104 protein-coding genes, 1 tRNA gene and 3 pseudogenes (2 of these 108 running past the window's edge) are annotated in these 114,525 nt (G+C 63.3%); 53 read left to right on the top strand and 55 right to left on the bottom strand.

Annotated features, from left to right (window positions below; all coding sequences use genetic code 11):
• Positions 1-333, bottom strand: partial view of a macro domain-containing protein gene (locus tag RBH26_RS00815; RefSeq protein WP_306755920.1) — the 5' portion only. 207 nt of this gene lie to the left of the window's left edge; only the first 333 of its 540 coding nucleotides appear in the window; the start codon lies at positions 331-333; its stop codon lies beyond the left edge, outside the window.
• A gap of 119 nt (positions 334-452) precedes the next feature.
• On the opposite strand from RBH26_RS00815, the gene RBH26_RS00810 reads away from it, so the two are divergent.
• Both RBH26_RS00810 and RBH26_RS00805 read left to right on the top strand, forming a co-directional pair.
• Positions 453-629, top strand: coding sequence for a hypothetical protein (locus tag RBH26_RS00810; protein WP_306755919.1), 177 nt, complete (start codon positions 453-455; stop codon positions 627-629).
• Positions 630-804: 175 nt separating this feature from the next.
• Positions 805-1,197: a hypothetical protein gene (locus RBH26_RS00805; RefSeq protein ID WP_306755917.1), complete on the top strand. Its 393-nt coding sequence runs from the start codon at positions 805-807 to the stop codon at positions 1,195-1,197.
• Between the two features lie 107 nt (positions 1,198-1,304).
• Here RBH26_RS00805 and dpsA read toward each other — a convergent pair whose 3' ends face one another.
• Positions 1,305-1,850 carry a DNA starvation/stationary phase protection protein DpsA gene (gene dpsA, locus RBH26_RS00800; protein ID WP_306755916.1) on the bottom strand — a complete coding sequence of 182 codons (546 nt, stop codon included), beginning with the start codon at positions 1,848-1,850 and terminating at the stop codon, positions 1,305-1,307.
• A 204-nt stretch (positions 1,851-2,054) separates the two neighbouring features.
• Between dpsA and RBH26_RS00795 the strand changes: the two genes are divergently transcribed.
• From RBH26_RS00795 to RBH26_RS00745, 11 genes are all read left to right on the top strand, one after another.
• Positions 2,055-3,524, top strand: a complete 1,470-nt coding sequence (locus tag RBH26_RS00795; RefSeq protein ID WP_306755914.1) for an aldehyde dehydrogenase family protein — start codon at positions 2,055-2,057, stop codon at positions 3,522-3,524.
• A 96-nt stretch (positions 3,525-3,620) separates the two neighbouring features.
• Positions 3,621-4,640: a carbohydrate kinase gene (locus tag RBH26_RS00790; protein WP_306755913.1), complete on the top strand. Its 1,020-nt coding sequence runs from the start codon at positions 3,621-3,623 to the stop codon at positions 4,638-4,640.
• A gap of 66 nt (positions 4,641-4,706) precedes the next feature.
• The gene (locus RBH26_RS00785; protein ID WP_306755912.1) at positions 4,707-5,873 is read left to right on the top strand and encodes a YhjD/YihY/BrkB family envelope integrity protein; all 1,167 of its coding nucleotides are present in this window, start codon (positions 4,707-4,709) and stop codon (positions 5,871-5,873) included.
• 76 nt (positions 5,874-5,949) lie between these two features.
• Positions 5,950-6,372 (top strand): hypothetical protein, encoded by a 423-nt coding sequence (locus tag RBH26_RS00780; protein ID WP_306755911.1) that lies wholly within the window; start codon positions 5,950-5,952, stop codon positions 6,370-6,372.
• Positions 6,373-6,612: 240 nt separating this feature from the next.
• Complete coding sequence (locus RBH26_RS00775; protein ID WP_306755910.1) at positions 6,613-7,317, top strand: hypothetical protein; 705 nt, start codon at positions 6,613-6,615, stop codon at positions 7,315-7,317.
• 386 nt (positions 7,318-7,703) lie between these two features.
• A complete protein-coding gene (locus RBH26_RS00770) occupies positions 7,704-9,098 on the top strand; it encodes a zinc ABC transporter substrate-binding protein (RefSeq protein ID WP_306755909.1) in 1,395 nt (464 codons plus the stop codon).
• 104 nt (positions 9,099-9,202) lie between these two features.
• Positions 9,203-9,946 (top strand): metal ABC transporter ATP-binding protein, encoded by a 744-nt coding sequence (locus RBH26_RS00765; RefSeq protein ID WP_306755908.1) that lies wholly within the window; start codon positions 9,203-9,205, stop codon positions 9,944-9,946.
• A 71-nt stretch (positions 9,947-10,017) separates the two neighbouring features.
• Positions 10,018-11,046 carry a metal ABC transporter permease gene (locus RBH26_RS00760; RefSeq protein WP_306756306.1) on the top strand — a complete coding sequence of 343 codons (1,029 nt, stop codon included), beginning with the start codon at positions 10,018-10,020 and terminating at the stop codon, positions 11,044-11,046.
• A 79-nt stretch (positions 11,047-11,125) separates the two neighbouring features.
• A complete protein-coding gene (locus RBH26_RS00755) occupies positions 11,126-13,240 on the top strand; it encodes an acetate--CoA ligase (protein WP_306755906.1) in 2,115 nt (704 codons plus the stop codon).
• Complete coding sequence (locus tag RBH26_RS00750; protein ID WP_306755905.1) at positions 13,237-14,361, top strand: phosphotransacetylase family protein; 1,125 nt, start codon at positions 13,237-13,239, stop codon at positions 14,359-14,361. Before RBH26_RS00755 ends, RBH26_RS00750 begins: the two co-directional genes overlap by 4 nt.
• 186 nt (positions 14,362-14,547) lie before the next feature.
• A complete protein-coding gene (locus RBH26_RS00745; protein ID WP_306755904.1) occupies positions 14,548-14,841 on the top strand; it encodes a PRC-barrel domain-containing protein in 294 nt (97 codons plus the stop codon).
• A 198-nt stretch (positions 14,842-15,039) separates the two neighbouring features.
• Here RBH26_RS00745 and RBH26_RS00740 read toward each other — a convergent pair whose 3' ends face one another.
• Positions 15,040-16,491: a DHH family phosphoesterase gene (locus RBH26_RS00740; protein WP_306755903.1), complete on the bottom strand. Its 1,452-nt coding sequence runs from the start codon at positions 16,489-16,491 to the stop codon at positions 15,040-15,042.
• 177 nt (positions 16,492-16,668) lie between these two features.
• Here RBH26_RS00740 and RBH26_RS00735 point away from each other — a divergent pair.
• A tRNA-Lys gene (locus tag RBH26_RS00735) sits at positions 16,669-16,742 on the top strand.
• A gap of 196 nt (positions 16,743-16,938) precedes the next feature.
• Here the strand turns inward: RBH26_RS00735 and RBH26_RS00730 are convergent.
• The gene (locus tag RBH26_RS00730) at positions 16,939-18,339 is read right to left on the bottom strand and encodes a hypothetical protein (RefSeq protein ID WP_306756305.1); all 1,401 of its coding nucleotides are present in this window, start codon (positions 18,337-18,339) and stop codon (positions 16,939-16,941) included.
• Positions 18,340-18,762: 423 nt separating this feature from the next.
• Between RBH26_RS00730 and RBH26_RS00725 the strand changes: the two genes are divergently transcribed.
• Positions 18,763-19,428 carry an MBL fold metallo-hydrolase gene (locus RBH26_RS00725; RefSeq protein ID WP_306755902.1) on the top strand — a complete coding sequence of 222 codons (666 nt, stop codon included), beginning with the start codon at positions 18,763-18,765 and terminating at the stop codon, positions 19,426-19,428.
• A gap of 128 nt (positions 19,429-19,556) precedes the next feature.
• Here RBH26_RS00725 and RBH26_RS00720 read toward each other — a convergent pair whose 3' ends face one another.
• Both RBH26_RS00720 and cyaB read right to left on the bottom strand, forming a co-directional pair.
• Entirely contained in the window at positions 19,557-20,762 is a 1,206-nt protein-coding gene (locus RBH26_RS00720; protein WP_306755900.1) for a methionine adenosyltransferase, read from the bottom strand.
• Between the two features lie 208 nt (positions 20,763-20,970).
• Entirely contained in the window at positions 20,971-21,516 is a 546-nt protein-coding gene (gene cyaB, locus RBH26_RS00715) for a class IV adenylate cyclase (protein WP_306755899.1), read from the bottom strand.
• An 88-nt stretch (positions 21,517-21,604) separates the two neighbouring features.
• Between cyaB and RBH26_RS00710 the strand changes: the two genes are divergently transcribed.
• Together RBH26_RS00710 and RBH26_RS00705 are read left to right on the top strand one after the other, a co-directional pair.
• On the top strand, positions 21,605-22,579 hold the full coding sequence (locus tag RBH26_RS00710; RefSeq protein ID WP_306755898.1) for a peptidylprolyl isomerase: 975 nt from the start codon (positions 21,605-21,607) through the stop codon (positions 22,577-22,579).
• 112 nt (positions 22,580-22,691) lie between these two features.
• Positions 22,692-23,207, top strand: coding sequence for a hypothetical protein (locus RBH26_RS00705; protein ID WP_306755896.1), 516 nt, complete (start codon positions 22,692-22,694; stop codon positions 23,205-23,207).
• A 55-nt stretch (positions 23,208-23,262) separates the two neighbouring features.
• Here the strand turns inward: RBH26_RS00705 and RBH26_RS00700 are convergent, their stop codons facing one another.
• Positions 23,263-23,889, bottom strand: a complete 627-nt coding sequence (locus RBH26_RS00700) for a transcriptional regulator (RefSeq protein WP_306755895.1) — start codon at positions 23,887-23,889, stop codon at positions 23,263-23,265.
• 154 nt (positions 23,890-24,043) lie between these two features.
• On the opposite strand from RBH26_RS00700, the gene pyrB reads away from it, so the two are divergent.
• From pyrB to RBH26_RS00685, 3 genes are all read left to right on the top strand, one after another.
• Positions 24,044-24,976: an aspartate carbamoyltransferase gene (pyrB, locus tag RBH26_RS00695; RefSeq protein WP_306755894.1), complete on the top strand. Its 933-nt coding sequence runs from the start codon at positions 24,044-24,046 to the stop codon at positions 24,974-24,976.
• Entirely contained in the window at positions 24,969-25,445 is a 477-nt protein-coding gene (gene pyrI, locus RBH26_RS00690) for an aspartate carbamoyltransferase regulatory subunit (protein WP_306755892.1), read from the top strand. Before pyrB ends, pyrI begins: the two co-directional genes overlap by 8 nt.
• A 512-nt stretch (positions 25,446-25,957) precedes the next feature.
• Positions 25,958-26,797 carry a hypothetical protein gene (locus RBH26_RS00685; RefSeq protein ID WP_306755890.1) on the top strand — a complete coding sequence of 280 codons (840 nt, stop codon included), beginning with the start codon at positions 25,958-25,960 and terminating at the stop codon, positions 26,795-26,797.
• Positions 26,798-27,634: 837 nt separating this feature from the next.
• Here RBH26_RS00685 and RBH26_RS00680 read toward each other — a convergent pair.
• The 4 genes from RBH26_RS00680 to mobB all read right to left on the bottom strand — a co-directional run bounded on the left by RBH26_RS00680 (position 27,635) and on the right by mobB (position 30,741).
• Positions 27,635-28,303 carry a hypothetical protein gene (locus RBH26_RS00680; protein WP_306755889.1) on the bottom strand — a complete coding sequence of 223 codons (669 nt, stop codon included), beginning with the start codon at positions 28,301-28,303 and terminating at the stop codon, positions 27,635-27,637.
• Between the two features lie 209 nt (positions 28,304-28,512).
• Positions 28,513-29,280, bottom strand: a complete 768-nt coding sequence (locus RBH26_RS00675) for an enoyl-CoA hydratase/isomerase family protein (RefSeq protein WP_306755887.1) — start codon at positions 29,278-29,280, stop codon at positions 28,513-28,515.
• A 127-nt stretch (positions 29,281-29,407) separates the two neighbouring features.
• Complete coding sequence (locus RBH26_RS00670; protein WP_306755886.1) at positions 29,408-30,076, bottom strand: helix-turn-helix domain-containing protein; 669 nt, start codon at positions 30,074-30,076, stop codon at positions 29,408-29,410.
• Positions 30,077-30,201: 125 nt separating this feature from the next.
• The gene (mobB, locus tag RBH26_RS00665; RefSeq protein ID WP_306755884.1) at positions 30,202-30,741 is read right to left on the bottom strand and encodes a molybdopterin-guanine dinucleotide biosynthesis protein B; all 540 of its coding nucleotides are present in this window, start codon (positions 30,739-30,741) and stop codon (positions 30,202-30,204) included.
• A 171-nt stretch (positions 30,742-30,912) separates the two neighbouring features.
• On the opposite strand from mobB, the gene RBH26_RS00660 reads away from it, so the two are divergent.
• The 3 genes from RBH26_RS00660 to RBH26_RS00650 all read left to right on the top strand — a co-directional run bounded on the left by RBH26_RS00660 (position 30,913) and on the right by RBH26_RS00650 (position 34,090).
• Positions 30,913-32,142, top strand: coding sequence for an MFS transporter (locus RBH26_RS00660; protein ID WP_306755883.1), 1,230 nt, complete (start codon positions 30,913-30,915; stop codon positions 32,140-32,142).
• 75 nt (positions 32,143-32,217) lie between these two features.
• Positions 32,218-33,396 carry a tRNA sulfurtransferase gene (locus RBH26_RS00655; protein ID WP_306755881.1) on the top strand — a complete coding sequence of 393 codons (1,179 nt, stop codon included), beginning with the start codon at positions 32,218-32,220 and terminating at the stop codon, positions 33,394-33,396.
• A 127-nt stretch (positions 33,397-33,523) separates the two neighbouring features.
• Positions 33,524-34,090: a DUF5804 family protein gene (locus RBH26_RS00650; RefSeq protein WP_306755880.1), complete on the top strand. Its 567-nt coding sequence runs from the start codon at positions 33,524-33,526 to the stop codon at positions 34,088-34,090.
• Between the two features lie 103 nt (positions 34,091-34,193).
• Here RBH26_RS00650 and RBH26_RS00645 read toward each other — a convergent pair whose 3' ends face one another.
• Together RBH26_RS00645 and RBH26_RS00640 are read right to left on the bottom strand one after the other, a co-directional pair.
• Positions 34,194-34,802, bottom strand: a complete 609-nt coding sequence (locus RBH26_RS00645) for a hypothetical protein (protein WP_306755879.1) — start codon at positions 34,800-34,802, stop codon at positions 34,194-34,196.
• 184 nt (positions 34,803-34,986) lie between these two features.
• Positions 34,987-35,895, bottom strand: coding sequence for a PLP-dependent cysteine synthase family protein (locus RBH26_RS00640; RefSeq protein ID WP_306755878.1), 909 nt, complete (start codon positions 35,893-35,895; stop codon positions 34,987-34,989).
• Positions 35,896-36,053: 158 nt separating this feature from the next.
• On the opposite strand from RBH26_RS00640, the gene RBH26_RS00635 reads away from it, so the two are divergent.
• Positions 36,054-36,425, top strand: a complete 372-nt coding sequence (locus RBH26_RS00635) for a thioredoxin domain-containing protein (protein ID WP_306755876.1) — start codon at positions 36,054-36,056, stop codon at positions 36,423-36,425.
• A gap of 255 nt (positions 36,426-36,680) precedes the next feature.
• Here the strand turns inward: RBH26_RS00635 and RBH26_RS00630 are convergent, their stop codons facing one another.
• The 5 genes from RBH26_RS00630 to thyA form a co-directional block, all read right to left on the bottom strand.
• Positions 36,681-38,063 (bottom strand): FAD-dependent oxidoreductase, encoded by a 1,383-nt coding sequence (locus RBH26_RS00630; protein WP_306755875.1) that lies wholly within the window; start codon positions 38,061-38,063, stop codon positions 36,681-36,683.
• Positions 38,064-38,366: 303 nt separating this feature from the next.
• Positions 38,367-40,547 (bottom strand): thioredoxin domain-containing protein, encoded by a 2,181-nt coding sequence (locus RBH26_RS00625; protein WP_306755873.1) that lies wholly within the window; start codon positions 40,545-40,547, stop codon positions 38,367-38,369.
• A 116-nt stretch (positions 40,548-40,663) separates the two neighbouring features.
• Positions 40,664-43,426, bottom strand: coding sequence for an aconitate hydratase AcnA (gene acnA, locus RBH26_RS00620; protein ID WP_306755872.1), 2,763 nt, complete (start codon positions 43,424-43,426; stop codon positions 40,664-40,666).
• 223 nt (positions 43,427-43,649) lie between these two features.
• Complete coding sequence (locus RBH26_RS00615) at positions 43,650-44,201, bottom strand: dihydrofolate reductase (RefSeq protein ID WP_306755871.1); 552 nt, start codon at positions 44,199-44,201, stop codon at positions 43,650-43,652.
• On the bottom strand, positions 44,198-45,214 hold the full coding sequence (gene thyA / locus RBH26_RS00610) for a thymidylate synthase (RefSeq protein WP_306756304.1): 1,017 nt from the start codon (positions 45,212-45,214) through the stop codon (positions 44,198-44,200). The genes RBH26_RS00615 and thyA overlap by 4 nt, the downstream gene beginning before the upstream one ends.
• A gap of 284 nt (positions 45,215-45,498) precedes the next feature.
• On the opposite strand from thyA, the gene RBH26_RS00605 reads away from it, so the two are divergent.
• Positions 45,499-47,052: a ribonuclease H-like domain-containing protein gene (locus tag RBH26_RS00605; RefSeq protein ID WP_306755870.1), complete on the top strand. Its 1,554-nt coding sequence runs from the start codon at positions 45,499-45,501 to the stop codon at positions 47,050-47,052.
• A 3-nt stretch (positions 47,053-47,055) separates the two neighbouring features.
• The gene (locus tag RBH26_RS00600) at positions 47,056-49,734 is read left to right on the top strand and encodes a DEAD/DEAH box helicase (RefSeq protein ID WP_306755869.1); all 2,679 of its coding nucleotides are present in this window, start codon (positions 47,056-47,058) and stop codon (positions 49,732-49,734) included.
• A 206-nt stretch (positions 49,735-49,940) separates the two neighbouring features.
• Here the strand turns inward: RBH26_RS00600 and RBH26_RS00595 are convergent, their stop codons facing one another.
• Complete coding sequence (locus tag RBH26_RS00595; RefSeq protein WP_306755868.1) at positions 49,941-50,231, bottom strand: transcriptional regulator; 291 nt, start codon at positions 50,229-50,231, stop codon at positions 49,941-49,943.
• Between the two features lie 171 nt (positions 50,232-50,402).
• On the opposite strand from RBH26_RS00595, the gene purD reads away from it, so the two are divergent.
• Entirely contained in the window at positions 50,403-51,695 is a 1,293-nt protein-coding gene (gene purD / locus RBH26_RS00590; protein WP_306755867.1) for a phosphoribosylamine--glycine ligase, read from the top strand.
• 58 nt (positions 51,696-51,753) lie between these two features.
• Here the strand turns inward: purD and RBH26_RS00585 are convergent, their stop codons facing one another.
• The 3 genes from RBH26_RS00585 to RBH26_RS00575 all read right to left on the bottom strand — a co-directional run bounded on the left by RBH26_RS00585 (position 51,754) and on the right by RBH26_RS00575 (position 54,958).
• On the bottom strand, positions 51,754-52,095 hold the full coding sequence (locus tag RBH26_RS00585; protein ID WP_306755866.1) for a hypothetical protein: 342 nt from the start codon (positions 52,093-52,095) through the stop codon (positions 51,754-51,756).
• Between the two features lie 165 nt (positions 52,096-52,260).
• Entirely contained in the window at positions 52,261-53,616 is a 1,356-nt protein-coding gene (locus RBH26_RS00580; RefSeq protein WP_306755865.1) for an aminotransferase class III-fold pyridoxal phosphate-dependent enzyme, read from the bottom strand.
• A gap of 49 nt (positions 53,617-53,665) precedes the next feature.
• Positions 53,666-54,958, bottom strand: a complete 1,293-nt coding sequence (locus RBH26_RS00575; protein WP_306755864.1) for an MgtC/SapB family protein — start codon at positions 54,956-54,958, stop codon at positions 53,666-53,668.
• A gap of 211 nt (positions 54,959-55,169) precedes the next feature.
• On the opposite strand from RBH26_RS00575, the gene RBH26_RS00570 reads away from it, so the two are divergent.
• Positions 55,170-55,340 (top strand): hypothetical protein, encoded by a 171-nt coding sequence (locus RBH26_RS00570; protein WP_306755863.1) that lies wholly within the window; start codon positions 55,170-55,172, stop codon positions 55,338-55,340.
• Positions 55,341-55,379: 39 nt separating this feature from the next.
• Here RBH26_RS00570 and RBH26_RS00565 read toward each other — a convergent pair whose 3' ends face one another.
• From RBH26_RS00565 to RBH26_RS00555, 3 genes are all read right to left on the bottom strand, one after another.
• Positions 55,380-55,655 carry a PadR family transcriptional regulator gene (locus RBH26_RS00565; RefSeq protein WP_152942641.1) on the bottom strand — a complete coding sequence of 92 codons (276 nt, stop codon included), beginning with the start codon at positions 55,653-55,655 and terminating at the stop codon, positions 55,380-55,382.
• 484 nt (positions 55,656-56,139) lie between these two features.
• The gene (locus tag RBH26_RS00560; protein WP_006671865.1) at positions 56,140-56,286 is read right to left on the bottom strand and encodes a hypothetical protein; all 147 of its coding nucleotides are present in this window, start codon (positions 56,284-56,286) and stop codon (positions 56,140-56,142) included.
• A 354-nt stretch (positions 56,287-56,640) separates the two neighbouring features.
• The gene (locus RBH26_RS00555; RefSeq protein WP_306755861.1) at positions 56,641-57,342 is read right to left on the bottom strand and encodes a hypothetical protein; all 702 of its coding nucleotides are present in this window, start codon (positions 57,340-57,342) and stop codon (positions 56,641-56,643) included.
• A gap of 360 nt (positions 57,343-57,702) precedes the next feature.
• On the opposite strand from RBH26_RS00555, the gene RBH26_RS00550 reads away from it, so the two are divergent.
• Positions 57,703-58,713: a lysylphosphatidylglycerol synthase transmembrane domain-containing protein gene (locus RBH26_RS00550; protein ID WP_306755860.1), complete on the top strand. Its 1,011-nt coding sequence runs from the start codon at positions 57,703-57,705 to the stop codon at positions 58,711-58,713.
• A gap of 45 nt (positions 58,714-58,758) precedes the next feature.
• Positions 58,759-59,481 carry a TFIIB-type zinc ribbon-containing protein gene (locus tag RBH26_RS00545; protein WP_306755859.1) on the top strand — a complete coding sequence of 241 codons (723 nt, stop codon included), beginning with the start codon at positions 58,759-58,761 and terminating at the stop codon, positions 59,479-59,481.
• 27 nt (positions 59,482-59,508) lie between these two features.
• On the opposite strand, the gene folD is transcribed toward RBH26_RS00545, so the two are convergent.
• From folD to glyA, 3 genes are all read right to left on the bottom strand, one after another.
• A complete protein-coding gene (gene folD, locus RBH26_RS00540) occupies positions 59,509-60,402 on the bottom strand; it encodes a bifunctional methylenetetrahydrofolate dehydrogenase/methenyltetrahydrofolate cyclohydrolase FolD (RefSeq protein WP_306755858.1) in 894 nt (297 codons plus the stop codon).
• A 124-nt stretch (positions 60,403-60,526) separates the two neighbouring features.
• The gene (locus RBH26_RS00535) at positions 60,527-60,712 is read right to left on the bottom strand and encodes a hypothetical protein (RefSeq protein ID WP_306755857.1); all 186 of its coding nucleotides are present in this window, start codon (positions 60,710-60,712) and stop codon (positions 60,527-60,529) included.
• 46 nt (positions 60,713-60,758) lie between these two features.
• Positions 60,759-62,006, bottom strand: coding sequence for a serine hydroxymethyltransferase (gene glyA / locus RBH26_RS00530; protein WP_306755856.1), 1,248 nt, complete (start codon positions 62,004-62,006; stop codon positions 60,759-60,761).
• A gap of 296 nt (positions 62,007-62,302) precedes the next feature.
• Here glyA and RBH26_RS00525 point away from each other — a divergent pair, with 296 nt between their 5' ends.
• The 11 genes and pseudogenes from RBH26_RS00525 to RBH26_RS00475 all read left to right on the top strand — a co-directional run bounded on the left by RBH26_RS00525 (position 62,303) and on the right by RBH26_RS00475 (position 72,663).
• Positions 62,303-64,441 carry a hypothetical protein gene (locus RBH26_RS00525; protein ID WP_306755855.1) on the top strand — a complete coding sequence of 713 codons (2,139 nt, stop codon included), beginning with the start codon at positions 62,303-62,305 and terminating at the stop codon, positions 64,439-64,441.
• Positions 64,442-64,794: 353 nt separating this feature from the next.
• On the top strand, positions 64,795-65,613 hold the full coding sequence (locus tag RBH26_RS00520) for a DUF5821 family protein (RefSeq protein ID WP_306755853.1): 819 nt from the start codon (positions 64,795-64,797) through the stop codon (positions 65,611-65,613).
• Between the two features lie 138 nt (positions 65,614-65,751).
• Positions 65,752-66,456: an RNase P subunit p30 family protein gene (locus RBH26_RS00515; RefSeq protein WP_306755852.1), complete on the top strand. Its 705-nt coding sequence runs from the start codon at positions 65,752-65,754 to the stop codon at positions 66,454-66,456.
• Positions 66,440-67,108, top strand: a complete 669-nt coding sequence (locus RBH26_RS00510; RefSeq protein ID WP_306755851.1) for a class I SAM-dependent methyltransferase — start codon at positions 66,440-66,442, stop codon at positions 67,106-67,108. The genes RBH26_RS00515 and RBH26_RS00510 overlap by 17 nt, the downstream gene beginning before the upstream one ends.
• Positions 67,105-67,446: pseudogene (locus RBH26_RS00505) on the top strand (Rpp14/Pop5 family protein); the annotation flags it as partial. The gene RBH26_RS00510 and the pseudogene RBH26_RS00505, both read left to right, overlap by 4 nt.
• Positions 67,447-67,606: 160 nt before the next feature.
• Positions 67,607-67,771 (top strand): annotated as a pseudogene (locus tag RBH26_RS00500) (ribonuclease P); the annotation flags it as partial.
• Between the two features lie 4 nt (positions 67,772-67,775).
• Positions 67,776-68,528 (top strand): archaeal proteasome endopeptidase complex subunit alpha, encoded by a 753-nt coding sequence (gene psmA, locus RBH26_RS00495; RefSeq protein ID WP_306755850.1) that lies wholly within the window; start codon positions 67,776-67,778, stop codon positions 68,526-68,528.
• Between the two features lie 157 nt (positions 68,529-68,685).
• Positions 68,686-69,411, top strand: coding sequence for a ribosome assembly factor SBDS (locus RBH26_RS00490; RefSeq protein WP_306755849.1), 726 nt, complete (start codon positions 68,686-68,688; stop codon positions 69,409-69,411).
• Between the two features lie 301 nt (positions 69,412-69,712).
• Positions 69,713-71,014, top strand: coding sequence for a GTPase HflX (gene hflX, locus RBH26_RS00485; protein ID WP_306755848.1), 1,302 nt, complete (start codon positions 69,713-69,715; stop codon positions 71,012-71,014).
• Positions 71,015-71,146: 132 nt separating this feature from the next.
• On the top strand, positions 71,147-72,307 hold the full coding sequence (locus RBH26_RS00480; protein WP_306755847.1) for a thiolase family protein: 1,161 nt from the start codon (positions 71,147-71,149) through the stop codon (positions 72,305-72,307).
• Positions 72,304-72,663: a nucleic acid-binding protein gene (locus tag RBH26_RS00475; RefSeq protein ID WP_306755846.1), complete on the top strand. Its 360-nt coding sequence runs from the start codon at positions 72,304-72,306 to the stop codon at positions 72,661-72,663. Before RBH26_RS00480 ends, RBH26_RS00475 begins: the two co-directional genes overlap by 4 nt.
• On the opposite strand, the gene RBH26_RS00470 is transcribed toward RBH26_RS00475, so the two are convergent.
• Complete coding sequence (locus RBH26_RS00470) at positions 72,660-73,445, bottom strand: hypothetical protein (protein WP_306755845.1); 786 nt, start codon at positions 73,443-73,445, stop codon at positions 72,660-72,662. The two genes, RBH26_RS00475 and RBH26_RS00470, sit on opposite strands and share 4 nt — an antisense overlap.
• A gap of 128 nt (positions 73,446-73,573) precedes the next feature.
• Here RBH26_RS00470 and RBH26_RS00465 point away from each other — a divergent pair, with 128 nt between their 5' ends.
• Positions 73,574-74,332 carry a ribonuclease H-like domain-containing protein gene (locus tag RBH26_RS00465; protein WP_306755844.1) on the top strand — a complete coding sequence of 253 codons (759 nt, stop codon included), beginning with the start codon at positions 73,574-73,576 and terminating at the stop codon, positions 74,330-74,332.
• Between the two features lie 12 nt (positions 74,333-74,344).
• On the opposite strand, the gene RBH26_RS00460 is transcribed toward RBH26_RS00465, so the two are convergent.
• On the bottom strand, positions 74,345-74,635 hold the full coding sequence (locus RBH26_RS00460) for a HalOD1 output domain-containing protein (RefSeq protein ID WP_306755843.1): 291 nt from the start codon (positions 74,633-74,635) through the stop codon (positions 74,345-74,347).
• 614 nt (positions 74,636-75,249) lie between these two features.
• Between RBH26_RS00460 and RBH26_RS00455 the strand changes: the two are divergent.
• A pseudogene (locus RBH26_RS00455) lies at positions 75,250-75,498 on the top strand (pterin cluster protein); the annotation flags it as partial.
• A gap of 121 nt (positions 75,499-75,619) precedes the next feature.
• Entirely contained in the window at positions 75,620-76,639 is a 1,020-nt protein-coding gene (locus tag RBH26_RS00450; protein ID WP_306755841.1) for a rhodanese-like domain-containing protein, read from the top strand.
• A gap of 185 nt (positions 76,640-76,824) precedes the next feature.
• Here RBH26_RS00450 and RBH26_RS00445 read toward each other — a convergent pair whose 3' ends face one another.
• The 8 genes from RBH26_RS00445 to RBH26_RS00410 all read right to left on the bottom strand — a co-directional run bounded on the left by RBH26_RS00445 (position 76,825) and on the right by RBH26_RS00410 (position 85,398).
• Positions 76,825-78,618, bottom strand: a complete 1,794-nt coding sequence (locus RBH26_RS00445) for a PQQ-binding-like beta-propeller repeat protein (protein WP_306755840.1) — start codon at positions 78,616-78,618, stop codon at positions 76,825-76,827.
• A 309-nt stretch (positions 78,619-78,927) separates the two neighbouring features.
• Positions 78,928-80,760 (bottom strand): acetyl-CoA carboxylase biotin carboxylase subunit, encoded by a 1,833-nt coding sequence (locus RBH26_RS00440; protein WP_306755839.1) that lies wholly within the window; start codon positions 80,758-80,760, stop codon positions 78,928-78,930.
• A gap of 278 nt (positions 80,761-81,038) precedes the next feature.
• Positions 81,039-81,866, bottom strand: a complete 828-nt coding sequence (locus RBH26_RS00435; RefSeq protein ID WP_306755838.1) for a carbon-nitrogen family hydrolase — start codon at positions 81,864-81,866, stop codon at positions 81,039-81,041.
• A 61-nt stretch (positions 81,867-81,927) separates the two neighbouring features.
• Positions 81,928-82,353 (bottom strand): SRPBCC family protein, encoded by a 426-nt coding sequence (locus tag RBH26_RS00430; RefSeq protein ID WP_306755837.1) that lies wholly within the window; start codon positions 82,351-82,353, stop codon positions 81,928-81,930.
• A gap of 180 nt (positions 82,354-82,533) precedes the next feature.
• Positions 82,534-82,758 carry a hypothetical protein gene (locus RBH26_RS00425; protein WP_306755836.1) on the bottom strand — a complete coding sequence of 75 codons (225 nt, stop codon included), beginning with the start codon at positions 82,756-82,758 and terminating at the stop codon, positions 82,534-82,536.
• A gap of 92 nt (positions 82,759-82,850) precedes the next feature.
• Complete coding sequence (locus RBH26_RS00420) at positions 82,851-83,039, bottom strand: hypothetical protein (protein WP_306755835.1); 189 nt, start codon at positions 83,037-83,039, stop codon at positions 82,851-82,853.
• A 448-nt stretch (positions 83,040-83,487) separates the two neighbouring features.
• Positions 83,488-83,850: a hypothetical protein gene (locus RBH26_RS00415; protein ID WP_306755834.1), complete on the bottom strand. Its 363-nt coding sequence runs from the start codon at positions 83,848-83,850 to the stop codon at positions 83,488-83,490.
• Between the two features lie 3 nt (positions 83,851-83,853).
• On the bottom strand, positions 83,854-85,398 hold the full coding sequence (locus tag RBH26_RS00410; protein ID WP_306756303.1) for an acyl-CoA carboxylase subunit beta: 1,545 nt from the start codon (positions 85,396-85,398) through the stop codon (positions 83,854-83,856).
• Positions 85,399-85,666: 268 nt separating this feature from the next.
• Between RBH26_RS00410 and RBH26_RS00405 the strand changes: the two genes are divergently transcribed.
• Entirely contained in the window at positions 85,667-87,061 is a 1,395-nt protein-coding gene (locus tag RBH26_RS00405; protein ID WP_306755833.1) for a sodium-dependent transporter, read from the top strand.
• Positions 87,062-87,079: 18 nt separating this feature from the next.
• Here the strand turns inward: RBH26_RS00405 and RBH26_RS00400 are convergent, their stop codons facing one another.
• Positions 87,080-87,802, bottom strand: a complete 723-nt coding sequence (locus RBH26_RS00400) for an SDR family oxidoreductase (RefSeq protein WP_306755832.1) — start codon at positions 87,800-87,802, stop codon at positions 87,080-87,082.
• Positions 87,803-87,943: 141 nt separating this feature from the next.
• On the opposite strand from RBH26_RS00400, the gene RBH26_RS00395 reads away from it, so the two are divergent.
• On the top strand, positions 87,944-88,603 hold the full coding sequence (locus tag RBH26_RS00395; RefSeq protein ID WP_306755831.1) for a glycerophosphodiester phosphodiesterase family protein: 660 nt from the start codon (positions 87,944-87,946) through the stop codon (positions 88,601-88,603).
• A gap of 86 nt (positions 88,604-88,689) precedes the next feature.
• On the opposite strand, the gene RBH26_RS00390 is transcribed toward RBH26_RS00395, so the two are convergent.
• From RBH26_RS00390 to RBH26_RS00365, 6 genes are all read right to left on the bottom strand, one after another.
• Positions 88,690-89,088: a secondary thiamine-phosphate synthase enzyme YjbQ gene (locus RBH26_RS00390; RefSeq protein WP_306755830.1), complete on the bottom strand. Its 399-nt coding sequence runs from the start codon at positions 89,086-89,088 to the stop codon at positions 88,690-88,692.
• A 127-nt stretch (positions 89,089-89,215) separates the two neighbouring features.
• A complete protein-coding gene (locus RBH26_RS00385; RefSeq protein ID WP_306755829.1) occupies positions 89,216-90,232 on the bottom strand; it encodes a HEAT repeat domain-containing protein in 1,017 nt (338 codons plus the stop codon).
• Positions 90,233-90,395: 163 nt separating this feature from the next.
• On the bottom strand, positions 90,396-92,423 hold the full coding sequence (locus tag RBH26_RS00380; protein ID WP_306755828.1) for a SpoVR family protein: 2,028 nt from the start codon (positions 92,421-92,423) through the stop codon (positions 90,396-90,398).
• Positions 92,416-93,747 carry a YeaH/YhbH family protein gene (locus tag RBH26_RS00375; RefSeq protein WP_306755827.1) on the bottom strand — a complete coding sequence of 444 codons (1,332 nt, stop codon included), beginning with the start codon at positions 93,745-93,747 and terminating at the stop codon, positions 92,416-92,418. Before RBH26_RS00375 ends, RBH26_RS00380 begins: the two co-directional genes overlap by 8 nt.
• Complete coding sequence (locus RBH26_RS00370) at positions 93,738-96,026, bottom strand: kinase anchor protein (protein WP_306755826.1); 2,289 nt, start codon at positions 96,024-96,026, stop codon at positions 93,738-93,740. Before RBH26_RS00370 ends, RBH26_RS00375 begins: the two co-directional genes overlap by 10 nt.
• Position 96,027: 1 nt before the next feature.
• A complete protein-coding gene (locus tag RBH26_RS00365) occupies positions 96,028-98,100 on the bottom strand; it encodes a serine protein kinase PrkA (protein ID WP_306755825.1) in 2,073 nt (690 codons plus the stop codon).
• Positions 98,101-98,708: 608 nt separating this feature from the next.
• On the opposite strand from RBH26_RS00365, the gene RBH26_RS00360 reads away from it, so the two are divergent.
• The 5 genes from RBH26_RS00360 (at position 98,709) to RBH26_RS00340 (ending at position 101,894) form a co-directional block, all read left to right on the top strand.
• Positions 98,709-99,155 carry a DUF5820 family protein gene (locus RBH26_RS00360; protein WP_306755824.1) on the top strand — a complete coding sequence of 149 codons (447 nt, stop codon included), beginning with the start codon at positions 98,709-98,711 and terminating at the stop codon, positions 99,153-99,155.
• A gap of 32 nt (positions 99,156-99,187) precedes the next feature.
• Positions 99,188-99,634 (top strand): UPF0179 family protein, encoded by a 447-nt coding sequence (locus RBH26_RS00355; protein ID WP_306755823.1) that lies wholly within the window; start codon positions 99,188-99,190, stop codon positions 99,632-99,634.
• Positions 99,635-99,700: 66 nt separating this feature from the next.
• Positions 99,701-100,387: a PHP domain-containing protein gene (locus RBH26_RS00350; RefSeq protein ID WP_306755822.1), complete on the top strand. Its 687-nt coding sequence runs from the start codon at positions 99,701-99,703 to the stop codon at positions 100,385-100,387.
• On the top strand, positions 100,384-101,526 hold the full coding sequence (locus RBH26_RS00345) for an asparagine synthase-related protein (protein ID WP_306755821.1): 1,143 nt from the start codon (positions 100,384-100,386) through the stop codon (positions 101,524-101,526). The genes RBH26_RS00350 and RBH26_RS00345 overlap by 4 nt, the downstream gene beginning before the upstream one ends.
• A 107-nt stretch (positions 101,527-101,633) precedes the next feature.
• On the top strand, positions 101,634-101,894 hold the full coding sequence (locus tag RBH26_RS00340; protein WP_306755820.1) for an amphi-Trp domain-containing protein: 261 nt from the start codon (positions 101,634-101,636) through the stop codon (positions 101,892-101,894).
• Between the two features lie 116 nt (positions 101,895-102,010).
• Here the strand turns inward: RBH26_RS00340 and RBH26_RS00335 are convergent, their stop codons facing one another.
• The 10 genes from RBH26_RS00335 to RBH26_RS00290 form a co-directional block, all read right to left on the bottom strand.
• Complete coding sequence (locus RBH26_RS00335; RefSeq protein ID WP_306755819.1) at positions 102,011-103,102, bottom strand: P-loop NTPase; 1,092 nt, start codon at positions 103,100-103,102, stop codon at positions 102,011-102,013.
• A 115-nt stretch (positions 103,103-103,217) separates the two neighbouring features.
• Positions 103,218-103,505: a hypothetical protein gene (locus RBH26_RS00330; RefSeq protein ID WP_306755818.1), complete on the bottom strand. Its 288-nt coding sequence runs from the start codon at positions 103,503-103,505 to the stop codon at positions 103,218-103,220.
• Positions 103,506-103,681: 176 nt separating this feature from the next.
• The gene (locus RBH26_RS00325) at positions 103,682-103,993 is read right to left on the bottom strand and encodes a hypothetical protein (RefSeq protein WP_306755817.1); all 312 of its coding nucleotides are present in this window, start codon (positions 103,991-103,993) and stop codon (positions 103,682-103,684) included.
• On the bottom strand, positions 103,990-105,357 hold the full coding sequence (nrfD, locus tag RBH26_RS00320) for an NrfD/PsrC family molybdoenzyme membrane anchor subunit (protein ID WP_306755816.1): 1,368 nt from the start codon (positions 105,355-105,357) through the stop codon (positions 103,990-103,992). Before nrfD ends, RBH26_RS00325 begins: the two co-directional genes overlap by 4 nt.
• Positions 105,357-107,063 carry a 4Fe-4S ferredoxin N-terminal domain-containing protein gene (locus tag RBH26_RS00315; RefSeq protein WP_306755815.1) on the bottom strand — a complete coding sequence of 569 codons (1,707 nt, stop codon included), beginning with the start codon at positions 107,061-107,063 and terminating at the stop codon, positions 105,357-105,359. Before RBH26_RS00315 ends, nrfD begins: the two co-directional genes overlap by 1 nt.
• Before the next feature lie 456 nt (positions 107,064-107,519).
• Positions 107,520-108,194, bottom strand: a complete 675-nt coding sequence (locus RBH26_RS00310; RefSeq protein WP_306755814.1) for a helix-turn-helix domain-containing protein — start codon at positions 108,192-108,194, stop codon at positions 107,520-107,522.
• Positions 108,195-108,314: 120 nt separating this feature from the next.
• On the bottom strand, positions 108,315-110,999 hold the full coding sequence (locus RBH26_RS00305; protein ID WP_306755813.1) for a PAS domain S-box protein: 2,685 nt from the start codon (positions 110,997-110,999) through the stop codon (positions 108,315-108,317).
• Positions 111,000-111,074: 75 nt separating this feature from the next.
• Entirely contained in the window at positions 111,075-111,995 is a 921-nt protein-coding gene (locus RBH26_RS00300) for an alpha/beta hydrolase (RefSeq protein WP_306755812.1), read from the bottom strand.
• 149 nt (positions 111,996-112,144) lie between these two features.
• Positions 112,145-112,270 carry a hypothetical protein gene (locus tag RBH26_RS00295; protein WP_306755811.1) on the bottom strand — a complete coding sequence of 42 codons (126 nt, stop codon included), beginning with the start codon at positions 112,268-112,270 and terminating at the stop codon, positions 112,145-112,147.
• Between the two features lie 216 nt (positions 112,271-112,486).
• Entirely contained in the window at positions 112,487-113,458 is a 972-nt protein-coding gene (locus tag RBH26_RS00290) for a transcription initiation factor IIB (RefSeq protein WP_306755810.1), read from the bottom strand.
• Between the two features lie 221 nt (positions 113,459-113,679).
• Here RBH26_RS00290 and gatC point away from each other — a divergent pair, with 221 nt between their 5' ends.
• Together gatC and gatA are read left to right on the top strand one after the other, a co-directional pair.
• Positions 113,680-113,958, top strand: coding sequence for an Asp-tRNA(Asn)/Glu-tRNA(Gln) amidotransferase subunit GatC (gene gatC, locus RBH26_RS00285; protein WP_306755809.1), 279 nt, complete (start codon positions 113,680-113,682; stop codon positions 113,956-113,958).
• Between the two features lie 2 nt (positions 113,959-113,960).
• On the top strand, positions 113,961-114,525 hold the beginning of the coding sequence (gatA, locus tag RBH26_RS00280) for an Asp-tRNA(Asn)/Glu-tRNA(Gln) amidotransferase subunit GatA (protein WP_306755808.1). Its footprint extends 746 nt past the window's final position; 565 of the gene's 1,311 nt are visible here — the first part of the coding sequence; it begins with the start codon at positions 113,961-113,963; the stop codon falls past the right edge of the window.

Raw genomic sequence — 114,525 nt, 5'->3', positions numbered from 1 at the left:
CACGAGCGACCGACAGCCGAGATCGTCGGCTTCCTCGAGTGTGTTGCGGGTCGCGTTCCGGATGCTTGCTGCGGTCGCCTCTCCGTCTCCGTAGTGGGGCATCGCCGCGGCGTGGATGACGTAGTCGGCATCGAGGTCGTAGGCGTCGGTGACCGCGACCTCGCCGAGTTCGACCGGCCCCTTCTCCATCGCCGCCTCGTTGAGCTGCTCGCCGGCACCCCGTCTGAGCGCGCCGGCGACGCCCGACCCCATCCGGAGACTCGTTCCGGCGGCGTTGACGAGCGCGTCGGCGGACTGTGCAGCGATGTCGCCCTGGACGACGTCGAACTTCATACGTGTCAGTAGCACCTCGAGCAGATTGAAAGTAGTCCCAGAGCGGGAGCTCGTTTCCGATCCCGAGAACTTAGGCCGACCAAAAACCTTTTAGAATTAGGTGCACCTAACTCTACGTGATGACCGCACCCGCCCGCAGGCAGGATCCCGAACGCAGTGACGATTCCGAGGAGCCCGAAGCGCCGGCGGCGGTCGTGACCAGTCACGAAACCCGCCCCGGAAACGTCGTCTTCACCGAACGCGGCAACACCGACGGCTGGATCGCTACCGATCACACCGTCGACCTCGTTCGCTGAACCCGCTTCGACTCTCGTAGACGGTCTACGTCCGTCCTACCGGCCCCAGCGAGGCTACGCTGTGCCGGATTCGCGTCCTCTCCTCGTGACTCCCGTCTCGTCGGTTTCGTCTCGAGACGACGCTTCCGGAACGCATACCTGTGAGCAGACAGAATTTCACCATGAAGTCACGACTATGCACGTTCCTCGAGACGCGCTGTTGAAGGGGATCCTCGCCTCGAGTGCCTTCTTTCTCGTGACAGGCGTCGTCACCGGACTGGTTCCGACGCCGGTGTTCGAGCGGATGGTGCCGCGAACCGTACTCGACTACACGTTTCTCGTCCTCACGTCGCTTCTCGCCGGCGTCTACGTCGTTCAACGAGCCACGACCACCGACTGTTCTGGCGATCGTTGTGCCTACGGCGGTGCGGTCGGTGGCTTTCTGGCCGTCGCGTGTCCACACTGTAACGCCATCCTCATCGCCCTCTTTAGCACGTCGTGGCTGGCGACTTACGTCGATCCGATCCGACCGCTGTTCGGTCTCGTTGCCGTTGCGCTGTTCGTCGGAATCATCTACCGTCGGCGCTGAGACGGCTCTCGTCGAGAACGGCACTCGAGAACGTCGGCTGTGACGAAGAACGCGAAAAAAACGATCCCGCTGTCGACCGCGTCGTGACGACGTCGCCGGTCGGTGCGTTACTTCGTGGCCTCTTCGAGCACGAGGGTGTCGTCCTCGAGGTAGTGCTCGAAGTGGTGTGCGTCTTCTTCGACCGTTACGAGGATATCGCGGAGGATCTCCGAAGTCGCGTGGTCACCGAGGTTCTCCGCGAGTTCGATGCTGTCGCGCATCGACTCGATGATGTCGCCGTACATCTCGAGGTCGTTCTGGAACATCGTACGGACGTCGTAGACGTCCTCGCCTTCGAACTCGACGGTAGCACGGTCCTCGAGGTTGCGCGGTCCCGAGACCGGGACGCCGCCAAGCGCCTGGGCGCGCTCGGCGATGACGTCGGCGCCTTCCTCGACGTGTTCGTAGGCCTCTTCTAGGAACTCGTGGAGCGGCAGGAACTCAGCGCCCTCGACGACCCAGTGGTGTTTCTTGAGCTGGTGGTACAGGACGTAGGCGTTTGCAAGCTCCGTGTTCAGTGCCTCGACGATCTGCTCGGCCTTTTCCTGCTCGAACCGAAGCTCGTTCTCTTCGACGACGTCGGCCGATTGACGGACGGTCTTCTGGGTGCTCATTGTGTTTTGACACTACGCGCGCATCCCACTTAAAGCTTCCCCATGACAAAATATTTTTTCCGGAAGGGGAAACAACTGTTTTCGGTTTACCCGCCATATTTTGGCTTGTCTCTGTTTACCACGCGAGAACTGTCGTCACTCGACGTAATGTTGTTTTTTCGAGGGTGAGTAAATATTTTCACCATGGACGTTCAAGAGGTGGGTATGGCAACGAGAGCCGCACAGCGGAGAGAGCGGATATACGTCGACGGGGAGTGGCTCGAGACCGAGAACGCGATTTCGGTTTCGGATCTTGCCGACGGCGGCACGTTCGCGCAGGTGACCGCTGCAGACCCGGCCACAGCACACGCCGCGCTCGAGGCGGCCCACGAGATCAAACCCCGAATGCGGGAGACGACGGTCGTCGAGCGCGCCCAGTGGTGTGAGACGATCGCCGAGGACCTGCGCGAGCGCGAGGAGGAACTCGCGGAGGTCATCGTCCGCGAGGCCGGTAAACCGATCTCCTCGGCCCGCGGCGAGGTCACGCAGGCCGCCGAGCGGTTCGATCGCGCGGCCGAAGAGGCCCGCAACATCGTCAGCAAAGGCGAGTTCCGAGAGGGATCGACCGAGGGTCACGAGGGGTGGCAGGCGATCGTCAAACACGAGCCGATCGGCGCGGTGCTTTGCATTACGCCCTACAACTATCCACTTGCGACGACGGCATTACAGGTTGCCCCTGCACTCGCTGCCGGCAACAGCGTCCTGCTCAAACCCGCCAGCAAGACGCCTATCTCGGCGGCGATCCTCGCGGACGTCGTCAGCGAGGTCGAGGGAATCCCCGAGGGCGCGTTCAACTTCGTTCCCGGCGACGCCAGCGAGATCGGCGACGTCCTCGCCGGCGACGACCGCGTCAACGCGATCGCGATGACCGGTTCGTCGGGTGCCGGGAAACACGTCGCCCGCGAGAGCGGCATGGTCAACCTCCACATGGAACTGGGCGGTAACGCGCCGGCGATCGTCTTCGAGGACGCCGATCTGACCGACGTCGCGGGCAACTGTGCCAAGGGCTCGTTCAAGTACGCCGGCCAGCGCTGTTCGGCCGTCTCGCGCGTTCTCGCCCACGAGTCAGTCCACGACGACCTCGTCGACCTGATCGACGGCCAGATGGACGCCTGGCAGCCCGGTGACCTCTTCGAGGAAGACACCACCGTCGGCCCACTAATCAGCGAAGACCAGGCCGACTGGGTCGAGACGCTCGTCACTGACGCCGTCGAGAAGGGCGCCGACCTCGTCCGCGGAGGTGAACGACGCGCCCCCGACGGAGTCACCGACGACCTCGAGTCGCAGTTTTTCGAACCGACGCTGCTGGCGGACGTTCCCCACGACGCCCGTATCGTCGACGAAGAGCAGTTCGGCCCCATCGCCGCCATCACTCCCTTCGAGGACGAGCAAGCGGCCCTCGAGATCGCCAACGGCTCCGATCTGGCGCTCGACGCTGCCGTCTTCACGAACGACTACAAGCGCGCGATGCGCGTCGCCGAGCGCGTCGACGCCGGCGCCGTTCGCATCAACGGCGCGCCGAGCCACGGTATGGGCGACGTCCCGTTCGGCGGCAACAAGGACTCGGGCATCGGCCGCGAGGGACTCGACGCTTCGATCCACGAGATGATGCGAACGAAGAGCATCGTCCTCTGATACGGACTGCTGTACCGATCTCCTGCCGGTCGCCGACCGCCTCTCGAGACGCTCGACACAGGTAGGTCTAACACGCCGGCGGTCGGATCCGCGTGTATGTCCCACGATGTGCTCGTCGCTGGCGAAACGCTGATCGACTTCCTTCCCGAACGACCGGGGCCGCTCGAGGACGTTCCGGGCTTCGATCGCCGACCCGGCGGGGCACCGGCGAACGTCGCCGTCGCCCTCACGCGCCTCGAGCACACGCCGCTGTTCTGGACACGCGTCGGCGACGATCCCTTCGGTCGTTACCTCGAGACGACGCTCGCCGACACGGGACTTCCCCATCAGTTCGTTTATCGTGACCCTGACGCGAGGACGACGCTGGCGTTTGTCACCCACGACGAGACCGGCGACCGGGAGTTTACCTTCTACCGCGACGGGACCGCAGACACCCGCCTCGAGCCCGGGCGGATCGACGGCGACACGCTCGCCGGCCTCGAGTGGGTCCACGTCGGCGGCGTCACCCTGGCCGATGGACGGGCCCAAGAGGCGACGCTCGATCTACTCGAGCGCGCGTCCGCGGCGGGCTGTACGACCTCGTTCGATCCGAACTACCGACCGGAGCTGTGGCCCGACGCGTCGGCGTTCGCCGAGGTCGGCCGCGACGCGTTGGCCCACGTCGACGTCTGTAAGGCGACCGTCGGCGAACTCGAGCGACTGGGCTTCGACGGCAGGGCGGACGACGTGTCGGCGGCGGAGTCGATCGCTCGAGACGTCCTCGATGCCGGCGACGGCCCACATACCGTGTTCGTCACCCGCGGGAGCGAGGGCGCGCTGGCGGCCGCCTCCGAGTGTGCGTCGTGGGCCGACACCGACACCGACACCGACACGACTCCGACCGTCGCGAGCCACCCCGGGTTCGACGTCGACGTCGTCGACACGACTGGTGCGGGCGACGCGTTCGTCGCCGGCACGATCGCCGCGTTGCGCGACGGCCGCTCGCTCGAGGAAACCCTCACGTTCGCGAGCGCTGTCGCCGCGACGGCCACGACGGACGCGGGCGCGATGGCGGCCCTGCCGACCCGACGGGCGGTCGAATCGATGCTCGAGGAGCGGTCGACGACGGAGTCGTAGCGGAATCGGTCGACTCGGGTGCTGCAAGCCGGTAGGCTATCGTGGTTCGATCACGTTTTGTTATCTATGTCAACTGACCTGCGGGACGGCCTCTCGTTTGGGAAGTCGGTCGTCGACGGCATCTCGGAGAAGAACGTGCCGTTTATGGCTGCGAGCATCGCCTATCAGGCGTTTATCTCCCTGCTGCCGTTGCTCGTGCTCGTCTTCTTTTTAGTCACGATCGTCGGCGACGAGACGTTCGCCCAGCAGGTCACGGAGACGACCGAAGGGGTCCTCCCCGAGAGCGGGCAACTGCTCGTCGAGGAGTCACTCGAGGATTCGCCTGCGACCGCGGGATCGACACTGATCGGGATCGTCGTCCTCGTCTGGGGCTCGCTAAAGATCTTTCGCGGGCTGGATACGGCGTTTTCGGAGATCTACGGCACGGCAAACGAGGGCTCGTTCGTCGACCAGCTCCGTGACGCGTTGATCGTCTTCGGTGCGATCGGCGGCGCACTCTTCGTGGCGGCTGCGATGGGCATCGTCTTTGCGTTCCTGCCGGACATTCCCGGTCTCGGGCTGGTACAGTCACTGCTGCTCGTCGCGTTGCTCACGCTCGCGTTCTACCCGATGTACTACTACTTCCCCGACGTGGGGACCTCCCGCCGCGAGGTCGTCCCCGGCGTCGTGCTCGCGGCCGTCGGCTGGATGGCACTGCAGTCGCTGTTTCGCGTCTACGTGGGCTTTGCCGCCGAATCGGAGGGGGCGGGCCCGGTGGGAGCGATCATCCTGTTGCTGACGTGGCTTTATTTCGGCGGCCTGATCTTGCTGTCCGGCGCCGTCGTCAACGCGGTTGGGACGGGCTACCTCGAGCCCGGAGCCGACGAGAAAGACGAGAGCGAGACGACCGACCCCATCGAGAAGTCGATCGCTGCCACCGATCGCGAGCCGTTCGTCGACGACGAACGTCGAAAGCGAGCGCGGCTTCGCGACCGCGCCGAGACGCTCGAGCGAGAGCGAGATCAGTTGCGCAACGACCTGCGGGCCCAACGCACCCGACGCTATCGTCTCGAGGACCGCGTCGACGAACTCGAGGCGACCGTCGACGACCTCGAGGCCGAGAACGAACGGCTGCGACGCGACCTCGAAGACGCCCGCCGTCGCGAGGACGAATCGGGCTGGAAGCGTGCGGGACGGACGATCCTAGGACACGTCCGGACGCTAAAGGTCGGAACCATCGAACGCCGGGAGTAGTCACAGAGCCGCGACGACCTGTAACGACGCGAGGAAAGTCGAGACATCTTAGTGGCTGCCCCGTACACACGCACTCGTGTCGTACCCGGTACGTGACGCGCGGCGTCGGATTCAGGACGAACACGCCGCGATCGTCGAGGGGATCGATCACTGTGCCGATCGTGTCGCAGACCCCTGGGACACGTCGCGGACGACCGACAGCGATGCCGTCGCCGAGCGGCTCCGGTCGGCCCTCGAGACGACCGGCCTTCTCGAGCGTTTGCCGCTTGTGCTTTCGGACGTCGTCGCCGCGACCGGATACGAGCTGCCGGCCCAGCCCGTCGCGGCACCGCCGTACGTCGTCGTCACGAGTCGTGGGCCGATCCTGCGGGCGACGATCGAGCCCGGTCGTCTCGTCGTTCGGTTCGACGCCTTCGAGGTCGTCCGCGACGACGACCCCGACCGGTCGCCGGCGTATCGACGTCGGAGCGGCGTCGACGTCGAGCTCTCGCTCGAGTAGATCGGCGTTTCGTTTCGTTTTGCCATAGTAGCTACTGTAAGGGACAACTGTACGTTACGTTTGACCCAACGGAAGCCGGTCTGAGAGTTGCGCCGAAAAACGGGTCCAGCGACGATCGAACTGTCTCCAGGTGATCGCATTCGAACGTGGTCATGCTATCGCTACATAAACCATTAGCTACAGTTAATAGAACCGCTCTACTTATTACTAAGCAGTCGCAATCACTGTCCAGAAACTATCATGGCTGTGAACCCACGTTCATCGACTCGTCGAAAGCTGCTCGCAACATCCGGTTCGGTCGCGCTGCTCGGCCTTGCCGGCTGTCTCGGTGGCGACGATGACGAGAACGGCGACGAGAACGGCGACGAGAACGGCGACGAAGCGACGGAGTCGACCGTGACGCTTCTCGTCGAAGGTGTCGGTGATTACGATGACGACGACGGGCTGAGCGACGGCGACGTTGACCACGCCTGTGGTCATAAGGAACACGACGAACGCGACCCGCTTACGGCGGGTGCGTCCGAGGACGACGCACCGACGATCTCCGATACGCACCAGCCGTTCGAGGTCACCATCGAAGGCGACAGCGGATACGTCGCGTTCGAGGTCGACGACCACGACCACGACGACGACCACGATCACGATCACGACCACGACGACGATCACGACCACGACGACGATCACGACCACGACGACGATCACGACCACGACGACGATCACGACCACGACGACGATCACGACCACGACGACGATCACGACCACGACGACGACCACGACGACGATACGTTCGCCTTCTTCTCCGACGTCGAAGGGGCGATCGAGATCGTCGACGGTCACGTCGAATACGAGACCGACACAGTCGAGGACTGTGACTACATCGAGGAGTACTCGATCGTCGAACTGCACGACGAGCGTGCTGTCCTCCGACTCGCCGGCGACAGCTAGAATCGACGGCTAAATTCGCCACTGATTTTACTGCACACCCGATCGTCCGGCAGCGTTGCGATCGGTGTTGAACTCGAGTCGGGCTGATCCTGTACCGATGTCCCAGCGTACCCACAGCCGTGTCGCGGCTGGGCTGGCACTGACAGACAGCAGTCCGTCTCGGCCGCTGCTATCCTGACACTGTCGGACAGAACTATTGTGAGCATTTGCCGCTTCCGTCCGGCGAATTCGCTTCAGTGACTGCTGTCCGACAGTATGACCGTTTTCTCGACATGGGTCTGAGGCGTCCACTCGAGTTGCTAGTGACATCTCTCATACCATCACGAGTTATTAATAGAACTCTTCCAGATAATAACACTTTTAACGCAGCGGCGCCAGCTATCGATATGAATTTCACACGGCGATCAGTCCTCAAAACTGGTGCCGGAGCGGTAACGCTCGGGACACTCGCCGGCTGTCTGAGTGATCCCTTCGCGGACAGTAGCGGCGAGGGAGGATACGCCGCGTTCTTCGCGCTCTGGGACTGGGCAAACCACGTCGCTGGCGACGAGATCGACTTCGAAAACCCCGTCGATACGGGGGAGATGGGACACGGCTGGGAACCCGACGGCAACCTCGCTCCGGAGATTGCCTCGAGCAAGGTCTTCATCTACCTCGACACGCCCGAGTTCTCCTGGGCGCAGGAAATCGTCGCGGATCTGGAACGGGACTACGAGGATGAGGTCACGGTCATCGACGGCCTCGAAGGAATGGGGCCGTATCTCATCCCGTTCGACGGCAGCGAGGACGATTCGTTGCCCGAACCCGACGACGACCACGACTTCGATCCCGACGACATCTCTCGAGACGTTTTTGACTTCTATGACCTCCGATCGAACGACCAACTGGGTTACTGGCACATCGATCACTGGCACGGCGGCGTACCTGACGTTCCCGTCGACGACAACGTCCCGATCGGGGCCGTCTTCACGGACAGCCAGGAGCGCGTCGTCCCGCTCGGTCCCAACGAGGCATTTCAGTTCGACGCACGGCTGGCCGAGGGGGCAGCCGAAGACGTCCTCGAGATCGAGTCACACGGCGATTCCGTCGCACTGATCGGCCGCGAGGAAGGGGAGACGGAGATCGTTTTCGAGCTTCGACACGAGGGCGACCTCGTCTACGACACCGACGCGGCCCCGATGAGCGTCGATGTGGTCGAGGAGATCGACGACGACGGTGCTGGGCCTGGCCACGATCCACACGTCTGGGTCGATCCCGTCCTCGCACAACGAGTCGTCGACACTATCGCGGACGGACTCGCCGAGGTCGATCCGGACAACGCCGAACTGTTCGCCGAAAACGCCGAAGCGTACAAGGAGCGACTCGCCGACGTCGACCAGCAGTTCGAGGAACTCACAGAGAACGCAGAGCGTGACGTCGCCGTCTTCGTCGCTCACGACTCGTTCCAGTACATCGAACGGCGGTACGACTTCGAGTTACACACCCCCGTCGGTGTCACGCCCGACGCCGAGGCGTCACCCAACGACATCGCCGATATGATCGAGATCGTCGATGAACACGACATCGACACGATCCTCTATGACCCATTCGAGACGCCGCATGAAGACAGACTGCCCAACGCGGCCCAGATGCTCCTAGAAAACAGTTCCGCGACCGACGCCGAACCGCTTACCCCTGCCGAGGGGACGATCCACGAGTGGGCCGACAAGGGCTGGGGCTGGGTCGAACAGATGGAGGAAGTGAACATCCCCGCACTCGAGAAGGCGCTGGGTTCTGATTGAAGCATGCGTAGTCGACGACTTCACCGGACAGCTGATAGATACGATCGTCGGGGCGAGATAGAAGAACTAAACCGCACGACGCTCAAGAACCGGGTACGATCACCGTGAAGCCGGCTGTCACCGTCGACGACGTTACGTTCGCCTACGGCGAGAAGACTGCAGTCGAGGAGATCTCGCTGTCGGTCGAGCAGGGAGACTTCCTCGGATTGATCGGGCCGAACGGCTCGGGCAAGACGACACTGTTGCACCTCATGCTCGGCCTGCAACAGCCCGATAGCGGCTCGGTCGAGCTGTTCGGCGAGCCGGCCCAGGAGTTCGAGGACGGCGAACGCATCGGCTACGTCGCCCAGCGATCGACCGACAGAGGCGGAACGATGCCGATCACCGTCCGGGAAGCGGTAACGATGGGTCGGTTCGCACACGTCGGCCACTCGCGGCTTCGAGAAGCCGATTACGAGATCGTCGACGATGCGCTTCGAACGGTCGATATCGCGGATCTGGCCGAGCGACGGATCAACCAGCTCTCTGGCGGCCAGCGCCAGCGTGCCTTCATTGCGCGAGCGCTTGCCTCAGAGGCCGACCTGCTGGCACTGGACGAGCCGACCGTCGGCGTCGACGCCCAGTCCCGCGATCAGTTCTATGGCCTCCTCGACGACCTCAATCGGAAGGGGATCACGATCATCCTCATCGAACACGACATCGACGTTCTCACCAAACACGTGAACAAAATCGCCTGTATCAACACGAAGCTGTACCACCACGGAGACACCGTTTCGTTCCTCGAGAGCGACGCCTTAGCGGAAGCCTACGGCGCGGCTCACGGCGTCGTCGAACACGATCATCCATGAGCCTGGACACACGATCCGAGGAGACGATCGAGCGAAACACCAGCCGTCTCGCGTGGTTTCTCGGAGACACGATGCGAGAACGCCTCGAGTTCGTCGGGATCGCCGCGACGGGCCTGTTCGCGGTCCTGATGATCGGGTTTGTCCTCCTCGATTGGCTCCGGTTTGCGCCCGAGTGGGCCGTCGTCGGACCCTACGCGACGCTTGCGTTCGAGCAGTTCCTGATCGTGGGTGCCTATATGGACGTCTACCTCGGGACGAGCGTTTTACGGTATGCGTTCATATGGCGGATGATCGCGACGGGCGTCCTCATCGGAATCGTCGCGCCGCTCGTGGGAACCTATCTGGTGCACCGCCAGATGGCGCTTATCGGCGAGACGCTCGCTCACACGGCGTTTGCGGGTGTCGCCATCGGAGTCCTGTTTATCGCCGCCACCGGCTGGCACGGCTCGCTGCTGTTCGTCGCGCTCGTCGTGAGCGTACTCGGCGCGATTGGACTCCAGCGACTGACCGAACGGACGAACAGCTACGGCGACGTGCCGATCGCGATCATTCTCAGCGGGAGCTTCGCAGTCGGGACGTTGCTCATCAGCTGGGGTCGGGACTTCGCCGCGATGGCGATCGACATCGAGGGCTTCCTGTTTGGCAACCTCTCGATTGTCACCATCGAAGGAGCACTAATGGTGGCACTTCTCACCGTCGCCGTCGTCGCCGTCGTCGCCGTGACCTACAAGCAACTGCTCTTTATTACGTTCGACGAGCAGGCAGCCCGCGTCGCACGGCTGAACGTCGACCGCTACAACACCCTGTTGATCGTCATGACCGCGGTTGTCGTCGTCGGCGCGATGCAGATCCTGGGCGTGATCCTCGTCGCCGCGATGCTCGTGATCCCAGTCGCGACTGCCTCACAGGTCGCCCGGAGCTTTCGCGAGACGCTGTATCTCTCGATCCTGGTCGGCCAGATCGCAGTGTTGGGCGGGCTAGCGTTTGCGATCAGCGCGGATCTTCCACCCGGAGGATCGATCGTCGTCGTCGCGATCGTTTTCTACCTGTTCGCGATCGCTGTCTCCGATCGGTCCGGATCTGCGATCTCGATGCACTGATCGTTCTATTCTCTGCGAGGTTCTCCCCGACTGGGAGTAGGGAGTGGCTTTACTTCCATACGTGTCGACTTGTCGAACGATGGGACGGCTAGTCGACTTATTCGATCCCGAGACCGTCGCCGTAGTCGGGGCGACCGACCGTGAAGGCGCCGTCGGCCGCGCGATCCTGGAGAACCTCCGGGACACGTTCGGCGGCGACGTCGTACCGATCAATCCGAGTCGCGACGAGGTGCTCGGTCTCGAGTGTTACGAAGACGTGTCGAGTGCGCCGCCGATCGAGTTGGCGGTCGTCGTAGTCCCACCCGACGCCGTCGCCGGGACGCTGCGCGAGATCGGCGAGACGGGAACCCGAAACGTCGTCGTCATCACCGCCGGCTTCTCCGAGACTGGCGGTGAAGGTGCCGAACGCGAGCGCCGACTGCGCGAGGTCGCCGCCGACTACGATCTCAACGTCGTCGGCCCCAACAGCCTCGGGATCATGTCGACGCGAAACGATATGAACGCGAGTTTCGGTCCCGAGGACGCCATCGAGGGCTCGATCTCCTTTATGAGCCAGTCGGGGGCGTTCATCACCGCCGTACTCGACTGGGCCAACGAGCAGGGGATCGGCTTCCGGGACGTCGTCTCACTCGGTAACAAGGCCGTTCTCGACGAGACCGACTTCGTCCGCGAGTGGGGCGACGATCCCGACACCGACGTCATCATCGGCTACCTCGAGGGGATCGACGACGGTGACGAGTTCGTCGAGACGGCCCGTGCGGTCACCGACGAGACGCCGATCGTCCTCGTCAAGTCGGGCCGGACCGACGCCGGCGCACAGGCCGCCTCCTCTCACACTGGCGCGATCGCCGGCAGCGAGCGCGCCTACGAGGCCGGCCTCGAGCAGGCTGGCGTTATCCGCGCGGACTCCGTCCAGGAACTGTTCGACTACTCGCGGGCGCTTTCCGGGCTGCCCGAACCCGACAGCGACGGCGTGGCCGTCGTCACGAACGCCGGCGGTCCCGGCGTGCTCACGACTGACGCAGTGGGTGATTCGACCCTCGAGATCGCCGACTTCGAAGACGAGACGATCGACGAACTCGCCGCGGCGATGCCCGACGAAGCGAGCGTCTACAACCCGATCGACATCATCGGTGATGCCGACGCCGAACGCTTCGGCGAGGCCTTATCGATCGTTCTCGAGGACTCAAACGTCGGTAGTGCGGTCGTCGTCAGTTCGCCGACGGCGGTCTTAGAATACGACAACCTCGCCGAGACGATCATCGAGAAACGCCAAGCACACGAGACGCCCGTCGTCGCCTGTCTGATGGGAGGACAACGGGCTCGTGCCGCCGAGGAAGTCCTCCGTGATTTCGGCATTCCGAACTACTTCGATCCGTCCCGGGCGGTATCGGGTCTCGATGCGCTGGCGACCTACCGCGACGTCCGCGAGCGGACGATCGACGAGCCCGAACGGTTCGACGTCGACCGCGAGCGTGCCCGCGAGATCCTTACACGGGCGACCGACCGCGACGACAACCGTCTGGGCGTCGAGTCGATGGACCTGTTCGACGCCTACGGCATCCCGACACCCGACGGAGAGATCGTCGACGACCCGAACCGGGCCCGCGAGGTCGCCACGTCGATCGAGGGCGACGTCGTCATGAAGATCGTCAGTCCCGACATCTCCCACAAGTCCGATATCGGCGGCGTCAAGATCGGCGTCGCCGACGAGGACGTCTACGACGCCTACGAGGATCTCGTCGCTCGAGCACGCAACTACCAGCCCGACGCGACCGTCCTCGGCGTGCAGGTCCAGGAGCAGGTCGACCTCGATGACGCGACCGAAACGATTGTCGGGATGAACCGTGACCCGCAGTTCGGCCCACTGTTGCTGTTCGGCCTCGGCGGCATCTTCGTCGAGATCTTAGAGGATACGTCGGTCCGCGTCGCCCCGATCGGCGAGGACGAAGCGCGGGCGATGGTCGACGAGATCCAGGCGACGCCGCTGTTACGCGGCGCCCGCGGACGTGAACCTGCCGACGTCGACGGCGTCGTCGAGACGATCCAGCGCCTCTCACAGCTGGTGACCGACTTCCCGTCGGTCCTCGAACTCGATATTAATCCGCTGGTTGCGGGCCCCGATGGCGTACAGGCGATCGACCTCAGACTTACCGTCGACACCGACGAGCTCGAGACCGATCCAGACCAATGAGCGATACCGACACCGACCCAGAGACGACCGAGCACGAACCGACCGAGATCGACACGAACGACACGGACACCGTCCTCGTCAGTTCGCTCCCCGAGAGTACCGGCAAGACGGCGATCGCGCTGGCACTCGCCCGGATCGCGGCCGACGACGGTGACAGCGTCGGCTACATGAAACCAAAAGGAACCCGACTGGAGAGCAACGTCGGGAAGACCCTAGACGAAGATCCGTTGCTCGCCCGCGAGTTGCTCGACCTCGAGGCCGAGATGCACGACCTGGAGCCGATCGTCTACTCGCCGACGTTCATCGAGCAAGCGATCCGCGGTCGTGAGTCGCCCGATGAACTCCGAGAGCGGATCCTCGAGGCCTTCGGGACGGTTTCTGACGGCCGTGACCGACTGTTCGTCGAGGGCGGCACGACCTACGACCTCGGTGGGATTATCGATCTCACCGACGCTGATATCGCAGCGTTGCTCGACGCCCGTGTCGTCCTCGTCGCCGCCTACGAAGTTCCCGGCGACGTCGACGCCATCCTCGCTGCAGCCGAGGCCTTCGGCGACCGACTCGCCGGTGTCGTTTTCAACGACGTCGCCGACGCCGTCTACGATACCCTCGAGACCGACGTCGTCCCCTACCTCGAAGGGCGGGGGATCGACGTCTTCGGCGTAATTCCAAGCGAGCGGACGCTCTCGGGTGTGACGGTCGGCGATCTGGCCGACGAACTCGGCGCCACGATGCTCGTCGAGGAGGGGAAAGACGGCTACGTCGAACGGTTCAGCGTCGGTGCGATGGGCGCCGACAGCGCCTTACGACACTTCCGCCGGACGAAAGACGCCGCCGTGATCACCGGCGGCGACCGCGCCGAAATCCACACAGCCGCACTCGAGGCACCCGGCGTTCGCTGTCTCATCCTGACCGGAGGCCACAGGCCGTCGGGAGCGATCGTCGGCCAGGCTGCGGAGAAATCGATGCCGATACTCTCCGTCCAGACGGACACGCTCACGACCGTCGAACGTGCCGAAGACGTCGTCCGAAGCGGTCGAACGCGGGACGCCGAAACCGTCGATCGGATGGAGGAACTATTGATCGATCACGCGGCCGTCGACTCGATACTCGAGGAGTAGCGACTCGAGGGCGTTTGCGTGTCGTCCGGATGCGGTCGGCCGATCGAACTGCCGACGCCGTTACCACCGTCTCGAAACGTAATCGAATGGGTGAGGGTTCGCCACTGTTATCGCGACGAGACCGGTAACGACTGCGACTGGTACGTCTGACCAAAAGTTAAGGGAACCCCACGCATGAGCCAATACATGGACGACACACCCCAGGAAATTACCTCCCTCGTCGGACGCGAGGTCTACTCGAACAACGGCGTCTTCGTCGGCGAAGTCGAAGACCTCCGATTGAACGTCGACGGTCAGACCGTCACCGGACTCGCGCTCGGTGACTTGAACTCCGAACTGTTTACCGACGCCTCCCGGAGTGGGCAGGGCGTCATCGTCCCCTACCGCTGGGTTCGAGCCGTCGGCGACGTGATCCTCATCAACGACGTCGTCGAACGGGTCAAACAGCCCGACGAGGAAGAGGACGAACTGATCGCGTAGGCGACTCGAGTCGCCGGTCGATCGGGACCGACGCTGCGAGTTTACTGCGCCGATATCCAGCCTGGTGTTGACGATCGGTCGCCCGGACAACGCTGCGGTAGTCGCGATGTCTCCTGTATCAGACTCCCGACAGAACTATTGTGAGCAGTCGCCGCTTCCGTCAGGCGACCCCGCTGCAGTGACTGCTGTCCGACAGTATCAGTTCCCGTTCGATCCCTCGCTGCTGCCGTCGACGCCCATCGCGTCGAACAGCGTCCGCTTGACGGCCTCCTCGGTGAGATCGAGTAAGGTATCCCGCGTGTCTTCGGAAATTTCGATTCCAGTGAAGATACCCAGCGGAATCTCCGCGCTGGCCTGTGTCGAGTGGCCCGCAGTTTCACCCATCTCGCCGTAGGCATCTTCGAGGACTTTGCCGATGTTGATACGGATATCCTTCGAGCGGCCGGCGAGAAAGATGGTTTCGTCGGCGATTCCGAAGACCGCCGTCGTCGTGACACCCTCTAAGTTCAGCAGATGGCTCGCAGCCTGGGTCAGTGCCTCGCGGTCGCGGACGAAGCCGGCGTTCGAGACCAGATGGCTCCCCTGGACGTCGCGGTTGGTGATCGCCTCGGCGAGGACGTCCAGCGTCTCGGGGGACATCGACGGCGACTCGACCTGTTCTAGGGTGTCGTGATTCGCGAAGGGGTAGAGATAGGCGGCGGCAGTCAGATCGGCAGGGGTCGTGTCGCGTTTGAAATCCAGGGTCTCCGCGCGGATGCCATACAGCAGGGCCGTCGCGACCTCTTCGGAGACGTTCATGTCGAACTCCTGGATGTACTTGGTCATGATCGTCGACGTCGAGGACATGTTCGGCCGGATGTCGACGAACTCGGGTTCGAACTCCGACTCGGCCTCGTGGTGGTCGATGACGATGTCGACGGAGAGATCCATCCCGTCGGTGGTTGTGTGATCGACCAGTGCGGCGGTGTCGTAGACGGAGTAGTCCTCGATCTCGTCCCACTGGACCAGGTCGATCCCCAGCAGGTTGACGAACGCGCGGTTCTCCTGGTGGCCCACGTCACCCAGGTAGATGATATCCGATTCGATCCCGAGGTGGTCTGCGATCGCCTGTAACGCTGCCGCGCTGGCGATCGAGTCTGGATCGGGGCTGTCCTGGGTGACGATCGCCAGCCGCTCGTTGGTCTCCTCTAACAGCTGGGCGAGTTTCCCCGCGTTGTACTCGAGTTCGCCGGACTCGAGCGCTCGAAGCGCGGATTCGGCGATCACCGAGGAGGGGTTGATGACGATGTCGGCGCCGAGTTCCTCGAGTTCGTCCCCGGAGACGGGATCGCTCGCACGGGCGACGACGAACTGCGTGTCGTCGATCTCACGAATGTGCTCGACGGCGCGTTTGTTCGATTCGACGTCGGAAGCGAGAATGAGAACGACGTCGCGGTCGGAGACGAGTTCGGCGGCCTCAGGTTCGCGGATGTCGGCGGTACGAGCGTCCAGGTCCTGATCCCGGAGGGATTCGACGCGACTCTCATCTCGGTCGACGATACGGACGTCTTTGCCCTGCTCGACGAGTTCCTCCGCAACGGCGTAGCCAACGCTCCCACAGCCTAAGATAGCATAATCAGAGATCGACGAGATCGTAACCCCCGTACTCATTAAACGTGTGGTCGGACCGACCACACTTAACGCTCCCGAAGATTGTTATCGGACGATGTAGCTTTTCTCGGGGAGGGGAAGGCGAGGATCGAAACGCGTACTGATTTGTGTCCACAGATGTCACAACGGCACTCAAGGGAAACGTATTTTAATACCCGGCAAAAAGTCGGAGGTACAGGGCCGGTAGCTCAGTCCGGCAGAGCGTCTGACTCTTAATCAGACGGTCGCGTGTTCAAATCGCGCCCGGCCCGCTTTTACTCCGAGCAATTACGCGAGGAGCAAAGCGGCTAGAGCGATTTGAAGTAGACGAGTCGAAGCCCGCACAGTGAGCGAAGCGAACGAGCAGGAACGTCTCGGCGTAGTTTATGATCGCACCCGGCTCGCTACCTGCGTGAACACTTCGATATTCTCGTCGGACGAGCGTCCGAGGACGCCGTCTCGAGTCGGTTATCGATCGTCGCGTACGCCGTCGGGAAACTCGTTGTCCGAAAGCGTAACCGAGCCAGCGTCGTCGGTAATTCGCACGGAGTTGCCGTCCGTTCGGGCTCGCCCGGACGTGTGCTCGATGGTGACGTCGGTCGCCCCGTTGACGACGATCGGGGTATGGGTCGTCTCGAACTCGCTGTCGGCGACGAGGTAGTCGCTACCCCGGAGTTCGAGGCCACGCCGGCTGTCAGGCCCCGGCTGTTCGACGGAGAGGTCGACGAATCGACAGTCGTGTCGTTCACAGTAGATCGCGTGGCGGTTCCGGGTCCCGGCAGCGTCGCCGGTGATCCGGACGTTCTCGAGGGTGGCGCCGTCGGCGTCGTCACCGAGGATGCGCACCGCGTTGGCGCTGCCCTTGATCTCGATAGCGACGTCCTCGAGTGTCGTCTGCCCCGCTTCGGGATTGATCCGAATCCCGGTGTACGGGTTCTCGCCGAGGCTGAGTTCCGTTTCCGTGATCGTGGCGCGCTCGACGTCGTTCATGATCCTGATCGCGTCGTTGTTGGGCTCGGGGACGTCGACGGTGACGTTCTCGAGTTCGGCGCGACCGCCGTCGAGTCGGATCGCGTGCTGGCCGGCAGCGTCGTGTGGGTTCTCGCCGACGACGACGACCGCGTCCGTGACCGTACTGGCGGTTCCGTCGAGACGGATCGATGCAGTGCCGCTGTTCCAGTAGCTGCCGCCGTCGACGTGGATCCAGCCGGTATCGTTCGACGCGTACAGTCCGTTGTCCGGGAATCCGCCCAGACGACAGTTGCTGAACTGGAGCGTGCCGTGATGGTTCTCGTTGACGACGATACCGGTCGGGCCCCGCCACATGCCGCCCTCGTTTGGCGTGTCGTCGACGTGGGCGCCGCCGTCGTCCGCACGGAAACAGGAGACGAGTCCCGCTCCGTCGGGGTCGAGGACGTTGAACAGTCCCGGGCCCCACGTCCCACTGTCGTGGACACCACGGACCGTTACGTCACGGACGGAAAGCCCGTCCGTAACTTCGGCACTGATAACGCGGATCCCGGTGTCGGTGGCGGTCTGATCGACGTCGAAGTTCTCGAACCGAAGGTCACGACCAGGTGCCGAACTCGTTCCCAGCCGGAACAGGCGATACTGTGGGCCGTCGAACGCGTAGTAGTTCGCCGGAACGAGCGTCGCGTCCTCGCCGACGAAGCCGACGTTCTCAAAGTCGGTGAGTCGCAGTTGCTCATCCATGTAGAATCGTCCTGGCGGGAATTCGAGGAGTGTGTCGTCGCCGACGTGTTCTCGAAGGACGGGCGTGATGGACTCGTTGCCCTCGTCGTCTGCACCTGCTTCGACGACGTCGACGACGGTATCGTACTGGTCATCGACATCGTCCGCGGCCGCCACGCCGGCGATCGAGAGCGTTCCGAGACCGCCGAGACACCCTTTTAGATACGTTCTTCGTCCGAATCGCTGTGTTCGTGAACCGTCTGTAGTCACGTCCCCCGGTCGACAGTGGCGTGCCTTACGTATAGTCGACGTAATCGGTTCCGAAACGGTCGCAGGAATCGAACGGTCGTGACGTGAGAATCTGGCCGTTCAGCGCCAGTTCCGGTCTGCCAGCGAGAACGCTTAGCGGTGAGCTAAGAACGCGACCCGAACGACTCGAGTCGCGAAATAGTTGCACAGACGCGAAAAGACTACTCTTCGAGCCGTTTGACCTGAATGGAGCCGGATATGACGAGCGAGCGGGAACCCTGGTTTCCGGGACGAATCGACGTCTCGATGGCGGAGCTATAAGGGACGAGCCTTCGTAGCTCTCGAGCGACCATGTCCGTAACCCACGAGGGACTCTCGTTCGAGCGACTCGGCCACGCCAGCAAGCGACTCGAAACCGACGACGGGCTCGTCGTCTACGTCGATCCATGGGGGGACGTTCTCGAGGGCGAACCGGGCGACGGCGACGTCGTCCTCGTCACCCACGACGACTTCGATCACTACGATCCGGAGGCGATCGAAGCTGTCGCCGGGGACGACGCTACCGTCGCGGTCTACGAGGCCGTCGACACGAGCGACCTCGCGTTCGACGTCGTCGACTTGCCCCACGACGGCGAGACGACCGTCGAGGGGGTCGACGTCCGAACGGTGCCCGCCTACAACGATCCCGAGGGCGAGCACGTCGACGACGACGGGAGCCCGTTCCACGCCGAAGGCGAGGTGATCGGGCTCGTGCTGACGATCGACGAGACGACGGTGTTCATGCCCTCAGACACGGACTTTCTCGAGCACCACGAGTCGATCGACGCGGACGTGTTCGTACCGCCGATCGGCGGCCACTTCACGATGGACCGCCATGAAGCGGCCGACTTCGCGCGAAGCGTCGAGCCGGAACTCGTGTTGCCCGAACACTACGATACGTTCGAGCCGATCGAGGCCGACGCCGAGGCCTTCGCCGACGAACTCGAGGCCGACGGCATCCGCGTCGAACTGTTCTGATACGGATCGCTGGCCGTCGGTAGCGGCGGCTCATACTGTCGGGCAGCACCGATCGCACTCGAGACGTCGTCGCGGGACGACGGGCCTCGAGACGCGATCGGGTGTATACTGACTGTCGTCAGCTAGTATCAGAACGTCGAGAGTTCGCCGTCGATCACGCGGCGGGTGATGTCGGTGACGTTCGCGAGTTTCTCGTCGACGATCGATTCGATCTCGGTCTCGACGTCACCGAGGGCGACGCCGTCCTCGGTGACGACGTGGACGTCGGCGACGTGTGGCTGGTCGATCGGGCGGCCGATCTGGCTGAGCAGGCGGACGCGCAGATCACGGATTCCGTCGACTTCGTCGACGACACCCTCTGCGATCTCGGTCGACAGTAGGTTGTAGATCTTGCCGATGTGGTTGACGGGGTTCTTGCCGCTGGTCGCTTCCATCGACATCGAGCGGTTGGGCGTGATGAGTCCGTTGGCGCGGTTCCCGCGACCGACGGAGCCGTCGTCGCCTTGCTCGGCGGAGGTGCCGGTGACGGTCAGATAGATCGACCCCTCCTCGTAGTCGTCGGCTGTGTTGACGTGAACGTCGACCGTGCGATCGGTGTGCTCGTCGGCGACCGACTCGACGAACTCGCGGACTGACTCGACGGCCTCGATATAGGCGTCCAGGTCGGCGAGGTACTCGTCGATCATCGCGGCGGCGACGGTGACGTCGATGTGGTCACCTTCACGTTTCCCCATGAGCTTCACGTCCTGGCCGAGATAGGGGTTCTCCTCGGCGAACTCGCCGTTGAGTCGGGCTTCGGCGTCGCGGACGATCCGTTCGGTCTCAGTCAGTGGTGCGTGACCGACGCCGAAACTCGTGTCGTTTGCCATCGGTACGGAGACTTCCTCTTCACCGAAGACCTCCTGTAAGTCGCCGCTGCCCTCGCCGAGTTTGACGTCGACGACGATCTCTTCACCGACCTCGAGATGGGGGATCGTCTCCTCGAGATACTCGCGGGCGGCCCGCAGGGCGACCGTCTCGGCAGGGATCGTCTGGCCCTCGTAGTGTTTGGTCGCACGGCCGACGATCAACAGATAGATCGGGTCGACGACCTCGCCGCCGCCGAACGCGGGCGCGGCCTCGCCGGCGACTAGCTGAGTCTCGTCGGTGTTGAAGTGCAACACTTCGCCGACGCGGTCGATGTACTCCCGGGCCAGCGCGCCGGAGACGGCCTCAGCGACCCCGTCACAGATCGAGTCGGGGTGGCCGATTCCCTTTCGCTCGACGATTTCGACTTCCTGGTCTTCGACTGCCTGTCGGTCGATCGGCTCGACCCGAATGTTCCGCTCGCTCATTACCGGTGATTGGAGGACCGTGGTTCTATAACTTGCGGAAACAAAATCGAATTGAAAATGCTTGGTAGTAATACACATCGCTCGAGAGAGATCGAACCGAACCGCCGGCGAACGGCAGTCTCAGATCGACTGGTGCCCGTCGTGCAATCCGCTGTAACGAGCGAACTCAGGGCCCATCTGTGGGGGGACCGGTACTGATCGACAGCGGTCAGGACTCGAGCAACAGTCCCAGATACGACGTCCGAACTCCCTCGTCGGGATCGAGGTCCAGTCGCTCGAGGAGGGCGTACGCACCGTCGCGGGCCGACTCGACGTCGGCTTCACGTTCGACGTCGGTCTCGACCTCGACGTACTCGCCGACGTCGTCGACCGCGTCGAGCGTGATCGTATACTCCTCGAGGCCGTACCGCTCGCGTTCCTTGCGGACCGTCGCGGTCGCCTCGAAGCCGAGGTTCGTCAGGACGGCGTCCATCGTCGTGCCGTCGCCGACGGCGGTCTCGAACTCCTCACGGCTCTTCGATTCGTCGTCGAGTAACGGACCCTTGTAGGTGATACGGCTCTCGTCGGTGCCCGTTTCGGGGATCGACTCCCGACGGATTCGCAGCGCCTCGTCGGTTTCGACGAACGATCGGTGGGGCGCGTCGTAGTACGTGTCTTCCTGGACGACGGTCCGCTTTCGGTCGGCGTCCGTGGCCTCGAGTCGCTCCCGGACGGCCTCGAGGTCGGCAGGGACCTTCACTTCGACTTCGTACATGAGCGGGGCCACGGGGAGCGGTCGTAAGTATCGGTCGTTCTCGGGGAAAAACGTCGTACTTAAATGTAGACGGGCGGACGTACAACGTATGACCGAGGAACAGGAGGCCGAGCCTGAGGAACAGGCCGATGACGTTGCAGAGGACGTAGACGAAGACGCTGAAGCCGAAGCAGAAGGGCTTCAGGAGGGCGATTTCGTCGAGATCGAATACACCGCATACACGGTCGAGGGCGACCAGCTGGTCGACACGACCGACCCGGACGTCGCCGAGGAAGAAGGCGTCGACGACCAGGGTCAGGAGTTCAAACCGCGTACGATCGTCCTCGGTGAGGGACACATCTTCGAAGGTGTCGAGGAGGCCATCATCGGCTCCGAGGCCGGCGACGAGGGCTCCGTGACGATCCCCGCCGAGGATGCCTTCGGTGAGTACGACCCTGACAACGTCGAGACCGTCAGCGCAGAGAAGATCGACGAGGACGACCGCTACCCCGGTGCGAACGTCCAGGTCGACGGTCGCCAGGGCTACATCAGCACGATCATCGGCGGCCGCGCCCGTGTCGACTTCAATCACCCGCTGGCCGGCGAGGACGTCGAGTACGAGTACGAGGTACTCGACGTCGTCGACGACCGAGAACAGCAGGCAGCCGGCCTGTTCGAGATGATGCTCGGGATGGAGCCCGAACTCTGGATCGAGACGGACGAAGTCGAGGAGGAAGTCCCCGTCGAACCCGACGAGGACGAAGACGAAGACGACGAACCTGCCGAGCCTGAGTTCGAGACCGAAGTCGTCGAGAAGGAGACGCTCTATCTCGAGGCTACGCCCCAGATGACGATGAACCAGCAGTGGATGATGGGCAAACAGCAGATCGGTCAGCAGATCATCGACCAGATCGGCGTCGACCGCGTCATCGTCCAGGAAGTCATCGACGGCATGGGTATGGGCATGGGCGGTATGATGGGCGGCATGGGCGGTATGGGCGGCGGCGACATCGAGGACGCCCTCGAAGACGCCGACGTCGATGCCGACGAGATCGTCGAAGAGCTCGAAGGCGCCGAAGAGTAACGACCGACCCGATTTTCGATTCGCTTTCTCCAACTCAACGCGAGACCGACACGGCGACCCCACGCGAGTGTCGGCCGCTAGCTTATTTCTCGCAGGAGACAAGCCCGAGGTAATGAAACGAACCGATCCGCTTTCACGACGAACCGTCGTTCGTTTCGGCGGCGGACTCGTCACCGCAGGGCTCGTCGCCGGCTGTATTGACGGCGGAGAAGAGGGCGGTGAACCGGACGAAAACGGTACCGACGAACTCGAGGAGGAAGCCGACGACGAAGACCCACCAGAAGACGAAGACGAAGACGACGAGTGGGAGGACGTCGAGACGATCGAACTCGACGCCGTCGAGGGTGCCTGGGTCGGACGTCGTCCGTCGGTCATCGAGGACGTCGAGAACCCCGATATCGCTCTCTACGAGGGTTCCGAATACGAGTTCGTCTGGACGAATACCGACGGCGCGAGCCACAACCTCGCGATCTGGGATGGGGACGAACCGATCACGTCGACGAGTTTCGTCGACGAGGAATCCGAAACGACCGCACTCACCGTCGACGCGACCGACGAGATGGAACTCTACCTCTGTGAGTCACACAGCGACGAGATGACTGGCTCGATCGAGATCCGCTCCGAGTGACCGGGCGGCCGAGCGGTCCGCGGTCGCTTCGTCGGACCGCCGAGCGGACGGCTGATCAGGCGATATCCCGGCTCGTGTCGATCGCGACCTCCTCGACTAACTCGAGTTTGATCGCCTCGGTCGGCTGCCCGCCACCACGGAACTTGGGAATCGTGAGGTGGTTCTCGAGTTCGGTACCAGCCGTCGCGGTCCGGAGGTCGAAGACGGCGTCGGCGGCGTGGTAGGTCTGCGTGCGGTTGTCGGGTTCGCCGGCGCCTTTCAGACAGTGTAAGACGGCGATCGATCCCGTCTCGAGCATCTGGGTCTTGAGATCGTTGAGGAAATCGACGTACGCGTCGGTGTCGGTCCGCTCTAAGGCGTCCATCGTGTCGACGATGAGGTTCGCACCGTCGGGAAGCGCGCCGATCAGCCGAGTTGCCTCCTCGAGTGGCTCGTCGCCGGTGACGTGGCGAACGGTCGGGTTGCCGACCGCCGACGGCGAGGCGTCGATCGCGTGGCGGACGGCGTCGTCGGAGCGTTCGGTCGTCAGGTACAGCGTTCCACGGGCAGCCGTGAGTTCGTACAACAACAGCTCGGACTGGCTGGCCGGATCGGCAGTGTAGGCGACGATACAGCCCGGTGGGAGCCCACCGTCGAGCTTCCGGTCCAGCACGTCGATTCCGGTTTCCAGCCGACCGACCATACAATTGGAATCAATTACCGCAGCGCTTGCATAACTCTTTGGCTTCGAACTAATTTATAGACAAAAAACAATCACGAAATCAGTTCGTTCTCACAACCAGTTTTCGATCTCGAATGGAGAGATTCAAGGGCTCGGCAGGAGCCAACACGAACGAATGCGTCACGATCACCTCATCACGAGCAAACAACTCTCGCGGGCGGACATCGAGACCGTCCTCGACCGGGCGGCCGAGATCGACGCCGATCCAGCGGCCGTCGCCGACCGCCACGCAAACACGTTGCTCGGATTGCTCTTTTTCGAGCCGAGCACGCGGACGAAGATGAGCTTCGAAACCGCAATGAAGCGACTCGGCGGCGACGTCGTCGACATGGGTTCGATCGAGTCCTCGAGTGTCAAGAAAGGCGAGACGCTCGCCGACACGGTCCGGGTCATCGAAGGCTATGCCGACGCCCTGGTTTTGCGCCACCCGAGAGAGGGTGCAGCCAAGATGGCAAGCGAGTACGTCGACGTCCCGCTTTTGAACGCCGGCGACGGGGCCGGACATCATCCCACACAGACGCTGCTGGATCTCTACACGATCCGGGAAAACGCCGGGCTAGACGATCTCACCATCGGGATCATGGGCGACCTGAAGTACGGTCGGACGGTTCACTCGCTTGCACACGCGCTGACCAACTTCGATACGCGCCAGCACTTCGTCAGCCCCGAGAGCCTCCAGCTCCCACGGGAGGTTGTCTACGACCTCCATCAGGTCGACGAGAGCGCGACGATCCGCGAACACGACTCCCTCGAGGAGATCCTGCCGTCGTTGGACGTCCTCTATGTCACCCGGATCCAGCGCGAGCGGTTCCCCGACGAGCGGGAGTACCAGAAGGTCGCCGGCGAGTACCAGATCGACGCCGACACGCTCGAGGCGGCGAGCGACGATCTGACGATCATGCATCCACTGCCCCGCGTCGACGAGATCGCGCCGGCAATCGACGACACCGACTACGCCGCGTACTTCGATCAGGCACACAACGGGGTCCCGGTGCGGATGGCACTGCTCGATCTCTTCCTCTCCGAGGGAGGTGAGACCGATGAGTGACGACCGCGACGGAGACGAACACGAACTGCGCGTCAGCAAGATTCGGAACGGGACCGTCATCGACCACGTCCGCGGCGGACAGGCGCTGAACGTGTTGGCGATCCTCGGAATCGACGGCAGCCAGGGAGAGGAAGTCTCGGTCGGGATGAACGTCCCGTCCGATCGCCTCGCGCGCAAGGACATCGTCAAGGTCGAGGGACGGGAACTCAGCCAGGACGAGGTCGACGTCCTCTCGCTGATCGCGCCCGACGCGACGATCAACATCGTCCGCGACTACGAGGTGGTCGAGAAACACCGCGTCGAGCGCCCCGAGATCGTCGAGGGCGTCCTCTCCTGTCCAAACACGGGCTGTATCACCACCGGCGACGAACCCGTCTCCAGCCGGTTCGAGGTGCTCGACGACGGGGTTCGGTGTACCTACTGTGGGACGATCGTCCGCGAGGAGATCGCGTCGCTGATCGACACCTGAGACGGACTGCTGTACCGAGTTACCGTCGTCACTACGCAGGGTCGGCGAGCGGCGGGCAGTGACGACAGGAGACCGTATGAGACGAACAGAGAGCCGTACGAGACCTGCAGCGACGCTCGAGGCCGAAACCGGATCCGGATCTCGATGCCACGGTGAGAGTGACATCCAGAATCTCTAAGTGGTTGTCAAAATAACGTTCTCTCGTACATGTCTCGTACAGTCAAAATTCTGGTTGCCCTGTTCGTCATCGCCGTCCTCTGGAAAGTCGTAAGCAGCGGCTCTTCCGACGTCGATATCGAAGAGGTCGAATACGAACCCGCCGAATAGCTGCCGAGTGGACTGTCGGACGACCCGGTTCACACCGATCGCACTCGAGACGCGGTCGGTTCGTCGGACCGTCGGCCGGCAGTGTCGTATCCATCCGCGTCCCCTCGATGGCGGGCGCGGGCGCTCACGCGCGATCGACCGTTCGATTCCGAACGGCTTACGGCGACGGCGTCGTACGCTGAGTTATGTACGGCGTCGTCACGCGCAACGCTGAAGAGGTCCGCTGGCCGGAGTTCGATCGGGGGTTCTACGAGGTCAAAGACGTTACCGGCCGGTCCGCCGAACCGATCGAGGACGGCGTGAACATGGTCTCCTGTTTCGGCGACAACGCTGCCGCCGACGCCGATCCGTCGCTGGTCCCCGTCGACGACTTCGGCCGACCGGCCACGCGCGATCGGGAGTACTTCGACTGGGCGTATATCTGTCCCTCCCGGGCGGACTACCGCGAGGGCTTACTCGAGGTCATCGACGACTGCGTCGCCGAAAACGAGGACGTTCGACTCGACGACGTCGGTTTCCCACGGGCCGAGTACTGCCGTTGTGGGATCTGCGAGAAGGCATTCGAGGAAAGTGAGTTCGACGACCGCTTCGAGTGGCGCGCGAACGTCATCACCGAGTTCATCGAGGAGGCCACCGACCGCATTCCTGGAACGGTCTACATGACGCTGTACCCCGACCCATACCCAGGCCACCTCTACGAACGGGCCGGCATCGATCTCGAGGCGATCGAGGAACACGTCGACGAGTTCGTCGTCCCACTGTACGATACGGCCTACGAGACGACCTACTGGCTCGAGACGATCGCTCGTGGCTTCGAGAGCGCGCTCGAGACGCCGTTTAACATCGAATTGTACGCGGTAAACGTCGATATCGACAATCTGATCCACGCGACCGAAGTCGCCGCGGAGTACGGCGAGCGCGTCTGCTTCGGTTACGAGGCGAGCAACGCGCGGGCGGCGTTGCGACGGATGCGGGCCGACGAGCGCGACGGCGTCACCCACGGCGAACCGGACTCCGAATCCTGACGGGCGTCTCACTCGAGAGTATCTCTCACGCCCGCCTCCGACGATATGAGCGTCGGCAATCGACCGACGAGTGACTCGAGCGACGTTCGAGTGCGGGTTCTCTCGATCGGTCGACGAACCGCACAAAAAGGATCGATGCTCGGCGAATAACGAACGGCTCGAGTCGGAACCGGTGGCGTCTGGTCTGGCGACGATCGACTAGCGGGTGTCGTCGCCGTTGACATCCTCCTCCGCCTGAAGGCGGAGGAATCCCGAGCGGTGGGAGTTTCAGGTTTGCAGTCCAATCGACGGACTACCACACCTTTCGGGCACGGGTAGTCCCACAGTGTCGGTGTGGTGGACTGCTGGCGGTGCCAAACCGCCGTTACCCCTATCCTCGACCGTGTATGGCGTCCCGGTGTTGTTTTTGCCACGGGGACGCCAGCAGGCGTCAGCAGAGTCGGGGGTATCGTGGTGCTCGCTTTCAGTAGTCGGCACGGTCACACTCTTCTGGAATGTGCGTTCACCGACTGCCCTTCCGGATACTGCCTCGTTGCGTGGGCGGACAGGCCGTCGTCCGAGAGACTGTGTCTCTCGAGATCACGAAAATATCCGATTTTCGAACGACCTCCGAAGGACGGTTCGGAATCCGCTCCGTTCCGACCAATTCCTACATTAGCGCAGGTCGGCCTGTCACTTAAACTTCACCGTAGGAAACTCAGAGCGGGCGTTTGAACGGTAGGACGTTTCCCAGAGTGACGGCGCGTATCCACGTCCTCAGAAATCGGAGATTTCTGGTGTGCGAACGAGACGCTTCGCGTCTCGTCAACGCCGTGAACGGCGTGGTATTGCGCCTGTTCAGCCGATAACATCGTCGTCATCGTCGTCCGTGAGTCCGCTGTCATCATCGTCACCGATCAGGTCGTCGTCATCGTCGTCCGTGAGTCCGCTGTCATCGTCGTCACCGATTAGGTCGTCGTCATCGTCGTCCATGAGTCCGCTGTCATCGTCGTCGCCGATCAACTCGTCATCGTCGTCCGTGAGTCCGCTGTCGTCGTCACCGATCGTATCGTCGTCATCGTCACCGATCATATCGTCGTCATCGTCGTCCATGAGTCCGCTGTCGTCGTCACCGATCATATCGTCGTCATCGTCACCGATCAACTCATCGTCGCCCCTGTCGGTTCCGGTGCCGGTCGTTCCGGTATCGGTCGTGCCTGTCGTCTCCGACCCTGTGTCCATGTCGCTCGTGGTTCCAGTACCGGTTGTGCTACCGGCACTGCCCGAGAGGTCACCCTCGAGGCGGACCTGGTCGTCGGTCACTTGCGCGACAGACCCCTCCTGGAGCGGATAGGTATCTTCGTCGGTCCCGCCCCAGCCGAGTTTCGCCTTGATCGTGTCCGTGATGCCGGGATCCGGCTCGACGTGGGCGGTGCCGTGTTCGACGTCCGCGACGAGCCCGACCTCGTCGCCGTGGGCGTTGACGACGGTCTTGCCGATGTCGTCGTCGGTAAACTGTGGGGACATTGCAATACGCTAGATGGCCAACAAAAGGATCATCGTGGTGCTTGCGGTGGCTTGCGGTTGGAGAGCGATACTGGCTGCTAACAGTCCGTGAGCGCGCGAACGCATCTCGAGACCGCGAACCGTCCGTCTCATACGGACTGTCGTATCGAACACCGACGATCGCCAACACGGGGTGGGCGATCGGTGAGACGTGACGACAGGAGACCGTCTCAGTCGTCGAACTCTGGATCCCGTCCCTCGAGGAAGGCAGTGACGCCTTCCTCGTGGGCGTCGGAGGTGCGGGCCTGGACTTGCAGCAGGTTCTCGTAGTCCAGTGCCTCCGACCAGTGGCGCGTCACGTTCTCGTGCATCGCTTGTTTCATCATGCCGATGATCTCCGTCGGACTCGAGCGCAACTGGTCGACGGTTTCGGCGACGCGGTCGTCGAGTTCCTCGGCCGGCACGGCCTCGTTGACCAGTTCGAGGTCGGCGGCACGCTCGGCGTCGAAGAACTCGCCGGTGAACGCGAGCTTCTTGGCGGCCCGCAGGCCAACGATGTGCGGGAGCATGAAGGTCCCGCCGGTATCGGGGATCAGACCGACGCGGACGAACGCACAGGAGAAGTTCGCGTCCTCGGCTGCGTACGCGATATCTGCGAGCGCGACGATCGCCAGACCGGCGCCGATGGCGTCGCCATCGACCTTCGCGACGATCGGCACGGGACACTCGAGCATCGCTTCGACGACCCGTCCGAAGGTCTCGGTAACCGTCTCGTAGGCGTCTCGCGACGTGTCGGGAAACTCGGCAAGCGACTGGATGTCGCCGCCGGCGCTGAAGGCATCGCCGTCGCCGGCCAGGACGATCGCATGATACTCCGCAGGCGAAGCGTCGTCGATCGTCTCGGCGAGTTCGACGGCTGTCTCCGTCGTAATGGCGTTTCGCGCGTCGGGTCGATCGAAGGTGATCCGGAGGATCCCGTCCTCGCTATCGACGTGCATGCACGACCGGTCTCGGCCGTGACGTATAACGGTATGCGTTGTCTGCCCTCACGGATCGTAGCCGTTCGACGAAAACAGGGGCTCGTACTCCGAACGACACACCGTGTGACACCCGAGGTCGACGGATTCAGTTCGAGGGAACCGGCGGCGCGACGGTATCGTCTTCGGAGACGTTCAACTCCGACGTGACTAGCGCGCGATAGGCCCGACGGAGCCGCTCCGAGAGGGCCTGGTGGGAGATGTCGAGCTCTTCGGAGAGTTCCTGCATCGATACCTCACGGGGGATCTCGAAGTAGCCGTGATCGATCGCCGCGACGAGGGTCTCGTACTGGCGAGCGGTGAGTCCACACTGGGTGTGGCTCTCCTCCTCGAGGTCGAACAGGCGAACGATCGTCGGCGTAACGCCGGCGTCGTCGAAGCGGTCGTACAGCGAGCTGACGCTCTCGCGGTCGGCAAAGCGGATGCTCAACAGCCAGGTGCCGTTGGCGGCCGACGCCGAGAGCACCGTCCCGTTCTCTTCGATGATCAGATCGAAGACGTCGATAGCGTCGGGCTCGAACTCGATGTCGTAGAGCCAGCGGTCGTCCTCGCTGTTTATCAGTGAGTACGCGCCGATCGCCGAGGCGTCGTTCAGCGCCAACTCGATGGCGTCTTGGGAGGGGCCGGAGAGCCAGAGGCCGTGGCCGCTCGAGGCGATTACTCGCTCCATTTCACAGTTCAGTGAGGGAGCTGCCTCGAACAGCTCGCCGGTTCCGGTTCCGTCGGCCGGGATCTCGATGTCTGCGATCGATGTCATGAGTTCAACCAAGCGTATGACGGGGAATCCAATAATCCCGTTTCCAAAGAGATTAGCAACGACGAAGTCGAATTACACGGTGAATGATCCGTCTTGTGACGGAGTCATTCTCGTGTAGGTATCAATTATTCGTCAGCACCTCCGTCTTCGGATCGGTCGCCGATTCCCTCGAGTTCGCGGATCGTCGTTACGAGCGTCTCGAGGTCGTCCGTTCCCCGACCGACGATCTCGCCGCCGACGGTGTCGGGATCACGATCCCCGACGAGGATCGTCGGCAGCGGCGCCGCGGAGAACCCTTCGACGACGACGAACGCGTAGCCACGGCGCTCGAGGCGCTCGAGTGTACTCGCGAGGGCCCGTATCTCCGGGTCGTCGGCGGCGAGTACGTCGGTGCCGTCGAGCCGATCGGGTGGGTCGCGCTTGCCGTGTGTGCTGATGTCGAAGGTGAGTTCCGGCGTGATCCCGACGACGGTCTCGGCGCCTGCGGTCCGGTGGCGATGCGTGTCGGCACCTGGGGTGTCGATCTCGATGTCGTGGTGGATCGACTTGACCGTCGCGACGCGGCCGTGGTCGGCCAGTCGCGGAACGAGACGTTCGACGAGCGTCGTCTTGCCCGAGTCGCTCGGTCCCGAAAGCGCGACGACGCGGAGTGGCTGCTGGCCCATCGGTCCGATATCCGGTTTGTGCCGCGGACACAAGATTCGATCGGCCGACGCGTCGGTCGGTCGGCAGTCGACGCGGCCTCGCGATCCACCGGTTTCGACACTCCCTTTAGCGCGAGCGGTGTGGTACGACCTGGAGTTACGAATCGACCCATTCCTCGAGAGCGATCGCCAGTGAACCTTCCGACACCCGAGTCGAACCGGATCGTCCTCGCCGTCGTCGCCAGTACCTTCTTCGTCGGCTTCGGCGGGGGTGTGATTTTCCCGATCCTGCCGAATCTGGGCGAGGTACTGGGAATCTCGGCGTTTATGGTCGGTTTGATCCTGAGTGCCAACCGCTTTACGCGGCTCGTGGCCAACGCGCCGGCGGGGATCCTCGTCGACCGGATCGGGACCCGAACACCGTTCGTCGCCGGGCTGGCGATCGAGGGTGTCGCGACGTTCATGTACGTCGTCGCAATCGTTTCGCCGATGCCCGAAGCCTGGTTCATGGTCGCCCGGGTGCTGTGGGGGATCGGCAGTGCGCTCGTCTTCGCGACCGCCTACACGATCACCGCCGACGTCAGCGAGGCCGACTCTCGGGGGACGAGCATGGGTATCGTCCGTGCGGGTATCACCTTCGGCTTCCCCGCAGGACTCGTTCTGGGCGGCGTCGTCAGCGACGTCTGGGGGAACGTCGAGGCGTTCGTCCTCGCGGCCGCCTTCGCCGCCCTCGCGAGCGTCATCGCCTATCTGATCGTCCCCGAGACCCACGTCGAGGGCGAACAGGAGTCGGTCAAACCCTGGGACGTCGAGCGCAGCGTCCCCGCACTGACGATCGGGCTGGTCAACTTCGGGCTCTACTTCGCCTACATCGGCGTGCTCTTCTCGACACTGGTGTTGTTGCTCGACGCTCGCGCGATCTCGATCTTCGGACTCGACGCCCAGGGGTCGTCGGGCATGCTGATGGCGATCACGGTACTCGCCGGCTCGGTGTTTACCCTCGGCGGCGGCGCTCTCTCCGACGCCGTCGGTGCTCGCGTCCCCATCATGATCGGCTTCCTGACGACCTCCTGTATCGGTTTCGCCGTCCTGGCGTTCAGTACGAGTTTCGAGGGTATGATCGTCGCCTGTCTCCTGATCGGTGCTGGCCAGGGCGGCGTCGGCGGTCCGCTGACGGCGCTTTTGGCGGATCTCACGCCGGAAGAACGGGTCGGCCGTGCGATGGGGACGAACAACGTCTTCGGCGACGTCGGCGGCGGACTCGGACCACTGGTCTCGCTACCGCTGGTCGACGTCGTCGGCTTCGAGGTCATCTACGGGGTCAGCGCGATCGTCCCGATGCTCGCCGGGATCGTCCTCGTCGCCGGCATCTACGTCCACACCGGCCGCGTCAGTCCGTCGGTCGGCGAGTCAGTGAGCTGAGAGCGGCCGACGCCCTCGAGGTCCCGTCTCGTCCTTACGCAACCCCCTTATAGCCCCACTCATCTATTCACAGCCATGCATCCTCCGGGAGCCGACACGGTCCTCGTCCGCCACGGGGACATAAACACCAAGAGCAACACCGTAAAGCGGTACATGGAGGGGCTTCTCGTCGAGAACCTCGAGGCCCTCCTCGCGGACCGGGAGATCCCCGCCGAGGTCGAAAAGCGGTGGAACCGGCCACTGATCCACACGACCGAGGACGACGTCGAGGCGGCGACCGACGCGGCGACCGACGCCTTCGGCGTCGTCTCCGCGAGCCCGTGTCTGACCGTCACCATCGAGAAGGAGGCTATCATCGAAGCCCTCGTGGAGACGGCCCACGAACGCTACGACGGGGGTACGTTCGCGGTCGACGCCCGCCGGGCCGACAAGACTCTGCCATACGACAGCGAGGAACTAGCTCGCGAGGGCGGCACCGCAATCTGGGAAGCCGTCGCAGACGAGTTCGAGCCCGAAGTCGACCTCGACGATCCGGATCTCACGTTCGGCGTCGAGGTCCGCGAGGACTCCGCGTTTATCTACCTCGAGAAAGCTCCCGGTCCGGGTGGTCTCCCGCTTGGCGCCCAAGAGCCGGTGATCGCACTGGTCAGCGGCGGGATCGACTCGCCGGTCGCGGCCTACGAACTGATGCGCCGTGGCTCCCCCATCGTCCCGGCCTACGTCGACCTCGGTGCTTACGGTGGGATCGATCACGAGGCCCGCGCGATGGAGACCGTCAGGACGCTCTCGCAGTACGCACCGAACTTCGACATGCAGGTCTACCGGATCCCCGGCGGCGAGACGGTCGACCTACTCGTCGACGAGATGGAACAGGGACGGATGCTCTCGCTGCGACGCTTTTTCTACCGGGCCGCCGAGACGCTGGCCGAGCGCGTCGACGCCCACGGGATCGTCACCGGCGAGGCCGTCGGGCAGAAATCCAGCCAGACGATCCAGAACCTCGGCGTCACCAGTCGTGCCACCGATCTCCCGATTCATCGGCCGCTGCTCACCCGCGACAAACACGACATCGTCGATCAGGCCCGCGAGATCGGTACCTTCACCGATTCGACGATCGACGCCGGCTGCAACCGCGTCGCTCCCGACCGCACCGAGACCAACGCTCGCCTCGAGCCTCTCCTCGAGAACGAACCCGACGACGTATTCGAGCGGGCCGAACGCGCAGCCCGGAACGCGGACCTCGTCGAGCCCTGAGACGATCCCGTTAGCGACGGACAACGCTGGGAATCGCCGATCACGAGATCAGCACCGACTCGAGGACGGTCGCGACGTCGTCGGGAGAGCGAAACCCACATTATATCGCCGAACCGACCGATGAGTAGTGACTCGCGTCTGTCTCATCGGGAACGACGACTGTAATCTCCAGTACGAACTCCTCTCCCGGGAGACCTCCCGCGAGGCCCTCGCGACGTACGAACTGACGCGTCCGTTCGAGAACGCCATCGCGCTCCGGACGGTCAGCGTCGGCGCCGCGATCTCGCTGCTAAACGACTTGAACTGGTATCTCACGCGGTTCGTCGACGAGGCACTCGTCCTGGAGCCAAGCGTCAGCGACGAGGAGTGGCTCTCTCGAGCGCTCGCACGCGACCTCCGCAACGGCGACGTCGAACCGGCCGAGACCGCCGAGTTCTGCAAGATATACGGTCTCGAGCGGATCGAGTCGGATACCTCGAGCGGCGAGCAGCCGGCGTCGGAGACGGACGACGGGGACGCCTCGAGCGGAGACGATCAGGCATCGGCGAACGGCGGCCGTGTTCCCGGACCGACTCGGCGACTCGTCGAGCCGCTGTACGTTCGCCGGACGGGCGGCGAACTCCCGGAGTACGACCTCAGAGACGTCGACGAGACGCTCGTCGTCCGGCTTACCGAAGACGAGCACTCGCCCTGAACGCGACGCGAAAATCGAGTCTCATACGGACTGCTGTACCGATCTCCCGCCGATTGCTGACCCCGCCCTGGCGATCGGCGGGACGTGACGACAGGGGATCGTATCAATCGGCGTCGTTCGAGTCGCTCTCGTCGCCGTCACCGAACCGAAAATCGTGATTCTCTCCGTGACGGTCGACGATCGTCACCGAGACGCTGGGCTCGTCCGCGATCGGTGCCCGGATGAGTCGTCCGACGACACTTTCGACCTGCGGACACACCGTTTCGTCGCCCTCTTCCTCGCGGACTGCTGCCTCGAGTTCGAGGGATGGCTCCTCGCTTTCGTCCCGCTGTTCGAATGCGGACTCCTCGAGTGACAGCTCGTGGCAGGGTGTCGGCGCGTCGGCCTCGAGGGCGACGATCACCGACGTCTCGAAGTCAGTTACGTCGACGAACTCGGTGTATTCCTCGTCGTCGCGGTCGTAGCGTGTGAGCCACTCGAGTACGTCGTCGGCGTCACAGAACAACTTTCCGTCGGGACCGGACTCGGGACCTGCGGTGTCGGTGATCGGAACGTCGTCAACTGACTCGACGACAGTCGGACTCTCCTCGGAACCGTGGTCGCTCTCTTCGTCGGTTTCACCGTCGAAGATCCGATCGCCGAAATAGTCGGCAGCGAGTACGAAGATGCCGGCAGTGCCGGACAGCACCGTTCGCCTGGATCGACGTGTCATATTCGGATAAAAACGGGACTCCTTCAAAGAGGTTCGCCAAGGTGAAAAAACGATTTTTGCTTGCTCATACGGCCGGACAGAACTACTGTGGGCAGTCGCCGCGTCCGTCCGGCGAACCCGCTTCAGTACTTCTGTCCGACAGCATATCGCGCGTCGTCGATCCGCCGTGAGACTCGAGTGACGTTCAGTCGAACAGTCCAGTCGAGAGATAGCGTTCGCCGCTGTCCCAGAAGACCGTGACCACGAGCGGATCGCCGTCCGTACCGGCCGGGTCGGCGATCTCGCTGGCGATCCGCTGTGAGACGAGACTCGTCGCGCCGCTGGACTGGCCGACGAGGACACCCTCCTCGCGGGCGAGGCGGCGACACTCGTCTTCGGCGTTCTCGAGTGCGACGGTCTCGACGCGGTCGATCAGGTCGCGATCGAGGTTCTCGCTGACGAAGCCCGGTCCCATCCCCTGGAAATCGTCGTCGCCGGACTCGCCGGTCGAGAGGACGGCGTTGCGTTCCGGCTCGACGGCGATGATGTCCATGTCGGGGAACACCTCGCGGAGCCGTCGTCCCGTACCGGAGATGGTGCCGCCGGTGCCGACGCCGGCGACGAAGGCGTCGACCTCGCGGTCGTCGACCTGCTCTATGATCTCCGTTCCGGTGGTCTGGTAGTGGGCCTCGGGGTTCGCGGGGTTCTCGAACTGGCCGAGCTGGATCGCACCCTCGGCCTCGAGTTCGTCGGCGCGGTCGCGGGCGTCCCCCATGCCGCCGTCGACGAGTTCGAGGTCGGCACCGTAGGCAGCCATGATCTGCTGGCGCTCCTCGGACTTGTCCGCCGGCATGACGATCGTCAGGTCGTAGTCCCGGGCGGCACAAACCAGGGCGAGGCCGATACCGGTGTTGCCGCTTGTCGGCTCAACGAGCCGATCGCCCGGTTCGATGCGGCCGTCGCGTTCGGCCGCCCGAATCATCTGGAGTGCCGGCCGGTCCTTGGCCGAGCCGCCGGGGTTGAAGGACTCGATCTTCGCGGCGACAGTGACGCCCTCCGGCGAATCGACCTGGACGAGCGGCGAGCCGATGGTGTCCAGGATGCTGCCTTTCATTGGCAACCCCTAAGCAGTCGAGCCATAAACCGCTGCTGGACTCGGACAGTCCGTGCCGGTGTCTCGAATTCGGGTGTGTTCGGTCTCGGTAGAGAAGCGACTCGACGATCGTCGTCGGAAACACCGCCGTTAAGCCTACGGGGGCGGTACCGTCGGGTATGAGTCTCGAGACCATGCGGCCGAACCCGACCTGGGATGCCGCATCGTACGAAGACGCAGTCGACACGCTCGAAGCACACAACGACGACCTGGTGTACAAGATCTGGGGCGGCGACTGGTGTAAGGATTGTCGGAAGCTCCTGCCCGATCTCGGCGCCGCTCTCGAGGCGGCCGACGTCTCCGACGAGCGCATCGAGGAGTTCGCACTCGATCAGGACAAGGAAGGGCCCGGCGTCGAGGAGTACGATATCGAATACATCCCGACGGTCGTCGTCGAAAACGACGACGGCGAGGAAGTGGTCCGGTTTGTCGAGTCCGAGGACCTGCCGCCGGCGGTCTGGCTGGCCGAGCGACTCGAGGACGAACTGTAACGCGTCGTCACGACCGACTACTGCTTCGGTCATTCGGTACCCTATAGCAGTTTGTGTCGGCCGATTCTGTAGTACGAACACCGCACGGAAGCGCTACCGCTTCCTCTTTTTTCGACCAACCGATCGATTCCGAGACGAAAAATACCGGTTCGGGCCGGACTCGAGACAGTCGGTCATACGGTCTCCTGTCGTCACGTCCCACCGATCGCCAGGACGGGGTCGGCGATCGGCGGGACGTGGTTACAGCAGTCCGTATCAGTCGTCGTCTGCGGGAACCGGATCGGGATCCTGTTCGCCGTCCGCTCGCGGGAAGTTCCCGATCGTCGCGTCTTCGAACTGCTCCTCGTCGAACTCGTAGTCGCCCTCGAGGAAGTCGAGGACCTGTCTGGTGTCTTGCAGTGCGTTCTGCAGACAGGTCGAGGCACCGGGCGACGGCGTGACGTTGAAGATAATTCCGTCGCCGGTGATCTTCGCCTCGCCCATGTCCAGTGACTTCGTTTTGGTGTTGACGATCTGTGGCCGGACGCCGCCGTAGCCTTTCGCCCGCTCGATGTCCTCGAGTTCGACGGTCGGAACGACCTTCTGGACGTGTGGCAGGAACGCTCGCTTCCCGACGGACGGAACGTCGTAGACGAGGTTCTTGAGGACGTACGGAAACAGGATACGGTCCGCGAGGATGTTCGTGTAACTCAGGACCGAATCGGAGTTCAGCTGGAAGACGTCGAAGAAGTCCGGCACCGTCGACAGTCGTCCTCGTTCGAGTGCCGGGACGACCTTGGCCGTCGGTCCGAACCGGGTGAGATCTCCGTCGTGGACCTCGGCGTCGCCGTGGACCGCCGCGAACGGCAGTTTCTTCATCTGGAGCGTGTAGACCTTGCCGTTCAGCAGTCCTTCGTCGGCGACGAAGAAGCTGCCGGCGACCGGGAGCAGGGACATATGCTCGCCGTAGCCCATCTCCTTTGCGATCTGGAGGCTGTGTGAACCCGCTGCGACGACGGTCGTGTCGGCCGAGAACCAGCCGGCCTCCGTTTCGACGAGGTACTCGTCTTCGGTCTCGTTGATCGACTCGACTTCCGTCCCGGTGTAGACGTCGACGCCGTCGACGTCGCGAGCCTCGTCGACGAACGACTTCGCGACCTCACCGTAGTCGACGGTGTAGCCGTCGGGCGTCTGGAGCGCCAGCATGTCCTTGGTCGGATCTCGGCCCTCGACGACTTTCGGCTCGATCTCCGCGATCTCCTCGCGACTGATCGCCTCGAGTTTCGGGAAGAGATCGCCGAAGCCTTCGTCGTGGTATCGGGTTTCGAGTTTGTCGACTTCCTCGTCACCGACCGCAAGCACCATCTTGCTGCGCTTGCTGTGCATCTCCCGGTCCGGGTCGTTCTCCTCGAGGTAGCCGGCGACCATCTCTGCCCCTCGCTTGACAGTCTCGGCCTTCTCGAGGGTGTAGTTGGTCTCGATGTCCCCGAAGTGAAGCGTCTGGGAGTTGTTCGTGTGGTGGGAGTTGATCGCTGCGATCTCGTCTTCCTTCTCGATCAGCGCGACCTTCTCGATGTCAGTGAAGTTCGCGACCGTGTACAGCAGCGATGCTCCGCTGATTCCGCCGCCAACGATGACTAGCTCGTATTCTTCTTTCATATCCGGTGTTCGAATCGGCTTTGCGCAATGCCGTTACCGACGAACGTTCATGAATATACTAAACCTCTCCTATATCGAACGGATGATCGTCGGTGTTCGTCCCGCTTCAGGACGAATGTAGTCCATAGATACCGTATCACATGGTATCACATAACAGTCTGATCGATTACACTGGTCGACTCGAGTCAGCGTCGTGACTGGTTCGAAACCGCAGGATGCGTCGGTCGGCCGCACCGAGGGGTGGGCCGACGGTGGCTCGTCCGCGTCGATCGCCGAGACTGCCTTCGAACAGACGAAAGCGCCCTAGAACGGACTCTCTGGATCGTCGAGTGTCGTCCCGCTCGAGTCCTCGACTGTGGTGTCGTCTAGCCACTCGAGTGCCTCCTCGACGTCGTGGGTCGGCGGCGAACAGGTTCGGTCGCGACAGACGTACAGCGTCGGCTCGCCATCACGGGCCTCGCGGCCGGCCCAGATCGCCGGCGGCTCCTCGAGGCCGAGTCGACCGAGCCACGCCCCGAGCCCCTCCTCGGTCGGCGGCCGGAGCGCGAACAGGCGGTCCGGACGATAGTCGTCGGCGAACCGCCCGCGCCACTCGTCTGGAAGTCGGTCGGCGGCGACGGTGACCTCGAGTACGCCCGACTCGAGGCGATCCGCCCCGAGACAGAGCGAGGCGTGCTGGAGAGCGTTCGTCTCGATGCGGTTCGCGTGGGTCTCGAGAACCGCGGCCGCGATGTCCTCGAAGTTGGCCTCCGCGAAGCCGTCGAGTGTCAACAGCGTCTCGACTGCGACGCCGGCCGCGGATGGTGTCGACTGGTCGTTTAGCTCCTGTGGGCGGGTCACGAGCGACTCGCCGCTTTCGGGGGTGAAGTACAGTGTCCCGGCCTCGTCGTCCCAGAACTCGGCTTCGATCGTTCGTGCGAGCTCGAGTGCGAACGCGAGGTGGTCGACGTCGCCGGTGGCTTCGTAACAGCCGACGGCTCCACGGGCGAGGAAGGCGTAGTCCTCGAGATAGCCGTCGATCGCGACGTCTCCCGCTTTGAACCGGCGAGAGAGTCGCTTCTCGTCGGTGTCCCAAAGTCGCTCTCGGACGAACTCGAGGGCGTCGACGGCCATGTCGGCGTACTCCTCTTCCTCGAGGACGAGCGCAGCCTCGGCACAGGTGCTGATCAGCAGGCCGTTCCAGCCCGCAAGCACCTTCTCGTCGCGATTCGGACGGGGCCGCTGTTCGCGGGCCTCGAACAGTCGGGTGCGAGCGTCCTCGAGTCGTCGTTCGATCTCGTCTTCGTCGAGGTCGTACTCGGTGGCCAGATCGGCGATCGAACGCACGTGGTTGGGCTGGTTCTGCCCCTCGAAGTTGCCCGACTCGGTGATGTCGTAGCGGGCACAGAAGAGGTCGGCCGTCGTCTCGTCGTCGAGTACCTCCTGGACTTCGTCGGGCGTCCAGACGAAGAAGGCACCCTCTTCACGCTCGCCGGTCTCGGGGTCGACGCTTTGTGCGTCGAGGGTGCTGAAGAAGCCACCCTCCTCGTGGGTGAGCTCGCGGTCGACGAAGGCAAGAGTCTCCTCGACGACGTCGGCGTAGCGCTCGTCGCCGGTCAGCTGATAGCCCGCGAGAAACGCCCGCGGGATCTCGGCGTTGTCGTAGAGCATCTTCTCGAAGTGGGGGACAGTCCAATCTGCGTCGACGCAGTATCGGTGAAACCCACCGCCGACGTGATCGTAGAGCCCGCCCGCGGCCATCGCGTCAAGGGATTCCTCGAGTACCTCGAGATACTCGCCGCGTCCGGTCCGGTCGTATGCACGTGCGAGGACTCGCAGGCGCGAGGGCTGTGGGAACTTCGGACCGCCGGAGCCGAAGCCGCCGTGCTGGCGGTCGGCACTGCGGACTGCTGCATCGGCTGCCGTCTCCAGAACCGCACTCGAGGGCGGCTCCGCGCCCGCAACGGCGTCGGGCGTCTCCTCGAGGCGGTCTTTCGCCGCGTCGGTCCACTGCTCGGCGCGGTTTTCCATCTCCTCGCGGTCGTCCGGACTCCTCCAGGAGCTGCTGATCCGTCGACAGAGGTCGAGAAATCCAGGCTGGCCGCGTTTTTCCTCCTTCGGGAAGTAGGTGCCGACGTAGAAGGGCTTTCCCTCGGGGGTGAGCCAGGCCGACAGCGGCCAGCCGCCTCGACCGGAGACGAGCTGTGCGACGGTCATGTAGATGCTATCGATGTCCGGACGCTCCTCGCGGTCGACCTTGATCGGAACGAAGTTCTCGTTGAGTACTTCGGCGACCTCCTCGTCGGCGAAGCTCTCTTCTTCCATGACGTGACACCAGTGACACGCCGAGTAGCCGATCGAGAGGAAGATCGGGACGTCGTGTTCGCGGGCGGCCTCGAGCGCCTGTTCGTCCCAGGGCTGCCAGTTGACGGGGTTGTCCGCGTGCTGGCGAAGGTAGGGACTCTCCTCCTCGTCGAGGCGGTTGCGCTGGGTTGGCTGGTCCATGCCCCCGGCTACGGGTGGCAATAATAAAAGTCCGGTGTATGTTACTAGAAGCGGACGTTCCGAACTGGAAACCGATCCAGTCGGCGACGGTTCCGGACGTCGAAACTGTCGGACCGTTAGGCCGTCTCTTCTTGCAGCAGGCGTCGCAGCACGAGGTGGAGCACGCCGCCGTTCTCGACGTACTCGACGGCCATCGGCGTGTCGACCTGTGCGGTCACGTCGAACTCGACGGTTTCACCGTCGTCTTTCTCGGCCGTGACGGTCAGTTCGGCGTTGGGCTCGAGGCCGTCCTCGAGGCCGGAAATCTCGAAGTACTCGTCGCCCTCGAGGCCGAGCTCCTCCCAGCCCTCGCCGTCCTCGAACTGCAGGGGCAGGACGCCCATGCCGATGAGGTTGTCGCGGTAGATGCGTTCGTAGCTCTTGCCGATCGTCGCGCGGATGCCGAGCAGGTCGGTGCCTTTGGCGGCCCAGTCGCGGCTCGAGCCGGTCCCGAGTTCCTCGCCGGCCATGACGATCAGCGGGGTGTCCTCCTCGCGGTAGCGCTCGGAGGCCTCGAAGACGGTCGTCTCCTCGTCGGTCGGGTGGTGGATCGTGTAGCCACCCTCCTTGCCGTCTAACATCTCGTTTTTGATGCGGACGTTCGCGAACGTGCCCCGCATCATGACCTCGTGGTTCCCACGACGTGAGCCGTAGGTGTTGAACTCGTGGGGTTCGACGCCGCGTTCTGTGAGCCACTGGCCGGCCGGCAGATCCTCGCCGAAGAGACCGGCGGGACTGATGTGGTCGGTCGTGACCGTATCACCGAGGGTCAGCAGCGCGCGGGCGTCGGAGACGTTGTCGACGCCCGGCTTCTCGAGCGGGAAGTCCTGGAAGAACGGCGGCTCGCGGATGTAGGTCGACTCCGGATCCCAGTCGTAGACGTCGCCCGTAGGGGCATCGAGCGACTCCCAGCGCTCGTCGCCCTCGTAGACGCTGGCGTACTTCTCTTCGAACATCTCGGGGGAGATGTTGTCGTGGATGGTCTCGCGGATCTCTTCCGTGTCCGGCCAGATGTCCTCGAGGTAGACCTCTTCGCCGTCGTCGTTCGTCCCGATCGGCTCCGCTTCGAGGTCGATGTCCATCCGGCCCGCGAGGCCGTAGGCGACGACCAGCGGCGGGCTGGCGAGGTAGTTGGCCTTGATCTTCGGGTGGATGCGCGCTTCGAAGTTGCGGTTGCCCGAGAGGACACTCGTCGTCCAGAGGTCGTGTTCGTCGATCGCGTTCTCGATCGGCTCCGGCAGCGGGCCGGAGTTGCCGATACAGGTCGTACAGCCGTAGCCGACGACGTGATAGCCCAGTTCCTCTAAGTCGTCGAGCAGGTCGGCTCGCTCTAAGTACTCCGTGACGACCCGGCTGCCGGGTGCGAGGCTCGTCTTGACGTAGTCGGGCACCTCGAGTCCCTGCTCTGCGGCGTTGCGGGCGAGCAGGCCGGCGCCGACCATCACGGACGGGTTCGACGTGTTCGTACAGCTCGTAATGGCGCTGACGAGAACGTCGCCGTGGCCGATCTCGACTTCGGTGCCGTCCTCGAGTTCGACGGGAACCTTCTCGTCTAGTGCCAGGCCCGGTCCGGCGTCGGTCGCGTCGGCTGCGGCCGTGCCGCTGCCGTCGCCGATCGCGGGTTCGCCGCCGGGACCGATGACGCCCTGTTCCTCGAGCAGGTTCGGGAAGTGCCCGTCGAGATCACCCATCGGGATGCGCTGGTGGGGCTTTTTGTGGCCCGCGAGGCTGGGTTCGACGTCGCTGAGGTCGAACTCGACGGTCTCGGTGTACTCGGGTTCCTGCTCGCCGAACAGACCCTGTGCCTCTAGGTACTCGCGGACGAGGTCGACGTGGTCGGGGTCGCGACCCGTGAGTTCGAGGTACTCGAGGGTCTTCTCGTCGACGGGGAACATGCTGATCGTCGAGCCCTGTTCGGGGGCCATATTCGAGATGGTCGCCCGATCCGCGACCGAAAGCTGGGAGACGCCGGGGCCGTAGAACTCGACGAACTTGTCGACGACGCCGACTTCGCGGAGCTGCTCGGTGATGTGAAGCACGAGGTCCGTCGCCGTCGCACCATCGGGAAGTTCACCCGAGAGGCGGACGCCGACGACCTCCGGCAGGGACATGTTGATCGGCTGACCGAGCAGTGCGGCCTCGGCTTCGATACCGCCGACACCCCAGCCGACGACGCCAATGCCGCCGATCATCGGAGTGTGGCTGTCGGTGCCGACGAGCGTGTCGGGGACGAGCCACTGCTCGCCGTCGACCTCGCGCTCGTGGACGACACGCCCCAGGTGTTCTAAGTTGACCTGGTGGACGATGCCCGTTCCCGGGGGAACGACGTTGAACTCGTCGAAGGCCTGCTGGGCCCACTTGATCGCACGATATCGCTCCTCGTTTCGCTCGTACTCGATCTCGACGTTTTGCTCGTAGGCGTCCTCGGTACCGAAGTGGTCGACCTGCACGCTGTGGTCGATCACGAGGTCACAGGGGACTTCGGGTTCGACGACCGTCGGGTCGACGCCTTTGCGGTCGGCGGCCGAGCGAAGCGCCGCGAGGTCCACCACTGCAGGAACGCCGGTCAGGTCCTGTAGGACGACCCGTGAGACCGTAAACGGCACCTCGGCGTCCGGAACGTCCGGTTCCCACGAGGCCGCGGCGCGGATCGAGTCGGCGTCGATCTGGTCGCCGTCGGCGTTTCGCAGCACCGACTCGAGTAAGATCCGGATGCTCACCGGCAGTTTCTCGAGGTCACAGAGACCCTGCTCCTCTAAGACCGTGAGATCGGCCATCTTGTACGTCTCGCCGTCGTGTTCGAACTCCCGGATTGCATCCGAGAACTCATCGGTTGACATTGTGTCCCCTTCGAAGTCATCACATTTGAAACTGCCGAGATTTCCGAGTAGAGGGTATTAACGCGCCGTACTTGTAGGTGGTTGACTACCTGAAGCTGTCGGTCGTATCGGCCCCTGTTTGTTTCAAAAATCGTGATAGAATCTACCGTGACCGAAAGGTTCCCGCTCCGCTCGTGAGATTCGAACCTCGGCATCGAACGGGATGGTCACACTACCGGACAGATCAGGCTGTCCGCACGTATTCGACGAAGTCGAATCCGTCGTGGGTATCGCGGTCGACCTCCTCCCACTCGTCGTCTCGATCCCAGGCGGGGAACTGGGTGTCCCCGCCGGGTTCCCGGTGAACCTCGGTCACGACCAGCCGCTCGAGTGCCGGCAGGAACTGCTCGTAGACGGTCGCCCCGCCGGCGACGAAGATCCGGTCGGCGTCGTCGTGGTGCTCCCGTGCAGCCCGCTCGGCCGCCTCGAGTGCATCCTCGAGACCGCCCGCAGTGACGGCGTTCTCGGGCGTCTCGAGATCCCGGCTCGTCAATACGATCGTCGTCCGGCCGGGAAGCGGTTCACCGAGCGCCTCGAGAATACCCTCGTAGGTGACCCGGCCCATGATCACCGGATGGTCCATCGTCGTCTCCTTGAAGTGTTTTAGATCCTCGGGAATGTGCCACGGCATGTCGCCGTCCGCTCCGATGACGCCGTTGTCGGCGACGGCGACGATACCGACGAGTTCGCGGTCGGACTCGAGGGCCGGCTCGGGGGTAGAATCGCTGTCAGTCATTCGGCGACCGCGAACTCGATGCCCTCGTGGGACTCGTATGCTTTCAACTGGACGTCTTCGTAGGCCAACTCGTCGATCGAAACGTCGGCGACCTCGAGGGTCGGGCGCTCGAGCGGTTCTCGCGAGAGTTGCTCGAGCAAGCCGGGAACGTGATCGAGGCGTTCGTCACCGTCGGCTTCGGCAGGGGCTTCGGACTCGAGCCACTCTCGGATGGTGAGGTACTCCTCGCGGTCGTCGACATCGGCGAGACGGGACTGCAAGGCCTCGAGGTTGTCGGCATACCACTCCCCGCGGTCGCCACGGCCGCAATAGACGTGGGCGTCGACGACGGTGTGAGCGAAGGTGCCGGGTTCGAAACCGGTCTGCTGGGCGATAACCTTCGTCAGCAGGGCATAGGCCGCGATATTGAACGGAACGCCGAGTGCGATATCGCCCGAGCGCTGGGTCAGGTGGCAGTTCAGTCGGTCGCCCTGGACGTTGAAGACGAAGGAGTAGTGACACGGGGGCAGCGTCGAGACGGCCGCGTTGGCAGGGTGCCAGGCGTTGACGACGAGACGACGGGAGTTCGGCGAGTCCGAGAGCGTATCGATCACGTACTGCAACTGGTCGAAGGTTCGACGACCGTCGGCCTCCTCCGTGACCCACTGCTGGGTCTCGTCGGGCCAGGACTCGCCCTCGAGTCGGGCCTCACCGTCCGGAATCGGATACCGTCGCCAGAAGCGGCCGTACGCGGTGTCGAGTCGTCCCTCCTCGTCGGCCCAGGCGTCCCAGATCTTGGTCTCTTCGCGGAGATTGCGGATGTGCTCCTCGCCGGAGAGATACCAGCAGACTTCGTGGAGCATCGAATCCCAGCGGTAGCCGTCCATCTGTTTCGTGGTCAAAAGCGGGTAGCCGTCCTGGAGATCAACCTCGTAGTGCTCGCTGAACGACGAAATCGTGTCGACGCCGGTCCGATTGGGCTTGTAGGTGCCCTCGGAGAGGACCGTATCGACTAACTCGAGGTACTGTTGCATTGTCGCTCCGTTGAGCGTGGTGGTTCTTAAGTCGTTGAGGTTCCGGTGGAGATTCGTCAGTATAGTCATACGTGTCCAGCGCCGTCGACCGGCGGTCGAGATCATTGACATTACCGGACAGAACGAGTGTGAGAGTTTGCCGCTCCAGTTCGGCGAATTCGCTTCAGTGGCTGCTGTCCGGTAGTCTGAACTCGAGTCTGCGTTCGTATCCGGTCACGAGTGTGCGGTTCACTTCCACTCCGCTGTCCAAACGCTCTTTATCGCCGCGCGCCTCCCGACGACCGATGCCCGCTCGAGCCGGCGCCACCGTCCTCGCGCTCCCGCCGTCGGTGATCGCCGACCGCCCCGTCGCGACCCTCGAGGACCTCGACCGAACGCTCGAACCCGACGCCGTCTGGGTGCTCGGTCCGGAACGCGAGCCACAGGCGTTCGCTCGAGCCCGGAGTACCTTCGCCGCGCCGGCGTTTCATCCGCCTCTCGAGACCGCCGGGAACGGCCCGCTGTCTCGGCAGGTGATCGACGGCGGGGTCGGCGGCGAGACGGCCTCACTCGAGGTCGCCGTGACGCCGGGGCTACAGAGCTTGCAGGCGGCCCCGGAGTCAGTCTCGAGGACGCTCGCTGTGGACACCGATCTCGCCGCGCTCGTCTGTGACGACGTCACGACGACGACCAGACCGACAGCCCTCGAGACGGATCTGGAGGGCACAGCGACAGTGGCTGACGCCTTCCCCACGGGCGAGGTAACGACTCTCTTGACGGGAAGCCAACCCGCCGGCTACGACGCGCTGTGGCACCTCGAGCCCGATACCGGTGCCGTCCGCGACGTCGACCACGAGACGATCGGCGGCGTCGGACCGCTCGCGGCCGACTGCGTCTCGGTCCGCGTTCGTGGCGCCGGTCCCGCCGAGGGCTACGGAAACGGCCGTTCGATCGCGAGCCTGCAGGTTACCCCCGGCGGCGTCACGAGCGTCGACACCCACGACGTGACCGACTACGGCCTCGAGGCCGTCACCGGAATCGGACCGAAGACGGCGGATCGACTCGCCGATCGAGGTGTAACCACCCGCGCGGAACTCCTCGAGACACCGGTCGAAACGCTCGCGGACCTTCCCAACGTCAGTCGCGAGCGCGCTCGCAGAATGCGCCAGCACGCGACGGTCCTCGAGGTCGGCGAGCCCCGCCGGCTCACCGACGAGTCGCTCCCGGGAGCGGACTGGCACGAGCCGCCGCTGTGTCTCGACATCGAGACCGACGGCCTCTCGCCGACGATCATCTGGCAGATCGGCGTCTACGATCCCGCAAGCGACAGCTACCAGACGTTCGTCGAACGCGGCGATCCGTCAGATCCGGGCCCGGTACTCGAGGCCTTCTGTGACTGGCTCTTGGGCATGCATCCCAACCGAGCGCTGCTCACCTGGAACGGCTGGCGGTTCGACTACCGACATCTCGGCGCCTTCATCGCGAAACACGTCCCCTACTATACCGAGGAGTGGGAGTCGATCCCCAAGTTCGATCTCTACCTGTGGGCGGTCACGGAGGAACACGCCCTGTTACCCGGGCGGACGAACGAACTCGAGGTCGTCGCCGACGCGCTTGGCTACGAGGGCGCAGGGACGGGTCTCGACGGCGCACGGACGGCGGCGGCCTACCAGCGGTTCATGCGGACCGGTGCGGAACTCGAGTGGGAGCGCCACGAGGCCTACTGCGAGGACGACTGTCGGGCGCTGTGGCACGTCTACGAGCGCCTCCGGGACGCGCCGCGAGCCGACGACGTTTCGCCCGCAAACGGGGCCCCAGCCGACGACGACACCGAACAGACAGGACTGGGTGACTTCTGACAGATGAGTGACCACCGACCGAACGCACAGGACGTCCCGATCACCGGCGACGAGCTGGTCGAAACCTATCCTGGCTTGCCCGACGACGTCACCGTCCTCGAGCGCCCCGGCCGACCTGCGGAGACGGTCCCCAGCGAGGACGTGCTCCGGGCCGATCTCGCGAAACCGCTCGAGCACGACCTCTACACCCACCAGGCCGATGCCCTCGAGGCGCTTGCCGACGGCGAAAACGTCTGCGTCGCGACGAGTACGTCCTCGGGGAAGACCCGAATCTACGCGCTCCAGATCGCGCGCAACTACCTCGAGGCGCGGGCTCGGGGCATCGAATCGACCGCGTATCTGCTCTATCCAACGAAGGCACTCTCACGGGACCAGGAACGGAGCCTGAACGACCTCTTCGATGAACTGGGCCTCGAGATCACGGTCCGAGTCTACGACGGCGACACCGAACGCGGCCGCAATCGCAAGCGGATCCGCGAGGAAGCCGACGTCGTCATCACGAACTTCGCCGGCGTGAACACCTACCTGCACGACCACGATCGCTGGGCACGGTTCCTCTCGGCGTGTGATCTCGTGGTGATCGACGAGTCACACACCTACACCGGCGTCCACGGCATGCACGTCGCCTGGATCGTCCGTCGACTGAAACGCGTTCTCGATTACTACGACGCGTCACCCCAGTACGTGCTTACGAGCGCGACGGTCGGCAATCCCGGCGAGCACTCGTCGGCGCTGATCGACGAGTCGGTTACCGTCGTCGACGAGGACGGCTCCCCGACGGGGCCCCGGGATCTGGTGCTCTGGAACCCGCCGCCTCGAGACCGGGACGGGAGCCACGACGGGCGCGACGAGTGGACCGAGGCCGATCACGACGAGGATACCGACGGCGACGACGCCCTCGAGCGCGTCCCCGCGACCGTCGAGGCCCCGCGAGTACTCTCGCATCTCACCTATCACGACGCCCAGACGCTGCTGTTTACGCCCTCGCGGAAGCTCGCCGAGCTCTCGATCAAGCGAGCGTCGGAACACCGCCACGACAACCGCCGCTACTACACGCATCCTGACCGGGGAAGCGCGCTCGAGCCCTATCACGCCGGCCACTCGCGGGCGAAGCGCCACGGGACCGAACACCGGCTCAAGACCGGCATTCTGGACGGCGTCGCCTCGACGAACGCCCTCGAGTTGGGGATCGACGTCGGCGAGATGGACGCGACGGTCCAGCTCGGCTACCCAGGCCAACGCCAGTCGTTCTGGCAGCAGATCGGACGCGCGGGCCGTGGGACGAAACGTGCACTCTCGGTGCTCGTCGCCGACCACCGCACACTCGATCAGTACGTCGTCTCGAATCCGGACTACCTGCTCGAGAACGACGTCGAGGACGCCGTGGTCGACGTCGACAACGACGCCGTCTTCGCGAAACACTTGCGGTGTGCGGCCGACGAACTCGCGGTCGACGAATCGGACGTTGGGACCGTCGCCGAGCGCGAGCGACTCGAGCGCGCCGTCGAGATGTGGCGTCGCGCCGGCCAGCTCCAGGGCGCTCTCGAGACGGGCGTCTCGTATACGGGACCGCCTCGACCCCAACAGTCGATCTCGCTGTACGCGACCACGGGCGAGGAGTACGACGTCCGCCTCGCCGACGATGTCGAGGACGAGTACGATCCCGAGATGGAACCGCTCGCGAAGGAACGCGTCCTGCGTGATTTCCACGAGGGGGCAGTCAGATTGCACCAGGGCCAACAGTACGAGGTGACGAGTGTCGACCACGGTGGGCCACGTCCGACTGTCACGCTGCGGCCGACGGACGTGGACTATTACACGCGCACGCGAACGGACGTGACCGTCCTCGATGCCGTCTCCGAGCAGTCCCGCGAGATCGGTGAGTTCACGCTGCATTTCGGTCGCGGCCAGGTGCTCGTCTACCACGGCACCTACGACAAGGTGGCCGTCCACGGCGGAACGAAACGGGAACAGGGGATCCCGACCGACAACCCGCCGCTGTCGATGGAGACCCAGCTGTGCTGGCTCGAGGTGCCACAGCGCGTCGAGCGCGCTCTCATCGAAAAGTACCGCGACGTCTCGATTCCCGGGCTCGAAGACGAGTTCGCCGATACCGCCCACCTCGGGTACGCAGGTGGGCTCCACGCCGCCGAACACGCGACGATCGGCGTCGCACCACTCGAGTTGATGGTCGACAAGCGAGACCTCGGCGGACTCGCGACGCTGTCGATCGACTCACACCTCGAGCAGCCGGCTCACTCGGAGTCGGCCGCCGGACCCGACGTGTCGGCAGGCGACGACGCTCCCAAGAACATCGCCGCCGCCGAAGCGACCATCCGAGAGATCGCAAGCGGCCTCGAGCGCGACCCGACCAGCGGCTGGTTCATCTACGACGGCATCGACGGCGGCCTCGGGTTCGCACGGGCGATCTACGAGAACTTCGAGACCGTCGCCGAGCGCGCACGGGAACTGATCGCCGACTGCGACTGTGGAAACACCGGCGGCTGTCCCGCCTGCGTGATGGACGAGCAGTGTGGCAACGACAATCAGCCACTCCACCGCGGAGCCGCCGTCGACGTCCTCGATCACGTACTCGAGAACGAAGACGAGAGCGCACTGGCAGCACACCTGCCCGACGAGGACCACGGCGGCGACCGACGGCCGCCGCTGTTCTACGCGTGAACTATAGGAGCCACTGCAAGTCATTGCACACCTGATCGCCAGACGGATCGGCGATCAGTGTGTAAACCGTTGCAGTTGTTACTATCCCTCACTTCACTCGCTCACTCGCATCTGCTCGTTCGCTCGTGGAGGTAATGGCGTTCTCGCCGATCCACTGGTAACGGAGGAAAATCGTCGCGTGACGTGGCGCATACTGTCAGACGGTATCAGTTGCACGTCGAGAACCGATCGGTATCGGCCGCGACCTGTTCCAGTATCGGCCGAGCGTCGTCGAACCGTGGCCCCCGTTCGATACAGCACAGGGAACGATGCCACTCGATGAACCCGTAATCGTCCAGCTTCGGGAGATGGACGTGGTGAAACTCGAGGCGTTCCGTCTCGTCGTCGACACGGGAAATCGAAGCGGTCCGTGGACTCTCCGTCAACAACTCGAGCAGGAGGCGCCGTCGGTGGTGATTCGACAGGCTGTCGTAGAGTTCGGTACGCAGCTGTCCCATCTTGGCTCGAAAGTTGGTCTCCGTACGGCTATTCTCACGCCCTAAATATAGAGGTGTATAAGACTGGAGGCTCTGACTTCGGTCACGAACCGTTCGTTTGACCACGTACGTGCATACATCTAACTCGAGCAAAGAGCAACGCTTACAGGTTCGTGCGTTCCGCTATCGACCATGCAAGAGAACGTGCTCCTGATCGGCGGTGGTGGCCGCGAACACGCCATCGCTCGTGCGCTCGAGGACAGTGGGGTCGACCTCTATGCCTGTGCGGGCAACAGAAACCCCGGAATCGCGCGGATCGCGACCGATTTCGAGACGCTCGAGACGACCGATCCCGACGCCGTCGTCGACTACGCCGAGGACGTCGACGCGACGCTCGCCGTTATCGGTCCCGAGGCACCCCTAGAAGCCGGCGTCGCGGACGAACTCGAGGACGCCGGGATCTACGCCTTCGGACCGAAGGCCGAAGACGCCCGGATCGAGACGGACAAGGCGTTCCAGCGCCGCTTCATGGAGGAAAACGACATTCCGGGCTGTCCCGATTTCGAGACGTTCGACGACATGGAAGCCGCCTGTGAGTTCGTCGACGAGTACGACGGTGATCTGGCGATCAAGCCCGCCGGCCTCACCGGTGGCAAAGGCGTAAAGGTCATCGGGGATCAGGTCACCCCCGAAGAGGGCAAAGAGTACATCCGCGAGTCCGACTACGACCGGATCGTCCTCGAGGAACGGCTGATCGGCGAGGAGTTCACCGTCCAGGCGTTCGTCGCCAACGGTACGCTCGAGACGGCCCCGGCCGTCCAGGACCACAAACGCGCCTACGAGGGCGACGAGGGACCGAACACAGGCGGAATGGGCAGCTACTCCGACGCGACGACGGCCCTTCCGTTCATGACCGAGGACGACTACGACGAGGCAGTCTCGATCATTGAGGCAACCGTCGACGCCCTCGATGACTATCGCGGCATCCTCTACGGGCAGTTCATGCTCACCAGCGAGGGCCCGAAGGTCATCGAGTTCAACGCTCGCTTCGGTGACCCTGAGGCGATGAACACTCTGCCGGTGCTGGAGACGGACTTCCTCGAGGTCCTGACTGCCGCCCGCGACGGAGAGTCGGTGCCGGAACTCGAGTTCGCCGACCAGGCGACGGTCTGTAAGTACGCCGTGCCGGAGGGGTATCCGACCGATCCCGAGGCCGGCGCGAAGGTACAGGTAGACGAAGAGAGTGCCGGCGACGCGTTGCTCTACTACGCCAGCGTCGACGAACGCGACGACGGCATCTACACGACGACCTCGCGGTCGTTTGCGGTCGTCGGACTCGCCGACTCGATCACCGAGGCCGAGGAGATCGCCGAAAGCGCCCTCGAGGTCGCTGGCGAAGAGGGCCTGCACATGCGCCACGACATCGGCAAGCCCGACCTCGTCCAGCAGCGCATCGACCACGTCGACGAACTTCGCGGCGAATAATCGAGCCGTCTCGAGATCGACGACGCCACGGATTCCTCGTGGCTACTGTCGGACAGAGCTATTCGACGTCGGTGAACTCGTCGACGTCCTCACCGACCGACGACCGGAGTTCGTCGACGTCGACGTTCGAACGTAACTGGTCCCGGTCGATCGCCGCCTCGAGCGTTTCGACGTCGGTCACCGCCTCGAGGCCGCCCCGATCGATCGCTGCCTCGAGCGTGTCGGCGTCGACGGCTGCGCCCAGCGAGTCCTCGTCGGCGTCGGTCGCTGCTTGCAGGGCCCGTCGGACAGCGATATAACCCGCGAGGGCGATGCCACCCGAGGCGATCGCTCCGGGGATTCCGTAGCGTTTGTAGCCGAACGTCACTGCCTTTTTCCCCGCGGTGAGTGCGCCGATCATCGTCTCTCGAGTTCGTGCGGTAGCCGAAAGAGGACCGGGCTTTCGTGTGACGATGGCCCGTCGAAACGGGTCAGCAAGTCATACGGTCTCCCGTCGTCACTGCCCGCCGATCGCCGGCTCCACTCCATCCTGGCGATCGGCGGGAGATCAGTACAGCAGTCCGTCTCAGTTCGTGGACGATTCGACGGCCGCGACCGCCTCGAGCAACAGCTCGACGGCGAGGTCGATCTCTCGCTCGGTGACGTCGAGTGGCGGCAGCAGTCGCAGTGTCTTGTGGCCACAGCCAAGCGTCAACAGGCCGCGTTCGAACGCGGCCTCGAGGACGGTCTCGCGTCGCTCCTTCGTGTCGAACTCGACGGCGAGCATCAATCCTTTCCCGCGGACGTCGATGGCTCCGGCTGCCTCGCCGTCTTCGATGGCGTCCTCGAGGCGGTCGCGGAGCTGTCGGCCTCGCCTGCGGGCGTTCTCGAGCAAGTTCCGTTCGTGGACGACGTCGATCGTCAGCGCGCCCTGTACCGAGGCAATGACGTCCCCACTGCCCCACGTCGACGAGAGTCGCCCCTTCTCGTCGGGGAAGACGTCCGATCGTGAGATCGTCGCCCCAACGCGGAGGCCCTTTCCGGCCGCGATGACGTCCGGGGTGAGCTCGAAGTGATCGACGGCCCACTGCTCGCCCGTCCGGCCGAGACCCGACTGAATCTCGTCGGCGACGATCGTCAAGTCGTATCGCTCCCGCAGTGCCTCGAGGTCGCGAGCGAACTCGGGCATGGCGACCCGGTAGCCGCCCTCGCCCTGGATCGGTTCGAGGATCAGGTAGGCGACCTCGTCGGGATCGATGACGCCGACGTCGGGGTGAAGTCGATCCGCGACGACGTTGCCGCCGGGACCGTCTGTCAGCCACCGTTCTTCGTAGATCGCTTCGCTCGAGGGGAAGGGAACGCTGACGACGCCCGGCAGTTCGGGAAACCCCCGTCGGTGGACGGTCTTCGAGCGGTTCAGCGAGAGCGCACCGAGCGTCCGACCGTGAAAGGCACCCTCGAAGGTAAACGCACGGTGGCCGCCCGACGCATAACAGATCTTGATGGCGTTCTCGACGGCCTCGGCACCGGAGTTCGAGAGGAAAACTCGGTCCATATCGTAGTGGTCGGTCATCGCGACTAGCCGATCCATGAGCTGGGTCGGCCCCGGAAGGTCGGTGTCCTCGGGGTCGCCACCGTTGCTCACGTAGAAGTCCTGTCCGGCGATCTTCAGTGGATCGACGAGGTCGAACGCCTCGAGTTTCTCGCGGACGGCGGGATTGTTGTAGCCAAGCGGCGCGGCAGCGACGTGACTCGTGAAATCGAGCAAGACGTTCCCGTCGACGTCGGTACAGAACGGCCCGATCGCCTCGGCAGTCGTGTCCCAGACGAACTCGTAGACGTGCGTACTGGGCGCGGCGTGTTCGTGGTGAAAATCGACCCACCGCCGAGCGCGTTCGCCGGGGATCTCCCCGACGCTCGGCTCGATCGTGTCGCGATCCATACGATGTGTTAGCATGCGAGTATAGTAATAGTCGCCGGCCGGAACGGTACTAGATCACGATCGCGACGGTCGCCAGTGCACCGCCGACCAGAAGCAGGCCGCTGTAGACGGCGACCTGATTTCGAAACCGGCTGTTCGACGACGTCGCCGCGAGCACGGTCTTGACGACGATACTCGAGACCGTCGCCAGCAGGATCGCGATCGTCGCCTCGGCCGGCCCGAGTTGGCCGCCACGGTAGAGGACGACGGCCGACGTCGTCGCTCCGGCACTCGAGACGAAGCCGCTGGCGACGGCGGTCGCGTAGAAGCCAAGCGTCCCGAACCAGCTCTCGGCCAGCGAACCGAAGACGAGGACGACGAGGAAGACGGCCCCGAACGCGAGGGCGTTTTTCATCGAGAACGGACTCTCGAGTTCGATCGGTCCGGATTCGCGCCAGTCGGCGGTCCAGGCGGCGACGGCGAACGCGGTCAGAATGACCGCACCGAGAGGGACGATCGCTTCGAGGAGCAGCGCCGTCCCGCCACCCATCGTGAAACCGACGGCGATGGCGAGGTTACGGGCGGCCATCGCCGCGTTGGCGAGCAAGATCGCAGCGACGGCGTAGGAGGCCGCCTCGGGCCGCTGGCGGACGTGATCGAGCATCGTCCCGACGACGGCCGTCGAGGAGGCCAGCCCGCCGAAGAAGCCGGTGACGGCGATCCCTCGACCGCCGTAGGTCGAGACGATGGCGTAGTTGGCGATCCCGATCCCAGCGACGGCAACGACCATCAGCCAGATGACCTGGGGCTCGAGCGGGATCACCAGCCCGCCGAACTCGAGGGCCACCTCGGGCGGCAACAGCGGATAGATGACGAACGCGAGGATGGCGAACTCGGTCGTCGAACGCATTTCCTCGTGGGTCAGTCCCCAGGCGAACTCATGGAGTTCCCGCTTGAGGACGAGCAACAGCGACGAGAGGACGGCGACGGTGACACCCTCGATGATGAACCCGGCGGCGACCAGCGTGCCGACGCCGTAGGCGACGAGCATCGAGACCGAGGTCGTCAGCGAGAGGCCCGCTCCGTCGTCGCTTAGCAGTCCCTGAATCGCCAGCAACACACCCTGGACGATCACGAGCAACCCACCGAGAACGAGAAGCGCTTCGCCGATCTCGGTCTCGAAGACCAGCAACGTAAAGACGGCTCCGAGGAGGCTGATCAGCGAGAACGTCCGGATCCCCGCCGACTTCTGTGACCACTCGCGCTCGAGGCCGAGAAACATCCCGAGTGCACCGGCCAGCGCGATCCGGACGACGGTCTCGTCCAGCGGCGCATCGGCGATCTGCAGCGTAACCTCGTTCACTGACAGACGTTCTCCGTGAGCACATATAAGCGGCGTGCCGAATTCGGCGTGGAGACGTGCTCACTGGACTCGCTTCTCTTGCAGTCGGCGACCGTCCCGCGGACAGTATAGTAGCCACTGAAAGTCAATGCACACCCGATCGCACGACGGCTGTGCGATCGGTGTGTGAATCGTTTCAGTTGTTACTATAGTCGAACGCCGACTCCGTCGTTTGGAACGAACAGTCCGGACACCGTTTGACGCGACTCGCTCGAGACATCTCGTCTGTCCGCTCCGACCCGCCCCAGCCGAAGAGAAATGGAACGAACGGGAGAAACAAGAACAGCAGTACCGTCTCGAGGAACACCCAGGCGGCGATACTCACGGCGACGCCGAGAAGTAACCCAACGAGCGCGGTGATCGTTCGCGACCGTACAACGCCCTACAGGTCGACGTACTGCGCTTCCCACTCACGGCGCGCCTCGAGTTCGCGCCGGCCGCGACGCGTCAGCGTATAGAAGTTCGTACGCCGGTCACGCCGTCCCTTCTCGACGAGTCCCTTGTCGACGAGGGTGTCGAGGTTGGGGTAGAGCCGGCCGTGGTGGATCTCCTTTTCGTAGTACTCCTCGAGTTCCTCTTTGATAGCCAGTCCGTGGGGTTCCTCCTCGCCAGCGATGACGTACAGTAGGTCTCGCTGAAATCCTGTCAAGTCGTACATTGGGAAAGTACCAGTCGTACTTACTGTCGAATTTTAATAAGGCTATCGGGTTGTTACGAGTGAAACAGTGATATTACCTCCGATACCTGGCGTCTTCGCGGATTCGAATAGATAACAGCTGTGATGGGTTCACGGACGGACATACGTAATCGGCAGTTCATGTTTACTGTCCGTTTAGATCGGTTTCGTATTTTTATACTACTCGAGGCAGAACCGATCGGATCAGGCAGATCTATAGACGACTATCGGATCCGCCGTAGACGACGCGAGAAACGAGAGTCCAGCAGCTACGAATTCGATTCCATTCGAAACAGGAAAGCAAATCGCGTGACGGGAAAAGTGTCACGCGATCGCTTGCCGCCCTGAATTGGTCCCCGCTGACGCTTCGGCCCTCCAAGCGAAGCGTCACCTGAACGATTTCTCCGCGTGTACTTAAAAGTAACGACACTGGCTCGGCGGCTGACACCTCACGGTCGCAACCGGCTCAGATGTGTTCTTCCTCGAGGACCCAGCCGAGGGCGCGTTTGTAGTAGGTGAACATCTCCTCGACGCCATCGTGGCGCATTTCGTCGCTCTCGAGGTGTTCTTTGAGGAACTCGTACTGCTCACGAATTTCGTCTTCGTCTCGCATACACGTCGGTATAACGCGGAGAACGGAAAAAGTCTCCTCGCTGATTCGGGTTGAACCACCGATTCGACGGAGGAGACGCCGGTAACAGCCGATTGGACCGAGCGACCGCTTCGTTACGGCCGTTTTCGTCGGGAAGCCGATGGTTTCGATTCGACAACGGTTCGGGAAATCGCTTATACTGCTGTCCGGGAGCGATGTCGAGAGAACCGATGGGACACGACGGCCGGTGGGTCGCTGGCCGCCCAGAGACGACTGCCGGGTAGAAGTCAGCCGCCGAACGGCCGATCTTCGTATCGACAGTCGACCGCGTCGTGCTATCGTGAGGTCGTACTCTCGTCAGGCCGTGGCTGCCCGTTAGAGCGCGTCGTCGGTATCGTCGTCTTCGTCGTCATCCATCATCTCATCGTCATCGTCGTCTTCCTCATCGTCGTCCAGCGTCAGCGTGACTTCCTCGTCGTCGCCGTCGATTTCGACGTCCTCCTCGGCCTCGTCGCCCTCGTATTCGGCCATGACGGTGTACTCGCCGTCCTCGAGGTCGTCGAACTCGACTTCGCCGTCTTCGTCGGTTTCCTCTTCTCGCGGGAAGTCCTCCTCGTCGTCTTCGTCGTCCATCATCTCGTCGTCATCGTCATCGTCCTCGTCGTCTTCGTCGTCCATCATCTCGTCGTCATCGTCATCGTCCTCGTCGTCTTCGTCGTCGTCCATCACCTCGTCGTCATCGTCATCGTCCTCCTCGTCGTCTTCGTCGTCGTCCATCACCTCGTCGTCTTCGTCGTCGTCCTCCTCGTCGTCCGCTTCCTCGAGTTCGACGGTCGCACCCTCGACTGGCTCTTCGTCTTCGTCCTCGACGATGACCGTCAGCGTGTACGTATCATCGTCGTCGTCCATTTCTTCGTCGTCGTCCATGTCATCGTCCATGTCGTCGTCTGCGGCCGGCTCTTCGTCGTCTTCTGGGTCGTCTTCGTTGCCCTCGTCGGCACAGCCAGCGAGTACGAGTGCACTTGCGGTACCTGCGGCGGCGACGAACTTACGACGGTTCAGTTCTGAATCGGACATATCTCTGGGTAGGATGTTCTCGGTAGTTTCAGTGGGGCCTGCAACTGCCGCCCGTTAATGACGTGTTGAACGTCATCTAACGCCCGATGACCGTCATCGATCGAATACCGTTCGGTGCATAAATTCGGCGGTGACTGCTACAACTGTCAGCAGTCGATGATAGTAGCTGCTGACGGTCACTGCAGACTCGAGCATCCGACAGTCGGCAATCGGCGTTACCACACCGGTCGTATCGTCGAACCGCCTAATCGAACGATAGCGCGGGCAAAACGCGCATCGAACACGTTCGACAGTCCGATCGACGTTCGTTCCTTTTTTACATTCATAAGATAGTTGTATGGACAGTACAATGGTGCGGTCGTGAAGCGACGGATTGCCCTCGGATTCGTAGTCGCCGTGATCCTTCTGGGTCTCCTGATCGGCGCAGTCGGCAGTCGAGACATCCTCGCCGAACTCTCCGAGGCAGACTATCGACTGCTCGGTCTCGGCTTCCTCTCGGGGGCGCTTGCGCTGACGTTTCGCGGACTCGTCTGGGAACGGTTTATCGCGCTGATCGACGAGACGATGTCGCGCAAACGGATCGGCAGTATCTTTCTGACTGCGATGTTCATCAAGTACGCGACACCCTACGGTCAGTTGGCGACCGAGCCGTTCGTCGCGTATCTGGTCTCTCAGGGCGGCGAAATGGCGTACGAAGACGGACTGGCGAGTATCGTCTCCGCCGATCTGCTCAACTACATTCCGTACTACACGTTCGGATTCCTGGCACTCGGCATGATCTCGATCGGTGGGACCCTCGGAGACGGAATGCTGGTGCAGTTCGCCGCGTTCGCCGGCCTGTTCGTCGTCGTCGCGTCGCTCGTCTACGTCGTCGTTCGCTGTCGAGAAGTGGTCTACAGGCTCGTTCTCGGCGCCGCTGCTGTGGTCCGCCGGCTCGTCGGCCGACTCACCGACCGATTCGACGACCAGCTCTCTCCCGGTGCCGTTCGCACGCGACTGGACGGCTTCTATACCTCCGTCGAAACGATCACGACCGACAGACGGACGCTCGTGATCGCGACCGTCTACGCTCACCTCGGGATGGCCTTCCTGATGCTGCCCGTCTACATCGGTGCGATCGCGCTTGGGTACCAGCTCGCCTTACCCGTCGTCGCTATCGTCGTCGCGCTCGGAAAGCTTGGATCGGTCGTCCCCGCACCGGGTGGTACGGGTGGCGTCGAAGCCATCGTCACGGCCGGGCTCACCACGATCGGACAGCTCGAGCCGGCCGCTGCACTGACCGTCGCATTGATCTACCGGGTCTGTACGTACTGGCTCACGATCGGCGTCGGGGGGCTCTCTGCCGTTGGACTGCTCGTCGGCGACACGTAGTCGACTCCGATGTGGTTTTTGGGCTGGCCGTCCGTACAGTACGGTATGAAGATCCGGGGCGAGCGCGAGTGCAAGGAGTGTGGGACCCGCTGGTCGTACTACGAGACGGGGAGCGTCGGCTGTCCCGCCTGTGGGAGCCTTCACAGCGTCGGCGTCGACGATCGCACCGAACACACCGATCTCCAGGTCGGGTTCGACCTCACGGACGTCCGCAACGCGATCGAGGAGCTCTCGACCGACGAGGTCGCCGACCGTGCTCGCGAGGCGTGTCGCGAGTACGTCCGCCGACGTGGTTTCGTCAACGCCGGTGACCTCCGCGAGCTCGACGACACCTATCTTGCCGCGAGCGAACTGCTCCACGTCGCCGACATCGTCCGACGGGACATCCGCCTCGAGGACCGCGAGGAGCTGTACTTCCTCTCCCTGCTCCGTGACGCCGACGATGGTCAGCGACCGCCCGCGACGGAGGTCCCACCGAGCCTCCACGGTCCCCGCGGGCTCGCCTACGCCAACGCCGTCCGTGAGTATCGACGTGACGTCCGTACCTGGGCCGCGGATCGGGATCTAATGACCGCCGAACGAAGTGCCTTAGAGACACTCGGCGAACACGTCACCCGCGTTCGGATGCTCGACGGTGAGATCGATCCACACACGGCCGACCGACTCGTCGAAGCCGCTCGTGACCTGGCAAACGGGCTACGCGGCGACGAGTTGGCGTTTACCCAGGCCCAGGACCGACTCGCCGATCTCGAGTTCGGTGTCGAGTAGCGACAGAAAAGAAAGCGATGGCCGCGGTCAGGGCAGTTCGACGTCGATCCCTTCCTGCAGGCTCGCGGCTTTGACCGTGTTGTACAGCAACATCGCTCGCGTCATCGGCCCGACGCCGCCGGGCACGGGCGTGATCGCGCTGGCCTGCTCTTTGGCACTCTCGAACTCGACGTCACCGACGAGTTCGTACCCCTTCTCGGTGTCGGCGTCAACCCGATTGACGCCGACGTCGACCACGACCGCGCCCTCTCCGATCATCGAACCGTCGACGAGTTCGGGTGCGCCGGCGGCCGCGACGACGATATCTGCACGACGGGTCTTCTCGGCGAGATCCTCCGTCCGCGAGTGACAGATCGTCACCGTCGCGTTGCCGTCGTCTGCCTTCTGGATCAACAGGTTGGCCAGCGGTTTGCCGACGATGTCCGAGCGGCCGACGATGGTCACGTCTTTGCCCTCGGTGTCGACGTCTGTGGCCTCGAGTAGCTTCTGGACGCCGTGGGGCGTACAGGGACGGAAACGGGCGTCGCCGGCCACGAGCCGGCCGACGTTCTCTGGATGGAAGCCGTCGACGTCCTTCGCGGGATCGACCCGACGGATGACTTCACGGTAGTCGACGTGGTCCGGAACGGGGGCCTGGACGATGTAGCCGTGGACGTCGTCGTCGGCGTTGAGGTCGGCGATCTCGTCGTAGAGGTCCTCGGGTGGGGCCTCCCCGTCGACGTCGACGTGGTAGCTCTCGATGCCGACCTCCTCGCAGTCGCGCTGTTTCATGTTGACGTACGTCTCGCTTGCAGGATCGTCGCCCATCAACACGGTCGCAAGCCCCGGCCGCGCACCGGCGTCCGCGAGGGTCTCGATCGCGTCCGTCAGTTCGTCTCGAATCTCGCTCGCGACAGCGTTCCCGTCGATGATCTCGGTCATTACTCGAGTGGGCGGCCGCGAGGCTAATCAACGCTCGGGTTCGTGCCCAGATTCGGTCTCGATATGCGAGTGAATATCCACGTTCGTGGATAAATTCTGGATACGTCCCGCGTTTAAGACGTCGTCAGCCGTCGGTGTTCCTGTCGGCCGTTCCCGGCTCGGAAACCGCCCAGGAAGCTGTGTCGCGCTCGTCGGTGACGACGACGTCGTACTCGGCCTCGAGGTCGCCGTACTCGTCCGTTTCTGTCGTCGAGTCGACGATATCTACTGCCGGACGACACACTGCAGAGACCGGTCGTACTCGAGACACGCTCCCAGTGACCGCGAGCGAAACGGTGAGAAATCGGTTCGTGAGCCTACTCGTACAGTGGGTTCGCGTCGCACAGCGACTGGACGTCCTCGCGGACCTCGGCGATCACGTCCTCGTCGTCGGGGTTGTCGACGACGCGGGTGATCAGGTCGGCGACCGTTCGGCAGTCTTCCTCGTCGAAGCCGCGGGTAGTCAGTGCGGGCGTGCCGGCGCGGATGCCCGAGGGGTCAAACGCCGAGCGAGTCTCGCCGGGCACCGTGTTCCCGTTCAGGACGATGCCGGCCTCCTCTAAGGCTTCCTCGGCGTCGCCACCGGAGGTGTCGGGGTGGCTCTCGCGGAGGTCGACGAGCACGAGGTGGTTGTCCGTCCCCTCCGAAACCAGCGAGAAGCCGTTGTCGGCGAGTTGCTCGCCAAGTGCCTTCGCGTTCGCGACCGTCTGTTCGGCGTACTCCTCGAATTCGGGCTCGAGTGCCTCCTTGAAGCCGACGGCCTTGCCGGCGACGTTGTGCATGAGCGGCCCACCCTGTCCGCCGGGGAAGACGGCCGCGTCGATGTCGTCGGCGTACTCCTCGTCACACATGACGATACCGCCCCGTCCGGCACGGATGGTCTTGTGGGTCGAACCGGTGACGAAGTCGGCGATGCCGACCGGCGACGAGTGGACGCCGGCGGCGACGAGACCGGTGATGTGTGCGATGTCGGCGAGATGGAGGGCGTCGACGCTGTCGGCGGCCTCCTGAATGCGCTCCCACTCGATTTCGCGCGGGTACGCGGAGTAGCCCGAGACGATGATGTCGGGTTCGAACTCCTCGGCGTGTTCGGCGAGGCCCTCGTAGTCGAGGTAGCCGGTCTCCGCGTCGACTTCGTACTGCTCGACGTCGTAGAGCTGCCCGACGAAGTTCGCCGGGTGGCCGTGACTGAGGTGGCCGCCGTGGGTCAGGTCCAGCGAGAGGATCTTGTCGCCGGGCTCTAACATCGCAAAGTAGACGGCCTGGTTTGCCTGCGTGCCCGAGTGGGGCTGGACGTTGACGTGTTCGGCACCGAACAGCTCCTGGGCGCGATCGATAGCGAGTTCCTCGACCTCGTCGGCGTACTCACAGCCGCCGTAGTAGCGCGAGCCGGGGTATCCCTCGGCGTACTTGTTCGTCAGGGCGCTCCCCTGCGCGTCGATGACCGCCTGGCTGGCGTGGTTTTCGCTGGCGATCATCTGCAGCGTCTCTCGCTGACGGTCTACTTCTCCTTCGAGTGCGTCGGCGACGGCGGGATCGACATCCCGAACGTGCTCGTGCTCCATGTCCGATGTGGCGGCTGGCGAGTGTATAAGTGTACCCGTCTTCGGCGAGTGTAGCCACTACTCTGCTGGCGATCGGCAGGACATCGGTACAGCAGCCCTACTGTCGGACAGCAGTCAGTGAGCCGTCGGTCGCGAACTCGCGGCCCCACCTACGGGACGGCCGCAGTCGCGCGACCGATCGTCGAATCGTGCTGTCCAACAGTACCGTACGAATCGTGCTCTCCGACAGTATTGTCAAATATCGTTGTTTTCCACCCGATACAACTAACTTTCTCGAGGGACATTCAGCTGACCGAATGATAGAGTGGGCGGCCGCGGGCGATACGCTCCGTGTCACCGACGCCGACAACACCGAACTGTCGGTCCACGGGAGCGCGCTCTCCGTCGACGGAACCGGACCCGACATCCCACGGCCGGTCGACGAGACGATCGTCGTGACCACCGACGAGCTCCGGTTTCCCCACGCAGTCGCCTACGCGTTTTCCCTCGGCGCCGACGAACAACACGAACTCGATCCCGACGGTTCGGCCCTGTCGCTGTCGCCCGGTGAGTACGTCGTCGATATCGACACCCAGATCAAAACCTACCTCCGGTTTTCCGGAGCGGCGACGATCGAGAAGACCGACGGCTACGAGGAGACCGTCGTCTCCTTTCCCGACCGGGTCCGTGTCATCGTCGGCTTCCGGAGCCACCACGAACTCCCCGCCGAAACGATCACCGTCCCCGACACGCCCGAGGGGATCGCCGCGGCGATCTCCCACCTCGCCGCTGCCCACAAGACCGACGGTCCCGACCGCACCTATCCGAGCCTCCGGGGCCACCCGTCGCTGCTCGAGCGCGGCGAGAGCCTCGAGATCCCCGACACCGTTCGAGCCGGTCGTCCCGACTCGGGTATCGAACTGATCGTACCGGCCGACTACGAGTCGCTGTTCGTTACCGCACCACTGGCCTACTATCTGCAGGCGACGGTCACGCCACGAGAGCCGCCGGAGACCGGGACGGCCGACGGTCCGATCCTCCGCCTGCCAGAGTTCGCGATCGAAACGCGACTCTCGGCGATGCCCGACCTCGAGCGCGACGTCGGGCGGCTGCTTCGCAAGTGTTTCTTCTTCGATTGTCTCGTCCGCAACGCCGGTCCCTACGGGACGAACCTCGGCGAACAGCGCATTCTCGAGGTCCTCGATCTCGAGGCCGACACGCTCTACGAGGCCACTCCACAACGGCGCCTCGCGACGTATCTCGAGGTTCCCGACGCCGCGATCGAACACCGACTCCCCGACTGGCATCTCTCGACGTACGTCCGACCGACCTACGACAGCGTCGAGTCGTTGCCCTTCCTGCTCGATCGGATGAGTATGATCTACATGCCCCGAACCTCGGAACTCGAGGGGAGGGAACTGGTCGAACGCTCCCTCGAGGACTTCTATCGGGCCGCTCCGAACGCAAGCGAAACCGGCGTCGTCGACAGGGCACACACCGGCCAGGTCGCGTCGGTCGATATCGTCAAACCCGACCTCCGGAACGGGCGGGTCCACGGCTGGCTCGCCGACGGCGTCCCCATCGACGTCTTCAAGACCACCACCGAGGCGTATCGGAACCGACTCGACTACCTCGAGCGCTCGAGCGACGCGACGTCGATCTGTGTCGTTTTGAACGATCCTGAGATGGCAGGCGAACACGACGACGTCGCCGCGATCTACCGCCAACGCGCCCAGGAACAGGCGATGGACGTCACCGTCGAGGAATCGCTCTCGACGGCCGCCCTCGGACGCGTCTTCGAGGACGAGTATGACTTCGTCCATTACATCGGCCACTGCGAGACAGATGGCCTGCGCTGTTCGGACGGCACCCTCTCGACGTCGAGTCTGCGACGCTGTAACGCCCAGACGTTCTTTCTCAACGCCTGTGGATCCTACTACGAGGGAATGGGACTGATCGAGAACGGCAGCGTCGCCGGCGCGGTGACGTTTTCGAAGGTGTTGAACGACCACGCCATCAAGGTTGGTTCGACGTTCGCTAAACTCCTCGTCAACGGCTTCAGCCTCGAGCGCGCGCTCGATCTCGCACGCAGGCGAATTATGATGGGGAAAGACTACGCCGTCGTCGGCGACGGCACTCACTCACTGACACAAGGCGAACATCGCCTCCCGATCACGATCGCCCTCGAGAAACTCGACGACGAGACCGGCGAGTATCTGGTTACGTTCGACTGCTACTCGACGCAAGCGACCGGTTCCTACTACTTCCCACACGTCGAGGACAACGAGTTCGCGTACCTCTGTGGCACCGAATCGAACTTCACGGTGACGACAGCAGAGTTGGGGACGCTTCTCGAGGAAACGGAAGCGTCGGTGATCTACAACGGGGACATCTACTGGTCGACCGAACTCGCATCGCGATTCGAGGCGGAGGCTACGGACCGCCGTAGGTGCTGACCCGCTTTGCCCGTATTACGTCTCGCTGTGCGTTCGCTTCCCCTCGCTTTCGGGCGATGAGTGGACACAGTATCGACCACAGTCGGTTCGCTCTGACACCCATATAGGAGTACGATGACAGATCTATGTTAAATATCTATTGCCAATTCCCACGTTCACCCTGCGAAACGGTCCTCCTGAATGTCTTCGAATATATAAAAACAATCTTATACAGCGATTCACTCCCCCGATTACGTTGCTGAGATGACGAGATCTGGGACAAAAATTACCGTCGTCATCGCTGTATACGATGTTATGGTGTGCAATCGGCCGCCAAAATTAAGTAATATCCGTTCGTTTACTTCTGTATAGACATGGCTTCGAATTTACTCAATCATCAGATTGACGATATCCTCGAGTCCGTTCTCGAGGACGCGACCGGAGACATCTACATGATCAACCCGTCGGGGGACGCCATCGAGGAGTTCGTCTCCGTCGCGACCGGGTTCGACGGTGAGCGCCCATCGGTCCACATGCTCGCCGACGAGCGCACGCTCAAAGACGTCATGGACGATTTCATCGTCGCATCGAACGCTGCCGATCTCATCAGCGAGGACGTCCTCGCGCTTCGCACGCTCGAGCAAGCGCCCGAAAACTCCCTGCTGGTCACGGAAGACAGCGTTATCGCCGTCGTCCACGCCGGCGACCGCGTCGGCGGCCTCATCACCGACGACGAGAGCTTCGTCGACGACACGTACGATACCTACACGGCCCGCTGGGAGGACGCCTCGCAGTTCAACCTCCGAACGCCGCCGATCACGGACGTCCGCGAGACGCTTTCCGAGGAGATCAGCCCCGACGCCGAGGCGGACTTCACCGCGATCCTGAACTCGCTGGAGACCGCCCGCGGCGACGGCGACGGTCTCGACGAGGTCACGATCTCGCTGCTCGTGGCCGCGAAAAACGAGGCGCTGCTGTACGACATCAGCAAGTGGGGCGAGGACGTCGGGATCGCCAGCAAGGCAACGTTCAGCCGCACGAAGACCAAGCTCGAGGACATGGGTCTAATCGACACCGAGAAGGTCCCGATCGACGTCGGCCGTCCACGACTCCGCCTGAAGATCGGCGACGAGCGCCTGCAGGAAGCCGACAACGGCCAGCTCGCGACGGTCGCACAGTCGATTCTCAACTAAACCGTTTTAACTGCGGTCTATCGCGGTCGGATACGATGTGACTGCCTGCGCTCCCGGCCGTTCCCTTTCGGTTTCGACCGCGGGGTAGCGCCGAAGCATGACGCAAACCCCAAGTCGACGCCGTGAGAGGATTCGAGTATGTACGAGGCCGTCCACGCCCAGCCAGACGGGGAGCGTTCGGTCGCCGAGATCGTCGAAACGGCGGCCGACTACGGGTTCGAGGGCGTGGTCGTTCGGAATCACCACGACTCGAGGGCAGACTACGACGCCGACGCGCTCGGTGCGGAGTACGGAATCGACGTCGTCTCCGGCGTCGAGATTCGCGCCGACGACCAACAGGAGGCCAGTGGCTCGGTCGGAAACTACCGGAACACCGAGACGATCGTCGCGGTCCACGGCGGGACGACGGCGTTGAACCGCTTTGCCGTCGAAACCGACAAGGTCGACGTGTTGTCCCATCCGATGGCCAACGGCGGCGACGTCAACCACGTCATCGTCAAGGCTGCCACCGAGAACGGCGTTCGCCTCGAGTTCGACCTCTCCGGAGTGCTCCGACAAAGCGGGGGCCGTCGTGTCAGGGCCATCCAGTCGTTGCGGAAGCTCGCGGAACTCGTCGACCACTACGACGCGCCCTACGTCGTAAGCGCGGAGCCGACTTCCCACTTCGAGTTGCGTGCCCCCCGCGAACTACAGGCCGTCGGCGAACAGCTGGGCTTCTCGAAGGAGTTCATCGAGACCGGGCTGACCGAATGGGGCCGTCTGGCCGAGCGCAATCGCTACGTACAGTCCGAGTCGTTCATTGAGCCGGGAGTCGAACGTGGGAGGTATGAAGAAGAGCCGTGAGGAACACGCCGCCCGTTTCGACGAGAAAGCCGGCGAGTACGACGAGTCGAAATCCGAAGAGTACCGTGCCTGTGCGAACCTCGTCGTCGAACACGCCGCTCCGGCGGCGGACGACACCGAGTCGACGGACGTCGTCCTCGACCTCGGGACGGGGACGGGCGCGATCGCACTCGCGCTTGCCCCCGACGTGAAACGGGTCGTCGGCCGCGATATCAGCGAGGGGATGATGGCGGAGGCCGAAGCGAAGGCCGACGAGGAGGGCCTCGAGAACGTCGAGTTCGACTACGGGAGCTTCCGTGAGCCCAACTACGATGGCGACGTGGATATCGTTACCTCGAACTTCGCACTCCATCACCTTTCGGACGAGGAGAAACGCGAGGCGATCGACGTCGTCGCCGCTCTCGAGCCACGAAAATTCGTCCTCGGGGACGTGATGTTCTTCGGCGAGCCCGATCCCGACGAGCCGTTTTACTCCCCCGAGGTCGACGACCCGGCGACCGTCGGCGTCCTCGCAGACGCCTTCACCGACGCGGGCTTCTCGCTGACCGCGGTCGAACGCGTCCACGACCAGGTCGGCGTGCTGGTCGCCGAACGGACGCCGGCCGCAGTCGAGGCGCCGTCCCCCGAGGCGGAGGACGACGTGGACGCATGAAACACCTCCCGAAACACCTCCAGCCGCGTTGGCGATATCTCGCCGTCTCCCTCGAGAGCCTGCCCGACGTCTCGATCAGCCGCCGAGCGTTCCAGCGGGAGTGTTGGTACGCGGCCCAGAACTTACTCGGCGATCCTGGAAGCGCACGCGCCGATATGACCGTCGTCAGGTTCGCGTTCGACGACGGACACGGCAAAGCGATCGTTCGAGCCCGTCGTGGCGAGTCCGAGCCAGCCCGCGCGGCACTCGCCTGCATCGACGAAATCGACGACGCTCCCGTTGGACTCCGGGTCCGTGGTATCAGCGGGACGATCCGTGCTGCCGAGCAGAAGCATCTGCGAACTTAAGTACGGTGCCGGACTCGAGAGTTCCCCCCGCTACCGTATAGATATCATCAACCTAACAAGACGGTTACCGCGTCGCTGACGCCCAGAAGCGGCGTTTATTGTGAAGATCTCTCCTTGAATACCTTGAGTCTTCGCGTAGCGGACACAGCCATCGCGGGAAGAAAACTATTTAGGACGCCGCGGGCAACTTTCCAAGGAGAGAAACGTCGTGTTCGGGAACGAGGAGCGAGTCGCCGTCGTCTGCGATGGATCCCCAGACGTGCGACTCGATGAGGCGTTTGCGGGCACGACAGACCTCGATTACGATTTAGCGTGATACTATGCAGGGACAAGCCCAACAGCAGGCGTACGACCGCGGCATCACGATCTTCTCACCGGACGGCCGGCTCTACCAGGTCGAGTACGCTCGCGAGGCCGTCAAGCGAGGAACAGCGAGCATCGGCGTTCGGACTGCAGACGGCGTCGTGCTCGCCGTCGACAAACGAGTCCCCTCCCCGCTGCTCGAGGACTCGAGCGTCGAGAAGATTCACAAGGCCGACGACCACGTCGGCATCGCCAGCGCCGGCCACGTCGCCGACGCACGGCAGCTGATCGACTTCGCGCGCCGCCAGACGCAGGTCAACCAGCTTCGCTACGGCGAACCGATCGGCGTCGAGACACTGACCAAAGAAGTCACCGACCACATCCAGCAGTACACCCAGGTCGGCGGTGCCCGACCGTTCGGTGTCGCCCTGATCGTCGGCGGTATCGAGAACGGCGAGCCGCGCCTGTTCGAGACCGACCCATCGGGGACGCCGTACGAGTGGAAGGCCCTGGCCGTCGGCGCAGACCGCGGCGAACTCCAGGACTACCTAGAAGAGAACTACGAGGACGAAGCCGACCTCGACGGCGGCATCGCCCTCGCACTCGACGCACTCGCCTCGGTCAACGATGGCTCCTTGCTGCCAAGCGAGGTCGGCCTCGCGACGATCGACGCAGAGACCGAGTCCTTCGAGCAGTTCGACCACGACAAGATCGAGTCCCACCTCGAGGAGAACGACCTCCTCGACGAGGGCGACGAAGACGCCGAGTAATCGAGCCACCGACGTCGACGGCCGTCGTGATCGACCGCCGTCGTACGGACTACCGATGTGCCGGCTGACCGCAGGACGATCGCGGTCGCGCCGGAACTGACTTCCAGCAGTCCGTATCAGGAAAAGCTCTTTTAATCGGCCGGGGAAAGTTCCCGGTATGATATCTCTAGACGAGGCAGTGACGGCGCAACTCGAGTCCCACGGGGCGCGCTTCGAAGTGTTGGTCGACCCGGACGCGGCACTCGAGATCAAACGCGGCGAGTTCGACGGCGAGTTAGAGGACGTTATCGCTGCCGAAGACGTCTTCGAGAACGCCTCGCGCGGCGACCGCCCCGCCGAAAGCGATCTCGAGAAAGTCTTCGATACGACCGATCCCCTCGAGATCATTCCGGAAGTGATCAAACAAGGAGAGATCCAGATCACGGCCGAACAGCGCCGCGAGATGCAAGAACAGAAACGCAAACAGCTGATCGACACCATCGCGCGCAACGCGATCAACCCGCAGATGGACAACGCCCCCCATCCGCCCGAGCGCATCGAGAACGCTCTCGAGGAAGCCGGCTTCACCGTCGACCCGATGGAACCAGTCGAGAGCCAGGTCGACGACGCACTCGACGCGCTTCGGCCAGTGATCCCGATCCGGTTCGAGGAGGTGACGGTCGCGGTCCAGATTCCCGCCGAGTACGCCGGCAGCGCGCAGGCACAGGTCCGTCAGTTCGGCGAACTCGAGCGCGAAGAGTGGCAACCCGACGGCTCGTGGATCGGCGTCGTCACGTTCCCCGCGGGGATGCAAAACGACTTCTACGACGTCGTCAACGAACACTCGAGTGGGAAAGCGGAAACGGAGATCATCAAGGACAAAGACGATCTGAAAACACGATAACGGTCGGGGTGTCGCCGAACGAGAGACGTCACACGGCAACGCGAGTACGGCGGCGATACCATCGAGCACGGGATTCAAGACGGTCCGGGGCGTACCGATAGCTATGAGTAGCGTTCGTCCAGCGACAACGGAGGTGACCGACCGGCATCCCTAGTGTGGCCGGACACCTCCTGTCTCGAGCGCGGGGCCGTCGCGAACGGCACGCGCAAGCGACGGTTCGCCGGACCGACCAGCTGCTCGTCTCACGTCGTCACGAGCAACCACGTCCGAGCGAGAGTTACAAACACGTCCTCACAACCGCATGAAAGCGATCATCGCCAAGCGCGTCGATTCAGGAACGCCCGATACGAGTGAAATCCGAGACCTCGCCGAGGCGGCGGGCTATACCGTCGTCGGCGAGATCACCCAGTCCCGGAAGGCCGATCCGGCCCTTCAGCTCGGCGAGGGGAAAGCCGAGGAACTCGCCGACGAGGTCGCCGTAACCGGTGCGACGACCGTCATCTTCGACAATCGGCTCGGTCCCTACCAGACGTACAACCTGGGACAGCTCCTGCCGGAGGGTGTCGAGGTCATCGACCGATTTACGCTGATCCTCGAGATCTTCGGCCAGCGCGCCCAGACGCGGAAAGCACAACTCCAGGTCGAACTGGCCGAACTCCGGTACGAACTCCCCAGAGCCGAGGCCAAGACCAGCCTCGCTAAACGCGACGAACACCCCGGCTTCATGGGGCTGGGCGAGTACGACGAGAGCCGCGAGCAGGACATCAAAAACCAGATCAGCCGAATCAAGGACGAGCTCGAGCGCATCGAGCAGACCGAGGAACACCGCCGGGAGCGCCGGCGTGATTCGGGGTTCGATCTGGTCGCGCTCGCTGGGTATACGAACGCCGGGAAGTCGACGCTGTTGCGTCGACTCGCGGCCGATCTTGACGTCGAGGAGAACGAGGATCTCCACCCCGATCTGGACACGACCGCGGAGTCCCAGGACAAACTGTTTACGACCCTGGGAACGACGACTCGACGTGCGGACATCGAACCGCGTGACGTGTTAGTGACCGACACCGTCGGGTTCATCAGCGATCTGCCCCACTGGCTCGTCGAGTCGTTCAAGTCGACGCTCGACTCCGTCTACCGAGCCGACCTGGTCTTGCTCGTCGTCGACGTCAGCGAGGATATCGACGAGATCCACGAAAAACTCGTCACCTGTCACGACACCCTCTACGAACGCAACGAGGCACCGATCGTCACCGTCCTCAACAAAATCGACAAGGTCGACGAAGAGGAACTCGCGGAGAAACGAGAGGCGTTGTCAGCACTCGCGCCGAACCCGGTCACTGTCAGCGCTCGCAAGGGAACGAACGTCGAGAAGCTACTCGAGCGTATCGACCGCGAACTCCCTGATTGGGAGGAAGAACGGCTGCTGTTGCCGATGACCGACGACACGATGAGTGTCGTCTCGTGGCTCCACGACAACGCACACGTCGAGGACGTCGCCTACGGCGACGAGGACGTCGTCGTCTCCTTCGAGGCCCGTCCCGCTGTCATCTCACAGGCACGCTCGCGGGCAAGCGAGTTGCGGACCGCGGCTGCGGAGTCGGCATAACGGACGACGGATCGTCGGTTGTGACGTGGTCCTCGATACTCTCCCCCATGCCATTTATCATCAACATACATAATTATTCGCAATCGTCGTCCGACCCAATATTATAAACCGTTGTTTGAAGTCCAGTAAGATATGGAACGTGTTGCGATTATCGGTGCGTCGATGACCCAGTTCGGACAACGCGAGGGCGAGTGGATCCTCGATCTCCTCGCAGAGGCCGGACTCGAATGTCTCACGGACGCAGGTGTCGACGCGGCGGAGGTCGAACACCTGTACGTCTCGAATATGGCAAGCGGCGAGTTCGAAGGACAGACGGGAGTCCCGAACGCGTTGGCTCACGATCTCGACGCGATGCCGGCCTACACCCAGCGGGTCGACCAGACGAGTTCCAGCGGTGGCGCTGGCATTTATGCCGCCTGGCAGTCGGTGGCAAGCGGCGCCAGCGACATGACGTTGCTCGTCGGCGGCGAGAAGATGACACATCGGACGACCGGCGAGGCAACTGACGTCATCGCGTCGCTGACCCACCCCGCCGAGTACAAGACCGGCGTCACGCTTCCCTCTTTCGCGGGCCTGACCGCACGTCACTACCTGGAACGGTTCGATGCGCCCCGGGAAAGCCTCGCGAAGGTCGCGGTCAAAAATCACAAGAACGGCGTCGATAACCCGAAGGCCCAGTTCCAGAAGGAGATCGACATGGAGACTGCCCTCGAGTCGCCGATCGTCGCCGATCCGCTTCGGCTGTACGACTTCTGTCCGATCACGGACGGGTCGGCGGCGTTGATGCTCTGTCCCGAGGAGGTCGCCCAGGAGTACACCGACGACTACGTCGTCATCTCGGGAATCGACGGCGCGACCGACACCCACGTCGTTCACGAACGCGACGACCCAACGATCATGGGCGGCGTCGTCGAGAGCGGTACGGGAGCCTACGAGATGAGCGGCTACGGGCCCGACGATATCGACGTCGCTGAACTCCACGACATGTTCACCATCCTCGAGTTCCTCCAGATGGAGGGGCTGGGCTTTGCCGAACAGGGCGAGGCCTGGCAGTTAGTCGAGGAGGGGTACACCGAGCGTGACACCGGCGAGTTGCCGATCAACACCTCCGGCGGCCTCAAATCGAAGGGCCACCCGCTTGGGGCGAGTGGCGTTGCACAGGGTGTCGAGATCTACGAACAACTAATGGGCGAAGCCGGCCCGCGACAGGTTGAGGCCGACGTCGGCCTGGCCTGTAACGTCGGCGGCTTTGGTAACTGCGTTATCACCACGATCATGGAGGCAGCACGATGACCATGGAAGCGTACAAGTACGAAGACGGTTCGATAAGCTACCCCGGCCATCCGCGTGGCCCCGGCGGCGCGGAGCCGGTCGAAACAATCGATTTAAGCGAGTACACCGGCGAAGTCGTCACCTGGACGACCTCGATGGCCACCCCGCCCGGTGTCCGCGAACCGAACACGCTCGCGATCGTCGAGTTCGAAATCGAAGGCGAGACGGTCCGTGCGATCGGGCAGGCGACGACCGACGAGATCGAAACCGGTGACGAGGTCGAACCCGTCTACGTCGACGAACTGCGCGAACCCGGCGCCGGTATCCGCGAACCCGAAAGCCAGGACTGGGACGGCTATCGGTTCGAGCCGGTCTAGGACTCGTTTTCCCCGTCGGAGCCGGTGTCAGCGTCGGCACCGTCGCTCCCGTCGGAATCGTTCGACCCGTCGTTCTCGTCATCGTCAGTTGCGGCCTCGTCCCCGTACCGATCTTTCAGCGTCTCGAGTTCGGCGTCGACGTCGACGTGGGACTCGGCGGCATCGTCGGCATCGGGTTCCCCGTCTTTGCGGGCGGTTCCGCCGCTGACTTCGTCGACGGGCCCGTCCTCGATATCGATCCGAATCGTCTCGCTCGAGGACGCCGTGTCGTCTCTCGGCTCGAGGTCGCGGTCGGTACCGGCGTCACCGGACGTCTGCAGACGGCTGTCGACGTCGTCACGCAGTTCTCGCGCTTCGGAGAGCAACTCGCGAGCCCGATCGTCGGCGGGCAGCGATCCGTCAGACGCCGCCTGCTGCAGCTGTGACAGGACGGTATCGAGTCGAGAGAGCGTCGTCCGCCGAAGCTCGGTCGCCCGATCGCTCGTCGCACTCGCGGCCTCGTTCGTTCGATCGCGGACCTCCCGCTCGGTCCGGGCGAGCCGCAGCGCACGCTGGAACCCCTCGAGTGCGCGGACGCTGGTCTCCAGTACTGCGATCGTGGCTGGGATCGCGATTTCGTCTGTAAACCGCAGGAGCTCCCGCGGTGTCGGCGGTCGCGGACCCGGCGGCCGAAACGGACGCCGGGACTGGCGCTGGGTCGACTCGAGTTCCGCACGCAGGTCGTCGACCGTCCGCGTGAGTTCGCGAACCGTCTCGACGAGTTCGTCGTCGTGGTCGGCCATACCGTGGGTACGACCGCCGGGATGAAAAGTCGGCCGTTCGCTCGGGTCGGTTCCCGTCGGCCACACCGAAGATCGCTGTACCGAACCGATCCAATCGCTTTTAGTTTACGCGACTCCCCGACACTGGTGTGCGAATCGAGAATAGCTTCATTCCCGTTCGCGGCGTCGGGGAAACCACCGAACGCCGACTCTGGCGCCAGGGGATCACCCACTGGGAGGAGTTCAATAGGACCACCAGCGTCGTCGGTGACACCGTCGCCGACCGTATCGAGTCGTTCATCGAGGAGGGGTGGACCCACCTCGAGCGCGGCGACGTCTCCGTCTTCACCGAGGCGCTGCCGGCCTCGAGTCGCTGGCGGTGTTACGAGAACGTCAGCGAGGAGACGTGCTTTCTGGACATCGAGACCACCGGTCTCGACGCGAGCACGAACGACGTCACGACCGTCAGCGTCCACCGCGGCGGCGAGACGAAGACGTTCGTCAAGGGACGCGATCTGACGGCTCGACGGCTCGAACGCGAACTCGCGGATTCGTCGCTGCTGGTCACGTTCAACGGACAGCGTTTCGACGTTCCGTTCCTCGAGACCTGTTACGATCTCGAGGTGACGACGCCACACGTCGATCTCATGTACCCCTGCAAACAGCTCGGTCTCGACGGGGGGCTGAAAGCGATCGAGCGCGAACTCGGGATCGATCGGGATATGCCCGATCTCAGCGGCCGCGATGCCGTCCGCCTCTGGCACGAGTACGAGAACGGCGACGACGGTGCACTCGAGACACTCGTCGAGTACAACCGAGCGGACACGCGCAACATGGAGCCGCTGATGGAGATCGTCGCGGATCGACTCCACGAGACCGTCTTCGAGGCGGCTTGCGAAGGCGAGTAGCGATCGTTTCGGTCACCGGGTCCGCGTTTCCTCGCGAACGTCGACGTCGCCGTCGCTCGTGACGACGACGTGATAGCCGGAAAACTCGAACTCGACCCGACCGGTGCCACGGCTCGTCCCGTCCTCTCGGGGCGCAAACAGCGCCTCGAGAGCCTCCGGGTTGATAACGTCGTACAGTGCGTCGTACTCCGGTGGCTCGATCTCTGTCGGATCGACGCCTTCTCGTTCGGCGATGGCGGCGATCACTTCGTAGCAGACCGAGTCGGTCGTGGTGGCATCCGAGCGGTCGACTGAGAGTAGCATTGCTCGGACGGTTTCAGTCGTTGCTCATAAATCCTCTGTCCTCAACGAACGCTTGCTGTACTCATCTATACTCTAACGTGCAAACATATACACTGGAGTATATATTCCTGTCTTATAGAGAAATAATGTTATGTATTTCAGTACATATTGAACAATTCAAGCGATAGTATTCACAGTACAGGCCCTGATTGTGATACTGTCGAACAGCAGTCAGACGGTCTCCTGTCGTCACTAACCGCCGATCGCTGACCCCACCCTGGCGATCGGCGGGAACTCGGTACAGGAGTCCGTATCAGTGACTTATCGGTCGCGACGCCACGGCTGTCCCCGCGGCGATAGCCCAGCCGCGCGACCGATCGTCGTATCGTGCTGTCCACCAGTAAGAACGGCCGAAAACGGTTCTGTAGGCTACTCGTGTAGTGGCGTCGACCGACTCGTCCACTGGAGCGGTCTGCCGTAGGTGACTCGAGCGCGAGCGGGCAGCGTTCAATCCGACCTCGGACGGACGATCTTCGATCATCGGATCAAGTACTCCATTAGCCGAACATATTCGCCTGGGAACGTTCGTGGCTGGAGGATCTAGCACCAAACATGCCAGCCGAGAGCCAGTCCCGATGAGCGACCGGACGCAACCAGAGACGACCGTCACTGTCCGTTGTACCGGCCACGTCCGCGAAGCTGTCGGCCAGCACGAACTCACGTTCACCTTCACTGGAACGCGCCTACGAGAGTTCCTCGAGTCGTTTTTCGACGCATACGACGTCGAAGAGATGCTGATCGCGGAGACGGAGGCCGACGCGACGGCACACGGCTGGGCCCCGGTTCCCGACGACCTGCCGGGGACCTGGCGGAAGAACCCGAAGGCGAACAGACCAGGGGTTGATCTGCGTAGCCACGTATCGCCGACGCTGGGAAACGTATCCCGGCATTATTAATATTGTCTAGTATAATAACAATTATAAGTAAATAGTTGAAGGTGTTAGTATGAATCGATCACGACGAGCCGTGCTCAAGTCTGGTGTCGGTGTGTTATCGGTAGGGATACTGGCTGGTTGTTCCGACGAAACCGAAAGTGATGGATCAGCATCGACCGACGATGCCGATCCCGAGAGTTCCGACCCAGCGGATTCGGAGTCGGATGCCGGAGACGAAGACGAGAAGACGGAGGAGGAGTCGGCGGACGATTCGGATCCCGAGCCGGCGGACGAACCACTCGAGTTACTCGCGGAAGGCGCTGTCGACCACATTCACGCGTGTAGCCACGCGAAGTTCGACGAGCGAGAATCCCTCGAGGCAGGCGACTCGACTGCCGACGCACCGACGATCGACGAGACTCACACGATCTGGGACGTCAGCTATCAGGGGGACCACGGACAGGTCGTCTTCGATGCGGCCGCCCATCACCGCTCCGGTCCGTTCGTCTTTTATACTGCCAACGGGACGGCCTACGCCGTCGTCGGCACCGAACTCGAGCGCGAAGCCGTCGACGACGATACCTGTGACCTGCTCGATCGGTACGTCGTCGTCGAACCTGACGACGGTCAGATCGAACTCGTCCTGACGGACGATTCGGAACTCGAATTCGATCAGCCGGACGAGGCCGACGAAACCGATTCGGACGGAACCGGCGAGGACGGATACGAAACGTACGACGTCAACGGAACAGCCGTTCCCCTCGCACCCACGGACGACGTGTTCGAGTGGTACGAGGACGACGACGAACTGATCGTGGTCGACGCCCGCTCGGAGACGGCCTACGAACGAGTTCACATTCGCGGGGCCGTCGTGAGCCCGGCACCCGACGGACGAGAGACGGACGATCCACTCGACGACGTTCCGACGGATGCCCGGATCGTCACGTACTGTCCGTGTCCGCATACGCTCGCGGGTCATCGAGCTGCTTCGCTCATCGAAGACGGATACACCGAGGTGTACGCGCTAAAAGAGGGACTCCAGGAGTGGATCGACCGCGGCCATCCGATCGAAGGAACGGACGTCAACTGAGACGGAACACTGTGTCGATTTCCCGGTGTAACCGTCTACAGGTCCCGATCACACCGGAACCGACGAACAGCTGACAGCCTGATACTGCCGGACAGCACACTGCACGCACCGATCGCGTCTCGATGCCTGAGGTCCCGCGACGACGTCTCGAGTGCGATCAGATTTTCCTGACTGTTGTCAGCGTGTTACTGTCTTCGGGCCGATTCGTCCTCGAGACGACGCTTCAACAGATAGCTCGCGCCGCCGATCCCGGAGAGCGTTCCGACGATCCCGAAGCCTGGCATGCTGTCGTCGTCATCGCTGTCCGGATCGACGACGGATACCGTCTTCGTCGTCGAGTCGGAGACGGAACCGATAGTCACAGTGAGTGTAACGTCGTATTCGCCGGGCTCCTCGAACGTGTGGGCTATCGTTTCACCGGTTTTCGGGAGCGATTCGACGTCCGGCGACGTCCACTCGTAGTCATCGATATCACCTCCCGATCCCGCCGCGTCGAACGTCGCTTCCGTGTCGATCTCTGGTTCCGACGGATCGACGGTAAACGTCGCCTCGGGGCCTTCGATCGCCCGCTCGACCCACTCGTGGTGGTTTCCGAGCGTCCCGCGATTGAGACGCGACCCCTCGCTCGAGCCATCGACGCCTGCGTTGACCGCATAGACGTTGACGTCTTCGCCGCCATGACCGCCGTCGGCGCCGATGTAGAGTGTACCGTCGACGACCGTCGGCGACGAACGAATGTTTCCGTCGGTCTCGAACGTCCATACCTCGCTCCCGTCAGTGGTATCGATAGCGTAGATGTTTCCGTCGTAACTGCCGGCGAAGACGACACCGTCGGCGACTGTCGGCGACGACTCGATCGTGTTTCCAGCCTCGAACGACCACTGCTCGGTACCGTCGTCGGCAGCCAGCGAGTACAGTCGGGAGTCTCGGCTGCCAATATAGACGCTTCCGTCGGCTGCGGTTGGTGACGAGCGGACGACGTCGTCGGTTTCGAACGACCACTGTTCAGTGCCGTCGTCGGCGTCGATCGCGTAGACGTTCCCGACCGGTTCTGGCTCTGATTCTCCCGCCTGCTCGACAGACAGCGTTTCTACCGTCCGCGTGCTGGTCGAACGGGACCCCGGTTCGGTTCGAAGATCGGTGCCGTCGTTCGTGTCCAACCAGCGAGGATCACGCATGGCACTCGTCGTCGCCAAAGTCGTCGTCGGCTCCCTCGAGGCGGTCGTCACCTCGCCGTCGTCCGGAACTCGTGAGTCGGCGTCGCCGACGTAGACGGTTCCCTCGTATACGGTCGGGGACGAGGCGACGTAGTCGCCGGCCTCGAACGACCACTGTTCGGTGCCGTCGTCGGCGTCGATCGCGTAGACTGTCGCTTGCGCCTCGTTGAAAAACGATCCGCTGCCGATATAGACGGTGCCGTCGGCGACTGTCGGTGCGGAGACGACCCAGTCGTCGGGGTCGGAAAACACCCACTCTTCGGTACCATCGTCGGCGTCGATCGCGTACACGTTGGAATCCTTCCCGCCGACGTAGACGGTACCGTCTGCCACAGTTGGCGACGACCAGACGTGCTCGAACTCCGCATCGACGTCGGTCTCGAAGACCCACTCCTCGCTACCGTCGGCCGTGTCCAATGCGTACACGTTCCCGTCGTTGCTGCCGACGTAGAGCGTACCGGTGACGACTGCCGGCGACGAGACGATCAGCCCTTCCGTTTCGACCGACCACACCTCGGTGCCGTCGTCGGTATCGATCGCATAGACGATCCCGTCCCGGCCTCCAACGTAGAGGACGTCATCGACGACGGTCGGGGACGAGCGTGTGATCCCGAACTCGGTTTCGAACGACCAGTACTTCTCGCCAGGACCGACCTCGTCACGGGAGGTGGCCGCCGTGACACTCGAGAGCCCGACGGCGCCGGCGGCGCCAGCAGCAGTCAACTGGAGGACGCCGCGCCGATCGATCGACCGGCGATTCATCGATCAACCACCGCTGGACGGTGCCAGAGTCGCAGTATCGATACCTTGCTGTGTTGGTTTCTCACCGTCGAAGGATAAGTCCGAATCATAGTACCGTACTGATGTTAAAATAAAACTATAATTTAATACTTTCGAATATTAAATTGTGTATTGTTGTTAACAATCGGCGAGCTAAGAACACCGACTCGAATCCGAAGCCCGGCGGAGGGGACACTGAACCTGTCGCTACGGTCGACCGTGACCGACCCTGGTCGAAGGAAGCGATGACTCGGCGAAACGACGGACGAAAAATCGAGTGTTGCTTCGGCGTTACTCGAGAACGACGAGCGTATCGCCCATGTCGACGCTCTGTTCTTCCTCGACGGGGATCTCGGTGACAGTGCCGCCCCGTTCGGCGACGATGTCGTTTTCCATCTTCATCGCCTCGAGGACGACCAGGACGTCGCCAGCGGCGACCTCGTCGCCTTCCTCGACTTCGATGTCTAAGATCGTCCCCTGCATCTCGGCGTCGACGGTCTCGCCGCTGCCCTCGAGTTCGGCGCCGCCGCTCTCGCCGCCTGCGGGCTGGGGCGGTTCGGCCTGGCCGCCGCCGACGTCGACGTCGCCGGCCGGGATGGCGGGCGCGCCGTGTTCCTCGAGTTCGACCTCGAAGCGCTTGCCGTTGACCTCGACGGTGAACTCGCGTTCGACGCTTTCCTCATCGTCTGTCTCGCCGTCACCGGTGTCACCGCCCCACTGCTGTTGGGCGTCCTCGATGCGGCTCTCGTCGAGTTCCTCGTCTAAGTACTTCGTCGTGTGCGTGCTGGCGACGAACTCCTCGTCGGTGAGCATCAGTCGGTGGAACGGGATGATCGTCGGGATCCCTTCGATCTCGTACTCCCGCAGGGCACGCAGCGAGCGCTCGATACACTCGTCGCGGTCCTCGCCCCAGACGATCAGCTTCGCGATCATCGAGTCGTAGTCGGTGACGAGCTCGTCGCCTTGCCGGAGCGCGTCGTCCATACGGACGCCGACCCCACCCGGCGGATCGTAGGTCTCGAGCGTGCCACCGGTCGCGGGCGCGAAGTCGTTGGCCGCGTTCTCGGCGTTGATCCGGAACTCCATCGCGTGGCCGTCGATCTCGACGTCGTCCTGTTCGAAGTCGATCTCCTCGCCGGCGGCGATCTTGATCTGTCGTTTGACGATGTCGATGCCCGTGATCTCCTCGGTAACGGTGTGTTCGACCTGGATCCGAGTGTTGACCTCGAGGAAGTAGAAGTTCGCGTCGGGACCGAGCAGTTCGCCCGCCTCGCGGTCCTCTTCCTCGACGAGGAACTCGACGGTGCCGGCGTTGGTGTAGTCCGCGGCTGCGACCCCGCGTCGGGCCGCTTCGCCGATCTTCTCGCGCAGTTCGTCCGAGAGGGCCGCCGACGGCCCCTCCTCGATGACCTTCTGATGACGGCGCTGGAGCGAGCAGTCGCGCTCGCCCAGATGACGGACGTTGCCGTGCTCGTCGGCGACGATCTGGACCTCGATGTGGCGGGGCTGTTCGAGGTAGCGCTCGAGGTAGACCGAGTCGTTGTCGAAGTAGGCTTCGCCCTCGCGCTGGGCGCTCTCGAGTTGGTCCTCGACCTCGCTTTCGTCCCAGACGACCTTCATACCGCGGCCGCCACCACCACCCTCGGCCTTGATGGCGATCGGGTAGCCGTGTTTCTCGCCGAACTCCTTGACCGCCTCGGGTTCGGTAACGGGGTCGGTCGTCCCGGGAACGATCGGCACGTCGGCCTCGTCCATGATCGTGCGGGCCTTGGTCTTCTCACCCAGCGACTCCATGGCGTCACTGGACGGGCCGATCCAGGTGATCCCCTCGGCGTCTTCGACCTTGCTCGCGAACTCCGCGTTCTCCGCGAGGAAGCCGTAGCCGGGGTGGATGGCGTCGGCGTCGGCCTTGCGCGCGGCCTCGATGACGGCCTCGTGGTCGAGATACGAGTCGGCCGCGCGGGCAGGCCCGACGTTGTACGCCTCGTCGGCATATCGCACGTGACCCGAGTCTTTGTCGGCCTCGGAGTAAATTGCGACGGTACCGATGTTCAACTCTTCACACGCCCGCATCACGCGAACGGCGATCTCTCCTCGGTTCGCAACGAGAACCTTCCTGAACATTCCTGACTGAACCACACGCGAACCCACTACGTTACTTTTTCGCAACTGATCGAGTAGCACCCCAGTTTCGGCTCTCGAAATGGAGTCACGAAAGGGACGTGGACGAGGAAGAGGAGACGAGGACGCGGATGTGGGACGCTCGTTCCCGGGAAACGAGCGCGTGCGACGGGCCGGAGCGACGCGCGATGCCGGTCGTGACGTGAAAAGCGCCGTAAACCGGCACTACGATAAAAAGGCCTCACGGGATAAAAAGTCAGCGGTACGAACGCCGGTTGCGGCTACAGTCGCCGGTCTCGAAGCGCCGGGAACTCCTCCCGGACGCGGTCGACGGCCCCGAGGTCGAGATCAGCGACGACCAGTGTCGGCTCGTCGCCGCTCGAGGCCAGCGTCGTCCCCCAGGGATCGTAGACGGTCGATCGGCCAAGTAGCGTCGCGTCCGCGTCCTCGAAGCGACCAGAGCCGTTGATCGCCGCGACGAAACATTGATTCTCGATCGCACGAGCCCGCGAGAGCGTCTTCCAGTGTTCGACGCGCGGATAGGGCCACGCGCTCGGGACGAGAATCAGCCGCGCGCCTGCATCGACCAGTCGCCGGTACAGTTTCGGGAACCGGAGGTCATAACAGGTCGTCGCGCCGACGGTGACGCCGGCAACGGTCGCCGTCTCGATGCGCTCGCCAGGCACCAGCAGCTCCGATTCGGCCGACTGGTAGCCAAAGAGGTGGTGTTTCCGGTAGACCAGCCGTCGTTCGCCGTCGGCGTCGAACAGCGCGGTGGTGTTAGCAAGCCCCTCGTCGGCGGGTGTCTCGACTGTTTCGGTCGCCGCCAGGTCCTCGACGATGCTCCCCGCGAGGACGGCGATCCCGCGGTCGGCCGCCGCCTCTCGTATTCGCGTGACGGTCTCGCCCTCGAGTGGTTCGGCGAGTCGGTCGTAGCTGTCGAAAGCGAAGAAGCCGACGTTGAACAGCTCCGGCAACGCGATCAGGTCCGCACCACGATCTGCGGCCCGTGAGATGGCCTCGAGCGCTCTGTCGACGTTTGCCTCGACTGCGGTTGGTTCGATCTCGAGCTGTGCGAGTGCGAGTCGGAACGTGTCGTCGGTCGTCATCGGTGTCGATGTTCGCCATCGCCGGTCGTTTGTGTCACGCTCATCACTCCTCCGATCTGGTCTACCGAAGATCTCGCTCGAGGGCTCGCTGGAGGTTGCGGAGTTCGCCATCGAGGTTACGCTTGAAGAACTTCTCGACGCCCGGCAGTTTGCCGTCGACGACGAATCGGTTCTCGAGGCGCGTACCGCCGTCTGCTTCGACGATCTCGTGTGTGCCGGTGACGTCCAGGACCTTCGATTTCCCGACGAACTCGACGTACTCGGGTGGGGTACGCGTGATGTCTTCCGTTTCGACAGTGACCGTCTTTCGGACGAGCGGAATCGGCAGTTCCACGTGCCAAGTGACCCGTCGTCCCTCGGGGTCGTTGACGGTATACTCCTGCACGACGCTGATCGCGCGCGCGCGGTTCTCCGGGTCGGCGATAAAGTCCCAGACGCGTTCGGGGGATGCCGACAGCTCGAACGACCGGTCGACGCGTACAGTCATGAGACTAACTGGGGCAGTCTGTAATAAAAAGACCGCGGACCGGTAGTCGCCGACGCCCCGACACCGAGAGGATCAGCGTTGCGCTCGAGTGTGACAGACGAACAGACGAACTGCTGTACCGAAGTCCTGCCGATCGCCACACGGGTCAGCATCGGCTGGACGTGACGACAGGAGACCGTCTCAGCTCAGCGTGACTTTCCACGTCGTCGAGCGGGCGCGACCCCACTTTTCGATGTCGACCTCGTCCGATTTCTCCGCGAGGTGGGGGAGCCGGGCGCCGACCTGTTTCGACGAGAGTCCGATCGCGTCCGCGATATTCTTCGCCCGGAAGTACTGTTCTCCGCGGGCGGCGCTCTCCCGGAGGTGCGAGAGAATTCGCTGCTCTTCGTCGGAGTAGTCGGTCATCGTCCGTAGATGGCTCTAGGGCGGCGTCGCTCTTAACTGTTAAGCGTGCATTCGTGGACTGTCAGGCCGGACGGGATGTCGACTCGAGGCGATCAGTCCCAGTAGAGGTGGAGGCCGACGACAGCCAGTGCGCTAAAGATCATCGCTATCGCGAACCCCCAGGCGGCTGTAATGTCAGGTGCACCGATAAACATCATCGCCGCACCGATCGCGGCGACCGCGCCGAGCGCGAGCGCCAGTCCAACACCCATGTCCGTCGTTGACTCGGTTTGTGTGGCCATACCCGGGGGTTGGGTGTGGGCTCTCTTAATAGCATTCATTCAACGTCGGCGAAACGAAGACGACGGAGTCCGACTCGAGAGCGATAGTAGCTACTGAACCGATTTCCACACCGATCGTACAGCCGTCGCGCGATCGAGTGTACAGTGACATTCAGCGGCTACCATCGGAACGTCGGAACTGACCGAAAGAACGACGTGAGTGATACTGTCTGACAACAGTCAGTACAACGTCAGTCGCGAATGTGCGACCGATCGTTGAATTGTGTTGCCGGACGAGAGTTAGTCGGTGCCCTGTCTGCTCCCTGCTCGTCGCCCGTGGCGACGACCGGTCACGTGCGATGGACCGCCGACCGTGATATCCGGCAGTATGTTGTACGGATGTCCATCAGTCCCGACACCCCCGCGGACGGGTCGCGATCGCGCCGGGCCAGTTGGACAGGAGTCCGTATCAGAACCGGTCGGTCCGTCCGGCGGCCGACCACTGATCGATCGGCGCGTCTCGAGGAACGCGGACGTTCCGGTGTTGCTGTGCGCGAACACGGCCGGCAAACGACCAGCGTTTCTCATCCCAGGTCTCCTCGCTTTCGGCGGCCGCGGCGGCGACCGCGAGCGCGTGATCGTGAAGGTGGGCGCCGACGGCGGCTGCGATCGCCGCGGCTTCTTCGTCGCTTGCGTCGTCGGGAATTACGAGCTCGACGTCCGCGGGCAGCCCGAGGCTGTCGGCTCCCGGCTCGTCAGCCGCGGCTGCCGGCTCGGGTTCGCCGGCCGCGTCGGGCCCGTCGAATTCGACGTTCGACTGGTTCGTTGTCATTGCTTACAGCGGGATGTTCCCGTGTTTCTTGTCTGGGTTGCTCTCGCGTTTCGTCTCGAGCATCTCGAGATCCTGGATCAGTCGCGGCCGCGTCTCCGTGGGAATGATCACGTCGTCCAAGAAGCCTTTGTCCGTTGCAGTGTACGGGTTGGCGAACTCCTCGCGGTACTCCTCGATGAGCTCGTCACGCAGCTCGTCGGGGTTGTCGGCGGCCTCGAGTTCCTCTCGGTAGAGGATGTTGACCGCACCCTGTGGCCCCATGACGGCGATTTCGGCGGTCGGCCAGGCGTAGTTGACGTCGGCACCGAGGTTCTTCGAGCCCATCACACAGTAGGCGCCACCGTAGGCTTTCCGGGTGATGACGGTAAGCAGCGGGACGGTTGCCTCCGCGTACGCGTAGAGCAGTTTCGCCCCGTGGCGGATGATCCCGCGGTGTTCCTGGTCGGTGCCGGGCATGTAGCCGGGGACGTCGACGAAGGTGACGATCGGGATGTTAAAGGAGTCACAGAAGCGGACGAACCGCGATCCCTTCATCGAGGAGTCGACGGTCAGCGTGCCCGCGTTGACTCGTGGCTGGTTGGCGACGATCCCGACCGAACGACCGTCCAGTCGGCCGAAGCCGACGACGAGTTCGTTGGCGAAGTTCTCGGCGACCTCGAAGAACGAGCCCGTGTCGACGACGCTGTCGATGACGTCGACCATGTCGTAGGGCTTCTGGGGACTCGGCGGGACGATCGACTTGAGTTCCTCGTCGCGTCGGTCCGGGTCGTCCCACGGCTCGACGCGTGGCGGGTCCTCGACGTTGTTCTGTGGGAGATAAGAGAGCAGGCGTTTGATGTCGTCTAGGGCCTGCTCCTCGTCCTCGCAGGCGAACTGGGCGACGCCGGTCTTGTTGGCGTGGGTCATCGCACCGCCGAGTTCCTCGTGGGTGACCTCCTCACCGGTGACGGTCTTGGTTACGCCGGGACCGGTGATGTACATGTGACTCGTGTCTTTCACCATGAAGATGAAGTCGGTGATCGACGGCGAGTAGACCGCACCGCCCGCACACGGGCCCATGATCGAGGAGATCTGTGGCACGACACCGCTTGCCTCCTGGTTCCGGCGGAAGATCTCGGTGAAGCCGGCGAGGCTCTTGACACCCTCCTGAATGCGCGCGCCGGCGGAGTCGTTGAGGCCGACGATGGGAGCACCCACTTCCATCGCCATGTCCATGACCTTACAGATCTTTTCGGCGAAGACCTCGCCCAGCGACCCACCGAAGACCGTAAAGTCGTGGGCGAAGACGAAGACGGTTCGACCGTTGACCTCACCGTACCCCGTGACGACGCCGTCGCCGGGAATCTTCTTTTCTTCCATCCCGAACTGGCTCGTCTGGTGGGTCCGGAGCTGGTCGAACTCCGTGAAGGTACCCTCGTCGAAGAAGTAGTCGATCCGCTCGCGGGCGGTCATCTTCCCCTTGTCGTGTTGCTTCTCGATACGGGCCTCTCCGCCGCCCTTTTCGGCCTCTTCGCGAAGTTCCTCGAGTTCGTCGATTCGCTCTTCCATCGTCATGCGTGAAACACCCCAGTCTGTGTCATACGACCTTCTGTGATGACCAATAGGAAAAGGATTCCGTAATACCATCACAATTAATGACTGATGGGGGTGGGTGACGACCACCAGTCGCCGGCCCTATTCGAGGAACCGATCTCCCTCATACGCCGACAAAATTCTTCGACTGCTGAAACGTGAAATCCGACGGTATCCGGTTTATGGCCGTCAGATTCCGCGCTTACGAAAAGTTATATGTGGTCGCTCTTTCAATGGGAGCGATATGGTTGAACGAGAGACGTGGGCGACCAGAACAGGCTTTATCCTGGCTGCCGTCGGGAGCGCAGTCGGATTAGGAAACATCTGGCGGTTCCCGTTCGTGACGGGCGAGGGGGGTGGGGCGGCGTTTCTGTTGATCTATCTGCTGTTCGTGGCACTGGTCGGATTCCCGGCGATCCTCGTCGAGTTCGTCGTCGGTCGCAAGACCGAACGGAACCCGGTCGGTGCGCTGATCGAACTCGGCGGTGACGCCTGGAAGTACGTCGGCGGCGTCTTCGTCCTCACTGGCTTCGTTATTCTCTCGTTCTACAGCGTCGTCGCCGGCTGGTTCATCCGCTACTTCCTCGAGGGCTTTCGTGGAAGCTACGCGACCCATCTCGAGGGCTACGAAGCTGCCGCAGCCGAGGCTGGGGTGTCGACTGCGGAAGTCATGTTCGGGGAACTCTCGACCGGACTGGACGCGTTCTTCTTCCATACGATCTTTATGCTGTTGACGATCGGAATCGTCGCACTCGGTATTCGCCGCGGCATCGAACTCGCAGTGAAGACGATGGTGCCGGCGATCATCGTTTTGCTGGTCGGACTCGCGATCTGGGCGTTTACGCTTCCCGGATCGGGCGCTGGTTACGACTACTACCTCTCGCCCGAGTTCGGCGTCATCGTCGACAACTGGCAGACGCTGCTTCCGGCCGCGGCCGGACAGGCCTTCTTTACACTCTCGCTTGGGATGGGTGTGATGATCACCTACGCCTCCTATCTCGGTGAGGATCGCAACTTAGCGACCGACGGCGTCACCATCATCGGCTTCGACACCGGGATCGCGTTCCTGACGGGGCTGGTCGTCTTCCCGATCTTCTTCGCGGCGGATATTACCCCCGGTGAGGGTGGCGCCGGCGAGATTTTCGTCTCGATGACCAGTGCGTTCGCGGACGTGACCGGTGGCCACATCATCGGCCTCGTCTTCTTCGGTATCGTCGCGATCGCCGCCCTCTCGAGTGCGATCTCGCTGCTCGAGGTCGTGACGGCGTACGTTATCGACGAGAAAGGTGTCGAGCGGTGGAAGGCCGCGCTCGGGATGGGCGGCATCATCTACCTGCTCGGCGTGCCGGTCACCTACGATCTGGTCTTCCTCGACCTGCTCGACGGCTTCGCCGACGGCATTCTGCTCGTGTTCGGAGCGCTCATGCTGGTGCTTCTGGTCGGCTGGATCACGCCGAAGTTCGCCGTCCAGGAACTCGAGAAAGGCATCGGCGACCTCGGTGGGCTCGGCACGGCGTGGATCTGGGCGATCCGCGTGCCGATACTGGTCGTCCTCGTCGTCTCGCTGTATCTCGGTGTCGTCGAGTACGTCGAGTTCCTCACCGAGGACTTCGCCGACTGGATCGACGCGAACCTGTAGTCACACCTCTCGCCGTTTTCACGCCTCGCCGTAGACTGGCACAGCGGCGCCGCTGGTCACCGATGCACCGTCACTACAGAGAAAGGCCATCACGTCGGCGATATCCGCGGGATCGACCCACTCGTCGTGGTCCGCGTCGGACATCATCTCGCGGTTCATCGGCGTATCGATCACGCTTGGCATCACGCAGTTCGCTCGAACGGTACCGCGGTTCTCCTCGGCGATGGTCTCGGTCAACAGCCGGATCCCGGCTTTCGTGATCCGGTAGGGGCCGTCGCCTTCGCCACCCTCGAGCGACGAGCGCGAACTGACGCTGACGATCGCTCCCCCCTGCTCCTGTAGGTGTGGCAGCGCGTGTTTCGACGCCAGAAACGCCGTCTTCAGGTTGATATCGACGAGTGACTCGAACTCCTCGAGATCGGTCTCCTCGATCGGGTCGCCGCCACGCCAGGTGCCGGCGATGTTCAGCAGGTGATCGATCCGGCCGTGGTCGTCGACGACGCTCGAGACGAGTTCCTCGACGTCCGCTTCGTCGGTCAGATCGGCCTCGTAGAAGTGAGTTCGCTCGTCCGGCTCGAGCAGGCTGTCTCCCTCGTCGGGGGCGACGACGTCGACGGCACAGACGGTCGCGCCGGCGTCCCGAAACCGTTCGACGGTGGCGCTTCCGAGCGCACCGCTTGCGCCCGTGATTACGGCGACGGTGTCGTCGAAGTCGACCGTGTGAGTGGTACTTGGACTCATACATCACGCTTCGACGCCAGATGGGATGAATAGAAGGGTCGTTCACCGTCGATGCGAACGGCTGTGGAAACCGCGCCCTGACGGGCGCGGAGGATGTCATAGCCGACAGTGTAAAGCGGTTCGTCACCCTTCTCCCGTCGAATGCGTCTGATCGCCCACCGTGGATTCGCCGCTACGGCCCCCGAAAACACCATCGCCGCGATCCGGTCGGCCGCCGAGTATGCCGACGCCGTCGAGTTCGACGTCCGGCGCTGTGGCTCGGGCGAACTCGTCGTCATCCACGACGAGACGATCGACCGCGTTACCGGGGGTGTCGGAACCGTCGCCGACAGCAGCCTCGAGGAACTCAAGACTCACACCGTCCTCGAGTCGGGAGAGCGCGTCCCGACGCTCGAAGAACTGCTCGAGGCGCTTCCGACGGGGATCGAAGTCAACCTCGAGATCAAAGACCTCGGCATCGCTGCGGACGTCCTCGAGGCGATCGACGGCGTCGAGAACCGCGTCGTCACGACTTCGTTTCTGCTGTCCGAACTCCGGGCGATCCGCGAACTCGATCGCGACCAGCCGACCGGGCTGTTGGTCAGCCGCCGACTCGAGATGCCGGTGACGACCGCCGTCGAACTCGACTGTGACGTCATCGGCGCGAACTACTGGCGCTGTCTGACGACCGGCCTCGTTTCCCGCGCGAAAGCAGTCGACCTCGAGGTCCACGCCTGGTCGCTCGAGCGACGGCTGACGGCGAAGCTACTCGAGTGGCGGGGTGTCGACTGCGTGTCGGCGGATCGGCCGATTCCGGTCTGATCTCCGTCCGTCGTTTCCGCCATACCCGACTGTCCGTGGCTCGCCGGAGCAGATACAGCGGTTCGTATAAGCCGCTCTGACGGCGGCTACTCTCCGCTGACTGTCACCGTCGCGGTCCGCGTTCGCGGCCCATCACACTCGACGAAGAAGACCGACTGCCACGTTCCAAGCGCCAGCGAGCCGTCGGTGACGGGGATCGTCACGTCCGGACCGATCAGCGTCGCCCGCAGGTGTGAATCCGCGTTCCCGTCCAACTGGTCGTGGGCGTGGCCCTCGTCGGGCACGAGGTCGCCGAGGAACGTCTCGAGGTCACCGCGCAGTCGCGACTCGTTTTCCTGGACGGCCAACCCCGCCGTCGTATGGGTGACGAACGCGGTCGCGGTGCCGGCCGAGAGCTCGTCGGGAACGGCCGACTCGACGCGATCGGTCACGTCGACGGTCGTGAGTCGTGTGTCGGTCTCGACGGAAAAGCGCTCCTGGTGCATACGTGACCCGACGACGGCCAGCCACCACTACGTTGTGGTCGCCGACGTACGTGTGGACTGCTGTACCACTATATCGACGATCGCCGACCAGCCTGGCGATCGGCGGCACGTGACGACACAGCCCGTCTCACACCCGATCCAGCGCCCACCGGGCTCGCTCCCGGACGTCCGGTTCCGGATCACCACAGGCCAATTCCTCGAGTCGGTCCGCGACCGATTCGAAGCCGGCGTGGCCGATCGCGACACACGCGTTCGCTCGCACGCGTTTGTGCTCGTCCTCGAGTGCGGCGACCAGCGGCGACCGAGCGGACTCGAGATCGGGGCCGACCGACGACGCGACACGAGCGAGCGCGGCGGCCGCGTTGGCCCGCGTCTCGGGATCGTCGTGTTCGATCGCGCCCGCGAGGTCATCGGTGGCGGGTTCGATCGCCGCGGGGTGGCGCCGCGCGACGTCGGCCAGACAGCCGACGGCGTTGCGACGCAGCGGCGTCTCGTCGTGGTCGACGAGCGTCCGTGCCGGTGCGACGAACTCGAGGGTCGACAGCGACGTCCCCGACCGTGCCAGCCGGCCAAGCGCCGAGAGCACGATCACGCCGTTTTCCACGGGCGCCGCGGTTAAGGCGTCGACGAGCACCTCACTGGCCGGCTCGATCGCGGACGGTCGCTTCCGTGAGAGCGAGTCGAAGATCCGCAGCCCCTGCCGATCGTACCCCGACCGCTGCTCGAGCACGTCGGCGATCGCGGCGGCGTGCTCGAGGACGGCGGTCGGCTGGTCGGCCGCGACCGTCGCGAGGCAGCGAAGCAGTTCGCCTGTTGCGGCAGTCGAGGGGTTCTCGGCGACGAAAGCGACGATTTCGTCGACCGACGGCGCGACGTCGGCGGTCGACTCGGTCGCCAGCTCGGCCAGACAGTAGGCGACTTCGTCGTGAAAGTCAAGTTCCGTTCGACCGAGCAGTTCTCGGAGCTTCGGGACGGTCGGCAGACAGATCCCCGGATCGTCGGTGAGCGTGTCGCGGATCGTCTCTACGGCGGCCCGCTGCTCGTCCGGGTCGTGCGTATCGAGTCGTGCGAGGACTGCGGGTAGATCGAATGCGGCGTCGGTCGAACGAGCGCACTCGATCGTCTCGCCCCCTTCCCCATCCATCGTATCCCGACGATGCGGGATTGGAACCAAAAATCTTCCGAGTGTTTGATGCGTTCGCCGTAGGACGAACGCCGGCCAGATCGACTGCTGTCCGACAGTATCAGCATCGGCGCAACCCCAGACAGATCGCGTCTGTGCCGGGAAATCGGTACGGCGGTCCGTATCAGGCGAGCCACTCGTCGGGTTTGGTGTCGTAGTCGACGTCGTCGGCCGCGAGGTGGTCGACCTCCTCCCAGGGGACGTCTTCGATAGTCACCTCGTCGCCGTCGTACCGAAGCAGTTTGCCCCGTTCTTCGGGTTCTGGCTCGCGGTTGCGTCGTTTGGCGACTTCGATGTCGTGGTCGTCAACCTCCTTGACGATCGTCAGCAGGTTCACCGGCCGGCCCCAGAGTTCGAAGATCCGTTTGAGCGTCTCTCTGGCCTGTCCGAGATCGAGCATGACGCCGTTGTACTGGTGGCCAAGCAGGAGTTCGTTGGCGTTGTTGTAGTTGCCGTCGTAGACCGCGATCGTCGGCTTCCCGAAGTTGGTAAACTGCAACAGCAGTTTCTTCTTGACGTCCTCGGCGGCGTCGCTGGCGACGTGGAACTGCCCGGTCGCCTGGGAGTGTTCGTAGGTGAAGTAGTTGTTCTCGGTGATGAACTCCTGGGTGAGGAACTCGTCCAAGAACGTCACGTCGTTGTGACTCTCGCGGATGTCGAACATGCGATCCCAGCCGGCGGTGAACTCGACGTCCTCGAGGGCTTCCTCGACCGATCCGTAGCGGGCGTCGTCGAAGAGGTAGCGGCCGATCTGCTCGAGGTCGTTCTGGCTCACCCGGGTGAGAAAGCCGCGGTGCTGGCGTTTGACCAGCGAGTAGTGACGACGTGCCAGCCCTTCGTAGGTCAAGACCTTCCACGGGTATTTTTCGACGTCGATCTCGCCTTCGCGGGCGGCCTCGAGGGCTTCCTGATCGACGAACTCTGTCGGGACCGCCTCGAGTGCGTCGAGGGTCTCGGAGGTGATCCGGTCGATCGCTTCCGGCGGCTCGAGCGTCTCGAGGACGTCGTCGAAGTCGACGACGTCCATCAGATTTCGCCAGGAGATCCCCTCGACACGCAGCAGTCGCTCCAAGACCTCCCGGCGGTTGGTTCGGTTCTCGACGTACTCCCACAGTTCCATCCCGAGACTGTAGGGGTTGAGCCCGCCCGACCCCAGTACCTTCGCCATGTGGTCGGCGTAGTTCATGAACTCGTCGTCGCCGGCGAAGACCTCGTCGGTCATCATCGTCGACTCCCAGTAGGCCGCCCAGCCCTCGTTCATCACCTTCGTCATCTTCTGGGCGGCGAAGTAGTACGCCTCCGCACGCATCATGTCCAAGACGTCCCGTTGCCACTCCTCCATCTCGACGGCTCGGCCGGCCTCGTCGTCGTACTGCTTGCCGTGTTCGCGGACGAACGCGAGCAGGTCCTTCTGTGGCTCTTCGGGGAAGGTGACTGACTCGCCCTCCTCCTCGAGTTTCTCGAGCCACTCGTCGTCGAAGACCTCACCTTTCACTTCGTCGGAGAGACCGAGTTCGTCGAGTTTCTCGGCGATATCGTCGTCGAGATCGTCGACCGGCCCGTCGACGTCCAGGCGGCGCTCGAACACTCGGTGTTGGTCGATGTTGTCCTCGAGTGAGAGACAGTGGTCGATCCACTTCTCGACCTCGGCGCGGTCGATGTCCGGGTCGGACATGTAGTCGTCGATCGACCGCGCGTGGCGCTCGAGCATGGCAGCGGCGTTGACCTGTTCCTCGTCGGCGCGGCCGCTGGTAAAGAGGCCGAACCACTCGTTGTTCGCGAAGAAGTCGGAGTGGGCCTCGACGTGGGTGATGACCGCCTTCTGGTCGGCGATCGTGTTCGACTCCTGGAGGAAGGCGTGCGCCGGATTGTCGTTGTTGACGATCTCGAAGGCCTTCCCGCCGCCGTACTGTCCTTGCTTCTGTTGGCGGTCGTACTGCATACCCCATCGCCAGTGGGGGTACCGGGTCTGGAACCCGCCGTAGGCGATGAGTTCGTTCATCTCGTCGTAGTCGATGATCCAGTACTTGACCGGATACGGCTCGAGGCCGAGTTTCTCCGCGAGGTTTCGTGCCTCGGTGACCGGTTCCTCGAGGTCGCTGGCGATCGCCTGTTTGCGAAAGCGGTCCGCATTGGAGTTTGACTTACTCATCGGTCTCACTCTCCGTGGAGAGAATTTCGTAGATCGCGTCGGTCACGTCGTCCTTGCCGTTGACGTAGGCCACTGCGACGTCGTCAGCGTCGGTCCCGAAGTGGCGCTCGAGTTCCTCGGCGTGGGTCGCGTTGATGGCGTTGCCCGACGGCTGGGTCTCCACGTAGGCGTGGAGGTTGGCGGGGATCTCTTCCATCAGTGGAATTACCCGCTCTTCGGTGTCGTTCGAGGAGTTCTCGGAGTCGCCTGCTGCGAAGACGTACCGGTTCCAGTCGCTCCAGGGGTACTCCTCTAAGAGTTCGGCGGCGAGTTCGTACGCGCTCGAGATCTTCGTGCCGCCGCCGGAGCGAATGCCGAAGAAGTCGTCGCGTTCGACCGCCCAGGCGTCGGCGTCGTGGGCGATGTAGACGAACTCGGCGTTGTCGTACTTGCCCTGCAGGTACCAGTCCAGCGGGGTGAACGTGCGCTCGACGAGTTCGCGTTTCTTCTCGCGCATCGAGCCCGAGACGTCGCGGATGTTGACGACGACGACGTTCTTCTCTTTCTCCTCGATGATCTCGGGGTGGCGGTAGCGTTCGTCCTCGCGGCGGAACGGGACGTGTCTGATTCCCTCGCGACGGATCTTTTGCTGGACCGACTCGCGTTCGACGTGTTCCTCGACCTCCTCGATGGAGGCCCACGTTCCGCGTTCGGCGTCCGGAATGTCGTCGTAGGCCTCTTCGATCCAGGCCATCGAGACCGGGAGGTTCTCGCCGCGGGCCCACTCGAAGATATCGCGAGGCTCGATGTCCTCGACCTTACAGAGTTCCCGCAGGAACTCCTCGTCGAAGTCCATCGCGAGCTTTCGCTTTAATCCCTCTTTGAACATTCGCTCGAAGTCGAGCGTGCTGTCGGGGCCCGTCCGCGTGAGGTCGGTGAAGGGGCCTTCTTTCTCCTCGACGACTGTCTTCCCTTTCGGATCGAGGTCCAGCCCGAGTTCCTCGTCGAGTTCTTCGGCGAACTCCTCGGGATCCATCTCGTAGTACTCGTGCTCGCCGCCCTCCTCACCGGGTTCGTCGCCGTCGTCGCCGTCGTCGTCGCCCGGCTGTGGCTGGGGCTGGCCGACCGGCTGGCCGGCGTCTGGCGTTCCGTCCTCACCTTGGCCGACGCCGCCCATGTCGCGTTGGTCGTACTCGAACTCGGGCAGCGAGACGATCTTGACGGGGATCTGAATCCCGTCTGAACCGCCACCGCTTAGGTCGCCGTACTGGATGAAGTCGGCGAGGTCCTCGCGTCGCTGTTCACCGACTTCACGGAATCGCTCGAGATCGTCTCTCAGTCCCATCTGTAGCTCACCTGTCCCATGACGTGTCTGCTGGTTAGTTCGGCCGAGGCCCGGGAGTAGTCGAACTCGGAGATCAACGTCTCGATCGTGTCCTCTTTGACGGCCTCGGTTTCGGTGCCGCTTGGTGGATCGTCCCACTGTCGCGGATCGAAGTCCTCGAAGGTCCGCTGGACGTCGTCCCAGTCGTGGCTCTCGAGGACGGACTTGATCACCGGAATCGCGGTCAGATCGACGTCCTCGACGGCGAAGTCCTCGTCGCGGTGTTCCCACGCGTGGCGGTTCAGTGACGTGATCACCTTCTCGCGCCGGAAGTTCCGAACGCTCTCCCGGGGGAGGTTGCCCTCGTACTCGGACTCGGAGAACCGGCCGAGGTGTTCGACCTCGAACAGCTTCATCTTCAGCGGGTCCGGCTCGACGCGCTCGCCGCGGTCGTTGTACAGTGGCTCCTCGGTCTCCCACGCGTAGACGTGTTCGACGTACTCGGCGACGGTCTCCTCGTCGACGCGCTTGTCGTGCATGATTGCCTCGATAACGTCGTGCTCCTGGCGGTCGAACAGGTAGTTCTTGACCGGCACGATTCGGTTCTCGAACTCCGAGCGCTCGCCCGTCGAGAAGACGGGGGCGTCTGCCATCCCCTCGGCCATCGCGTTCAACACGTCCCGAGGCATGACGACGTCCTCGACTGGGAGGTCCGGGTGGTGGCGGTCCCGGTCGGTCTGGAGCAGTTCCGCGAGCGTATCGCGGGTGTAGGTGACCGGAATGCCGTGTTCGCCGTCGTGGGCCTCACCGTCGAAATCGAAGTCGTCTTTCTCGCGGCGCGTATCGCCCTCCTGGAGGTAGCCCTGGTCGTAGATCAGCGCCTTGTCGACCAGATCGAGGCCGTTGGGGAGATTCTCCTCGTCGAGTCGGGTGACGACTGCATACAGCGCGGCCGCCTCGATCGCGTGGGGGGCAAACTCCCGTTCTCTCGTCTCGCCGTCCTGGTCTTTCACCCGCACCGTCACCGGCTCGCGGATCCGGTCTTCGAGTTCGTCGTAGCTCTCGGCCTCCCAAACCGACGTCTCGTTTGTCAACTCACGGCGGATGAGTTCACACTCCAGACTCAGGTTCGTCAGATAGCCGAACTGATGTTTGTCCAGCCGGCGCTTGAGCGCCTTCAGCGGATCCATCCCGTTGCGATCCGAGTGCTGGTTGAGCTGGGCCTCCAGATCGGGGTTGGAGATGATCAGCATCTGGCTGTCGACGTCCATCCCGATCCCCTTGTCGAGTTTGACCGACTGCTCGTCGGGGACGTTCAGCAGCTTCTGGAGGAGGTCGGCGTGTTGGGCTGCATCCTCGACGATCGTGAGGACGCCGTTGCCCTGCGAGAGGACGCCGTCGTAGCTAAACGCCTGCGGGTTCTTGCGCCCGCGGGAGTCCAGTTCCTGGAGCATGCCGTGCATCCAGGAGCCGACGAGTCGCTCTTTGGGCGGGCCGTCGTCCTCGCTGTGAAGCACGCCGACGCCCTGTCCGACGTCGACGACGAAGTTTTTCACGCGGAGGTGGTCGTCGTCGGTGATCGCCGAGAACAGCTCCGCCTCGCCCTCCCGGCGATAGCGCTCCTCTAAGTACTCGTAGGCCTCCCGAGAGAAGGGGTCGAGCTCGGCGTCGACCTGGACGGGGACGTGGTCCTCGAGTTGGGCGTTCAAATCCTCGAGCAGCGCCGCTCGAACCTCCTCGGGGAAGACCGACAGCGGATGTGCCTGGACGGGACTTTCGTACCAGTGCTGATCGTCCGTCGCCGTCGGATCGCCCGACCCATAGCTCAGTCCGCGGTCGCCGGATTCGGCGGTCGTGACGTTCCACTCGACCGTGTACCGTCGTCCCTCCGGCGTCTTGGAGTACTCGCGCAGTCCGTTGACCAGACAGCGCTTGAGTTCGGACTTGCCCGTCGCCGTCGGGCCCTCGAACCAGATGATCTTCTCGTCTTTCGCCCGGCCCGCGGCGATCGATCGGAGGTCGTCGACGAACCCGTTCAGTACCTCGGTGTTACCCAGGATCGCGTGTTCGCCGTCGTTGTACGGGTCGTCGAAAAAGCGATAGCGTTCCTTCTCCTCGCCTTCTTCGACCACGGTCCGCGTGCCGGCGGCCTCGATGGCCTCCAGGAGGTACTTCGAGGCGTGGGACGCGATCGTCGGGTTCTCGAAGATCCGGTCGACGTACGCCGCGAGGCTCATCGGCTCCTCGTAGGTCTCCTCTAGGGTGCGGTCGGCCTCGGTGACGTAGTCGTCGCCAGTCATGTTAGTCGTCCATCTCCGCTTTGGCGACCTCCGCGCCGGCGAACTCGAGCACTTCCTTGGCCCCTGCCTCGGAGTATCCCTGTTCGGTCAGGGCGTCGATCCACGAGGATCGCTCGTCGTCGTCGACGTCGCTGGCGCTGACCAGCGCGGAGAAGTTGATGTTGTGTTTCTTGTCCTCCCAGAGCTTGCGCTCTAGGGCGCGGCGCAGGCGCTCGTTGTCCTGTGGGTTGAACGCCTCGCCTTCGCGGGCGCGCCGTGAGACCCAGTTGCTCACTTCCTGGCGGAAGTCGTCCTTGCGGTCCTCGGGGACATCGAGTTTCTCCTCGACGGAGCGCAGGAACGTCTCGTCGGGCTCCTGTTCGCGACCCGTCAGATCGTCCTCGATGGTGTCGTCGTCGATGTAGGCCATGACGTGGTCCATGTACTTCTCGCCCTGGCGCTGGATCTCGTCGATGTCGTAGGCCAAGGCGTGGCGGACGTCCTCGATCGCTCGCTCCTTGTACTCCTCACGAACCGTCTCGAGGTAGCGGTAGTACTGCTCGAAGTTCTCCTCGGGGATCGAGCCGTGGTGCTCTAGGTTCTCCTCGAAGAAGTTGAACACCGTCAGCGGCGAGAGGAACCCTCGAGAGCGGTGTTTCGAGTCCATGATCGCCTCGGCGATCTCGTCGCCGATAAAGCGCGGGGAGATGCCGACCATCCCTTCGCCGATCTCGGCTTTCCCTTCGGCCTCCTCGCGGAGCTTCTTGACGTCGATGTCGTCGCTCTCGTCGATCTCGCCGTTGTAGGCTTTGGCCTTCGAGAGGAGATCCACGGTCTCAGTGTCGGGCTCTTCGATACGAGTCAACACGCCGAACAGCCCCGCCATCTCGAGCGTGTGTGGCTCGACGTTGATGTCGGGGACGTCGGCGTTGTTGAGCATCTTCTCGTAGATCATCGACTCGTCTTCATACGAGAGAACGTACGGGAAGTCGATCCGCTTGGTGCGGTCGTTGAACGCTTCCATCTTCTCGTCGCCCTTCTTGTCTTTGTACTCGGGCATGTTCGTCCGCCCGACGATCACCTGGTCGATGTCGATGCGGGGGTTGTTCTTCGGCTTGATCGTCTGCTCCTGGGTGGCATGCAGGAAGTCGTAGAGGAACTCCCGCTGGAGTTTCAGCAGTTCTTCGCCGGAGAACACCCCGCGGTTGGCGTTACAGAAGGCACCCGAGTAGTCGAACGCACGCGGGTCGGACTCGCCGTAGATGGCGATCTTCGAGTAGTTGACGTCGCCGGTGAGTTCGGTCTCGTCCTGGTTTTTCTTGTCTTTGGGTTCGAACGTCTCGAGGGCCTGGCGTTTGTTCTCGTCGGCGACCAGTCGGACGATCTCGACGTGGTTGTCGAGGACCTGTTTCAGGTCGTCGTCGTAGTACGCCAGCAGCTTGTCCATGTAGAACTCGCTTTCTGGGTCGAGCGCCTGCTCGTTTTGGATGGTATACGGCGCATCGAGGTTCTCGTTCAAGTCATCGATGACCCGCTGGCGTTGCTCGACGGGCAACAGGACGAGCGGATCCTGGTTCATCGGGGACCGGACGGTATCGTCGGCCGGATCCTGGTCTTTGATGACGTCACAGAGGTTCGTCCAGCGGAAGGTATACATCCGCCCGTCCTCCCGCAACGTGTAGTCCTCGAAGTACTTGCGAACCTGCTTGTCGAAGTGGGATTTCCCGGAGCCGACCGGTCCCAACAGGAGCTTGATACGCCGTTCGGGTCCGAGTCGGCGGGCACCCGATTTGACCTTGTTGACGAACTCGTGGATCGACTGGTGGATCACCTTCCCGTAGAAGGTGTTCTCGCCGTCGTTTAGCGGATCCTCGCTCGCGAGACGGTACTCGACGACCCCTTCGGTCTCGTCGTAGGTCGTCCCATAGTAGTCGAACATGTCCGCGACTCGCTGGTGGGCGTTGCGAGTGATCTTCGGATCCTCGTAACACTCCTCTAGGTACCAGTCGAAGGACTTGGTCTCCCGCAGGTCCGCGGGCATCGATTCCTTGTAATCCGTACTGAGCGTCTCGAGTGTCTCGATGTCACCGGTCATGGTATCATTGCCAGTTGCGGTCTCTCGTCTACAGTGTCCGTGCTCTCACGGACCGCCGTGAAGCGGACGTCGTTCGACCAGCCGTGGCATCGGGGCCGAACCGTCGGAATCCGTCGAACCGCGTCGCCCGACAGCCACGTCGTACCGCTGTGGTCGACTGGTACCATGTGCCGTGGGCTCATGGCGTATGGCGAACCACAGCGGGCGGCGGTCTGCCGTATCATATGTGATCGTTTGCCACTATCCGTTGCGCGACGACCTCGTCAGGGCTTTGGCAACGGTGCGCCGGGGACGGGCGCGGAGTGGATCGGTCCGGCGAACGGATACCGATAGTATTTAATGAGTGAGTAATCCAAGCACTTAGCCTTAACCCCAAAAGATATTTATCAAGACTTTATTCCAGGAGAATACTGCCAGTATCGTAGAATGATATTCGATACCATACCTCATTTTGGGTGGTTTTTCGGATAAAACCCCGGCCAGAAACCGCCGGGTGCTGTCGCGCGCGCTCGAAAGCCCCGCCGCGCGACACGGAACGTATCGACAGTGTAACACGATCCGGGTCGTTCGACGACGGGGATTTATGGGCGCCGCTCCTACCGGCAGTCATGACCGATCCGGCGGCCGACGACGATCGTGAACGGACGCTCGCTGCACTCCCGGACAGTTGGGACGTCTGGAACCGAAGCGAGGACGGGCGGCTCGTGTTAGCCTACCGTCCCGACGTCTTCGACGCCGACGAGTTCCCCGCGGCCTGCCTGCCGACGCTGTATCTCACCCACGGCAAGCGGACCCGCCGCCCCCAGGTCAACCCGACCAGCCGTGCGGACGACAACGACTGGTACGTCACTCTCTACCTCGAGCCCGACGTCTCGGCGGACAACGAACGGTTCCCGACGCGGGCCAGCGCTCTCGAGCGCACCCTCGAACTGGCCCGGGCGTTCGACGACGGCGAGATCGACTACCGCGGCCTCTATCAGGTTCCCAGGGAGACGTACTTCGAGCGACTCGACGAGCTGACCGGTGCCGATGCCGACGCCGACGTCCCGACGTGAGTCTTAACCGCGGCCGACGAGTACACCGTCGTATGTCGACCGTCACGCTCGTCGGGACTCGGCTGGCTGATCCGGGAACCGAGTTCGTCTACCACGGCGAAGCCGACGCCTGCGCCGGCTGTCCCTACCGGAGCCAGTGTCTCAACTTAGAGCCCGACACCAGATACCGCATCACGTCCGTCCGAGAGAACGCCCAGACCTTAGAGTGTGCGATGCACGATGGCGGCGTTCGCGCCGTCGAGGTCGAACCCGTCTCCGTGCGCGCAAACGTTCCTTCGAAGGGCGCCTTCGCCGGCAGCAAGGCGTCGCTTTCGGGCCCGTGTCCGTACGTCGACTGCCCGAGCCACGAGTACTGCGAGCCCGACGGCGTCGACTTCGACGAGGAGTACCGTATCAGCGACATTCTCGGCGAGCCACCCCACGACGTCTGTCACCTCGATCGCTCGCTCGAGCTCGTCGAACTCGACGTCAGTGACTGATACCGGTATGTCGGTCGGCGGACCGAGGTGCTTTTTATCGATCCACACAAACCCCGAGATAGACCCGTGCTGTCGGTTGAACTCCACGCGCACTCGTCGCTGTCCTACGATGGCCGCGATCCGGTCGAACTGATCTTAGAACAGGCCGACGCGGTCGGGCTGGACGCGATCGCCGTCACCGACCACGACGAGATCGACGCAAGCCTCACCGCCGCCGAACGTGCCCCCGAGTACGGTCTGATCGGGATCCCCGCGATGGAGATCTCGAGCAAGGCCGGCCACATCCTGGGATTCGGCCTCGAAGAGCCGGTCCCCGCCGGGCTCTCCTACGAGACGACCCTCGAGGCCATCTGGGAACAAGACGGCCTCGCAGTGATCCCCCACCCCTTCCAGGAGTCACGCCACGGTGTGATGGCCCGCGTCTCCCGTGAGCAACTCGCGATGGGCGATGCGATCGAGGTCTACAACTCCCGGCTGTTGACCGGTCGGGCCAACCGCCAGGCAGAGCGGTTCGCCCAGTCACGTAACCTGCCGATGACTGCCGGGAGCGACGCCCACATCAGCGAGATGGTCGGGCAGGCGGTCACCCGCGTCGACGCCGAGGAGCGGTCCGCCGACGCGATCCTCGAGGCGATCCGGGAGGGCCGTACTTCCGTCGAGGGGAAACGAACGCCCTGGCACATCAGCTTCCGCCAGGCCGCCGGCGGCGTCTCCCGGCGCGTCAGAAACACGATGCTGGGGCTGTTCCGATGACGCTGCGTGGCGCCGACCCCGAGACCGTCCGCCGTGCCCGCTCGACGGGCGATCCGTTGCCCGGAACGGCCGGGTTCGCCGGTATCCTCGACGACCGTCTCGTCCGAGACGTCCTCGGGCGCGTGCCGCTGTACGTCGAGGCCGACCGCGACCGATGGACCGATCCCGACACCTGCTGGGCGTTCGAACCTGGCTCACTCGAGTCCCCGGAACTCCTCCCGGCAGGGACCACGATCGAGCCGACCGATCCCGACGGCGAGCCCGAGCAGCGCTGGACGCTTCCGGATCCCGACCCCGAGACCGACCACGAAGCGGCCCTCGAGTCGCTCTCGACGGCGATCGAGACCGCCGCAGCCGACGCCGTCGCGACCGACCGCGAGATCGCCGTCGCCTTCTCCGGTGGCGTCGACTCCGCGCTGGTCGCCGAACTGCTCGACGCGCCGCTGTACGTCGTCGGCTTCCCGGACAGTCACGACGTCGCGGCCGCCAGAAGCGCAGCCGACGCGATGGGCCGGGAGCTGACCGTCGTCGAACTCGAGCCAGCCGACCTCGAGCGAGCCGTTCCACGCGTCGCCGAGGCGATCGGCCGGACGAACGCGATGGACGTCCAGATCGCTTTGCCGCTGTATCTCGTCGGCGACGCCGTCGCTGCCGATGGCTTCGATGCGCTGGCAGTCGGCCAGGGTGCCGACGAACTGTTCGGCGGCTACGAGAAGGTCGTCCGCCTCGATCACCGCGTCGACGCCGAAACCACCCGCGGCGCGGTCCGTGAACAGATCGCGACGCTGCCCGACCAGCTCCCCCGGGACGTTCGGGCTGTCGAGGTAGCCGGCCTCGAGCCGGTCGCTCCCTTCCTCCACGACGCCGTCGTCGAGGCGGCGCTTCGGCTTCCCGATTCGTTACTCGCCGACGAAGACGAGCGCAAACGAGCGCTTCGACGCGTCGCAGCCGACTCGCTCCCCGCCGCGGTCGTCGACCGCGAGAAGAAAGCCGTCCAGTACGGCAGCCTCGTCGCTCGAGAGCTCGATCGACTGGCCAGACAGGCCGGCTACAAGCGCCGGATCGACGATCACGTGACGAAGTACGTTCGTTCGCTTACGCCGGGCGTCGACGCTCCGGAACCGCCCGTCGATCCCTAACGTTCTGTCCGACAGTACGATAGCTCGAGGTCCCATCTCGCGTGACCGCGGCCGTGCCTGCCGATTCCCAGCCAACCTATTTGTATCCGCCTGATGGCCGTTTTCCTATGGCCGAGACAACCGACAACGAGGAAACGGTCTCGCGAGACGAGGCGGCGGATCTCGTTCAGGCGGTCGCCCAAGAACTCCGCGGCAACGGTCCCGCCGAAATACAGGTCGGAAACAAGGTACTGACGCTCTCACCGGCGCGAGATCTCGAGTACGAGATCGAAGTCGAGGAACGATCGCCGATGCTCGGTGGCCCACACGAGGAGATCACGATGACACTCGAGTGGGAGGTCGAAAAAGAGCCCGAACCCGACTCCTGATCCTGGGACGGCCTCCTGTAGGGGTTCGGCGTCACTACGATCGTCCTGCGGTCGCCCCGAAACAAACCGACAGCAGTCGGTACGACGCCGTCTTTCCTCTCGTGTCGCGACTGGGCTTAGTCTTCGGTCTCCGTCGGTAGCTTGTTCTCAGGACCGCCTTCGACGTTGTCGGCGACGGTCTGGCGGTTGATCTCGCCGATGCGGTCGGAGACGTTCGCGACGAGGTCCTCTAGGGTCTCCTGGACCGGACTCTCGTCGTCTTTGACGAGTGCGCCCTTGCTCCCATCGGCGCCGAAGTCGGGATGGATCGGGATCTGTCCGAGCAGCGGGATGTCGTACTTGTCGACGATCTGCTGGGCCCCGTCGGTACCGAAGAGGTTGTACTCCTTTCCGGTGTCCGGCGCGACGAACGTGCTCATGTTCTCGACGACGCCCAGAACGGGCGTGTCGTGTTTTCGGAACATCTCGATCCCCTTGCGGGTGTCGTCGAGTGCCATCTCCTGGGGCGTCGTGACGACGACCGAGCCCGTAACCGGCATCGACTGCAGCAGGTTCAGCGTCGCGTCGCCGGTCCCCGGCGGCAGGTCGACGATGAGGTAGTCGAGTCGACCCCACTCGACGCCCTCGAGGAACTTCAGCATGAACTTATTGACCATCGGTCCCCGGAGGATTGCGGGGTCGTCCTCGTCTTCGGTCATGATTCCCATGCTGATGACGCGAACGCCGTCGGAGCGCGGTGGGACGATGTCCTCGTTGGGGGTCACGCCGGGGTCGCTCTCGACCGGCAGGATCCGCGGGATGTTCGGCCCGTGGATGTCGGCGTCGAGGAGCCCGACCATCGCACCACGTTTCTCTAACCCAGCCGCGATGTTGGCCGCAACCGTCGTCTTACCGACGCCGCCTTTCCCGGAGGAGACGGCGATGACGTTGCGCACTCGTGGGAGGACCTCGTCGTCGAAGCCCTGTTCCGGCCCGACGTGGGCCCGTAGGTCGGCCTCGAGGCCGGCTTCGTCGACGACCTCGCGAATCTGGTTCCCCAGCTCCATCTCGGAGGGCGCGTACGGCGCGTTAAACGCGAGTTCGATGCGGGCGGTCTCGTCCTCGATGCGTACGTCGTTGACCAGTCCCAGCGAGACGATGTCATCGCCGAGGTCCGGATCTTCGACGTCCTCGAGTTTGATCTTGAGCTCGTGTTCAGTGATGCTCATAGGTGGAGTGCGTTACTGCGGATAAGGGATCGAACGGGGATACGTGTGATGGTTCGGTCCTCGAGTCGGGTATCGGTGGTCGCTCGAGGCGGGCAGGAGTCGACGGGACCTCGTGTTAGCTGATACTCGGTGCCTGGCCGTAGAAGATGATTCCGATCAGGACCGTCAGTATCAGCATCGAGACCCACATCGCCGTCGCGATACCGACGAGATAGGTGACACCGAGCAGACCCGTTTTCGTAGCCCGTGGCGTCCCGGTAAACCACGCGACGATCATGACGTAGATCGGGAGCAGGACGACGCCGAAGATGATCACGGTCCCCTCGTTGGGAAAGCCCGTGAACCCCTCGGTACCCTCGTAGCCGTGATAAAGGACCGTCGCCACTGTGTCAGCGAGCGCCATATTCCCGATTTTCCGTCGAATGTGGTCGTGGTTTCCCCTGACTGTGCAAGCATAACGTGGTAACCAATAACACGCTAACTCCGACGACGGAGTCAGCCTCGTCGGTTCAGGCGGACTGTTGTACCAACGTTCGACGTCGACCGCGAAAAAACGAAAGACGGAGTCGCGTCAGCCGGTTACGGCGGTCCGCCCGAACCGATCGGTGCGGGGAGTCCACCGAAGAAGATAACACCGATGATGAGCGTCAGGATGAACATCCCGATCCACATCTGTGCCGCGATACCGACGAGGTAGGAGACGCCGAGCAGTCCGCTCTTGGCATCGCGTGGTTCGCCGACGAACCACGCGATGACCATGACGTAGACCGGCACGAGGATAACCCCGAAGATCAGGTAGGTACCGATGTTCGGGAAGCCGGTGACACCTTCGGTTCCGCCAACGCCAGCCCATGCTGGTAGGTACGTGAGTGCGGCTGCAAGCGCGTTCATGCTTTCACCTCAGGTTCGGTTTCACTTTCGTGTGCCTCCTCGTGACCGTGGCCGTGATCGCCACGCAGGTGTTCGACTGCGTGGAGTTCGACGACGGGAACGACCTTGGCGATGACGAGGAAGAACAGCACCACCATACCGATGGTTCCGAGGACCGACGACATCTCGATGAGGCTCGGGAAGTAGTCACCGGGCGTCGCATCGTAGATGCTAAAGGCCGGGTACCAGAGACCGGCGACGACGAAGTAAGTCTTCTCGACCAGCGTCGCGATCAACACGAGAACGCCTGCGGCGATCGCACGCGCCTTGCTGAACAGCGACGGACGCAGCGTCGTCGCGAAGATGTACATCAGCACGCCAAAGACCATCGTGATCGGCACGATGTAGGCCGGGTGCGAGAGTTTCGAGGCGGTCGCGGCCTGGTGGTCGACCGTCGCGGAGAAGCTGCCGGACGTGAGCTGCTGGAGCTGCAGCCAGAGGAACAGCAGGCAGAAGAACCCGAGCCACAGCAGCAGGCCACGGAAGATGTCATCCGTGATGATGTGGTCCCAGTCGTACGCACGTCGGAAGGCATAGGAGACCACGATCACACCGCTGATCGCGGAGGTCAGTGCGATGGTGAGGAACTGCGGCCCCTGGATCGCACCGAACCAGCCGGGGTACGTCGGCAGCAGCGCGAACAGCCACGGAATGACCCCACCGTGGAGCAACAGCGGCGCCATGATGATGATCGCCAGCGCGACCCACCAGACCATCCGCTCGATGACCTCGTCCTCCTTTTCGGAGTAGCCGAGCGTCAGGAGCTTGTAGACCGGCTCGAACATGTCCGGAAGATCGTCACGCAGTCGCGTGATGTCGTAGCGAAGCGTCAGGGCCAGATAGGTCGCTGTCAGGACGAAGTAAGCCGTAATGACAGTCACGTCCCACACCAGCGGCGAGTTGTTGACCGTGATGTGGTAGTGACCGAGGACGCTCGTGACCATCCGGTCCGGACGGCCCATGTGGACGATAATGTAGAAGCCGGCGGCAGAGAGGCCAGCAAGCGTCAGCATCTCGGCCAGACGCGCGACCGGCATATACCGATCCATACCGAGCAGACGCACTGCCGCAGAGAGGATAATCCCGCCGTGGGCGATCCCGACCCACCAGATGAACGCGCCGATGTACAGACCCCAGGTCACGCCGCCACCGGAGCCCCAGTCCGAGAGACCGGTGACGCTCATACCGACCGCGAGCTGGTAGATCCAGCCGACCAGGAAGATACCGAACGCGATCGCGGCCGCCCCGAACAACATGAAATACCGCTTCGACGTGTTCTTGAGCGGTCGTAGGATATCCGCTTCGGTTGGGGTTTTCGTACTCATTAGTACATCCCCCCAGTGACGGTATCGTCGTCGAGGACCTCCTTACGATTGTCCGTCAAGTCAACGGAGTCGTACTGAACTGGGCCCTCGATCTGTTCGGCGTTTGGACCAGGTTCGCTGCCGATGTACGTGATGTTCGGGTTCGTTCCGTACTCTTCGAGCAGCTTGAAGCTCGAGGTCTGCACACCTGCGAACCGCTGGAGCAGGAACTGCGCGTCGTCTTCGTCCGGCTCGAAGTCGTCGTCTTCGTCTTCGTCTTCCTCGAGCGGATCGGCGAGGTCGAGTTCGGCGAGGACCTCCTGACTATCGAGATCGAGTCCGTGGTCCTCGAGGACCTCGAGCACGTCGAGAACCTCCTGTTCGTAGTGGACGAAGTCGCTGTGGTTCTCTACCTCGGGTCCGTTGCCCATCTGCTCGCCGCCGGTGATCTCGAGTGCGAGCAGGATGCCGAGACCTTCCGCGTCGGTCGTGATATCGCCGTCCATGGCCTGGAAGTCGACGGCGTCGAGCACGGACTCGAGGTCGTCGTCTTCGCCCTCGAGGGCGTCCTCGAGTTCCTCGGGATCCGGAATCGCGAGTCGCTCGAGACTGCGGCCGCGACTCGGGTTCTCGGCGTACCGCTGTGGGTCGCTGAGTTCGTCGTTGACGTTCCCGAACTGGATCGCACCTGGCGGACAGGCGTCCTCACAGGCCGTGTGACCGATGTGCTCTTCACCCTGGCTGCCGTCCTGGTGGGTCGGACACATCGTACACTTGCTCATCACGCCACGCGGCGCACGGGCGTCGACCCATCGGTCGTCGTCGAGATCATCGTACTCCGAGTAGGTGACGTCTTCGGGGTCTGCGTCCGCGGGAACGTGAGCAGCCGGGTGTTCCGATGCGTTCTCCGGAATGTCCTCGTATTCCACGTCCGGCTCGTTCCACTGGAAGTAGTTGACGCCGTACGGACAGGCGACCTGACAGTACCGACAGCCGATACAGACGTCGTAGTCGGTCAACACGAGCCCGTCTTGGTCGCGGGTGTGTCGGGCCGTCGTCGGACAGACCTTCTCACAGGGTGCGTCGGTACAGTGCTGACACGGCCGGACGAGCATGTTCTCGAAGCCACCGGCAGGATGGTGGCCAGGCTCCTGGTTGTCCTCGTCGGCGAACTGGAGGACGTACATCCAGTTGACACCCTGATCGAGCTGGTTCTCCTCAGAACAGGCGTCGACACAGGAGAGACAGCCGTCACAGCGCTCGAGGTCGATCGTCATCCCCCACTGGATGCCATCGTCGTCGCCACCGTCGGCGGCGTCGTCGGCAGCCGCGAAATCGGCTTCGGGGCCGTCGTCGGTAGCGCCCCAGGCACCGAGGCCGACGGCGGCAGCGCCGACGCCCATCTTCTTCATCGTCTCGCGGCGGGTCTCCTCGCCGTCACCGTCGAACGCCGAGAGCATCCGACCGACGGTGCCCTTGGCCTCCTCCTGGGCAGCCTCGTAGGCTTCCTCGGTCGGACGGTCGTCGACGCCGAACTCGTCCATGACGTCGTCGTGGTACTTTTCGTGGAACTCGGCTTCGGAGAGCTCGCCTTTCGTGACCCGCATCGCGTCCTGGGCCATCTCCATACCGAGGTCCGTATCGTACTCGGTATCGTCGAGCATCTCCTCGAGTTCGCCCTCCCACTCCTTTCCGAGCGGGTGGAACGATTCATCGTCCGCGCTCATGTCGAGCGAACACCTCCGGACGAGAATCCGTGCTGTGCACAATGATTACGTGCCATCACGCACGTGAATTTAGCCATATATGGATCCTCTACACCCGACTCACAACTAGATGACGTTGAAGTATAGACCCGATTTCCACGACGTGAGAATGGACACGAACACGTTCGCCCACTTATTTCTCACTATAATAGTTTCCACCTGTGCTGGCCGGCCGGTCGGATCGTATATCAGTACAGATATCCGACAGTGTGGCGTCGAAAGACGGCTAACAACTCCACAGAAGTTTCTCGATCGGGCACCAATCGGTGCTGAACGAAGCCGTTTAGAGGCGGGTCAGCGCAAGACCCGGATGAGACGACACGTTCGATCTCGTATCGAGATCGGTGCTTATACTGCCGGACAGCAGTCCGTATGAGCGTTCGCCGTTCCCATCCGGCGAATGCGTGTCTGACTGTATCAGCTACGTACGAGTTGGTCTTCGAGTGACTCGTCGTTGTCGACGCCAGGGAGATCGTCGACGAACCGTTTGACGATCGCTTCCTCGGCGCGGTGGAGCGTCTCGCTGCAGGTCGATTTCGCGATATCGAGTCGGTCGGCGAGCTCCGTCAGCGAACAGCGCCGGGGCGTGTCGTAGTAGCCTTCCTCGACGGCGGTGACGACGACCTCGAGCTGGCGCTCCGAGAGCAGTTGGCTCTCGTGGAGCCGATCGCGGACGTGTTCGATCCGATACTGGAAGCCAAAGCGCTCGAGTTGTTCGGCCAGTCCGGCGAGTCGATCGCGTGATCCGGTGACCTCGACGGTCGCCTCACCGTCGACGATTTCGACGGGGAGTTCGATCGGCATTCCGGATTCCTGTGAGGAGAACAACAGCAGCGGCGCCGTCGTCTCGAAGTGGACCGTCGCCTCGTTGTCGGTCCGCTGAGCCAGCGAGAGTTCGGTAAGCTGTGGATGCTCGTGCATGTCCTCGATTACGTCGGCTACCTCGGATCCGGTAATCCGAACGAGTGCGAAGCCCCGCTCCGCGTCGGGGACAGCCGCCAGAACCCGAAAGGTCGCCGACGGATACGCCGTCGAGAGCTGTTGAATCCAGACCTGTTCGGGTAGCGTGATCGTGAGTGTCGCCTGAGCCATACGAACCGTTTCGTTTGGCAGTATATGCCCCAACAGTCGAATATATTCGAGCCCGTTCCCACCGGCTGGGAACGGTAGTCGTCCGAGATAGTTCAGTTTTACTGACTGACAATTTAGTTATCAGTCGCCGCCGGAGTCAGTCGGTGGCGGCAACGTGATCGTAAACGTCGACCCCTCACCGGGAGTCGAGTCGACCGTGATATCACCGCCGTGGCGTTCGACGATGCGCCGACAGAGAGCGAGCCCGATACCGGTTCCGGGATGGTCTCCAGGGCCATGGAGCCGTTCGAAGACTTCGAAGATCCGGTCGGTCTCGTCGGCAGGGGTTCCGATACCGTCGTCGCGAACCGAAATCTCCCACGCTCGCTCCGTCCGATCGGCCGAGACGTGAACGGTCGGGGCGTCCTCGCTGTATTCGATGGCGTTGTCGAGGAGATTCTGGAAGACTTGCCGGAGTTGGCTGGCGTCGCCCTCGACACGGGGCAGATCCTCGACTGTAATCTCGGCATCGTGTTCTTCGATCCGCACCTCGAGATCGGACAGGACGTCCTCGAGAACGGTGTTCAGGTCGACCGGTTCGAACGCCTCGCCGCTCGTTTTGACCCGCGAGTACGCGAGCAGCCCGTCGATCATCTCGCGCATGCGGTCGGCGCCGTTGACGGCGAACGCGAGAAATTCGCGGCCGTCTTCGTCGAGGGCGTCACCGTAGCGGTCCTCGATCAGCCGGAGGTAACTCGAGACCATCCGCAACGGCTCCTGGAGGTCGTGGCTCGCGGCGTATGCGAACTGTTCTAGGCGTCTGGTCTCGGCCTGTAGATCGTCGATATACTCCCGACGCTCGAAGTAAAACGTCAGCAGCGTCGCGAGCGTATCGATCAGCTCCCGTTCCTCCTCGAGAAACGGTGTCGATTCGGTCTCGACGGGCTCACCGAGAGTGACGTCGATCCGAATCGGCGTCCCGTTGTCCGTTTCGGTCCGACTGGTAATCGTCCGGATGCGGGGATCGTAGTCGTCCGTAGCCTGTTCGTGGTCGCCGACGACGACGCGAGCCCCAGTCCGGTCGGGATAGCGGAAGAACTCCGGCAGGCTGGTGACGAACTCCCGGATGAGGGTATCGACCGAGCGCTCGTTGGTCTCGAGCAAGGTCGTCGCGAGACGCACGGCGTCGAGTTCCTTCTCCCGTTCCTCGAGTTGCCGTCTGTGACGTTCCGCCGACTCTTTCAGATCGGTGACGTCCGTCGCGGTCACGACGACCCGCTCCGGCTCGTCTCGCTCGTCGGTGACCGGCGTGGCAGTTATCGACAGCCACGTCTCTCGGCCATCCGGCTGGCGTACTTTGACCTCTCGATTCGAGAGCGACTCGCCCGTCTCGAAGACGCGGTCCGCGAGACGATTTGCGACCGAATCGGGGCCGTCGTCCTCGTCGACGATCGTCCGTCGGGTCGCGGACGACGTCGTGTCGTCGCCGTCGGCCGAGAGTCCGAGCAGATCCGTCATCCGTTCGTTGGCACGACCGATCGAGCCATCCGGGGTCACGACGGCGATGCCGACCGAGCTGGTCTCGAGCAGTTGTTCGTTCAGGTCGCGTTCGCGTTGCAGTTGCTGCTCGCGGGCCCGCCGATCGGTCATGTCACGCGTGATCTTCGCGTACCCCTGGAGTTCGCCGTTTTCCCGAATCGCCGTGATCGACACGTTCGCCCAGAACGTCGACCCGTCCGCACGGACGCGCCAGCCTTCGTCTTCGACGGTTCCCGACGCTTGCGCCTGCGAGAGGTTTTGGTCGGGAACCCCGTCGGCGCGATCCGTCTCGGTGTAGAACGTCGAGAAATGCTCGCCGAGTATCTCCGTCGACTCGTAGCCCTTGATCCGTCTGGCACCGTCGTTCCAGCTGACGACGTAGCCGTCGGGATCGAGCATGAAGATCGCATACTCGTCGATCGCGTCGACGAGCGACTGGAATCGCAGTTCGCTCTCCCTGTGGGCTCGCTCCGACTCCTTTCGATCGGTGATATCGTAGTACAGTTCGAGGCGACCGCCGGCGTACCGCCCGGACTCGATCGGCGTGCTGCGGTGCTCGAGCCACCGCGTCTCGCGGTCGTCGCCGGAAGTGATCCGACATTCGAACTGTTCGACGTAGGTGTTGTCGTCGTACGTCGACAGCACCCGCTCGGAAAACGTCTCCGGCTCGGCGACCCGGTCTCGAATCGTCTCCTCGATGAGCGTCCGTTTGTTCCGACCGATGACTTCGGTTCGGTCGAGGCCGAAGTACTCCTCGATGCTCTCGTCGATCCAGGCGACGTCGAACTCGTCGTCGAGGACGAAGACGCCGACGTCGGCCTCGTCGATGGCAGAGGCGATCGACTCGTAGGTCTCCCAGACAGCGGGGAGGTGGTCGTCGTGGATCTCCTCGCGCTCTCTGACGGTGCCGACGGTCCCCTCGTACTCGCCGTCGGTGACGAGGGGACTGCAGCGCCACTCACACGCGAGGCGATCGCCGTCGGCCCGCTCGAGTATCAACTCGACCGTGACGTCGTCGCCGGTTTCGCGTGTCGACAGTAGTTCCCGCTCGAGGCGGTCGACGTCCCGGCTCTCGAAGAGGATAGAGACGTGTTCGCCGAGGAGTTCGTCGCGGGAGTAGCCCGTCAGTTCGACTATCGCGTCGTTGACCGTGGCGAACCGATCGTCGGCGTCGAGGCGATAGACACCGTCGCCGAGGGAATCGACGAGGGCTTCATACTCCTCAGACGATCCGCCGGTTCGATCCGTTCGCGACCCGGCTCTTTCGGCACCTCCCCGATCGACCATTGTACGAGCCACTAGTGCCAGACCGTTAAAGGTCGTGGGGTCGCCAGGGGGGGATACGTCGGACAGCAGTCCGTATCAGTCGTCGAGCACGTCCTCGAAGGCCTCGAGCAACAGTTCGGTCAACCGTGCCGGCCGTTCGTGTTGGACCCAGTGGCTCGTCTCCGGGAAGAGCTCGAGCCGGCTTCGTTCACACCGCTGATCGCTGTCGACCGCCAGTGACGTCGTCAGCGCGACGTCGCGTTCGCCCCAGACGAGTAGCGTCGGGACGTCGACGCGCTCCTGTGGCGGCAGCGAGGGGTTGCGAGCGGCCGCCCGATACCAGTCGAGCATGCCGGTCAGCGCCCCGTCTTGCTCCCAGGCGCGACGATAGTGTGCCAGCTCCATGTCCGTGAACGCTCCCGGCGCGGCGGTCTCCCGAAGCGCTCGCTCGAGAAACCGGTAGTCGTCGATCCGACAGGCCACCTCCGGCAGCCACGGCAGCTGGAAGAAGGCGGCGTACCAGCTGCGCCGGAGTTGCTCGAGGTCAGCGACGAGATGCTGCCGGTAGACGGTCGGGTGGGGTGCGTTGACGATCGCGAGGCGGTCGACCGTCGTCGGATGTCGCAACGCGAGGTCCCAGCCGACCAGCCCGCCCCAGTCGTGGCCGACGACGTGGGCGCTGGTCTGTCCCTCGGTCGCGATCAGCTCCGCGATGTCCCGCGAACACTCCTTCAGCCGGTAGGATTCCACGCCGTCGGGTTTCTCGCTCAAGTTGTAGCCGCGCTGGTCGGGAACGAGCACCCGATAGCCGGCCTCGACGAGTGCCTCGAGTTGGTGGCGCCAGCCGTACCAGAACTCGGGGAAACCGTGGAGCAAGACGACAAGCGGATCCCTCTCGTCGCCGGCGGCGACGGTGTGCAACCGAATCCCGTTGACGGACCGGACGGTCGATTCCGCTTCAACTGGCGACAGAACGGTAGCGTCGGTCTCGGCTCGCTCGGGCGTGCGGACGGCCATACGTCTAGGACCGACGGTGAGTGTGATACCGGTTGGGGGTCGACCGGTGATCAGTCTGCTGTACCGATCTCTCGCCGAGCGCCAGCGCGGGACAGCGAGCGACGGGACGTGGCGACAGCAGACCGTCGAACCGACGACGTCGGTTGCGATTAGGTCCAGACGCGGAGACATTCACTCGAGCAGAAGTGAAGCTCGATCTGCTCGGTCGAATCGTCCGCGGCGTGTGTCGTCAAGGTGTAGGCGACCGACGCCGCGTCGCAGTTGTCGCAGTGCATACACGACCTGTCGGTAGCCAATACCTTCACTATAGACCGATTATCATCATCCCGTACCAGTTAGTCTCGGACTAACTCGAGTCAAGCCGCGGTTGAGAACACCTGTCGATCGACGAGCGGTCGGCGACTGCTCTCATACGGACTACTGTACGTCGGTACCGGCGCAACCGCGACCCGGGCTGCGGTTGCGCCGGCAAATCGGTACAGCAATCCGTATCAGACCGCAGCGTGCTCTTCGGCCTCGAGGAGTTCGTGATAGCGGTTACGGATCGTCACTTCGGAGATGCTGGCGACCTCGCTGACGTCGTTTTGGGTGACCTTCTCGTTGGTCAGCAAGGCAGCGGCGTAGACGGCGGCGGCAGCGAGACCGACCGGGGACTTGCCGCTGTGGATCTCCTGGTCTTTCGCCGTCGAGAGAAGACTGCGGGCGCGTCGCTCGGTCTCGTCGGAGAGGTCGAGTTCGCTTGCAAAGCGTGGGACGTAGTTCTCGGGGTCGGCCGGCTGGACCTCGAGACCGAGTTCGCGGACCACGTAGCGGTAGGTGCGGGCGACCTCGGCTTTCTCGACGCGGCTGACCGCCGAGATCTCGTCTAAGCTGCGTGGCGTGTTGGCCTGGCGAGCGGCGGCGTACAGCGCGGCCGTCGCGACGCCTTCGATCGAACGACCGGGGAGTAGGTCCTCCTCGAGCGCACGGCGGTAGATGACGCTTGCCGTCTCACGGACGTTTTCGGGAAGACCGAGCGCCGAGGCCATCCGGTCGATCTCGCCCAGTGCCTGTTTCAGGTTCCGCTCTTTCGAATCACGCGTTCGGAACCGCTCGTTCCACTTGCGCAGCCGTTGCATCTTCTGGCGCTGACGACTCGAGAGGGCCTGTCCGTAGGCGTCTTTGTCCTGCCAGCCGATGTTCGTCGACAGCCCCTGGTCGTGCATCATCTTCGTCGTCGGGGCCCCGACGCGGGACTTCTCGTCCTTTTCGGCGGCGTCGAACGCGCGCCACTCGGGGCCGCGGTCGATCTCGCCTTCTTCGACGACCAGTCCACAGTCGTCACAGACCGTTTCGGCGTGTTCGGTGTCGGAGACGAGTTGTCCGCCACACTCGGGACAGTCCGATCGCTCGCTCGACTCTTCGGATTCGGACTCGGACTCACGCTGGCGTCGCTCACCGTGCCGTGTTCGCGTCGTAGTCATTGTGTCGTATCACAACGATCGCTGGAAAACGCTCCGTCGTGATCCATTTCCTCGGACTCTAGTGGCTTAAATTCTTCGATCGTCTCGAGAGTGAACGATCGACTGGAAGCACGATTCGACAGCCGAACCAGCGTCTCGATTTGGACCGCCCTCGCCTCGGTGTGAACCGCGAGTGTCGTCGTATCGAAACCCTTACTCCCCACTGGCCAGTGCGAGCAACCATGAGCGACGACGCCGTCAGCCCCGAGGAAGTCCGCCACGTCGCAGGACTCGCTCGGGTCGATCTCGAGGACGACGAGGTCGACCAGTTCACGCGACAGTTCGCGGACATCCTCGAGTATTTCGAGACGCTGGACGAGGTACCCGAGGTCGACCGCGAGGCCGACCTGACGAACGTGATGCGACCCGACGAGGAACGCGACTCGCTCGATCGCGAGGCCGCCCTCGAGAACGCGCCGGAAACCGAAGACGGCTACTTCAAAGGACCGAACGTCTCCTGATCATGTCCGAGAATATCTTCATCACCGAGGAACGGATCGACGGCGCCGACGACGGCCCGCTTTCGGGAACGACCGTCGCCGTCAAGGACAACATCTCGACGGCCGGCGTGGCGACGACCTGTGGCTCGAAGATGCTCGAAGGCTACGTCCCACCCTACGACGCGACAGTCGTCTCCCGCCTGAAGGAGGCCGGTGCGACCATCGTCGGGAAGGCGAACATGGACGAGTTCGGGATGGGCTCGACGACCGAGACCTCCTACTTCGGCGCGACAGATAACCCGGCGGCACCGGGCCACGTCCCCGGGGGTTCCTCGGGCGGATCGGCCGCCGCCGTCGCCGCCGGCGAGGCCGACCTCGCGCTCGGTTCCGACACCGGTGGCTCGGTTCGCTGTCCCGCCGCCTTCTGTGGGGTCGTCGGCATCAAACCGACTTACGGGCTCGTCTCGCGGTACGGACTGGTCGCCTACGCGAACAGCTTAGAGCAGATCGGGCCCTTCGCGAACACCGTCGAGGACGCCGCAACGCTGCTCGACGTCATCGCCGGCGACGACGAACACGACGCGACCA

This window comes from Natronolimnohabitans sp. A-GB9 (assembly GCF_030848565.1).
Lineage (GTDB): Archaea > Halobacteriota > Halobacteria > Halobacteriales > Natrialbaceae > Natronolimnohabitans.
The sequence above is the reverse complement of the archived record's forward strand: the minus strand, read 5'-3'. Positions and strand labels throughout refer to the sequence as shown.

Excerpts from the sequence above, each read along its gene's own strand:
- RBH26_RS00810 (WP_306755919.1), top strand. The coding sequence starts at position 453 with ATGACCGCACCCGCCCGCAGGCAGGATCCCGAACGCAGTGACGATTCC.
- RBH26_RS00805 (WP_306755917.1), top strand. The coding sequence starts at position 805 with ATGCACGTTCCTCGAGACGCGCTGTTGAAGGGGATCCTCGCCTCGAGT.
- dpsA (WP_306755916.1), bottom strand. The coding sequence starts at position 1,850 with ATGAGCACCCAGAAGACCGTCCGTCAATCGGCCGACGTCGTCGAAGAG.
- RBH26_RS00795 (WP_306755914.1), top strand. The coding sequence starts at position 2,055 with ATGGCAACGAGAGCCGCACAGCGGAGAGAGCGGATATACGTCGACGGG.
- RBH26_RS00790 (WP_306755913.1), top strand. The coding sequence starts at position 3,621 with ATGTCCCACGATGTGCTCGTCGCTGGCGAAACGCTGATCGACTTCCTT.
- RBH26_RS00785 (WP_306755912.1), top strand. The coding sequence starts at position 4,707 with ATGTCAACTGACCTGCGGGACGGCCTCTCGTTTGGGAAGTCGGTCGTC.
- RBH26_RS00775 (WP_306755910.1), top strand. The coding sequence starts at position 6,613 with ATGGCTGTGAACCCACGTTCATCGACTCGTCGAAAGCTGCTCGCAACA.
- RBH26_RS00770 (WP_306755909.1), top strand. The coding sequence starts at position 7,704 with ATGAATTTCACACGGCGATCAGTCCTCAAAACTGGTGCCGGAGCGGTA.
- RBH26_RS00760 (WP_306756306.1), top strand. The coding sequence starts at position 10,018 with ATGCGAGAACGCCTCGAGTTCGTCGGGATCGCCGCGACGGGCCTGTTC.
- RBH26_RS00755 (WP_306755906.1), top strand. The coding sequence starts at position 11,126 with ATGGGACGGCTAGTCGACTTATTCGATCCCGAGACCGTCGCCGTAGTC.
- RBH26_RS00750 (WP_306755905.1), top strand. The coding sequence starts at position 13,237 with ATGAGCGATACCGACACCGACCCAGAGACGACCGAGCACGAACCGACC.
- RBH26_RS00745 (WP_306755904.1), top strand. The coding sequence starts at position 14,548 with ATGGACGACACACCCCAGGAAATTACCTCCCTCGTCGGACGCGAGGTC.
- RBH26_RS00740 (WP_306755903.1), bottom strand. The coding sequence starts at position 16,491 with ATGAGTACGGGGGTTACGATCTCGTCGATCTCTGATTATGCTATCTTA.
- RBH26_RS00725 (WP_306755902.1), top strand. The coding sequence starts at position 18,763 with ATGTCCGTAACCCACGAGGGACTCTCGTTCGAGCGACTCGGCCACGCC.
- RBH26_RS00720 (WP_306755900.1), bottom strand. The coding sequence starts at position 20,762 with ATGAGCGAGCGGAACATTCGGGTCGAGCCGATCGACCGACAGGCAGTC.
- cyaB (WP_306755899.1), bottom strand. The coding sequence starts at position 21,516 with ATGTACGAAGTCGAAGTGAAGGTCCCTGCCGACCTCGAGGCCGTCCGG.
- RBH26_RS00710 (WP_306755898.1), top strand. The coding sequence starts at position 21,605 with ATGACCGAGGAACAGGAGGCCGAGCCTGAGGAACAGGCCGATGACGTT.
- RBH26_RS00705 (WP_306755896.1), top strand. The coding sequence starts at position 22,692 with ATGAAACGAACCGATCCGCTTTCACGACGAACCGTCGTTCGTTTCGGC.
- RBH26_RS00700 (WP_306755895.1), bottom strand. The coding sequence starts at position 23,889 with ATGGTCGGTCGGCTGGAAACCGGAATCGACGTGCTGGACCGGAAGCTC.
- pyrB (WP_306755894.1), top strand. The coding sequence starts at position 24,044 with ATGCGTCACGATCACCTCATCACGAGCAAACAACTCTCGCGGGCGGAC.
- pyrI (WP_306755892.1), top strand. The coding sequence starts at position 24,969 with ATGAGTGACGACCGCGACGGAGACGAACACGAACTGCGCGTCAGCAAG.
- RBH26_RS00685 (WP_306755890.1), top strand. The coding sequence starts at position 25,958 with ATGTACGGCGTCGTCACGCGCAACGCTGAAGAGGTCCGCTGGCCGGAG.
- RBH26_RS00680 (WP_306755889.1), bottom strand. The coding sequence starts at position 28,303 with ATGTCCCCACAGTTTACCGACGACGACATCGGCAAGACCGTCGTCAAC.
- RBH26_RS00675 (WP_306755887.1), bottom strand. The coding sequence starts at position 29,280 with ATGCACGTCGATAGCGAGGACGGGATCCTCCGGATCACCTTCGATCGA.
- RBH26_RS00670 (WP_306755886.1), bottom strand. The coding sequence starts at position 30,076 with ATGACATCGATCGCAGACATCGAGATCCCGGCCGACGGAACCGGAACC.
- mobB (WP_306755884.1), bottom strand. The coding sequence starts at position 30,741 with ATGGGCCAGCAGCCACTCCGCGTCGTCGCGCTTTCGGGACCGAGCGAC.
- RBH26_RS00655 (WP_306755881.1), top strand. The coding sequence starts at position 32,218 with ATGCATCCTCCGGGAGCCGACACGGTCCTCGTCCGCCACGGGGACATA.
- RBH26_RS00645 (WP_306755879.1), bottom strand. The coding sequence starts at position 34,802 with ATGACACGTCGATCCAGGCGAACGGTGCTGTCCGGCACTGCCGGCATC.
- RBH26_RS00640 (WP_306755878.1), bottom strand. The coding sequence starts at position 35,895 with ATGAAAGGCAGCATCCTGGACACCATCGGCTCGCCGCTCGTCCAGGTC.
- RBH26_RS00635 (WP_306755876.1), top strand. The coding sequence starts at position 36,054 with ATGAGTCTCGAGACCATGCGGCCGAACCCGACCTGGGATGCCGCATCG.
- RBH26_RS00630 (WP_306755875.1), bottom strand. The coding sequence starts at position 38,063 with ATGAAAGAAGAATACGAGCTAGTCATCGTTGGCGGCGGAATCAGCGGA.
- RBH26_RS00625 (WP_306755873.1), bottom strand. The coding sequence starts at position 40,547 with ATGGACCAGCCAACCCAGCGCAACCGCCTCGACGAGGAGGAGAGTCCC.
- acnA (WP_306755872.1), bottom strand. The coding sequence starts at position 43,426 with ATGTCAACCGATGAGTTCTCGGATGCAATCCGGGAGTTCGAACACGAC.
- RBH26_RS00615 (WP_306755871.1), bottom strand. The coding sequence starts at position 44,201 with ATGACTGACAGCGATTCTACCCCCGAGCCGGCCCTCGAGTCCGACCGC.
- thyA (WP_306756304.1), bottom strand. The coding sequence starts at position 45,214 with ATGCAACAGTACCTCGAGTTAGTCGATACGGTCCTCTCCGAGGGCACC.
- RBH26_RS00605 (WP_306755870.1), top strand. The coding sequence starts at position 45,499 with ATGCCCGCTCGAGCCGGCGCCACCGTCCTCGCGCTCCCGCCGTCGGTG.
- RBH26_RS00600 (WP_306755869.1), top strand. The coding sequence starts at position 47,056 with ATGAGTGACCACCGACCGAACGCACAGGACGTCCCGATCACCGGCGAC.
- RBH26_RS00595 (WP_306755868.1), bottom strand. The coding sequence starts at position 50,231 with ATGGGACAGCTGCGTACCGAACTCTACGACAGCCTGTCGAATCACCAC.
- purD (WP_306755867.1), top strand. The coding sequence starts at position 50,403 with ATGCAAGAGAACGTGCTCCTGATCGGCGGTGGTGGCCGCGAACACGCC.
- RBH26_RS00585 (WP_306755866.1), bottom strand. The coding sequence starts at position 52,095 with ATGATCGGCGCACTCACCGCGGGGAAAAAGGCAGTGACGTTCGGCTAC.
- RBH26_RS00580 (WP_306755865.1), bottom strand. The coding sequence starts at position 53,616 with ATGGATCGCGACACGATCGAGCCGAGCGTCGGGGAGATCCCCGGCGAA.
- RBH26_RS00565 (WP_152942641.1), bottom strand. The coding sequence starts at position 55,655 with ATGTACGACTTGACAGGATTTCAGCGAGACCTACTGTACGTCATCGCT.
- RBH26_RS00560 (WP_006671865.1), bottom strand. The coding sequence starts at position 56,286 with ATGCGAGACGAAGACGAAATTCGTGAGCAGTACGAGTTCCTCAAAGAA.
- RBH26_RS00555 (WP_306755861.1), bottom strand. The coding sequence starts at position 57,342 with ATGTCCGATTCAGAACTGAACCGTCGTAAGTTCGTCGCCGCCGCAGGT.
- RBH26_RS00545 (WP_306755859.1), top strand. The coding sequence starts at position 58,759 with ATGAAGATCCGGGGCGAGCGCGAGTGCAAGGAGTGTGGGACCCGCTGG.
- folD (WP_306755858.1), bottom strand. The coding sequence starts at position 60,402 with ATGACCGAGATCATCGACGGGAACGCTGTCGCGAGCGAGATTCGAGAC.
- glyA (WP_306755856.1), bottom strand. The coding sequence starts at position 62,006 with ATGGAGCACGAGCACGTTCGGGATGTCGATCCCGCCGTCGCCGACGCA.
- RBH26_RS00525 (WP_306755855.1), top strand. The coding sequence starts at position 62,303 with ATGATAGAGTGGGCGGCCGCGGGCGATACGCTCCGTGTCACCGACGCC.
- RBH26_RS00520 (WP_306755853.1), top strand. The coding sequence starts at position 64,795 with ATGGCTTCGAATTTACTCAATCATCAGATTGACGATATCCTCGAGTCC.
- RBH26_RS00515 (WP_306755852.1), top strand. The coding sequence starts at position 65,752 with ATGTACGAGGCCGTCCACGCCCAGCCAGACGGGGAGCGTTCGGTCGCC.
- RBH26_RS00510 (WP_306755851.1), top strand. The coding sequence starts at position 66,440 with ATGAAGAAGAGCCGTGAGGAACACGCCGCCCGTTTCGACGAGAAAGCC.
- psmA (WP_306755850.1), top strand. The coding sequence starts at position 67,776 with ATGCAGGGACAAGCCCAACAGCAGGCGTACGACCGCGGCATCACGATC.
- RBH26_RS00490 (WP_306755849.1), top strand. The coding sequence starts at position 68,686 with ATGATATCTCTAGACGAGGCAGTGACGGCGCAACTCGAGTCCCACGGG.
- hflX (WP_306755848.1), top strand. The coding sequence starts at position 69,713 with ATGAAAGCGATCATCGCCAAGCGCGTCGATTCAGGAACGCCCGATACG.
- RBH26_RS00480 (WP_306755847.1), top strand. The coding sequence starts at position 71,147 with ATGGAACGTGTTGCGATTATCGGTGCGTCGATGACCCAGTTCGGACAA.
- RBH26_RS00475 (WP_306755846.1), top strand. The coding sequence starts at position 72,304 with ATGACCATGGAAGCGTACAAGTACGAAGACGGTTCGATAAGCTACCCC.
- RBH26_RS00470 (WP_306755845.1), bottom strand. The coding sequence starts at position 73,445 with ATGGCCGACCACGACGACGAACTCGTCGAGACGGTTCGCGAACTCACG.
- RBH26_RS00460 (WP_306755843.1), bottom strand. The coding sequence starts at position 74,635 with ATGCTACTCTCAGTCGACCGCTCGGATGCCACCACGACCGACTCGGTC.
- RBH26_RS00450 (WP_306755841.1), top strand. The coding sequence starts at position 75,620 with ATGAATCGATCACGACGAGCCGTGCTCAAGTCTGGTGTCGGTGTGTTA.
- RBH26_RS00445 (WP_306755840.1), bottom strand. The coding sequence starts at position 78,618 with ATGAATCGCCGGTCGATCGATCGGCGCGGCGTCCTCCAGTTGACTGCT.
- RBH26_RS00440 (WP_306755839.1), bottom strand. The coding sequence starts at position 80,760 with ATGTTCAGGAAGGTTCTCGTTGCGAACCGAGGAGAGATCGCCGTTCGC.
- RBH26_RS00435 (WP_306755838.1), bottom strand. The coding sequence starts at position 81,866 with ATGACGACCGACGACACGTTCCGACTCGCACTCGCACAGCTCGAGATC.
- RBH26_RS00430 (WP_306755837.1), bottom strand. The coding sequence starts at position 82,353 with ATGACTGTACGCGTCGACCGGTCGTTCGAGCTGTCGGCATCCCCCGAA.
- RBH26_RS00425 (WP_306755836.1), bottom strand. The coding sequence starts at position 82,758 with ATGACCGACTACTCCGACGAAGAGCAGCGAATTCTCTCGCACCTCCGG.
- RBH26_RS00420 (WP_306755835.1), bottom strand. The coding sequence starts at position 83,039 with ATGGCCACACAAACCGAGTCAACGACGGACATGGGTGTTGGACTGGCG.
- RBH26_RS00415 (WP_306755834.1), bottom strand. The coding sequence starts at position 83,850 with ATGACAACGAACCAGTCGAACGTCGAATTCGACGGGCCCGACGCGGCC.
- RBH26_RS00410 (WP_306756303.1), bottom strand. The coding sequence starts at position 85,398 with ATGGAAGAGCGAATCGACGAACTCGAGGAACTTCGCGAAGAGGCCGAA.
- RBH26_RS00405 (WP_306755833.1), top strand. The coding sequence starts at position 85,667 with ATGGTTGAACGAGAGACGTGGGCGACCAGAACAGGCTTTATCCTGGCT.
- RBH26_RS00400 (WP_306755832.1), bottom strand. The coding sequence starts at position 87,802 with ATGAGTCCAAGTACCACTCACACGGTCGACTTCGACGACACCGTCGCC.
- RBH26_RS00395 (WP_306755831.1), top strand. The coding sequence starts at position 87,944 with ATGCGTCTGATCGCCCACCGTGGATTCGCCGCTACGGCCCCCGAAAAC.
- RBH26_RS00390 (WP_306755830.1), bottom strand. The coding sequence starts at position 89,088 with ATGCACCAGGAGCGCTTTTCCGTCGAGACCGACACACGACTCACGACC.
- RBH26_RS00385 (WP_306755829.1), bottom strand. The coding sequence starts at position 90,232 with ATGGATGGGGAAGGGGGCGAGACGATCGAGTGCGCTCGTTCGACCGAC.
- RBH26_RS00380 (WP_306755828.1), bottom strand. The coding sequence starts at position 92,423 with ATGAGTAAGTCAAACTCCAATGCGGACCGCTTTCGCAAACAGGCGATC.
- RBH26_RS00375 (WP_306755827.1), bottom strand. The coding sequence starts at position 93,747 with ATGGGACTGAGAGACGATCTCGAGCGATTCCGTGAAGTCGGTGAACAG.
- RBH26_RS00370 (WP_306755826.1), bottom strand. The coding sequence starts at position 96,026 with ATGACTGGCGACGACTACGTCACCGAGGCCGACCGCACCCTAGAGGAG.
- RBH26_RS00365 (WP_306755825.1), bottom strand. The coding sequence starts at position 98,100 with ATGACCGGTGACATCGAGACACTCGAGACGCTCAGTACGGATTACAAG.
- RBH26_RS00360 (WP_306755824.1), top strand. The coding sequence starts at position 98,709 with ATGACCGATCCGGCGGCCGACGACGATCGTGAACGGACGCTCGCTGCA.
- RBH26_RS00355 (WP_306755823.1), top strand. The coding sequence starts at position 99,188 with ATGTCGACCGTCACGCTCGTCGGGACTCGGCTGGCTGATCCGGGAACC.
- RBH26_RS00345 (WP_306755821.1), top strand. The coding sequence starts at position 100,384 with ATGACGCTGCGTGGCGCCGACCCCGAGACCGTCCGCCGTGCCCGCTCG.
- RBH26_RS00340 (WP_306755820.1), top strand. The coding sequence starts at position 101,634 with ATGGCCGAGACAACCGACAACGAGGAAACGGTCTCGCGAGACGAGGCG.
- RBH26_RS00335 (WP_306755819.1), bottom strand. The coding sequence starts at position 103,102 with ATGAGCATCACTGAACACGAGCTCAAGATCAAACTCGAGGACGTCGAA.
- RBH26_RS00330 (WP_306755818.1), bottom strand. The coding sequence starts at position 103,505 with ATGGCGCTCGCTGACACAGTGGCGACGGTCCTTTATCACGGCTACGAG.
- RBH26_RS00325 (WP_306755817.1), bottom strand. The coding sequence starts at position 103,993 with ATGAACGCGCTTGCAGCCGCACTCACGTACCTACCAGCATGGGCTGGC.
- nrfD (WP_306755816.1), bottom strand. The coding sequence starts at position 105,357 with ATGAGTACGAAAACCCCAACCGAAGCGGATATCCTACGACCGCTCAAG.
- RBH26_RS00315 (WP_306755815.1), bottom strand. The coding sequence starts at position 107,063 with ATGAGCGCGGACGATGAATCGTTCCACCCGCTCGGAAAGGAGTGGGAG.
- RBH26_RS00310 (WP_306755814.1), bottom strand. The coding sequence starts at position 108,194 with ATGGCTCAGGCGACACTCACGATCACGCTACCCGAACAGGTCTGGATT.
- RBH26_RS00305 (WP_306755813.1), bottom strand. The coding sequence starts at position 110,999 with ATGGTCGATCGGGGAGGTGCCGAAAGAGCCGGGTCGCGAACGGATCGA.
- RBH26_RS00300 (WP_306755812.1), bottom strand. The coding sequence starts at position 111,995 with ATGGCCGTCCGCACGCCCGAGCGAGCCGAGACCGACGCTACCGTTCTG.
- RBH26_RS00295 (WP_306755811.1), bottom strand. The coding sequence starts at position 112,270 with ATGCACTGCGACAACTGCGACGCGGCGTCGGTCGCCTACACCTTGACG.
- RBH26_RS00290 (WP_306755810.1), bottom strand. The coding sequence starts at position 113,458 with ATGACTACGACGCGAACACGGCACGGTGAGCGACGCCAGCGTGAGTCC.
- gatC (WP_306755809.1), top strand. The coding sequence starts at position 113,680 with ATGAGCGACGACGCCGTCAGCCCCGAGGAAGTCCGCCACGTCGCAGGA.